General features: G+C 60.7%; 96 protein-coding genes and 2 pseudogenes (2 of these 98 cut by a window edge). 49 read left to right on the top strand and 49 right to left on the bottom strand.

From position 1 onward, the window contains the following. From JBO08_RS02430 to JBO08_RS02405, 6 genes are all read right to left on the bottom strand, one after another. A protein-coding gene (locus tag JBO08_RS02430; RefSeq protein ID WP_139113185.1) for a DUF1983 domain-containing protein crosses the window boundary here: on the bottom strand, positions 1–523 show its 5' portion. 134 nt of this gene lie to the left of the window's left edge; the window shows 523 of its 657 coding nt (coding positions 1–523); the start codon lies at positions 521–523; its stop codon lies off the left edge, out of view. Between the two features lie 68 nt (positions 524–591). Further along, positions 592–1,554 carry a hypothetical protein gene (locus JBO08_RS02425; protein ID WP_065945366.1) on the bottom strand — a complete coding sequence of 321 codons (963 nt, stop codon included), beginning with the start codon at positions 1,552–1,554 and terminating at the stop codon, positions 592–594. 11 nt (positions 1,555–1,565) lie between these two features. Further along, positions 1,566–1,751 carry a zinc finger domain-containing protein gene (locus JBO08_RS02420; protein WP_083207058.1) on the bottom strand — a complete coding sequence of 62 codons (186 nt, stop codon included), beginning with the start codon at positions 1,749–1,751 and terminating at the stop codon, positions 1,566–1,568. 136 nt (positions 1,752–1,887) lie between these two features. Continuing rightward, complete coding sequence (locus JBO08_RS02415; protein ID WP_065872507.1) at positions 1,888–2,403, bottom strand: hypothetical protein; 516 nt, start codon at positions 2,401–2,403, stop codon at positions 1,888–1,890. Between the two features lie 21 nt (positions 2,404–2,424). Further along, positions 2,425–2,769 carry a phage holin family protein gene (locus JBO08_RS02410; protein ID WP_065872508.1) on the bottom strand — a complete coding sequence of 115 codons (345 nt, stop codon included), beginning with the start codon at positions 2,767–2,769 and terminating at the stop codon, positions 2,425–2,427. 595 nt (positions 2,770–3,364) lie between these two features. Then, positions 3,365–4,099: an XRE family transcriptional regulator gene (locus tag JBO08_RS02405; RefSeq protein WP_005785382.1), complete on the bottom strand. Its 735-nt coding sequence runs from the start codon at positions 4,097–4,099 to the stop codon at positions 3,365–3,367. A 210-nt stretch (positions 4,100–4,309) separates the two neighbouring features. Here JBO08_RS02405 and mutS point away from each other — a divergent pair, with 210 nt between their 5' ends. Both mutS and fdxA read left to right on the top strand, forming a co-directional pair. Further along, the gene (mutS, locus tag JBO08_RS02400) at positions 4,310–6,901 is read left to right on the top strand and encodes a DNA mismatch repair protein MutS (protein ID WP_065872509.1); all 2,592 of its coding nucleotides are present in this window, start codon (positions 4,310–4,312) and stop codon (positions 6,899–6,901) included. Positions 6,902–7,043: 142 nt separating this feature from the next. Continuing rightward, positions 7,044–7,367 carry a ferredoxin FdxA gene (fdxA, locus tag JBO08_RS02395; protein ID WP_065872510.1) on the top strand — a complete coding sequence of 108 codons (324 nt, stop codon included), beginning with the start codon at positions 7,044–7,046 and terminating at the stop codon, positions 7,365–7,367. 496 nt (positions 7,368–7,863) lie between these two features. Here the strand turns inward: fdxA and apbC are convergent, their stop codons facing one another. Then, positions 7,864–8,958, bottom strand: coding sequence for an iron-sulfur cluster carrier protein ApbC (gene apbC / locus JBO08_RS02390; protein WP_065945364.1), 1,095 nt, complete (start codon positions 8,956–8,958; stop codon positions 7,864–7,866). Between the two features lie 171 nt (positions 8,959–9,129). Here apbC and metG point away from each other — a divergent pair, with 171 nt between their 5' ends. The 4 genes from metG to JBO08_RS02370 all read left to right on the top strand — a co-directional run bounded on the left by metG (position 9,130) and on the right by JBO08_RS02370 (position 13,244). Beyond that, positions 9,130–11,181 carry a methionine--tRNA ligase gene (metG, locus tag JBO08_RS02385; RefSeq protein ID WP_065872512.1) on the top strand — a complete coding sequence of 684 codons (2,052 nt, stop codon included), beginning with the start codon at positions 9,130–9,132 and terminating at the stop codon, positions 11,179–11,181. A 48-nt stretch (positions 11,182–11,229) separates the two neighbouring features. Then, the gene (rsxB, locus tag JBO08_RS02380) at positions 11,230–12,249 is read left to right on the top strand and encodes an electron transport complex subunit RsxB (protein ID WP_256530429.1); all 1,020 of its coding nucleotides are present in this window, start codon (positions 11,230–11,232) and stop codon (positions 12,247–12,249) included. A 66-nt stretch (positions 12,250–12,315) separates the two neighbouring features. Further along, positions 12,316–12,954, top strand: a complete 639-nt coding sequence (gene nth, locus JBO08_RS02375) for an endonuclease III (protein ID WP_065872514.1) — start codon at positions 12,316–12,318, stop codon at positions 12,952–12,954. A gap of 107 nt (positions 12,955–13,061) precedes the next feature. After that, entirely contained in the window at positions 13,062–13,244 is a 183-nt protein-coding gene (locus JBO08_RS02370) for a PA3496 family putative envelope integrity protein (RefSeq protein ID WP_058423775.1), read from the top strand. 84 nt (positions 13,245–13,328) lie between these two features. On the opposite strand, the gene JBO08_RS02365 is transcribed toward JBO08_RS02370, so the two are convergent. From JBO08_RS02365 to JBO08_RS02355, 3 genes are all read right to left on the bottom strand, one after another. Beyond that, positions 13,329–13,961: a response regulator transcription factor gene (locus JBO08_RS02365; RefSeq protein WP_010212736.1), complete on the bottom strand. Its 633-nt coding sequence runs from the start codon at positions 13,959–13,961 to the stop codon at positions 13,329–13,331. A 624-nt stretch (positions 13,962–14,585) separates the two neighbouring features. Further along, positions 14,586–15,803: an argininosuccinate synthase gene (locus tag JBO08_RS02360; RefSeq protein WP_065872515.1), complete on the bottom strand. Its 1,218-nt coding sequence runs from the start codon at positions 15,801–15,803 to the stop codon at positions 14,586–14,588. 142 nt (positions 15,804–15,945) lie between these two features. Continuing rightward, positions 15,946–16,854 carry an OmpA family protein gene (locus JBO08_RS02355; protein WP_065910514.1) on the bottom strand — a complete coding sequence of 303 codons (909 nt, stop codon included), beginning with the start codon at positions 16,852–16,854 and terminating at the stop codon, positions 15,946–15,948. Positions 16,855–17,010: 156 nt separating this feature from the next. Between JBO08_RS02355 and pyrC the strand changes: the two genes are divergently transcribed. Continuing rightward, positions 17,011–18,057, top strand: a complete 1,047-nt coding sequence (gene pyrC / locus JBO08_RS02350; protein ID WP_065872517.1) for a dihydroorotase — start codon at positions 17,011–17,013, stop codon at positions 18,055–18,057. Beyond that, positions 18,054–18,725, top strand: a complete 672-nt coding sequence (rnt, locus tag JBO08_RS02345; protein ID WP_017137041.1) for a ribonuclease T — start codon at positions 18,054–18,056, stop codon at positions 18,723–18,725. Before pyrC ends, rnt begins: the two co-directional genes overlap by 4 nt. A 211-nt stretch (positions 18,726–18,936) precedes the next feature. On the opposite strand, the gene JBO08_RS02340 is transcribed toward rnt, so the two are convergent. Continuing rightward, entirely contained in the window at positions 18,937–19,539 is a 603-nt protein-coding gene (locus tag JBO08_RS02340; RefSeq protein ID WP_003172097.1) for a peroxiredoxin, read from the bottom strand. Positions 19,540–19,782: 243 nt separating this feature from the next. Between JBO08_RS02340 and JBO08_RS02335 the strand changes: the two genes are divergently transcribed. Both JBO08_RS02335 and bfr read left to right on the top strand, forming a co-directional pair. Beyond that, positions 19,783–20,001, top strand: a complete 219-nt coding sequence (locus JBO08_RS02335; protein WP_010564137.1) for a bacterioferritin-associated ferredoxin — start codon at positions 19,783–19,785, stop codon at positions 19,999–20,001. 201 nt (positions 20,002–20,202) lie between these two features. After that, complete coding sequence (gene bfr, locus JBO08_RS02330; RefSeq protein WP_065872518.1) at positions 20,203–20,673, top strand: bacterioferritin; 471 nt, start codon at positions 20,203–20,205, stop codon at positions 20,671–20,673. Between the two features lie 69 nt (positions 20,674–20,742). On the opposite strand, the gene grxD is transcribed toward bfr, so the two are convergent. Both grxD and JBO08_RS02320 read right to left on the bottom strand, forming a co-directional pair. Beyond that, positions 20,743–21,081, bottom strand: a complete 339-nt coding sequence (grxD, locus tag JBO08_RS02325; RefSeq protein ID WP_049709752.1) for a Grx4 family monothiol glutaredoxin — start codon at positions 21,079–21,081, stop codon at positions 20,743–20,745. Between the two features lie 77 nt (positions 21,082–21,158). Further along, positions 21,159–23,267 carry a molybdopterin oxidoreductase family protein gene (locus tag JBO08_RS02320; protein ID WP_065872519.1) on the bottom strand — a complete coding sequence of 703 codons (2,109 nt, stop codon included), beginning with the start codon at positions 23,265–23,267 and terminating at the stop codon, positions 21,159–21,161. Between the two features lie 434 nt (positions 23,268–23,701). Between JBO08_RS02320 and argF the strand changes: the two genes are divergently transcribed. Together argF and JBO08_RS02310 are read left to right on the top strand one after the other, a co-directional pair. Then, positions 23,702–24,622, top strand: a complete 921-nt coding sequence (gene argF, locus JBO08_RS02315) for an ornithine carbamoyltransferase (protein WP_065872520.1) — start codon at positions 23,702–23,704, stop codon at positions 24,620–24,622. Then, positions 24,619–25,728 carry an ABC transporter ATP-binding protein gene (locus tag JBO08_RS02310; RefSeq protein ID WP_065872521.1) on the top strand — a complete coding sequence of 370 codons (1,110 nt, stop codon included), beginning with the start codon at positions 24,619–24,621 and terminating at the stop codon, positions 25,726–25,728. Before argF ends, JBO08_RS02310 begins: the two co-directional genes overlap by 4 nt. Positions 25,729–25,863: 135 nt before the next feature. On the opposite strand, the gene ybaK is transcribed toward JBO08_RS02310, so the two are convergent. Beyond that, entirely contained in the window at positions 25,864–26,334 is a 471-nt protein-coding gene (gene ybaK / locus JBO08_RS02305; RefSeq protein WP_065872522.1) for a Cys-tRNA(Pro) deacylase, read from the bottom strand. A 326-nt stretch (positions 26,335–26,660) separates the two neighbouring features. On the opposite strand from ybaK, the gene JBO08_RS02300 reads away from it, so the two are divergent. The 11 genes from JBO08_RS02300 to JBO08_RS02250 all read left to right on the top strand — a co-directional run bounded on the left by JBO08_RS02300 (position 26,661) and on the right by JBO08_RS02250 (position 39,159). Continuing rightward, complete coding sequence (locus tag JBO08_RS02300; protein WP_065880101.1) at positions 26,661–27,518, top strand: MIP/aquaporin family protein; 858 nt, start codon at positions 26,661–26,663, stop codon at positions 27,516–27,518. 76 nt (positions 27,519–27,594) lie between these two features. Beyond that, positions 27,595–29,100 carry a glycerol kinase GlpK gene (glpK, locus tag JBO08_RS02295; protein WP_065872523.1) on the top strand — a complete coding sequence of 502 codons (1,506 nt, stop codon included), beginning with the start codon at positions 27,595–27,597 and terminating at the stop codon, positions 29,098–29,100. 95 nt (positions 29,101–29,195) lie between these two features. Continuing rightward, positions 29,196–29,951, top strand: coding sequence for a DeoR/GlpR family transcriptional regulator (locus JBO08_RS02290; protein WP_049709759.1), 756 nt, complete (start codon positions 29,196–29,198; stop codon positions 29,949–29,951). Positions 29,952–30,255: 304 nt separating this feature from the next. Then, positions 30,256–31,794, top strand: coding sequence for a glycerol-3-phosphate dehydrogenase (gene glpD, locus JBO08_RS02285; RefSeq protein WP_065872524.1), 1,539 nt, complete (start codon positions 30,256–30,258; stop codon positions 31,792–31,794). A gap of 304 nt (positions 31,795–32,098) precedes the next feature. Further along, positions 32,099–33,025 (top strand): glutamate/aspartate ABC transporter substrate-binding protein, encoded by a 927-nt coding sequence (locus JBO08_RS02280; protein WP_049709761.1) that lies wholly within the window; start codon positions 32,099–32,101, stop codon positions 33,023–33,025. A 193-nt stretch (positions 33,026–33,218) separates the two neighbouring features. Further along, complete coding sequence (locus tag JBO08_RS02275) at positions 33,219–33,965, top strand: amino acid ABC transporter permease (RefSeq protein ID WP_065872525.1); 747 nt, start codon at positions 33,219–33,221, stop codon at positions 33,963–33,965. Next, positions 33,965–34,636, top strand: a complete 672-nt coding sequence (locus JBO08_RS02270; RefSeq protein WP_065872526.1) for an amino acid ABC transporter permease — start codon at positions 33,965–33,967, stop codon at positions 34,634–34,636. The genes JBO08_RS02275 and JBO08_RS02270 overlap by 1 nt, the downstream gene beginning before the upstream one ends. After that, complete coding sequence (locus JBO08_RS02265; RefSeq protein WP_049709764.1) at positions 34,633–35,367, top strand: amino acid ABC transporter ATP-binding protein; 735 nt, start codon at positions 34,633–34,635, stop codon at positions 35,365–35,367. The genes JBO08_RS02270 and JBO08_RS02265 overlap by 4 nt, the downstream gene beginning before the upstream one ends. A 206-nt stretch (positions 35,368–35,573) precedes the next feature. Further along, positions 35,574–37,475: a sensor histidine kinase gene (locus tag JBO08_RS02260; protein WP_065880102.1), complete on the top strand. Its 1,902-nt coding sequence runs from the start codon at positions 35,574–35,576 to the stop codon at positions 37,473–37,475. Further along, positions 37,472–38,821, top strand: coding sequence for a sigma-54 dependent transcriptional regulator (locus JBO08_RS02255; protein WP_065872528.1), 1,350 nt, complete (start codon positions 37,472–37,474; stop codon positions 38,819–38,821). Before JBO08_RS02260 ends, JBO08_RS02255 begins: the two co-directional genes overlap by 4 nt. Beyond that, positions 38,821–39,159: a GlpM family protein gene (locus JBO08_RS02250; protein ID WP_049709767.1), complete on the top strand. Its 339-nt coding sequence runs from the start codon at positions 38,821–38,823 to the stop codon at positions 39,157–39,159. The genes JBO08_RS02255 and JBO08_RS02250 overlap by 1 nt, the downstream gene beginning before the upstream one ends. A 130-nt stretch (positions 39,160–39,289) precedes the next feature. Here JBO08_RS02250 and JBO08_RS02245 read toward each other — a convergent pair whose 3' ends face one another. The 6 genes from JBO08_RS02245 to JBO08_RS02220 all read right to left on the bottom strand — a co-directional run bounded on the left by JBO08_RS02245 (position 39,290) and on the right by JBO08_RS02220 (position 46,652). Further along, positions 39,290–40,687 (bottom strand): sigma-54 dependent transcriptional regulator, encoded by a 1,398-nt coding sequence (locus JBO08_RS02245; RefSeq protein WP_065872529.1) that lies wholly within the window; start codon positions 40,685–40,687, stop codon positions 39,290–39,292. Continuing rightward, complete coding sequence (locus tag JBO08_RS02240; protein ID WP_065872530.1) at positions 40,677–42,446, bottom strand: ATP-binding protein; 1,770 nt, start codon at positions 42,444–42,446, stop codon at positions 40,677–40,679. Before JBO08_RS02240 ends, JBO08_RS02245 begins: the two co-directional genes overlap by 11 nt. After that, complete coding sequence (locus JBO08_RS02235; protein ID WP_065872531.1) at positions 42,446–43,570, bottom strand: GNAT family N-acetyltransferase; 1,125 nt, start codon at positions 43,568–43,570, stop codon at positions 42,446–42,448. The genes JBO08_RS02240 and JBO08_RS02235 overlap by 1 nt, the downstream gene beginning before the upstream one ends. An 85-nt stretch (positions 43,571–43,655) precedes the next feature. Further along, positions 43,656–44,564 (bottom strand): carboxylesterase, encoded by a 909-nt coding sequence (locus JBO08_RS02230; protein ID WP_065880104.1) that lies wholly within the window; start codon positions 44,562–44,564, stop codon positions 43,656–43,658. After that, positions 44,561–45,955: an aspartate aminotransferase family protein gene (locus JBO08_RS02225; RefSeq protein ID WP_065872533.1), complete on the bottom strand. Its 1,395-nt coding sequence runs from the start codon at positions 45,953–45,955 to the stop codon at positions 44,561–44,563. Before JBO08_RS02225 ends, JBO08_RS02230 begins: the two co-directional genes overlap by 4 nt. Beyond that, positions 45,948–46,652 (bottom strand): MtnX-like HAD-IB family phosphatase, encoded by a 705-nt coding sequence (locus JBO08_RS02220; protein ID WP_065872534.1) that lies wholly within the window; start codon positions 46,650–46,652, stop codon positions 45,948–45,950. Before JBO08_RS02220 ends, JBO08_RS02225 begins: the two co-directional genes overlap by 8 nt. Before the next feature lie 229 nt (positions 46,653–46,881). Between JBO08_RS02220 and JBO08_RS02215 the strand changes: the two genes are divergently transcribed. Beyond that, positions 46,882–47,652: a MipA/OmpV family protein gene (locus JBO08_RS02215; protein WP_065945362.1), complete on the top strand. Its 771-nt coding sequence runs from the start codon at positions 46,882–46,884 to the stop codon at positions 47,650–47,652. A gap of 122 nt (positions 47,653–47,774) precedes the next feature. Here the strand turns inward: JBO08_RS02215 and JBO08_RS02210 are convergent, their stop codons facing one another. From JBO08_RS02210 to JBO08_RS02190, 5 genes are all read right to left on the bottom strand, one after another. Next, a complete protein-coding gene (locus JBO08_RS02210) occupies positions 47,775–48,179 on the bottom strand; it encodes an EamA family transporter (protein ID WP_065872536.1) in 405 nt (134 codons plus the stop codon). Further along, the gene (locus JBO08_RS02205; protein WP_065872537.1) at positions 48,176–48,556 is read right to left on the bottom strand and encodes a transporter; all 381 of its coding nucleotides are present in this window, start codon (positions 48,554–48,556) and stop codon (positions 48,176–48,178) included. The genes JBO08_RS02210 and JBO08_RS02205 overlap by 4 nt, the downstream gene beginning before the upstream one ends. Beyond that, positions 48,553–49,473: an arginase gene (locus JBO08_RS02200; RefSeq protein ID WP_065872538.1), complete on the bottom strand. Its 921-nt coding sequence runs from the start codon at positions 49,471–49,473 to the stop codon at positions 48,553–48,555. The genes JBO08_RS02205 and JBO08_RS02200 overlap by 4 nt, the downstream gene beginning before the upstream one ends. 106 nt (positions 49,474–49,579) lie before the next feature. After that, complete coding sequence (locus JBO08_RS02195) at positions 49,580–50,233, bottom strand: DsbA family oxidoreductase (protein WP_065872539.1); 654 nt, start codon at positions 50,231–50,233, stop codon at positions 49,580–49,582. Positions 50,234–50,288: 55 nt separating this feature from the next. Continuing rightward, the gene (locus JBO08_RS02190) at positions 50,289–51,308 is read right to left on the bottom strand and encodes an alpha/beta fold hydrolase (protein WP_065872540.1); all 1,020 of its coding nucleotides are present in this window, start codon (positions 51,306–51,308) and stop codon (positions 50,289–50,291) included. Positions 51,309–51,490: 182 nt separating this feature from the next. Here JBO08_RS02190 and metR point away from each other — a divergent pair, with 182 nt between their 5' ends. Beyond that, positions 51,491–52,408, top strand: coding sequence for a transcriptional regulator MetR (metR, locus tag JBO08_RS02185; protein ID WP_049709781.1), 918 nt, complete (start codon positions 51,491–51,493; stop codon positions 52,406–52,408). Between the two features lie 27 nt (positions 52,409–52,435). Here metR and JBO08_RS02180 read toward each other — a convergent pair whose 3' ends face one another. Genes JBO08_RS02180 through JBO08_RS02170 form a run of 3 tightly spaced genes read right to left on the bottom strand, consistent with a single transcriptional unit; the run spans position 52,436 to position 54,671 of the window. Next, a complete protein-coding gene (locus JBO08_RS02180) occupies positions 52,436–52,942 on the bottom strand; it encodes a GNAT family N-acetyltransferase (protein WP_065872541.1) in 507 nt (168 codons plus the stop codon). Continuing rightward, a complete protein-coding gene (locus JBO08_RS02175; protein WP_065872542.1) occupies positions 52,939–53,349 on the bottom strand; it encodes an NUDIX domain-containing protein in 411 nt (136 codons plus the stop codon). Before JBO08_RS02175 ends, JBO08_RS02180 begins: the two co-directional genes overlap by 4 nt. Continuing rightward, a complete protein-coding gene (locus JBO08_RS02170; protein WP_049709784.1) occupies positions 53,346–54,671 on the bottom strand; it encodes an HD domain-containing phosphohydrolase in 1,326 nt (441 codons plus the stop codon). The genes JBO08_RS02175 and JBO08_RS02170 overlap by 4 nt, the downstream gene beginning before the upstream one ends. A 218-nt stretch (positions 54,672–54,889) precedes the next feature. On the opposite strand from JBO08_RS02170, the gene JBO08_RS02165 reads away from it, so the two are divergent. From JBO08_RS02165 to JBO08_RS28375, 5 genes and pseudogenes are all read left to right on the top strand, one after another. After that, the gene (locus JBO08_RS02165; protein WP_220074553.1) at positions 54,890–56,758 is read left to right on the top strand and encodes a bifunctional diguanylate cyclase/phosphodiesterase; all 1,869 of its coding nucleotides are present in this window, start codon (positions 54,890–54,892) and stop codon (positions 56,756–56,758) included. 25 nt (positions 56,759–56,783) lie between these two features. Further along, entirely contained in the window at positions 56,784–57,752 is a 969-nt protein-coding gene (locus tag JBO08_RS02160) for a cytochrome-c peroxidase (protein WP_049709785.1), read from the top strand. A 10-nt stretch (positions 57,753–57,762) separates the two neighbouring features. Next, on the top strand, positions 57,763–59,577 hold the full coding sequence (locus JBO08_RS02155; protein ID WP_065880108.1) for a DAHL domain-containing protein: 1,815 nt from the start codon (positions 57,763–57,765) through the stop codon (positions 59,575–59,577). 569 nt (positions 59,578–60,146) lie between these two features. Continuing rightward, positions 60,147–60,230, top strand: a pseudogene (locus JBO08_RS28380) (hypothetical protein); the annotation flags it as partial. After that, positions 60,231–60,953: an ATP-binding protein gene (locus tag JBO08_RS28375; RefSeq protein ID WP_405045951.1), complete on the top strand. Its 723-nt coding sequence runs from the start codon at positions 60,231–60,233 to the stop codon at positions 60,951–60,953. 28 nt (positions 60,954–60,981) lie between these two features. On the opposite strand, the gene JBO08_RS02145 is transcribed toward JBO08_RS28375, so the two are convergent. Further along, positions 60,982–62,307: an APC family permease gene (locus JBO08_RS02145; RefSeq protein ID WP_220074554.1), complete on the bottom strand. Its 1,326-nt coding sequence runs from the start codon at positions 62,305–62,307 to the stop codon at positions 60,982–60,984. 201 nt (positions 62,308–62,508) lie between these two features. Then, on the bottom strand, positions 62,509–63,324 hold the full coding sequence (locus tag JBO08_RS02140) for a carbon-nitrogen hydrolase family protein (protein WP_065910524.1): 816 nt from the start codon (positions 63,322–63,324) through the stop codon (positions 62,509–62,511). 93 nt (positions 63,325–63,417) lie between these two features. Here JBO08_RS02140 and JBO08_RS02135 point away from each other — a divergent pair, with 93 nt between their 5' ends. The 5 genes from JBO08_RS02135 to JBO08_RS02115 all read left to right on the top strand — a co-directional run bounded on the left by JBO08_RS02135 (position 63,418) and on the right by JBO08_RS02115 (position 67,747). Beyond that, complete coding sequence (locus JBO08_RS02135; RefSeq protein WP_065872550.1) at positions 63,418–64,182, top strand: LuxR C-terminal-related transcriptional regulator; 765 nt, start codon at positions 63,418–63,420, stop codon at positions 64,180–64,182. 28 nt (positions 64,183–64,210) lie between these two features. Continuing rightward, complete coding sequence (locus JBO08_RS02130; RefSeq protein WP_065872551.1) at positions 64,211–65,830, top strand: FMN-binding glutamate synthase family protein; 1,620 nt, start codon at positions 64,211–64,213, stop codon at positions 65,828–65,830. A gap of 14 nt (positions 65,831–65,844) precedes the next feature. After that, the gene (locus JBO08_RS02125; protein WP_049709792.1) at positions 65,845–66,129 is read left to right on the top strand and encodes a putative quinol monooxygenase; all 285 of its coding nucleotides are present in this window, start codon (positions 65,845–65,847) and stop codon (positions 66,127–66,129) included. A gap of 58 nt (positions 66,130–66,187) precedes the next feature. After that, the gene (locus JBO08_RS02120) at positions 66,188–66,484 is read left to right on the top strand and encodes a cupin domain-containing protein (protein WP_065872552.1); all 297 of its coding nucleotides are present in this window, start codon (positions 66,188–66,190) and stop codon (positions 66,482–66,484) included. A 132-nt stretch (positions 66,485–66,616) separates the two neighbouring features. Beyond that, the gene (locus JBO08_RS02115; RefSeq protein ID WP_065890446.1) at positions 66,617–67,747 is read left to right on the top strand and encodes an OpgC family protein; all 1,131 of its coding nucleotides are present in this window, start codon (positions 66,617–66,619) and stop codon (positions 67,745–67,747) included. A gap of 39 nt (positions 67,748–67,786) precedes the next feature. Here JBO08_RS02115 and JBO08_RS02110 read toward each other — a convergent pair whose 3' ends face one another. Beyond that, complete coding sequence (locus JBO08_RS02110) at positions 67,787–69,205, bottom strand: amino acid permease (RefSeq protein ID WP_065872554.1); 1,419 nt, start codon at positions 69,203–69,205, stop codon at positions 67,787–67,789. A 292-nt stretch (positions 69,206–69,497) separates the two neighbouring features. On the opposite strand from JBO08_RS02110, the gene JBO08_RS02105 reads away from it, so the two are divergent. From JBO08_RS02105 to JBO08_RS02095, 3 genes are read left to right on the top strand one after another with little or no spacing between them, the layout of a single operon-like run. Next, complete coding sequence (locus JBO08_RS02105) at positions 69,498–72,617, top strand: transglycosylase domain-containing protein (RefSeq protein WP_065872555.1); 3,120 nt, start codon at positions 69,498–69,500, stop codon at positions 72,615–72,617. 36 nt (positions 72,618–72,653) lie between these two features. Further along, positions 72,654–77,594, top strand: coding sequence for an NEL-type E3 ubiquitin ligase domain-containing protein (locus JBO08_RS02100; RefSeq protein WP_220074555.1), 4,941 nt, complete (start codon positions 72,654–72,656; stop codon positions 77,592–77,594). Positions 77,595–77,654: 60 nt separating this feature from the next. Further along, the gene (locus tag JBO08_RS02095; RefSeq protein WP_220074556.1) at positions 77,655–82,469 is read left to right on the top strand and encodes an NEL-type E3 ubiquitin ligase domain-containing protein; all 4,815 of its coding nucleotides are present in this window, start codon (positions 77,655–77,657) and stop codon (positions 82,467–82,469) included. Positions 82,470–82,512: 43 nt separating this feature from the next. Here the strand turns inward: JBO08_RS02095 and JBO08_RS02090 are convergent, their stop codons facing one another. Further along, positions 82,513–83,736, bottom strand: a complete 1,224-nt coding sequence (locus tag JBO08_RS02090; protein WP_256534262.1) for a hypothetical protein — start codon at positions 83,734–83,736, stop codon at positions 82,513–82,515. Between the two features lie 13 nt (positions 83,737–83,749). Then, positions 83,750–84,145, bottom strand: coding sequence for a CS1 type fimbrial major subunit (locus JBO08_RS02085; RefSeq protein ID WP_371914462.1), 396 nt, complete (start codon positions 84,143–84,145; stop codon positions 83,750–83,752). On the opposite strand from JBO08_RS02085, the pseudogene JBO08_RS28370 reads away from it, so the two are divergent. Next, positions 84,091–84,225 (top strand): annotated as a pseudogene (locus JBO08_RS28370) (hypothetical protein); the annotation flags it as partial. The gene JBO08_RS02085 and the pseudogene JBO08_RS28370 overlap by 55 nt on opposite strands. A gap of 9 nt (positions 84,226–84,234) precedes the next feature. Here JBO08_RS28370 and JBO08_RS02080 read toward each other — a convergent pair. The 3 genes from JBO08_RS02080 to JBO08_RS02070 form a co-directional block, all read right to left on the bottom strand. After that, the gene (locus tag JBO08_RS02080; protein ID WP_065872558.1) at positions 84,235–84,978 is read right to left on the bottom strand and encodes a pilus assembly protein; all 744 of its coding nucleotides are present in this window, start codon (positions 84,976–84,978) and stop codon (positions 84,235–84,237) included. 3 nt (positions 84,979–84,981) lie between these two features. Further along, complete coding sequence (locus JBO08_RS02075) at positions 84,982–87,492, bottom strand: TcfC E-set like domain-containing protein (protein WP_220074557.1); 2,511 nt, start codon at positions 87,490–87,492, stop codon at positions 84,982–84,984. Between the two features lie 103 nt (positions 87,493–87,595). Continuing rightward, on the bottom strand, positions 87,596–88,096 hold the full coding sequence (locus JBO08_RS02070) for a CS1 type fimbrial major subunit (RefSeq protein WP_065872560.1): 501 nt from the start codon (positions 88,094–88,096) through the stop codon (positions 87,596–87,598). A gap of 489 nt (positions 88,097–88,585) precedes the next feature. Between JBO08_RS02070 and JBO08_RS02065 the strand changes: the two genes are divergently transcribed. Next, positions 88,586–89,125 carry a PadR family transcriptional regulator gene (locus JBO08_RS02065; protein WP_065872561.1) on the top strand — a complete coding sequence of 180 codons (540 nt, stop codon included), beginning with the start codon at positions 88,586–88,588 and terminating at the stop codon, positions 89,123–89,125. Beyond that, positions 89,122–89,889: a siderophore-interacting protein gene (locus JBO08_RS02060; RefSeq protein ID WP_065872562.1), complete on the top strand. Its 768-nt coding sequence runs from the start codon at positions 89,122–89,124 to the stop codon at positions 89,887–89,889. Before JBO08_RS02065 ends, JBO08_RS02060 begins: the two co-directional genes overlap by 4 nt. Positions 89,890–90,020: 131 nt before the next feature. Here JBO08_RS02060 and JBO08_RS02055 read toward each other — a convergent pair whose 3' ends face one another. Both JBO08_RS02055 and JBO08_RS02050 read right to left on the bottom strand, forming a co-directional pair. After that, entirely contained in the window at positions 90,021–90,647 is a 627-nt protein-coding gene (locus JBO08_RS02055; RefSeq protein ID WP_220074558.1) for a Pr6Pr family membrane protein, read from the bottom strand. A 4-nt stretch (positions 90,648–90,651) separates the two neighbouring features. Further along, entirely contained in the window at positions 90,652–90,885 is a 234-nt protein-coding gene (locus JBO08_RS02050; RefSeq protein ID WP_012722427.1) for a VF530 family DNA-binding protein, read from the bottom strand. A 148-nt stretch (positions 90,886–91,033) separates the two neighbouring features. On the opposite strand from JBO08_RS02050, the gene JBO08_RS02045 reads away from it, so the two are divergent. After that, positions 91,034–93,052, top strand: a complete 2,019-nt coding sequence (locus JBO08_RS02045) for a TonB-dependent receptor (RefSeq protein WP_220074559.1) — start codon at positions 91,034–91,036, stop codon at positions 93,050–93,052. A 453-nt stretch (positions 93,053–93,505) separates the two neighbouring features. Continuing rightward, positions 93,506–95,917, top strand: coding sequence for a glucose/quinate/shikimate family membrane-bound PQQ-dependent dehydrogenase (locus JBO08_RS02040; protein WP_220074560.1), 2,412 nt, complete (start codon positions 93,506–93,508; stop codon positions 95,915–95,917). A 183-nt stretch (positions 95,918–96,100) separates the two neighbouring features. Here the strand turns inward: JBO08_RS02040 and JBO08_RS02035 are convergent, their stop codons facing one another. The 9 genes from JBO08_RS02035 to JBO08_RS01995 form a co-directional block, all read right to left on the bottom strand. Further along, on the bottom strand, positions 96,101–98,437 hold the full coding sequence (locus JBO08_RS02035) for a bifunctional diguanylate cyclase/phosphodiesterase (protein WP_065872575.1): 2,337 nt from the start codon (positions 98,435–98,437) through the stop codon (positions 96,101–96,103). Positions 98,438–98,647: 210 nt separating this feature from the next. Continuing rightward, the gene (locus tag JBO08_RS02030; protein ID WP_220074561.1) at positions 98,648–99,820 is read right to left on the bottom strand and encodes a PotD/PotF family extracellular solute-binding protein; all 1,173 of its coding nucleotides are present in this window, start codon (positions 99,818–99,820) and stop codon (positions 98,648–98,650) included. After that, positions 99,817–100,791 (bottom strand): GTP-binding protein, encoded by a 975-nt coding sequence (locus tag JBO08_RS02025; RefSeq protein ID WP_065872567.1) that lies wholly within the window; start codon positions 100,789–100,791, stop codon positions 99,817–99,819. The genes JBO08_RS02030 and JBO08_RS02025 overlap by 4 nt, the downstream gene beginning before the upstream one ends. Continuing rightward, the gene (locus JBO08_RS02020) at positions 100,788–101,087 is read right to left on the bottom strand and encodes a hypothetical protein (RefSeq protein ID WP_065872568.1); all 300 of its coding nucleotides are present in this window, start codon (positions 101,085–101,087) and stop codon (positions 100,788–100,790) included. Before JBO08_RS02020 ends, JBO08_RS02025 begins: the two co-directional genes overlap by 4 nt. Positions 101,088–101,100: 13 nt before the next feature. Continuing rightward, positions 101,101–101,850, bottom strand: a complete 750-nt coding sequence (locus tag JBO08_RS02015; protein ID WP_065880122.1) for an SDR family NAD(P)-dependent oxidoreductase — start codon at positions 101,848–101,850, stop codon at positions 101,101–101,103. 138 nt (positions 101,851–101,988) lie between these two features. After that, complete coding sequence (locus JBO08_RS02010) at positions 101,989–102,750, bottom strand: SDR family NAD(P)-dependent oxidoreductase (RefSeq protein WP_065880123.1); 762 nt, start codon at positions 102,748–102,750, stop codon at positions 101,989–101,991. 10 nt (positions 102,751–102,760) lie between these two features. Further along, positions 102,761–104,101 (bottom strand): MFS transporter, encoded by a 1,341-nt coding sequence (locus JBO08_RS02005; RefSeq protein ID WP_049709816.1) that lies wholly within the window; start codon positions 104,099–104,101, stop codon positions 102,761–102,763. A 33-nt stretch (positions 104,102–104,134) separates the two neighbouring features. Continuing rightward, the gene (locus JBO08_RS02000; RefSeq protein ID WP_220074562.1) at positions 104,135–105,013 is read right to left on the bottom strand and encodes a polysaccharide deacetylase; all 879 of its coding nucleotides are present in this window, start codon (positions 105,011–105,013) and stop codon (positions 104,135–104,137) included. An 11-nt stretch (positions 105,014–105,024) separates the two neighbouring features. Further along, entirely contained in the window at positions 105,025–106,347 is a 1,323-nt protein-coding gene (locus JBO08_RS01995; protein ID WP_220074563.1) for an amidase, read from the bottom strand. A gap of 336 nt (positions 106,348–106,683) precedes the next feature. Here JBO08_RS01995 and JBO08_RS01990 point away from each other — a divergent pair, with 336 nt between their 5' ends. The 6 genes from JBO08_RS01990 to cmoB all read left to right on the top strand — a co-directional run bounded on the left by JBO08_RS01990 (position 106,684) and on the right by cmoB (position 113,336). After that, positions 106,684–107,673: a GntR family transcriptional regulator gene (locus JBO08_RS01990; RefSeq protein ID WP_065879562.1), complete on the top strand. Its 990-nt coding sequence runs from the start codon at positions 106,684–106,686 to the stop codon at positions 107,671–107,673. A gap of 237 nt (positions 107,674–107,910) precedes the next feature. Next, positions 107,911–110,334, top strand: a complete 2,424-nt coding sequence (gene lon, locus JBO08_RS01985) for an endopeptidase La (RefSeq protein WP_065871758.1) — start codon at positions 107,911–107,913, stop codon at positions 110,332–110,334. 222 nt (positions 110,335–110,556) lie between these two features. Continuing rightward, complete coding sequence (locus JBO08_RS01980; RefSeq protein WP_065871757.1) at positions 110,557–110,946, top strand: protease inhibitor I42 family protein; 390 nt, start codon at positions 110,557–110,559, stop codon at positions 110,944–110,946. Between the two features lies 1 nt (position 110,947). Beyond that, the gene (locus tag JBO08_RS01975; RefSeq protein WP_065871756.1) at positions 110,948–111,604 is read left to right on the top strand and encodes a lysoplasmalogenase; all 657 of its coding nucleotides are present in this window, start codon (positions 110,948–110,950) and stop codon (positions 111,602–111,604) included. 35 nt (positions 111,605–111,639) lie between these two features. Continuing rightward, positions 111,640–112,383, top strand: coding sequence for a carboxy-S-adenosyl-L-methionine synthase CmoA (gene cmoA / locus JBO08_RS01970; protein WP_049709823.1), 744 nt, complete (start codon positions 111,640–111,642; stop codon positions 112,381–112,383). Continuing rightward, positions 112,380–113,336 (top strand): tRNA 5-methoxyuridine(34)/uridine 5-oxyacetic acid(34) synthase CmoB, encoded by a 957-nt coding sequence (cmoB, locus tag JBO08_RS01965; protein ID WP_065945336.1) that lies wholly within the window; start codon positions 112,380–112,382, stop codon positions 113,334–113,336. The genes cmoA and cmoB overlap by 4 nt, the downstream gene beginning before the upstream one ends. Before the next feature lie 140 nt (positions 113,337–113,476). On the opposite strand, the gene tadA is transcribed toward cmoB, so the two are convergent. Both tadA and JBO08_RS01955 read right to left on the bottom strand, forming a co-directional pair. Then, positions 113,477–113,974, bottom strand: a complete 498-nt coding sequence (gene tadA, locus JBO08_RS01960) for a tRNA adenosine(34) deaminase TadA (RefSeq protein ID WP_065871753.1) — start codon at positions 113,972–113,974, stop codon at positions 113,477–113,479. Beyond that, positions 113,974–115,343: the 3' portion of a multicopper oxidase family protein gene (locus JBO08_RS01955; RefSeq protein ID WP_139113170.1), read on the bottom strand. Its footprint extends 7 nt past the window's final position; only the last 1,370 of its 1,377 coding nucleotides appear in the window; its start codon lies beyond the right edge, outside the window; the stop codon is at positions 113,974–113,976. The genes tadA and JBO08_RS01955 overlap by 1 nt, the downstream gene beginning before the upstream one ends.

Here is a 115,343-nt window from a genome sequence, read left to right as displayed (position 1 = left end):
TGGTGGCCTCGTTGATATAGGCCCTTGCGTCATCAACCTTGAAGGGATCAGGCGGTTCAGGATCTGGCTGGTCCAGCTTGCCGATCATGTACCGTACAACACCATCGTGGATGACAGTCGTCAAGCCGTTCTTGATGCTGACCCGTGTACCGGCAACCTTAGCCTTCTCCAGGCGATCGGCCAGCTCTTCTTCTGTTTCGAGTCGGGCGTAGGTTAGGAAGAGGCGGGAATTGAACGACTCATCGCCGTAGCTCGCATCGAACTCTTCGAATTCGGCGACATGGCGATACCGCTCGGGGAGCTTCTGCAGCTCGGCCTGCATGAACTGGAGCAGGTTGGCGGTATTCTTGGGCAGGTCGTACTTGCTCCAGCTGGCCACTTCGACCGACACCATCTGACGCTCTGGCGCATTGGCCGCGCTGCCGCGGGTGCAAGAGTTAATCTCGAACTCACCGGTGACGGTATTGAGCTTCCAGCCGGAAACGCCCGGCACGCAGTTGCTGGACTGGATAGTGCCGGACATTTTCCTTGCCTCATAACGAGAAAAGCCCAGCGCGACGGCTGGGCTCTATTACGCAAGGAGATAGAAGATCATGGAGTCCAGTAAGCAATCTTGCCGCCTGCACCAACAGCTACAAAATTGCCGTTGCCGTAGGCGACGCTCCGGATATCGGTTCCTGCGAAAGTGTTGACTTGCTGAACCCAGCCGATCCCATCCTCGGAAACGGCTGTCTTGCCGCCGTCGCCGACAGCTACATACTTGCCATTACCGTAAGCAATGTCGCGGATGATGGTTCCACCGAAACTGGTATCTTCAACAGCAGTCCAGTTAAGCCCATCGGATGAATATGCCATCTTGCCATCCGCACCAACGATAAACATTTTCCCGTTGCAAAGCTTCATGGAAAGGATGGTGCTAGTGCCGAAGGTGCTGGTTACGGTCGAGAATGATTGCGAATCATTTGTCGCCATCTTCACAGCGCTAAGCAGCTTCCCATTCGATCCCGCAACCAACACAAAAACGCCAATGACGTTGACGCAGTACACTGTCTCGCTAGAAGTGAAGGTCGTAGTGCGCTCCACCTGGCCTGACCAATCACCATAACGGGAAAAGACTTTACCGTTAGACCCAACCAGTATCCAGGTCGTGTTGCTGCCGTTAATTGGCTGATAATACACAACGCCTTGCAAGTCTCCGGACGCGCGAACAGTTGCCGTAATGTCTGTCCAAGCCCTTTCAGGGCGTGCTGTGCTGCCGTAGGCCACATTGCCGGATTGAGAAAGGGCTTGAAGCTGTGTCCCAAGACCGTTCCAGTACAGGTCGTTGAGGACCTTTCCGCTATCAGAGGTGACGACGTCCTTAAGCTTGGTCCAAGCTGTACCAGTCGCGCCTCCGCTGACAAGCTGAGTGGTTGTGGGAAGACCGTTGCCACCAGCCGCATAAAACTTGCCGTCCCCAAAAACCACGCGCCTAAGCATGCCGGTGTTATCCACCGGTTGCACTTGGGTCCAAAGATCTTGCAAGGTTTGAGACGCCGAATTTGCGTTTTCCATTTTAAACTCCGTTACTTAGCTGATTTAAGTTCAGGCCTCTGTATTGGGCGTATGGCGCTCATGGGCGATTGCTCGAGGCTCGTGGCCTTCACATGATTCAGCGTCCCACATCGGGAACATTTGATCTGGAGCTCTGTAAACCCACCCGTACGGGCGAGAAGTCTTTTGCAGTTACCGCATCTGAATTCGTTCAACATCTGCAAGTCCGTTTATTTATCTGCCAAGCCCCCTCCCGCTCGTGCGAGCAGTGGGGGCCTTGGCTGGCTTGGAAGCTACTGTTGCGATCTGGCAGTATCGAGACCAGGCCGAGGCTATCCCGTAGCAATGCATGGACTACTCCTGCAACGGGCGGTATTGATCCGGATCGTCGATATTCGTGACTTCCCAGGTGCGGGCAAACAGCGGTTTACCTGTGGGATCTTCGAGCAGTGACGGGCCGAGATAGAGGTTTTGGGTGAAAGACACGCTCCAGGTGTCGTAGTCCGTTTCCGCGCCGGTGAGTGCGGAAGGTGCCGCGACAATCGCGGTGGGCAAATCGCACTGATCGGGCGGCAGGCCCCAACGGTTATCCAGGGCCAAGTCCATCAATTGGCTGGCCAGGTCGCAGGCGTCAAAGGGCGCAGCCCCGCTGGCGACCATGGCCTTGAGTGAAACTGACAAAGCGTGTGCCTTGCGCCCGGCAAGGGAGCGAACGCCCGGGCCGTTGCGCTCCACGCTGATCAAAATCCCGGTTTTATCTCCTGTTCCGGAGAAGTCCTGGTGGTTGCCTACTAGCAGTTGTGGGAAAGCGCTTTTCAGCGCGTCCGCAATCGCCACGGGCAGTTGGGAAGGTTTTTCGAGAAGTGTCATCTGCTTGCATCCTTGCAGCCGTTACTGCTGATCCGGGCGAGAGTTCGGGGGCTCGTTGACCCCAATGCGCTTGGCAGCCCAGCGTTCATAGAGGCCGATGGCCACGTCCGCGCCGGCCATGGCGGTCAGGCAACCAATGGCGCCGGAGGTCCAGATCGACATGCCGGCGGCATAGCACAGCATCAACGCCGATACCCCGCAGACCATGCACGCCCCGGACCGCAGCGCCAGGCGCCGGATCAGCGACCAACCGCGAGCGCCCTCCTTGTCGGCACGCCACATTTCGCCGGACACCCCACCCACCAGGGCCAGTGCGATCACCAGCCAGACAGGCATTTCCGCTAACACTTGCTGCTCGTTTGTCATGTCACGCCTCCTGGCTGAGCCTGCCGGCAAGGGGCCGGTATCTGGGTAAATCCATTTATAGGTAGGCATTCCAAAAAGCCCGGTTGCCCGGGCTTTTCAGTAATGCGGTCCCGCTTCGAACTGTCGGCGCTACTGGCGCGGTACGGTTCTTTCCTCAATGTTTTTCCGACCACGATCCCTGTCTGCCGGATAACTGCTTCTGGTGCTTTACGCTGCACACCCGGGTCAGTTGCCAACCCTCTGAACCGTTAAGGCCGGTTCATCGCTGCCTGTTCTTGTAACGTGATGAAACTAAAGAGCGTCGGCATCCTTGCCGGTGTTACTTGGCGTCCCTGCCATCGCTCAGATGGCATCCTTGCCGATGTTGCGTGCCTTCCTTGTCTTCCTTGGCAGCATCCTTGCCGCCTCCACCAGACCATGTTGGCTGGCTTGAGATGGAGAATATGCATGTATGCATATACAGTCAATGCATAAATGCATTTATTTCTGCGCATAAAATGCACAGATGCATTTGAAGCCCTGCAGGCAAAGGCTTTGTCGTTTTTCAGACGAAAAAAAACCCACTCGTTGGTGGGCTTTGTCTTACAGAGGACGGTTAACGGGCGTACATGCCCCACCAGAATACATGGCCGAGGATGCTGATCTGCTCATCCTGGATATCCTGAAAGCTGTAGTCCTCGTCCGGATGCTCATCCCGGTTGAAACTGCGCAGGCGAATCCCGGAAGGCAGGCGGTAGAGCTGTTTAACCCGCAGTTGGCCGTTGTGATTGATGGCATACAAGTCGCCATCGACGATGTCACCAATGCCACTCTTGCCCGCATTCACCCCGACCGTCGCGCCATCACGCAACACCGGTAACATGCTGTTGCCGCGCACCGTCACACACTTGGCCTGGTCGAACTGCACACCGTTATGCCGCAGGCTGCGTTTGCCGAATCGCAGGCTGGCCTTCTCGCTTTCCTCGATGACGAATCTTCCTGATCCAGCAGCCAATTCAACCTCGCGCAAAAAGGGGATCGACACCTCGTCATCATTAACGGGCGTGTCGTCGTCCCACAGGCTTATGTCCTTGAGTTCCGAATGCATCGGGTCGCGCCCGTCATCGCGCAAAGCCCCCACCGCCGCGCGGCCGCGCAGTTGGTCGGTGCTCACGCGGAAGTACTCGGCGATGCGCGAGATGTGCTTGTCCGACGGATCAACGATCTTGCCGCTGAGGATCCGGGACAATGTGGATTGAGGCACGCCAGTGCGCCGGTGAAGCTCCGTGGGGGAGATCCGGTCGCGGTCCAGCAGCTCTCTTAAGACGATAGAAACGTTGCGTTTTTGCATAACGGGGATAGTGACGGGAGTTTTTGGGGTTGGCAAATGCTAATTTGCATTCTTATGCATAAATCATGCATTTACCGGGCCGACCTACCTATATTGATGTGAACTGCGAACCCCCAACCTCGCGTGTTAACCTTGCGCCCATTGCAAAATCAGCCGGGCCGAGTGCCCCACCTTTGCCCCATCACTTTCAACGAATTTGCCTATTACCCAATGAGTAAAAACACCTCCGATCTGTCCTCCCACACCCCGATGATGCAGCAGTACTGGCGCCTCAAAAACCAGCACCCTGATCAGTTGATGTTCTATCGCATGGGCGACTTCTACGAGATCTTCTACGAAGACGCGAAGAAGGCCGCCAAGTTGCTGGACATCACCCTGACCGCGCGTGGGCAGTCGGCGGGGCAGTCGATTCCGATGTGTGGGATTCCTTACCATTCGTTGGAAGGCTACCTGGTCAAGCTGGTGAAACTGGGCGAGTCGGTGGTGATCTGTGAGCAGATCGGCGATCCGGCCACCAGTAAAGGACCGGTTGAGCGTCAGGTGGTGCGCATTATTACGCCGGGGACGGTGAGTGATGAAGCGCTGCTGGATGAGCGTCGCGATAACCTGATCGCCGCGGTGCTGGGTGATGAGCGTCTGTTCGGGCTTTCGGTGCTGGATATCACCAGTGGCAACTTCACTGTGCTGGAGATCAAGGGCTGGGAGAATCTGCTGGCGGAGTTGGAGCGCATCAATCCGGTGGAGTTGTTGATTCCGGATGATTGGCCGAAGGACTTGCCAGCGGAAAAACGTCGTGGGACCAAGCGTCGTGCACCGTGGGATTTTGAGCGCGATTCGGCGTTGAAAAGTCTGTGCCAGCAATTCTCGGTGCAGGACCTCAAAGGCTTCGGCTGCGAAACCCTGACCCTGGCCATTGGTGCTGCCGGTTGCTTGCTTGGCTATGCCAAGGAAACCCAGCGCACGGCCCTGCCGCATTTGCGTAGCCTGCGCCATGAGCGTCTGGACGACACAGTTGTGCTCGACGGTGCGAGCCGTCGCAACCTGGAGTTGGACACCAACCTGGCCGGCGGACGCGATAACACCCTGCAATCGGTGGTTGACCGTTGCCAGACCGCCATGGGCAGCCGTTTACTGACCCGCTGGCTGAACCGTCCGTTGCGGGACTTGAGCGTGCTGCAAGCGCGTCAGTCGTCTATTACCTGCCTGCTGGACGGCTATCGCTTTGAAAAGCTGCAGCCGCAGTTGAAGGAAATCGGCGATATCGAGCGCATTCTGGCGCGGATCGGCCTGCGTAACGCACGCCCGCGTGATTTGGCGCGTCTGCGCGACGCCCTCAGCGCCTTGCCGCAACTGCAGGTCGCGATGACTGAACTGGATACGCCGCACCTGCAACAGCTTGCGGTAACCGCTGGCACCTACCCGGAACTGGCGGCGCTGTTGGAAAAAGCCATCATCGACAACCCGCCCGCGATCATCCGCGACGGTGGCGTATTGAAGACCGGTTACGACAGCGAGCTGGATGAACTGCAATCCCTGAGCGAAAACGCCGGGCAGTTCCTGATTGACCTGGAAGCCCGCGAAAAAGCCCGCACCGGCCTGGCCAACCTGAAAGTCGGCTATAACCGCGTGCATGGCTACTTTATTGAGTTGCCCAGCAAGCAGGCCGAGTCGGCACCTATCGACTATCAACGTCGCCAGACCCTCAAAGGCGCCGAGCGTTTTATCACGCCGGAGCTGAAAGAATTCGAAGACAAGGCACTGTCCGCCAAGAGCCGCGCCCTGGCTCGGGAAAAAATGCTCTACGAAGCGTTGCTGGAAGACTTGATCAGCCAACTGGCGCCGTTGCAGGATACCGCCGCCGCCCTGGCCGAACTGGACGTGCTGAGCAACCTGGCCGAACGTGCGCTGAACCTTGACCTGAACTGCCCGCGTTTTGTCAGCGAGCCGTGCATGCGTATCGTGCAAGGTCGCCACCCTGTTGTAGAGCAGGTGCTGACCACGCCGTTCGTCGCCAACGACCTGTCGCTGGACGACGACACCCGCATGCTGGTCATCACCGGTCCGAACATGGGCGGTAAATCCACCTATATGCGTCAGACCGCCTTGATTGTGTTGCTCGCGCATATCGGCAGTTTTGTCCCGGCCGCGAGTTGCGAGCTGTCACTGGTTGATCGCATTTTCACCCGGATCGGTTCCAGCGATGACCTGGCCGGTGGCCGTTCGACCTTTATGGTGGAAATGAGCGAAACCGCCAATATCCTGCACAACGCCACCGAACGCAGCCTGGTATTGATGGACGAAGTGGGACGCGGCACCAGCACCTTCGACGGCCTGTCCCTGGCCTGGGCGGCGGCCGAGCGCCTGGCGCATTTGCGCGCCTATACGCTGTTCGCCACCCACTATTTCGAACTGACCGTTCTACCGGAGAGCGAACCACTGGTGGCCAACGTGCACTTGAACGCCACCGAGCACAACGAGCGCATCGTGTTCCTTCACCATGTGTTGCCGGGGCCTGCCAGCCAGAGTTACGGCCTGGCCGTGGCACAACTGGCCGGTGTGCCGAACGACGTAATCACCCGCGCTCGCGAGCACCTCAGCCGGCTGGAAACCACGGCGCTGCCCCATGAAACCGTGGTCACCAGCGCTGCCAAAGCCTCCAACAAGCCAGCCGCGCCGCACCAGAGCGATATGTTCGCGAGCCTGCCCCATCCGGTACTGGATGAGTTGGCAAAGCTTGACCTGGACGACTTGACGCCGCGAAAAGCGTTGGAATTGCTCTATGCACTGAAGACACGGGTCTAACGCAGACGCTTGCAAGCTGATATTATCTCGCGCGGTTTGGGATGCTGCGGGCTTTTAGCCTGGCCTGCAGACTATCGCTCCCGAACCTCGCGGACCCCGCCATAAGGGGTTTCGCTGCCGCCGCCTGAGGAGAAAATTAGAAATGACCTTCGTCGTCACCGACAACTGCATCAAGTGCAAGTACACCGACTGCGTAGAAGTGTGTCCGGTGGACTGCTTCTACGAAGGCCCGAATTTCCTGGTTATCCACCCGGATGAGTGCATCGATTGCGCCCTGTGTGAGCCTGAATGCCCGGCCGTCGCTATTTTCTCCGAGGATGAAGTCCCGGCAGAGATGCAGCAATTTATTCAGTTGAACGTCGAGCTGGCGGAAATCTGGCCGAACATCACTGAGCGCAAGGACCCGATGCCGGACGCAGCGGAGTGGGATGGCAAAAAAGGTAAGATTGCAGAGCTCGAACGCTAATAACGTCGCCTCCCCCTAAAAAGGCCCCTTGCGGGCCTTTTCGCGTTCCTGGATGGCGGGTTTCACTTTTCTACAGGCAAAAAAAAGGGGCGGTATGACCCGCCCACATTTTTTCCCTAGTCCCTTTATTCCTTTTCATCATCCTGATGAATCGCATCCTGCGACGTTCCTTCAACCATCGTTCCTTGATGGCTGTGCCAATCCGTGGACACAGGGCTGATGTTAGAGAGTTCCATAGGAAGTTCAAAGGCTTCTAACCCATTGGCTGACAGGCTCTCGCGGAAACCATGAAATAATTAATTGTTATATTTCAATTAGATAGAAAAAGCTCTCGAAGAACTGGGCCGCACAAGACGGGTAAAAAAACCAATCGCTTACGAAAAAGTAAGTAAATGCTTACACGACCAATTGCGTAAATGCGTAACAGACACCGCTTGACCGTCCTCCAGACATGAAAAAGCCCCGACAGGGTCGAGGCTTTTTCCCTGCATCACCCTCAGTCGTCGCTGACGGTAATAGTCGGCATGGCCGGCGCTGCGGCTTCCTGCAGGACGATTCGCGCGCCCACGTGACGTGCAAGCTCCTGATAGATCATGGCGACCGGGCTATCCGGCTCGGCTACTACGGTGGGCTTGCCGCCGTCCGCCTGCTCACGGATCAGCATTGACAACGGCAGCGAGGCCAACAGTTCCACACCGTATTGAGTCGCCAGCTTCTCGCCACCGCCCTCACCAAACAGGTGCTCGGCGTGGCCGCAGTTGGAGCAGATATGCACCGCCATGTTCTCAACCACGCCCAGCACCGGGATATTGACCTTGCGGAACATCTCCACGCCTTTTTTCGCGTCGAGCAGCGCCAGGTCCTGGGGGGTGGTGACAATCACCGCGCCGGCCACCGGGACTTTCTGCGCCAGGGTCAGCTGGATATCGCCGGTGCCTGGCGGCATGTCGATCACCAGGTAATCCAGATCGCCCCAAGCGGTCTGGGTAACCAGTTGCAGCAACGCGCCGGAAACCATCGGCCCGCGCCAGACCATCGGCGTGTTGTCATCGGTGAGGAAAGCCATGGACATCACTTCCACGCCCAGGGATTCGATAGGCACGAACCACTTCTGGTCCTTGACCTTCGGCCGCGTGCCTTCGGCGATGCCGAACATCACACCTTGGCTCGGGCCGTAGATATCCGCGTCGAGAATGCCCACGCGCGCACCTTCACGAGCCAGGGCCAGGGCCAGGTTGGCCGCCGTGGTGGACTTACCCACGCCGCCCTTGCCGGACGCCACGGCTACAACGTTCTTGACGTTGGCCAGACCCGGAATCTGCGCCTGGGCCTTGTGCGCGGCGATCACGCATTGAATGTCGACCTTGGCCGACCGTACGCCGTCCAGGCCTTCGATGGCCATTTGCAGCATCTGCGCCCATCCGTTCTTGAAAAGGCCTGCGGCATAGCCCAATTCCAACTGGACCGACACCTGGTCGCCGTGGACTTCGATGGCGCGCACACAGCCGGAACTGACCGGGTCCTGGTTCAAATAGGGGTCGGTGTACTGGCGAAGAACGGCTTCCACCGCTGCGCGATTGACGGCGCTCATGGGCTACTCCCGAAAAAGACTGACTGAAACAGGCGGCTATCCTAACCGTTCCAGCAGCCCAACGGCATGCTTTCGCAGGTTCGGAGGATTCTGAAACAGCGCCACGGGGTGAAATATATTTCCCGGCGCTTTATAGTGGCCGACCTCCGTTTCATCAAGTAGCCGAGCCCCATGTCCGAGCCACGCAAGATCCTCGTCACCAGCGCCCTGCCCTATGCCAATGGTTCGATCCATCTTGGCCATATGCTTGAGTACATCCAGACCGATATGTGGGTGCGCTTCCAGAAGCATCGCGGCAATCAATGCATTTATGTCTGCGCGGACGACGCCCACGGTTCGGCCATCATGTTGCGCGCCGAAAAGGAAGGCATCACCCCGGAACAACTGATCGCCAATGTGCAGGCTGAACACAGCGCCGACTTTGCCGAGTTCCTGGTGGATTTCGACAACTTCCACTCGACCCACTCCGACGAGAACCGCGAGCTGTCGAGCCAGATCTACCTACGTTTGAAAGACGCCGGGCACATCGCCCAGCGCTCGATCACGCAGTATTTCGACCCTGAAAAGAAAATGTTCCTGGCCGACCGCTTCATCAAGGGCACCTGCCCGAAATGCGGCACCGAAGACCAGTACGGCGACAACTGCGAAAAATGCGGTGCAACTTATGCACCGACAGACTTGAAGGATCCCAAGTCGGCGATCTCCGGCGCCACCCCGGTGCTCAAGGACTCCCAGCACTTCTTCTTCAAGCTCCCGGACTTCCAGCAGATGCTGCAAAGCTGGACGCGCAGCGGCACGCTGCAGGACGCCGTGGCCAACAAGATCGCCGAATGGCTGGATGCCGGCCTGCAGCAGTGGGACATCTCCCGCGATGCGCCGTACTTCGGCTTCGAGATCCCGGGCGAGCCGGGCAAGTACTTCTATGTGTGGCTGGACGCGCCGATCGGCTACATGGCCAGCTTCAAGAACCTGTGCGATCGCACGCCTGAGCTGGACTTCGATGCCTTCTGGGCCAAGGATTCCACCGCCGAGCTGTACCACTTCATCGGCAAGGACATCGTCAACTTCCACGCCCTGTTCTGGCCGGCGATGCTTGAAGGTTCGGGCTACCGCAAGCCAACCGGCATCGCGGTGCATGGCTACCTGACGGTCAACGGCCAGAAGATGTCCAAGTCCCGTGGCACCTTTATCAAGGCGCGCACCTACCTGGACCACCTGTCGCCGGAATACCTGCGCTACTACTACGCCTCCAAGCTGGGCCGTGGCGTCGATGACCTCGACCTGAACCTGGAAGACTTCGTACAGAAGGTCAACTCGGACCTGGTCGGCAAGGTCGTCAACATCGCCAGCCGTTGCGCCGGGTTTATCCACAAGGGCAACGCCGGTGTACTGGTGGCCGAGAACGCCGCGCCGGAACTGACGGAAGCGTTTCTGGCCGCTGCGCCAAGCATCGCCGACGCCTATGAAGCCCGCGACTTTGCCCGCGCCATGCGCGAGATCATGGGCCTGGCCGACCGCGCCAACGCGTGGATCGCCGACAAGGCGCCGTGGTCGCTGAACAAGCAGGAAGGCAAGCAAGCGGAAGTCCAGGCGATCTGCGCCACGGGCATCAACCTGTTCCGCCAACTGGTGATCTTCCTCAAGCCGGTGCTGCCATTGCTGGCCGCGGATGCCGAGGCGTTCCTCAATGTGGCGCCGCTGACCTGGAACGATCACGCCACCTTGCTCAGCAACCATCAGTTGAACGAGTTCAAGCCGCTGATGACCCGTATCGACCCGGTTAAAGTCCAGGCCATGACCGACGCTTCGAAAGAAGACCTGGTCGCCAGCCAGACAGACACTGGCTCGGCTGCGCCAGCCGGCAACGGTGAGCTGGCCAAAGATCCGATCTCGCCGGAAATCGACTTTGATGCCTTCGCTGCCGTGGACCTGCGTGTCGCGCTGATCGTCAAGGCTGAAGCCGTGGAAGGGGCCGACAAGCTGCTGCGCCTCACACTGGACATCGGTGACGAGCAACGCAACGTGTTCTCCGGGATCAAGAGCGCTTACCCAGACCCGTCCAAGCTCGACGGTCGGCTGACCATGATGATCGCCAACCTCAAGCCACGGAAAATGAAGTTCGGTATTTCCGAAGGCATGGTCATGGCGGCCGGCCCTGGCGGCGAAGAGATCTACCTGCTGAGCCCTGACAGCGGCGCCAAGCCGGGTCAACGGATCAAGTAAGCCCATGGGCCTGCTGCAAGCGAATTAGGTCTACTGTAGGAGCCCGGCTTGCCGGGCTCCTACAACTCCACAACACGCCCGTTCGCTCAACGGCATGCCAATGATCACCCCATGAATCTGATTCAACGTATCGACGCGCTGCTGCCGCAAACCCAGTGCGGCAAATGCGGGCATCCCGGCTGCAAACCCTACGCCGAGGGTATTGCTCAAGGCGAGGCGATTAACAAGTGCCCGCCTGGCGGACAGGAGACCATTGCTGGCCTTGCGCAACTACTGCATGTGCCAGTGCTGGAACTGGATACCAGCCGAGGGGAAGCGCCGGCCCAGATCGCCTATATTCGCGAGGCCGAGTGCATCGGCTGTACCAAATGCATCCAGGCCTGCCCGGTGGATGCCATTGTTGGCGCGGCCAAGCTGATGCACACCGTGCTCATCGACGAGTGCACCGGCTGCGACCTCTGCGTTGCGCCATGCCCCGTAGACTGCATTGAAATGCGCCCGACAGCCACCGTATTGCCAATTGTCGGCGGCCTGGCCGCCAATGATCAGCAACGCCATGAACGAGGGCTCAAGCGCGACCGCGCAAGGCGGCGTTATGAACATCGCAATGCGCGGCTGCAGCGGGAAGAAGCGCAAAAACTCGCCGAACGCCTGGCTCGGGCCAAACGCTCAGTACCGGTTTTACCTGTAGAGGTCGGTACCGCACAGGATGCGGCGATAAAAAAAGCCAAAATCACGGTCGCAATGAGTCGCGCCCAACTGCATAAATCCTTGAAGGCTTTCGGTCACCCGCCAACCTATGAACAACAGGCGCAGTTGATTGTCCTGCAGCAGCAGTACGAAGCAGCAGAACAAGCGCTGGCGACCCTGGAACCGGGCACCGCATCGAAGGCCGTCGGTACGACCATGAATATGGCCGACCTGAAACGCGCCAAAATCCAGCTGGCGATGCGCCGTGCGGAATTGAAGAAAGCCCAGGACTTGAACGCCGACGCGCAGCAACTGGCCGAGGCACAACATAACCTCGACGAGGCGCAACGCCAGGTCGATGCCCATGGCAACATCTGATCCGCAAAAACCTGCTGCGTGTATTGCTACAATCCCGCCGACTGACTCCTAGGAACGCCCCACCCCATGAACGCCGCAAAACGCCTGGAAATTTTCCGCAGGCTTCACGAAGACAATCCGGAACCCAAGACCGAACTGGCTTACACCACGCCGTTCGAGTTGCTGATTGCGGTGATCCTGTCGGCGCAATCCACCGACGTAGGCGTCAACAAGGCCACGGCGAAGCTGTATCCCGTGGCGAACACGCCGGAAGCGATTTATGCCCTGGGTGTGGACGGGTTATCGGAGTACATTAAGACCATTGGCCTGTACAACAGCAAGGCCAAGAACGTTATCGAGACGTGCCGCCTGCTGGTCGAGCGGCATGGCAGTCAAGTGCCGCAAACCCGTGAAGAACTGGAAGCCCTGCCGGGCGTTGGCCGTAAGACCGCTAATGTGGTGCTCAACACCGCATTCCGGCAACTGACCATGGCCGTGGACACCCACATATTCCGGGTCAGCAACCGCACCGGCATCGCCCGCGGGAAGAATGTGGTGGAGGTGGAAAAGCAGCTGATGAAGTTCGTGCCCAAGCCCTATCTGCTGGACTCCCACCACTGGCTGATCCTTCACGGGCGCTATGTTTGCCAGGCTCGCAAGCCGCGTTGCGGTAGCTGTCGCATCGAAGACTTGTGCGAATACAAGGAAAAGACGTCCGACGATTGAGGGATCATTGGTTTTCTCGATCAGTCGATTGAAAAAATCTTTTTTACCGGATCATGGATTATCGTTATAAGGAGCGCCAACGGCAGTCTTAGCCCGGAGTGAACCTTATGAGCACTGGCAAAGAACAACTGGAAGTGGAAGACGACCTCGTTGAATCGGATGACGATGTGGCCGAGGCACCAGTGGCAGAGGTCGCCAAGACCAATTTGAGCAAACGCCGCACCATCGACAACCTTTTGGAAGAAAGACGCTTGCAAAAACAGCTGGCCGATTACGACTTCGATCTCTGATCGAGCGGTTGACGGCCGGAAGCCTCCCTCACGGAGGCTTTTTTCTGCCGTTTATCCAAGCAATGCGTGGTGCGCTGCCCTCTTCTATACCAAGCCGTTACGCTGGGCCAGTTCAATCAGGTCTACGAGGGAGCGTGCGTTCAGCTTGAGCAGCAAACGTGTCTTGTAGGTGCTGACGGTCTTGTTGCTGAGGAACATGCCGTCGGCGATCTCCTTGTTGGTTCGGCCCCTGGCCAGCTGCTGTAATACCATCATTTCCCGTCCCGACAGGCGCTCGACCATATCAGCCTCACTGGCATTGCCCATGGTGGAGCGTACCGAGTTCAGCGCCTGGTTCGGGAAGTAGCTGTAGCCCGACAAGACCGCCTTGATCGCACTCAGCAACTCGGTCAGGTCCTGTTGCTTGCACACGTAGCCGGCAGCCCCCGCCTGCATGCAGCGCATGGAAAAATGGCCAGGGGCCTGGGACGTAAGCACCAGCACCTTGAACGGCGCAGGTTGTTTGGTAGAGGACAGCCGGCAAATAACTTCCAGGCCATCAAGTTTGGGTATCCCAATATCCAGTATGACAATGTCCGGCATATGCTCCCGCGCAAGTTGCAACGCATCGACACCGTTATCGGTCTCGGCAACGACCTCATAACCATGACGTTCCATTAGCATACGCACAGCAAGACGAATGACGGGATGATCATCCACGATCAGCACTTTATTCATGAGAAAGTCCAATTTCGCTGTTCGAATTATTTAGAGCAAGCACAATAGCCTAGTCGTTTACTAGTTGGCATAGCATTCACCCCCAAGCATTAGCAAGCAGAGACCCAACCCACAGCGATAAAGGAATTGGCCTACAAAAAAACGCCGTCTCGGACGTATCCAGTTTTATGGATCCTTTCAGACCTTTCCGGGGACTTACATACTTTGAGTGAAATATCCATGGCGTATGGGGGGGAGGGTAAACGCGCCGCACGTAACTCTCAGGAAATGCCCCTTGCCTCTGGCCTGCTGCCGAGAAACCCAGCAAGAAAAAACGAGTCGGTTTAGTTCCATTCAACATATCCACTTACTTCCATATTTCCTACAGACCATTCTGCGATTTATATATTCGCGGTACTTACATGAGTGAATTTTCTGTAAGACCAGTTCCTACGCAGATGTAAAAAATTCATTCCCCCTACAAACTTTCAACAATAATTCATTCAAGGCCTTCATTTGAGAGAGACCTCGGCCAAAAACATCAACACATGTTTAAGCGTTATAAACACCACAAGTACCGACAAAAACCCAGGCAAAAAAAATGGCCCCTTGTACAAGGGGCCATTCTTCACAGCGCGCGCAAACTTAGAACAACGAGCGACCTTTGTTGGCCGCAATGCGCATGCGCAATGCGTTCAACTTGATAAAGCCTGCTGCGTCCGCCTGATTGTAGGCGCCGCCGTCTTCTTCGAACGTGGCAATGTTGGCATCGAACAGCGAGTCATCGGACTTGCGACCGGTCACAATCACGTTGCCCTTGTACAGCTTCAGGCGCACAACGCCGTTCACGTGGGCCTGGGAAGCGTCGATCATCTGTTGCAGCATCAGACGCTCAGGGCTCCACCAGTAGCCGGTGTAGATCAGGCTGGCGTACTTGGGCATCAACTCGTCTTTGAGGTGAGCCACTTCGCGGTCCAGGGTGATGGACTCGATGGCGCGGTGGGCACGCAGCATGATGGTGCCGCCCGGGGTTTCGTAGCAGCCACGGGACTTCATGCCCACGTAGCGGTTCTCGACGATGTCGAGACGGCCGACGCCGTGTTCGCCACCGATACGGTTCAGGGTCGCCAGTACGGTGGCCGGGGTCATTTCGACGCCGTCCAGCGCGACGATGTCGCCGTTGCGGTAGGTCAGTTCCAGGTACTGGGCCTTGTCAGGAGCGTTCTCCGGGGAGACGGTCCATTTCCACATGTCTTCTTCGTGTTCGGTCCAGGTGTCTTCCAGCACGCCGCCTTCATAGGAGATGTGCAGCAAGTTGGCGTCCATCGAGTACGGGGACTTCTTCTTGCCATGACGCTCGATCGGGATCGCGTGCTTTTCAGCGTAATCCATCAGCTTTTCACGGGACAGCAGGTCCCATTCACGCCAAGGAGCAATCACTTTCACGCCTGGCTTGAGTGCATAGGCGCCCAGTTCGAAACGTACCTGGTCGTTGCCCTTGCCGGTAGCGCCATGGGAAATGGCATCGGCGCCGGTTTCGTTGGCGATTTCAATCAGGCGCTTGGCGATCAGCGGACGTGCGATGGAAGTACCCAGCAGGTACTCGCCTTCGTAGACAGTGTTGGCGCGAAACATCGGGAAGACGAAATCGCGGACGAACTCTTCGCGCAGGTCGTCAATGTAGATCTCTTTCACGCCCATGGCTTGCGCCTTGGCACGTGCAGGTTCGACCTCTTCGCCCTGACCCAGGTCAGCGGTGAAGGTCACCACTTCACAGTTATAAGTATCCTGCAGCCACTTGAGGATCACCGAAGTGTCCAGGCCGCCGGAATACGCGAGAACGACCTTGTTTACGTCGGCCATGCCATCACTCCACGGGGTTGTACGGAAAGGCGTCGATTCTACCGACCAAAACCGTGAATTTACAGGGGCGCGACAGCAAATGAAGATAAAGCGACAGATTATGTCGAACGGGCGACCGATGGTCGCACCTGATGCTGGCACTTTATGACGTGTGCGCAGGGTTGCTCGGGCCCGTAGCCTGGGGGGCCGGTTTCTCGGGGGCGGCCACGCGCTCCAGCTGGATATTGACCCGACGATTGCGCGCCCGGTTGGCCGCATTGGTGTTGGGCGCCAGCGGGTAGCTTTCGCCATGAAAGCGCAGGGTGACCTGGGATTCCTGGACGCCATTGGCTTTGAAGTAGTCCATCACCGCCAAGGCGCGGCGGCGCGAGACATCGCGGTTGGTCAGGCGGTTGCCACTGTTGTCCGAATGGCCATTGAGCTCGATGTGGTTGACGGTGGGGTCGGCTTTCATGAACGCGAGAATCACGTCGAGTTTCTTCTTGGCCGCCGCGTCCAGCTCAATGCCGCCACCGGGAAAGCCGATTTCGGTCTGTTTGACCTGGTCGTAATTCATCGGCAATAGCTTGGTGGTGCACAACTGATAGTCGTTGTAGGCCTTGTTGAATTTGACCGGCAACAGGCGAATTTCCGAGTAACCGCCTTCACGTCCGTAATGGCGAACGGTCGGGCTACGCCCTTCCAGCAAACCATTGAACAGCCGCCCAGCCTGGGCCTGGGAGCTGTTGAACAAGACATCGCCACTGCCGGCACGCACGGCGCCGAGGTTGATATCACCTCGCCCCGGCTGCCAAGGGGCGGCGGCGGCCAGCAACGTGGCCGAGCCCGCACCCAGCGAGCCGTTATAGGCTTTGAGACGAAACGTCGCCTGCTCGCCGGCCCGGCGCACGAACTCACCCGAACCGAAGTCGGTGATCGGCTGGGTCAGGCGGCACTCGAACTGGTCCCCTTCTACCTTCCACTCAATATTCTCCAGACGTGTCTGGAACGTGAGGGCCATCGCAGGCAGGCTGGCGAACACACTGAGCAGGGCTAGATAATGCTGGCGCACGGGAGGCTCCACTGGTTTCTACAACACTTCAAAGCGTCATACATCGATAAGGCATACGAAAGGCTATCGGTTGCCTCCTGCAAAACTTGATAGCGAGTGCCTGCAAGAGTCTTTTCCGGTAGCATTCCCACCAGATTGACCCGCCTGGAATCCCCAATGTCCGACCGCCTGACCCTGCTGCGTCCCGACGACTGGCATATTCATCTTCGCGATGGTGCTGCGTTACCCCACACCGTGGCCGATGTAGCGCGCACCTTTGGCCGCGCCATCATCATGCCTAACCTGGTACCTCCGGTGCGTAACGCCGAGCAAGCCGATGCCTATCGCCAGCGAATCCTCGCTGCACGACCGGCCGGCAGCCGCTTCGAACCGTTGATGGTGCTCTACCTCACCGACCGCACCCAGCCCGAAGAAATTCGCGAGGCCAAGGCCAGCGGTTTCGTGCACGCCGCCAAGCTGTACCCGGCGGGCGCGACCACCAACTCCGATTCCGGTGTGACCAGTATCGACAAGATCCTGCCAGCCATCGAAGCCATGGCCGAAGTCGGCATGCCGCTGTTGATCCACGGTGAAGTGACCCGTGGCGACGTGGACGTGTTCGATCGCGAGAAGATCTTCATCGACGAACACATGCGCCGTGTGGTCGAGCTGTTCCCGACCCTGAAGGTGGTGTTCGAGCACATCACCACCGCCGATGCCGTTCAGTTCGTCACCGAGGCCTCGGCCAACATCGGCGCGACCATCACCGCGCACCACCTGCTGTACAACCGCAACCACATGCTGGTGGGCGGGATTCGGCCGCACTTCTATTGCCTGCCGATCCTCAAGCGCAACACCCACCAGGTGGCCTTGCTGGATGCTGCGACCAGCGGCAACCCGAAGTTTTTCCTCGGCACCGACTCCGCGCCCCACGCCCAGCACGCCAAAGAAGCGGCGTGCGGCTGTGCCGGTTGCTACACCGCCTATGCAGCCATCGAGCTGTACGCCGAGGCGTTCGAACAGCGCAATGCCCTGGACAAGCTCGAAGCGTTCGCCAGCCTCAACGGCCCGCGCTTCTACGGCCTGCCGGCAAATACCGACCGCATTACCCTGGTTCGTGAAGACTGGACCGCCCCTGCCAGCCTGCCGTTTGGCGAGCTGACCGTTATCCCGCTGCGCGCCGGTGAAACACTGCGCTGGCGCCTGCTGGAGGAAAGCAAGTGAGTGAAGACCATTACGACGACGAACATGAGCACAGTGGTGGCGGTTCCCGTCACCCGATGGCCGAGCGGTTTCGCGGTTATCTGCCAGTCGTCATCGACGTAGAAACCGGTGGTTTCAATTGCGCCACCGACGCACTGCTCGAAATCGCCGCGACCACCATCGGCATGGATGAACAGGGCTTTGTGTTCCCGGAACACACCCACTTCTTCCGTGTCGAGCCGTTCGAAGGCGCCAACATCGAAGCGGCCGCCTTGGAGTTCACCGGGATCAAGCTCGATCACCCACTGCGCATGGCGGTGAGTGAAGAAGCGGCGCTGACCGATATCTTCCGCGGCGTGCGCAAGGCGTTGAAGGCCAATGGCTGCAAACGCGCGATTCTGGTTGGCCACAACAGCAGCTTCGACCTGGGCTTCCTGAATGCCGCCGTGACGCGGTTGGACATGAAGCGCAACCCGTTCCACCCGTTCTCCAGCTTTGACACCGCGACCCTCGCCGGCCTGGCTTATGGCCAGACGGTATTGGCGAAGGCCTGCCAGGCAGCCGGTATCGACTTTGACGGTCGTGAGGCCCATTCGGCCCGCTACGACACAGAGAAGACCGCCGAGCTGTTCTGCGGCATCGTCAACCGCTGGAAGCAGATGGGCGGCTGGGAAGACTTCAACGACTGACACCGCAAGCTTTTGTAGTGAGCGGGCTTGCCCCGCGCTGGGTGGCGAAGCCGCCCCAAACCCAGGCGCCTCGGTACTTCTGAGAAACCGAGGTGGCCTTATTGGGGCGGCTTCGCCACCCAGCGCGGGACAAGCCCGCTCACTACAGTCGTTTCCCGCGTATAAAAAAACCGGCCTTCTCAGGCCGGTTTTTTTTCACCGTGAAACTGGCTTACAGCTTGCCAGCGTTCTCGGTCAGGTAAGCCGCAACGCCTTCTGGCGAAGCATTCATGCCTTTGTCGCCTTTTTTCCAGTTGGCAGGGCAGACTTCGCCGTGCTCTTCGTGGAATTGCAGTGCGTCGACCAGGCGGATCAGCTCTTCCATATTACGGCCCAGTGGCAGGTCGTTGATGATCTGGGAGCGAACAACGCCCTTGTCATCGATCAGGAATGCGCCACGGAACGCTACGCCGCCTTCGGACTCAACGTCGTAGGCCTTGGCGATGTCGTGCTTCATGTCGGCAGCCATGGTGTATTTGACTTTGCCGATGCCGCCATCGTTGATAGCCGTGTTGCGCCAGGCGTTGTGGGTGAAATGAGAGTCGATGGAAACGGCTACCACTTCAACGTTGCGCGCCTTGAAATCGTCCATGCGGTGGTCCAGAGCGATCAGCTCCGAAGGGCAGACGAAGGTGAAGTCCAGCGGGTAGAAGAACACCAGGCCGTATTTGCCTTTGATGGCTTCAGACAGTTTGAAGCTGTCAACGATTTCGCCATTGCCGAGAACGGCTGGAACGTCGAAATCCGGGGCTTGTTTGCCGACGAGTACGCTCATTGGGTATCTCCTGATGTAAGGGTGACGATTGAAGTAAAAGGACCGGCCCTGAGTCTGCCGTTTATAAGCGACAGCCCTGTGACGCAGTCACGCTTCGTGAAGACCGGCCATCATACACTGAAAAAACCGTTCGTCAGTGCGGGCGCGATGCCAGCAAATACCTGGCGAATCTACTTTGACAATCATTCTCGTTAACATTAAGATCCATCGCACTTAAGCCTTAACCCGCGATGGTTCTCCCTTATGTATGTGTGCCTCTGTACTGGCGTCACCGACGGACAAATCCGCGAAGCAATCTACGAAGGTTGCTGCAGCTACAAGGAAGTACGTGAAACCACCGGTGTGGCCAGCCAGTGTGGCAAATGTGCTTGCCTCGCCAAGCAAGTGGTACGGGAAACCCTGACGCAGCTGCAGACAGCCCAGGCCGCGCTCCCCTATTCAGCAGAATTTACACACGCCTGATTTGGCCTATTTTAGAGAACCGGACTTAGTGTCCGGTTTTTTTATGCCCGAAATTCAATTAGTTAGCGCCAAGACGCGGAACACAAACATTCTTATTCCGATTAATTTTCATTTATTATTCAATAACTTAGGTTTGACACTAGGGATTGCGCCGCTCAAACTCCGCTCTATATACAGCTATTACAGGGCAGGACCCCAGTCATGAAAGGCGACATCTCAGTCATCCAGCAACTCAACAAAATCCTTGCCAATGAACTGGTCGCGATCAATCAGTACTTTCTGCATGCGCGCATGTACGACGATTGGGGCCTGGAAAAGCTGGGCAAGCGTGAATACAAAGAATCGATCAAGGCCATGAAGGACGCTGACGCGCTGATCAAGCGCATCCTGTTCCTGGAAGGCCTGCCAAACGTGCAGGACCTGGGCAAGCTGAACATCGGCGAACACACCCAGGAAATGATCAGCAGCGACCTGGGTTTTGAGCGCAAGAGCCACAGCGATCTCAAGGCCGCCATCGCTCACTGCGAACTGACCGGCGACTACGGTAGCCGTGAACTGCTGGAAGATATCCTGGAAGACCAGGAAGAACATATCGACTGGCTGGAAACCCAACTGGGCCTGATCGACAAAGTCAGCCTGGAAAACTACCTGCAATCGCAGATGGGTGAATAACCCATCAGCACGCAGGCATAAAAAAGCCCCGCTCTCATACGAGAAGCGGGGCTTTTTATTGCGTCCGGATCAAGCTTCAGTCTTGGCTGCCGCTTTTGCCGCTGCATCTTTGATCAACGACTGCAACGAACCGTCTGCGGCCATTTCAGTGATGATATCGCTACCGCCGACCAGCTCACCGGCGACCCACAGTTGTGGGAACGTAGGCCAGTTGGCGTACTTCGGCAGGTTGGCGCGGATTTCAGGGTTTTGCAGGATATCCACGTAAGCGAATTTCTCGCCACACGCCATGATGGCCTGGGACGCCTTCGCGGAGAAACCGCACTGAGGAGCGTTGGGTGCGCCCTTCATGTAAAGCAGAATGGTGTTGGCAGCAATCTGCTCTTTGATCGTTTCGATGATATCCATGGAACACCTCGGCTGGAACTTTGCGACTCACAGGTCGGCACGGTGGCGCATTGTAACGCAAAATCCCAGCGAGGTGCTCAGGCGGCTGCTACCTGGACCGGAACACCATTGAGCGCCGCATTGCCCGACAACTCGTCCAATTGCCGTTCGTCGGTCAGGTCATTCGCGCTCGCTCCGGGTTGCGCGCTGGCGATGCCCATCTGGACGCCCGGGCGACCATGGCCCCAGCCGTGGGGCAGGCTGACGACACCAGGCATCATGTCCAGGCTGGAGACAACGTCCACCTCGATCATGCCAATCCGAGAACTCACCCGCACCCGCTGGCCATCCAGTAAACGCCGGCTGGCCAGGTCGTCAGGATGCATCAGCAATTGATGACGCGGCTTGCCCTTCACCAGCCGGTGATAGTTATGCATCCAGGAATTATTGCTGCGCACATGGCGACGGCCGATCAGCAACAGTTCGTCGGCCACAGGCCCCGGCTGCGCGGCAAACCGCACCAGGTCGGCGAGGATAACTGCCGGCGCCGCCTGCACCTTGCCATCAACGGTTTTCAGACGCGCGGCAAGGTTGGGCTGAAGCGGCCCCAGGTCCACGCCATGGGGATGGTCGGCCAGCATCGCCACCGATAATTTGTGGCTGGAGGCATCACCGTAAGCGCCCGCGCGCAGCCCGAAATCGATCATCTGCGCCGGCGGCATCGTCGGCTTGAGTGTGGCGCCGGTCTGAGCCGCAAAGGCCTTGGCCAGCCCGACGAAGATTTCCCAGTCATGCAGCGCACCCTCGGGCTTGGGCAAGATCGCCTGGTTGAAACGGGTGACGTTACGCACCGCGAACATATTGAAGGTCGTGTCGTAGTGATCGTTTTCCAATGCTGACGTGGACGGTAGAATCAAATCGGCATACCGCGTGGTCTCGTTGATATAGAGGTCGACGCTGACCATGAACTCCAAGCCATCCAGGGCTTGCTCCAACTGCCGCCCGTTAGGCGTCGACAACACCGGATTACCGGCCACTGTCACCAACGCGCGGATTTGTCCTTCGCCTTCAGTGAGCATTTCTTCCGCCAGGGCCGACACCGGCAACTCGCCACCGTACTCCGGACGCCCGGAAACCCGGCTCTGCCAGCGATTGAAATGCCCGCCACCGGTTGACGCCACCAGATCCACTGCGGGCGTGGTGCACAAGGCGCCACCCACACGGTCGAGATTGCCAGTCACCAGGTTGATCAGTTGCACCAGCCAATGGCACAGCGTGCCGAACGCCTGGGTTGATACGCCCATGCGCCCGTAGCACACCGCTTTGTCCGCTGCGGCAAAGTCGCGTGCCAATTGACGTATCTGCTCGGCGGGCACCGCGCATTGACGGCTCATGGCCTCGGCGGTAAACCCGGCGATCACGCGGCGTACATCCTCCAAGCCTTCAACCGGCAAATGGCTGTCGCGGGTCAGGTGCTCGGTAAACAAGGTGTTGAGCACCCCGAACAACAGCGCCGCATCACCGCCTGGGCGCACGAACAGATGCTGATCAGCCATCGCCGCCGTCTCGCTGCGCCGTGGGTCGACCACCACCACTTTACCGCCCCGCGCCTGGATCGCCTTGAGGCGCTTTTCCACGTCGGGCACGGTCATGATGCTGCCATTGGATGCCAGCGGGTTGCCGCCCAGGATCAGCATGAAGTCGGTGTGGTCGATGTCCGGGATCGGCAGCAACAGGCCGTGGCCGTACATGAGGTAGCTGGTGAGGTGATGGGGCAGTTGGTCGACCGAGGTGGCGGAAAATCGATTGCGCGTCTTCAACAGGCCGAGGAAGTAGTTGCTGTGGGTCATCAGCCCATAGTTGTGCACGCTGGGGTTGCCCTGATACACCGCCACCGCATTCTGCCCGTGGCGCGCCTGAATGCCCGCCAACCGTTCGGCTACAAGCGCGAAAGCCTCATCCCAGGCGATCGGCTGCCATTCGGTACCCACCCGCAACATGGGCTGGTGCAGGCGGTCAGGATCATTCTGGATATCCTGCAGCGCTACGGCCTTGGGGCAGATATGCCCTCGACTGAAACTGTCCTGGGCATCGCCCTTGATCGAGGTGATCGCCAGGCTGCCGTCGTCGGCTCGGGTGGTTTCCAGCGTCAGGCCGCAGATGGCTTCACACAGATGGCAGGCACGGTGGTGGAGAGTCTTGGTCATGGCCAGTCTCTTATAAGGGCTTTGGTCCAACTATGGGCCGCGACCGGCACGCGCGCCACCAACGTTCGCCCCGTGAATCGACAAGCATCAGGCCAGGCCATGGCTAAGCATGAGCAAATGTTTCAGAAACCTCACACACTCGCGCTGAAACCGACGCAGCCTGGCCTGCAGCCGCCCCCGCGCATTGCAAAAGGTTGCTACGCCAGTGTACAAATGGCCCGCTGCTGTCTGGAATTCGTCTTCAAAAGCGCCTTGGCGCCCTGCTTGAACACCCTTTAAAAACGTAGCCCTATTGGTAAGACGCGACATTTAATTATAAGATCGCGCCTTCCCCTATTTCGTCGCCCCGTGCGGCTTTCGCCGCAGGTCTCGCCCGTTGTCACAATAAACAAGGCTTTGAGTATCTGCGGTCTGTTGCAAAAAGGTAGTTAATGATGAGCGCAAGGCACTTTCTCTCCCTGATGGATTGCACGCCCGAAGAGCTGGTCAGCGTGATCCGTCGAGGCATTGAGCTTAAAGACCTGCGTAACCGCGGCGTACTGTTCGAGCCTTTGAAAAACCGCGTGCTCGGGATGATTTTCGAGAAGTCGTCAACCCGCACTCGCGTATCTTTCGAAGCCGGCATGATTCAACTGGGCGGCCAAGCCATCTTCTTGTCCTCGCGCGACACCCAACTGGGCCGTGGCGAGCCGATCGCCGACAGCGCGAAGGTCATGTCGAGCATGCTCGACGCCGTGATGATCCGTACCTTTGCCCACAGCACCGTGACCGAATTTTCCGCCAACTCCCGCGTACCGGTGATCAACGGCCTGTCCGATGACCTGCACCCGTGCCAGTTGCTGGCCGACATGCAAACCTTTCTTGAGCACCGCGGCTCGATTCAGGGCAAGACCGTGGCGTGGATCGGCGACGGCAACAACATGTGCAACAGCTATATAGAAGCGGCGATCCAGTTCGACTTCCAATTGCGCGTTGCCTGCCCGGAAGGCTATGAGCCTGATGCGCGCTTCCTGGCGCAGGCCGGTGACCGCGTGACCCTGGTTCGCGACCCGCGTGACGCGGTGATCGGCGCGCACTTGGTGAGCACCGACGTCTGGACCTCCATGGGCCAGGAAGACGAAACCACCAAGCGCCTGGCCCAGTTCGCCCCGTATCAAGTGAACCGCGCCCTGCTCGACCTGGCCGCGCCGGACGTGTTGTTCATGCACTGCCTGCCGGCGCACCGTGGCGAAGAAATCAGCCTTGACCTGCTCGACGATCCGCGTTCGGTCGCCTGGGACCAGGCCGAGAACCGCCTGCACGCGCAAAAAGCCCTGCTCGAATTCCTCGTCCCGCCGTCGTACCACCACGCATGAGCCAGCCATTACTGCTGAACCTGCGCAATCTGGCATGCGGCTATCAAGATCAACGGGTGGTGCAGAACCTCAACCTGCACCTGAATGCCGGCGATATCGGTTGCCTGTTGGGCTCTTCGGGCTGCGGCAAGACCACCACGCTGCGCGCCATTGCCGGGTTTGAGCCGGTGCACGAGGGTGAAATCAGCCTGGCGGGCGAAGTGATCTCCAGTGCCGGGTTCACCCTGGCGCCGGAGAAACGCCGCATCGGCATGGTGTTTCAGGACTACGCACTGTTTCCTCACCTCAGCGTGGCCGATAACATTGCGTTCGGCATTCGCAAGCATCCGCAGAAAGACCGCGTGGTCGCTGAGTTGCTGGAACTGGTGAACCTGAAGAACCTGGGCAAGCGCTTTCCTCATGAACTTTCCGGCGGCCAGCAGCAACGCGTCGCCCTTGCCCGCGCTTTGGCGCCGGAGCCGGCCCTGTTATTGCTGGACGAACCGTTCTCCAACCTGGATGGCGAGTTGCGACGCAAGCTCAGCCACGAGGTGCGCGATATCCTCAAGGCACGCGGCACCAGTGCGATTCTGGTGACCCATGATCAGGAAGAAGCCTTCGCGGTCAGCGACCAGGTCGGTGTTTTCAAGGAGGGCCGCCTTGAGCAGTGGGACACGCCCTACAACCTCTATCACGAACCGCAGACGCCCTATGTCGCCAGCTTTATCGGCCAGGGTTACTTCATTCGTGGCCAGTTGAGTTCGCCGGAATCCGTGAGCACCGAACTCGGCGAGCTACGCGGCAACCGCGCCTACACCTGGCCTACCGGCGGCGCGGTGGACGTGCTGCTGCGCCCGGATGACATCGTCTACGCTCCAGACAGCACGCTGAAAGCGCAGATCGTCGGCAAGACGTTCCTGGGGGCGTCTACCTTGTACCGCCTGCAACTTCCGACAGGCGCGCAATTGGAGTCGATTTTTCCCAGCCACGCCGACCATCAGGTGGGGGCGGATGTAGGAATTCGGGTGGCGGCTGAGCATCTGGTGTTGTTTCAGGCGTCAGGGAGTACAGCAGCGCAAATCCCTAAAATCGAATCCGGCGTACGCCGCTACAGCCCCGCGCACTGACAAAACCGAATCCAAAAATGTGGGAGCTGGCTTGCCTGCGATAGCATCAACGCGGTGTAACTAACACACCGAGGTGCCTGCATCGCGGGCAAGCCCGGCCCACACATGGGTTATCCACAACCTTCCATAGTAGATTCAGGCCCGGCCAATCGGCGCGAATTTGGCCTGGGTATGCTCAGCCAGCACCGCCGCCGACAACTCCACTTCCAACCCCCTCCGCCCCGCACTTACAAAAATCGTCGCGAACGGCTGCGCCGTCACATCGATAAACGTGCGCAACCGCTTCTTCTGCCCCAGCGGGCTGATGCCGCCTAGCAAGTAACCCGTAGAGCGCTGCGCCGCTGCCGGGTCGGCCATTTCGACTTTTTTCACCCCGGCAGCGTGCGCCAGCCCCTTCAGGTCGAGACTTCCGACGACCGGCACCACCGCCACCAACAATTCGCCTTTCTCACTGCTCGCCAGCAAGGTCTTGAACACCTGCGCCGGATCGAGGCCCAACTTCTCCGCGGCCTCCAGGCCATACGAAGCCGCCTTGGGGTCATGTTCGTAACTGTGGATACGATGTTCGGCGCGAACTTTTTTCAACAAATCCAATGCAGGCGTCATGGTGTCTCCGGGCATGGCAAACAGATGGCCGATTCTAGGCCAAGCCCACGCAAAACGCTCTAGTACGCCCGCTCTTAAGGTACACACGCAAGATGACAAGCGTGATCATTCACCAGACCAATAGTTTGAAAGTGACTGATAGTTCACTTTCGACCTTTGACAGCGGTCATTCTTGTCTATATTTTTTCGTTTCCGAATGCTGTAGGAATAGTCCGCAGCATTCAAGCAGTAAGCCGTGTCCGGGATGGGGATCCTTGCCACGGTGAAAATCGCGCAATAACCCGTTGAGGTTGTGCGCTAGACAAGAACAACAACTGAGGTTTTCCATGACAACTGCTCTTCAACAGCCTTCACTTTCGAGCCAATGTATGGCCGAGTTCCTGGGGACTGCGCTTCTGATCTTCTTCGGTACGGGATGTGTCGCTGCGCTCAAGGTCGCGGGTGCCAGCTTTGGCTTGTGGGAGATCAGTATCATCTGGGGGGTGGGCGTCAGCATGGCGATCTACCTGAGCGCCGGCATTTCCGGGGCGCACCTGAACCCCGCCGTCAGTATTGCACTGTGCATTTTCGCCGACTTCGACAAACGTAAACTGCCCTTCTATATCCTCGCCCAGATCGCCGGTGCCTTCTGCTCGGCCGCGTTGGTGTACACCCTCTACAGCAACCTGTTTTTCGATTACGAACAAACCCACCATATGGTCCGCGGCACGCAAGCCAGCCTGGAACTGGCGTCGGTGTTTTCCACCTACCCCCATGCGCTGCTGAGCACCGCCCAGGCCTTCCTGGTGGAAATGGTCATCACCGCGATCCTGATGGGCGTGATCATGGCCCTCACCGATGACAACAACGGCCTGCCACGCGGCCCGCTGGCCCCGCTGCTGATCGGCCTGCTGATTGCGGTGATCGGCAGTGCCATGGGCCCGCTGACAGGCTTCGCGATGAACCCGGCGCGGGATTTTGGGCCCAAGCTGATGACCTTTTTCGCCGGCTGGGGTGAAATGGCCTTTACCGGTGGCCGCGATATTCCTTACTTCCTGGTACCGATTTTCGCGCCGATTGTTGGCGCATGCCTCGGTGCTGCAGCGTATCGCGGGCTGATTGCCCGTCACCTGCCAAGCACCGCACCTGCTATAGCTGAAGAAACACCTGACACGGCTGTCAACGGCAAAACCCGTATTTCCTGATCACGCCAGCCTGGCCGCTCCTGCCCTTTTGCGGCCCGGCTGACTACCGACTTTCTTATTTTCCAAGGCATTCGACATGACCGATATTCAGAATAAGAACTACATCATCGCCCTTGACCAGGGCACCACCAGCTCCCGCGCGATCATCTTTGATCGTGACGCCAACGTGGTCTGCACCGCCCAGCGTGAATTCACCCAGCACTACCCACAGCCGGGCTGGGTCGAGCATGACCCGATGGAAATCTTCGCCACCCAGAGCGCGGTGATGGTCGAGGCCCTGGCCCAGGCCGGCCTGCACCATGATCAGGTCGCCGCCATCGGCATCACCAACCAGCGTGAAACCACCGTGGTGTGGGACAAAATCACCGGTCGCCCGATCTACAACGCCATCGTCTGGCAATGCCGCCGCAGCACCGAGATTTGCCAGCAACTCAAGCGCGACGGCCACGAGCAATACATTAATGACGCCACCGGCCTGGTCACCGACCCGTACTTCTCCGGCACGAAGCTCAAGTGGATCCTCGACAATGTCGAAGGCAGCCGCGAGCGTGCGCGCAACGGCGAGCTGCTGTTCGGCACCATCGACAGCTGGCTGATCTGGAAATTTACCGGCGGCAAGACCCACGTCACCGACTACACCAACGCCTCGCGCACCATGCTTTTCAACATCCACACCCTTGAGTGGGATGCGAAGATGCTGGAGATCCTCGACGTGCCGCGCGAAATGCTGCCGGAAGTGAAGTCGTCGTCGGAAATCTACGGCCGCACCAAAAGCGGCATCGCTATCGGCGGTATCGCCGGCGACCAGCAGGCTGCACTGTTCGGCCAAATGTGCGTTGAAGCAGGCCAGGCCAAGAACACCTACGGCACCGGCTGCTTCCTGCTGATGAACACCGGCGACAAAGCGGTGAAATCCAAGCACGGCATGCTTACCACCATCGCCTGCGGCCCGCGTGGCGAAGTGGCCTACGCCCTGGAAGGTGCCGTATTCAACGGCGGCTCCACCGTGCAATGGCTGCGTGACGAGCTCAAGATCATCGCCGACGCCACCGACACCGAATACTTCGCCAGCAAGGTCAAGGACAGCAACGGCGTGTACCTGGTCCCGGCGTTCACCGGCCTGGGCGCGCCGTACTGGGACCCGTATGCCCGCGGCGCCCTGTTTGGCCTGACCCGCGGCGTACGCGTGGATCACATCATTCGTGCGGCCCTGGAGTCGATTGCCTACCAGACCCGCGACGTGCTCGACGCCATGCAACAGGACTCCGGCGAACGCCTCAAAGCCCTGCGTGTGGACGGCGGCGCGGTGGCCAACAACTTCCTGATGCAGTTCCAGGCCGATATCCTCGGCACCCAGGTCGAGCGCCCGCAAATGCGCGAGACCACTGCATTGGGCGCCGCGTACCTGGCAGGCCTGGCCTGCGGCTTCTGGGGCAGCCTGGATGAATTGCGCGGCAAGGCGGTGATCGAACGCGAATTCGAACCGCAGTTGGACGAAGTCGCCAAGGAGAAGCTCTACGCCGGCTGGCAAAAAGCGGTAAGCCGTACCCGCGACTGGGAACCGCACGAAGGCGCTGAATAAGCCAAGCGCCGGATCCATATAGGGTTGTAACTGGCAGGGAGCGGATTCCTGCGTCATCATGGGCCACTTTTGTATGGCAGCCCAAAGGACGCCCCATGAATCTGCCTCCCCGCCAGCAACAAATCCTCGAACTGGTCCGCGAACGCGGCTATGTCAGCATCGAGGAAATGGCGCAGCTATTCGTTGTCACCCCGCAAACCATCCGCCGCGATATCAACCAGCTGGCGGACGCCAATCTGCTGCGCCGCTACCACGGCGGCGCGGCCTATGATTCCAGTGTCGAAAACACCGCGTACGCCATGCGTGCCGACCAGATGCGCGACGAGAAACAGCGCATCGGCGAAGCCATCGCGGCGCAAATCCCCGATCACGCGTCGCTGTTCATCAATATCGGCACCACCACCGAATCCATCGCCCGTGCGCTGCTCAACCACAACCACCTGAAAATCATCACCAACAACCTCAACGTCGCCACCATGCTCAGCGCCAAGGACGACTTCGACGTGTTGTTGACGGGCGGTAATGTGCGCCGTGACGGCGGCGTGGTGGGCCAGGCGAGTGTCGACTTCATCAACCAGTTCAAGGTCGACTTTGCCTTGGTGGGTATCAGCGGTATCGATGAAGATGGGAGCTTGCTCGACTTTGACTACCAGGAAGTGCGGGTTTCCCAGGCGATTATCGCCAATGCGCGCAAGGTCATCCTGGCGGCCGACTCCAGCAAATTCGGGCGCAACGCCATGATTCGCCTGGGGCCGATCAGCCTGGTGGATTGTCTGGTGACCGACCAACAGCCGGTGCCGGCGCTGGTGCAATTGTTGAATGAGCATAAGGTCAGATTGGAAGTAGTGTGACCTGTAGTGAGCGGGCTTGCCCCGCGCTGGGTGGCGAAGCCGCCCCAATATGGCCACCGCGGTGCATCTGATCGACTGCGGCGCCTGGGTTCAGGGCGGCTTCGCCACCCTGCGCGGGGCAAGCCCGCTCACTACATAAGTAGCTCCGCCCTCCCATTGATGTTCACAAATTTTCCTTTACCCGCCCTTCGATGAGTTTTTTCAATCGAAGTCAGGTGGCTGTGCGCGCGTTTATCCGCTACTATTTTCGCAAATGAACATTAATGTTCGAATTCCAATACGAAAAAGATCGCGAGGCCAGCCGATGAATCCTTCTACCTTGCCTGCTCCACCGCTTGCCGAAGTCTATGACGTTGCCGTTATCGGCGGCGGAATCAATGGCGTCGGCATTGCAGCAGACGCAGCCGGTCGCGGTTTGTCGGTTTTCCTTTGTGAAAAGGATGACCTGGCCAGCCACACCTCTTCCGCTAGCAGCAAGCTGATCCACGGTGGCCTGCGCTACCTTGAACATTACGAGTTCCGCCTGGTGCGCGAAGCGTTGGCCGAACGCGAAGTGCTGCTGGCCAAGGCCCCGCACATCGTCAAGCAGATGCGTTTCGTGTTGCCGCACCGCCCGCACCTGCGTCCAGCATGGATGATCCGCGCCGGCCTGTTCCTGTACGACAATCTTGGCAAGCGCGAAAAGCTCGCCGGCTCTAAAAGCCTCAAGTTCGGCCCGGACAGCCCACTGAAAAGCGAAATCACCAAAGGCTTCGAGTACTCCGATTGCTGGGTCGATGACGCCCGCCTTGTCGTCCTGAACGCCATGGCCGCCCGCGAAAAAGGTGCGCACATCCACACCCAGACCCGTTGCGTCAGCGCCCATCGCAGCAAGGGCCTGTGGGAAATGAACATGGAACGCGCCGATGGCAGCCTGTTCTCGATCCGTGCCCGCGCACTGGTGAACGCCGCTGGCCCATGGGTGGCCAAGTTCATCAAGGATGACTTGAAACTGGATTCGCCCTACGGCATCCGTTTGATCCAGGGCAGCCACCTGATCGTGCCGAAACTCTACGAAGGTGCCCACGCGCACATCCTGCAGAACGAAGACCAACGCATCGTTTTCACCATTCCGTACCTGAACCACCTGACCATCATCGGCACCACCGACCGCGAATACACGGGCGACCCGGCTGCAGTTGCGATCACCGAAGGTGAAACCGACTACATGCTCCAAGTGGTCAACGCACACTTCAAGAAGCAACTGAGCCGCGACGACATCGTTCATACCTACTCTGGCGTGCGCCCGCTGTGCAACGACGAGTCGGACAACCCGTCGGCCATTACCCGCGACTACACGCTGGCGCTGTCCGGCGGCACGGGTGAGGCACCGATCCTGTCGGTGTTTGGCGGCAAGCTGACCACCTATCGCAAGCTCGCCGAATCGGCGATGGCGCAACTGGCGCCGTATTTCACCCAGATGCGCCCGAGCTGGACCGCCAGGGCCAGCCTGCCCGGCGGCGAGGACATGACCACGCCAGAAGCCTTGGCCGAGGCCATTCGCAACAAATTCGACTGGGTACCGAGTGAAATCGCCCGCCGTTGGTCAACCACTTATGGCAGCCGCACATGGCGCTTGCTGGAAGGCGTGCAATCGATCGCTGACCTGGGCGAGCACCTGGGTGGCGGCCTGTATACCCGAGAAGTCGATTACCTGTGTGCTGAAGAGTGGGTGACCCAGCCTCAAGACATACTGTGGCGTCGTACCAAGCTGGGCCTGTTCACCACTGCGCAAGAACAGGAGAACGTGCAGCGTTATCTGTCCAAGGTCGAGCAGAACCGCAGCAAGATTGAAGCGGCCTGACTGCCAATAACAACAAAAGCCCCTGCACCGTGAGGTCCAGGGGCTTTGTTTTGCATTCGGTTTTCCGAACGCGACAGCCAGCCCTATTCGGTTTGCCGGACCCGGAGATACGGTTTTTTCTGACATATAAAGTTAATTTTCTTAAAAATCATAGCTTTAAGCTTTTAGTACCGGTCTGGCACGACTCATGCTCTACACTCTTGGACGATTGCCTGAGACGCCTCAGGAGCCGTTACGGGCATTCGCTGTACAAGAGAGCCGTTTAGCCGGCTTCATAAAAAAAACAAATGTCGAGGAAGTATTGATGCGCATCGTTCCCCATATTCTGGGCGCAGCTATCGCTGCTGCTCTGATCAGCACTCCAGTTTTCGCCGCCGAACTCACCGGCACGCTGAAAAAGATCAACGACTCCGGCACCATCACTCTCGCTCACCGCGACAGCTCCATTCCGTTTTCCTACATCGCGGATGGTTCGGGCAAACCAGTGGGCTACTCCCACGACATTCAGTTGGCGGTCGTCGAGCAACTGAAAAAAGACCTGAACAAACCCGACCTGAAGGCCAAGTACAACCTGGTGACTTCGCAAACCCGTATTCCGCTGATCCAGAACGGCACCGCGGACCTCGAGTGCGGCTCCACCACCAACAACGCCGAACGCGCCCAACAAGTTGATTTCACCGTCAACATTTTCGAAATCGGCACCCGTCTGCTGGTCAAGAAAGACAAGGATGGCAAGCCGAGCTACGCCGACTTCGCTGACTTGAAAGGCAAGAACGTCGTGACCACCGCTGGCACCACGTCCGAGCGCATCCTCAAGTCGATGAACGCCGACAAGCAGATGGGCATGAACGTCATCTCCGCCAAAGACCACGGCGAATCCTTCCAGATGCTGGAAAGCGGCCGTGCCGTTGCCTTCATGATGGACGACGCCCTGCTGGCCGGTGAAGAAGCCAAGGCCAAGAAGCCGGGTGACTGGGTCATTACTGGTACTCCACAGTCCTTTGAAGCCTATGCTTGCATGGTGCGTAAAGACGACCCAGCCTTCAAGAAGGCTGTCGATGACGCCATTGTCGCCCTGTACAAATCCGGCGAAATCAACAAGATCTACAGCAAGTGGTTCGAGAGCCCGATCCCACCCAAAGGCCTGAACCTGAACTTCCCGATGAGCGAAAAGGTTAAGGCTTTGATCGCTACTCCGAGCGACAAACCGGCTCCGGAAGTAAAAATCTGATACCTGACTAAGCTTATGTCCTGAGGGAGCCAACCCTCCCTCAGGCGTCTGTTACTACCTGCTGGCAATACATTGGAACACTCGACCTGGCGGTTTTCGAGCCGATCGTGTGTGCCTGGCGTTCACCGTCGGGCGGGAAAGGATCTTCCCCAAGCGGGTGCTTGTACATCGATCGATTTCGGGGGAGACCCTAATGAATTACAACTGGGACTGGAGCGTGTTCTTCAAGTCCACTGGCGTGGGCAGCGAGACTTATCTCGACTGGTACATCGCCGGCTTGGGCTGGACCATCGCCATCGCTGTCGTGGCATGGATTATCGCCTTGCTGCTGGGGTCCATTCTGGGCGTCATGCGCACCGTGCCGAACCGTCTCGTAGCGGGCATTGCGACCTGCTATGTGGAACTGTTCCGTAACGTGCCGCTGCTGGTTCAGCTGTTCATCTGGTATTTCCTGATACCCGACCTGCTGCCGCAGAACCTGCAAGACTGGTACAAACAAGACCTCAACCCGACTACTTCGGCTTACCTGAGCGTCGTCGTGTGCCTGGGCCTGTTCACCGCCGCCCGGGTGTGTGAGCAAGTACGTACCGGTATCCAGGCGCTTCCGCGTGGCCAGGAATCAGCTGCACGTGCCATGGGTTTCAAGCTGCCGCAGATCTACTGGAACGTGCTGCTGCCCCAGGCCTACCGGATCATCATTCCGCCACTCACTTCGGAATTCCTCAACGTCTTCAAGAACTCCTCCGTGGCGTCCTTGATCGGCCTGATGGAACTGCTGGCACAAACCAAGCAGACCGCCGAGTTCTCGGCCAACCTGTTTGAGGCCTTCACCCTGGCCACGCTGATCTACTTCACCCTGAACATGAGCCTGATGCTGCTGATGCGCATGGTCGAGAAGAAAGTCGCGGTGCCCGGCCTGATCTCCGTGGGGGGTAAATAATGGACTTCGATTTCAGCGGCATCATCCCCGCCATCCCCGGCCTGTGGAACGGCATGGTCATGACCTTGCAGTTGATGGTCATGGGCGTGGTCGGCGGTATCATCCTGGGTACGATCCTGGCGCTGATGCGCCTGTCGTCCAGCAAACTGCTGTCCCGCGTGGCCGGCGCTTATGTGAACTACTTCCGCTCGATCCCGCTGCTGCTGGTGATCACCTGGTTCTACCTGGCGGTGCCGTTCGTGCTGCGCTGGATCACCGGCGAAGACACCCCGATCGGTGCGTTCACCTCCTGCGTCGTGGCCTTCATGATGTTCGAAGCCGCGTACTTCTGCGAAATCGTGCGGGCCGGCGTGCAGTCGATCCCCAAGGGCCAGATGGCGGCGGCACAGGCGATGGGCATGAGCTATGGCCAGACCATGCGCCTGATCATCCTGCCCCAGGCGTTCCGCAAGATGACCCCGTTGCTGCTGCAACAGTCGATCATCCTGTTCCAGGACACCTCGCTGGTCTACACCGTGGGCCTGGTGGACTTCCTCAACTCCGCCCGCTCGAACGGCGATATCATCGGCCGCTCCAATGAGTTCCTGATCTTTGCCGGTGTCGTCTACTTCATCATCAGCTTTTCCGCCTCGCTGCTGGTCAAGCGTCTGCAAAAAAGGTTTGCCGTATGATCTCTATCAAGAACATCAACAAGTGGTATGGCGACTTCCAGGTGCTGACCGATTGCAGCACTGATGTCAAAAAAGGCGAAGTGATCGTGGTGTGCGGGCCGTCCGGCTCGGGCAAGTCCACCCTGATCAAGTGCGTCAACGCGCTGGAGCCGTTCCAGAAGGGCGACATCGTGGTCGACGGCACCTCCATCGCCGACCCGAAGACCAACCTGCCGAAACTGCGTTCACGCGTGGGCATGGTGTTCCAGCACTTCGAGCTGTTCCCGCACCTGACCATCACCGAAAACCTGACCATCGCGCAGATCAAGGTGCTTGGCCGCAGCAAGGAAGAAGCCACCAAGAAGGGCCTGCAACTGCTTGAGCGCGTGGGCCTGTCGGCGCACGCCCACAAGCACCCGGGCCAGCTTTCTGGCGGCCAGCAACAACGTGTGGCCATTGCCCGCGCCTTGGCCATGGACCCGATCGTCATGCTGTTCGACGAACCGACCTCAGCCCTCGACCCGGAAATGGTCAACGAAGTACTGGACGTAATGGTGCAACTGGCCCACGAAGGCATGACCATGATGTGCGTGACCCACGAAATGGGCTTCGCCCGCAAAGTGGCCGACCGCGTGATCTTCATGGACGCCGGCAAGATCATCGAAGACTGCCCGAAAGAAGAATTCTTCGGCGACATCAGCGCCCGCTCCGAACGCGCGCAGCACTTCCTTGAGAAAATCCTGCAGCACTAAAACAGCATTGTTCTCCCTTTGAGAACCCGGCTAGTGCAGGCACTGGCTTATGTGGGAGCTGGCTTGCCTGCGATGGCATCGCCTCGGTGCAACTGTGACACCGAGGCGCCTGCATCGCGGGCAAGCCCGGCTCCCACATAAGCCAGTGCCCACACAAGTGGGTTTACAGCAGGGCTGACAGCGCTGGTTGACCCAAGGCATCTGTGATGAAATGCGACCCCCACCAATTTCGCGCCGCACCGCCATCACTTGCTGTGAAACCACGTTTGATTCGCCAACTGTTCCTGCCGCCGTTGATCATCGCCCTGATGATCGGCCTGGGTTATATCGGCTTCTGGATCAGTGAGTACTACGGCATCCGCACCCTCAGCGATACAGGCGAACGCCAGCTGGAGCTGCATGCCCGCACTGTCGAAAGCGAGCTGAGCAAATACACCTACCTGCCCAGCCTTCTGGAGCTGGAGTCCAGCGTCTCCAAACTGCTGGCCGACCCAACCCAGGAAACCCGCAAGACCGTCAACGACTACCTCGAAGGCCTGAACCGACGCAGTCGCAGTCGGGCCATCTACGTGATGGACACCACCGGCCGCGTGCTGGCCACCAGTAACTGGCGCGATGCCGACAGTTACCAGGGGGAAGACCTGTCCTTTCGTGCCTACTTCCAGAACGCGGTGCGTGGCCAGCCCGGGCGGTTCTATGGCATCGGCAGCACCAACGGCGAACCCGGCTACTACCTGGCCCACGGCCTGGAAGAACACGGCAAAATCATCGGCGTCGCCGTGGTCAAAGTGCGCCTCGAAGCCCTGGAGGAACGCTGGCAACGCGCGCGACTCGAGGCCTTCGTGAGCGACGAGAACGGCATCATCATCCTTTCCAGCGACCCGGCCCGCCGCCTCAAGGCCGTGCGCCCGCTGAGCGATGACACCAAGGAGCGCCTGGCCCACAGCTTGCAATATTACTGGGCGACGCTGAACGAGCTGGAGCCCTTGGCCCGCGAGCGCTTGAACGAAGGCGCCGAGAAACTGACCTTCCCGGCCAATAGCGAAGTGGTGAATGATGAGCGCGAAGTCAGCTACCTTGCCCAAACGCGGCCGCTCAACGACACGCCGTGGAATTTCACCCTGCTCACCCCGCTCAACGACCTGCGCCAAGCCGCGATCAACCAGGGCATTCTGGTGGCCGTGGCCTTTGGCCTGGTGGCGTTCCTGCTGATTGCCTGGAACGAGCGGCGCAAAGTCATCGCCACCCGCCTCGCCGCGCGCGAAGCCCTGCAGGAAGCCAACAGCCAGCTGGAGCGTCGGATTGCCGAACGCACCGCCGACCTGCGCGCCAGCAACGAACGGCTCAAGGGCCAGATCCGCGAACGCCGCCAGGCCGAAGAAACCCTGCGCCGCGCCCAGGATGAACTGGTGCAGGCCGGCAAACTGGCGGCCATCGGACAGATGTCCACCAGCATCGCCCACGAATTGAACCAGCCCCTGGCCGCCTTGCGCACCTTGTCCGGTAACACCGTGCGTTTCCTCGAGCGCGGCGCCCTGGACACCGCCAGCGCCAACCTCAAGACCATTAACGAACTGATCGACCGCATGGGCCGCATCACCGCCAGCTTGCGCTCGTTTGCCCGGCGCGGTGACGACCAGGGTGAAGCCAGCCTCGTCAAAGCCGTGGACGCCGCGTTCCAGGTACTCGGCGCGCGCCTGGACGGTCTGTCGCTGAGCGTGCACCGTGACTTTGCCCCCGCCCAACTGCAAATCGACCAGACGCGCCTGGAGCAGATCCTGGTCAACCTGATCGGCAATGCCCTCGACGCCATGCAGGCCCAACCTGCCCCCGAGCTGTGGCTGGACGGGAGCAGCAGCGAGGGCAAATATCGCCTGCACGTGCGCGACAACGGCCACGGCATCGACGCCGAGGCGCGCAAACATTTGTTCGAACCGTTCTTCACCACCAAACCCGGCGAGCAAGGCCTGGGCTTGGGCCTGACGCTTTCCGCCAGCCTCGCGGCGGCCACTGGCGGCAACCTTGCCGTGGAACATCCGGCCAGTGGTGGAACGGCCTTTGTCCTGAGCCTGCCGCTGGCGGGTGCTCAAAAAGCTGAGTCGACATGAATACAGACGCTACAGCCCCTAAAGACGACCTCACCGTACTGATCGTCGAAGACGACCCCCATGTACTGCTCGGCTGCCAGCAAGCCCTGGCGCTGGAAGACATCCACAGCGTCGGCGTGGGCAGTGCCGAAGAAGCCTTGAAGCACATCGGCGAGAACTTCGCGGGCATTGTGATCAGCGACATCCGCTTGCCGGGCATTGACGGCCTGGAGCTGCTCACCCGCCTCAAGGCCCTGGATAAAAGCCTGCCGGTGGTGCTGATTACCGGGCATGGCGATATCTCCATGGCGGTCGGCGCCATGCGCAACGGCGCCTACGATTTCATGGAAAAGCCCTTCTCCCCCGAACGCCTGGTGGACGTCGCCCGCCGCGCCCTGGAGCAGCGCGGGCTGGCGCGGGAAGTCTGGTCGTTGCGCCGTCAACTGGCCGAGCGCGACTCCCTTGAGGGCCGCATCATTGGCCGCTCGCCCGCCATGCAGAACCTGCGCGAGCTGATCGCCAACGTCGCCGACACCTCGGCCAACGTGCTGATCGAAGGCGAGACCGGCACCGGCAAGGAATTGGTCGCGCGCTGCCTGCACGATTTCAGCCGGCGCCATTCGCACCAGTTCGTCGCGTTGAACTGCGGCGGCTTGCCGGAGAACCTCTTCGAAAGCGAGATTTTCGGCCACGAAGCCAACGCCTTTACCGGCGCCGGCAAGCGTCGTATCGGCAAGATCGAACACGCCCACGAAGGCACGCTGTTCCTCGATGAAGTGGAAAGCATGCCGATCAACCTGCAGATCAAACTGCTGCGGGTGTTGCAGGAACGCACCCTGGAGCGCCTGGGTTCTAACCAGAGCGTGGCGGTGGATTGCCGGGTGATCGCCGCCACCAAGTCCGACCTCGACGAATTGAGCCGCGCCAGTCAGTTCCGCAGCGACCTGTACTACCGCCTCAACGTGGTCACCCTTGAACTGCCACCTTTGCGCGAACGCCGCGAAGACATCCTGCAGCTGTTCGAACACTTCCTGCAGCAGTCTTCCCTGCGCTTCGACCGTACCGTGCCGGAGTTGGACAACCAGACCCTGTCGAACCTGATGAGCCACGACTGGCCCGGCAACGTGCGCGAACTGCGCAACGTCGCCGAACGCTTCGCCCTGGGCCTGCCCGCCTTCAAGAAAAGCGGCGCCGGCAGCGGCAACCACGGCCTGGCCTTTACTGAGGCGGTGGAGGCCTTCGAACGCAACCTGCTCAACGATGCCTTGCAACGCAGTGGCGGCAACCTGACCCAGGCCAGCCAGGAATTGGGGATGGCCAAGACCACCTTGTTCGATAAAGTTAAAAAGTATGGGTTGAGCCACTGATGGATCTATTCTTGAAAGCCGCCCTGGGCGCGGCAGTGGTGCTGATCCTGGCGGCGCTGGCCAAGACCAAGAACTATTACATTGCAGGGTTGGTACCGCTGTTTCCGACCTTTGCGTTGATCGCGCATTACATCGTCGGCAAGGGCCGCTCGGTGGACGATTTGAAGACTACGATCCTGTTCGGCATGTGGTCGATCATTCCGTATTTTGTGTATTTGGCGACGTTGTATGTGGTGGTGGATCGGATGCGTTTGGAGGCCTCTCTAGCCGTAGCAGCGGTAGCGTGGTTGATGGCCGCAACGGTGTTGGTGAGCATTTGGGTACGCGTCCACACCTGACACAACTCGATCAAACTGTGGGAGCTGGCTTGCCTGCGATTGCGGTATGTCTGCGCCAGATGAGTTGGCTGATACACCGCTATCGCAGGCAAGCCAGCTCCCACATTTGAATTGAGGTGTGTCAGGTAGGTCAGCGGACTATTTTGTCCACTTGAATCCCCAGCTTCTTCAGGCGGTACCAGAAACTCCTCTCGGATATCCCGATCTTCGCCGCCGCCGCAGCCTGCACGCCATTGCTTTCTTGCAACGCCGCGAGTATGTAGGCCTTCTCCACCTCTGCCAGCGCCGCATCCAGATCCTGAGGAATCCCCGGCCCGTCGCTGAGGATCGCAGTCACGCCGCCCTCGCTCGGCGTCGAGGCAAACAAATAACCCGGCAGGTCGATATCTTCGATCACGGGTGAGGCGGCCACGATGGTCGCCCGCTCCACGCAGTTCTGCAATTCACGAATATTGCCCGGCCAGTGATACGCCGCCATCGCCTGCAACGCTTCGGCACTGAAACCCGTAATGCGCTTGCCGGCAGTGGCACTGAGGGTCTGGGCGAAGTGACGAGCCAGGGGCGCAATGTCCTCCACACGCTCGCGCAACGCCGGCAAAGGAATCGGGAACACGTTGAGGCGGTAATACAGGTCTTCGCGAAACTCTTTGTTAGCCACCGCCTCCAGCAGGTTCTTATTGGTGGCGGCGATTACCCGCACATCCACCTTGCGCTCGCGGGGGTCGCCCACCGGTTCGATCACCCGTTCCTGCAAGGCGCGCAGGATCTTGGCCTGTAACGCCAGGGGCATATCGCCCACTTCATCCAGAAACAAGGTGCCTTTATCAGCCTGCTGGAAGCGCCCTACCCGATCAGCCACAGCGCCGGTAAACGCGCCTTTGCGATGGCCGAACATTTCGCTTTCCAGCAAGCCTTCCGGGATCGCCGCGCAATTGACCGCCACGAACGGTTTGTCAGCCCGGCAGCCGTGTTTGTGGATAGCGCGTGCGACCATTTCCTTGCCGGTGCCGCTTTCGCCGGTCAGCAGGATGGTGGCGCTGCTGTCGCGCACCGAGTCGACCGCTTGCAGCACTTTGCGAAACGCCGGACTGTCGCCCACCAGGCTGTCGAACTGCGCGTGCTCATCCAGCTCGGCACGCAGGCGTGCGTTGTCGCGCATGATGTCGCGAAATTGCAGGGCCTTGGCCACGGTGATGTCCAGCTCATCGATATCGAATGGCTTGGCGATGTAGTCGTAGGCGCCGTTGCGCATCGACTGCACGGCGTTTTTCACTGTGCTGTAGGCGGTCATCACAATCACCGGCACGTGCGGGTAGCGCACCTTGATCTCGGCCAGCAGCGCCGGCCCGTCCATGCCGGGCATGCGCCAGTCGCTGATCACCAGGTCGATGTCTTCCTGCTCCAGCACCTTGAGCGCGTGCAGGCCGTTGCCGGCGATAAACACCTGCACGTCGTTCTGGCCCAGGGCCGAGGCGAGCAGGTCGCAGAGCTTGGGTTCGTCGTCGACTACCAGAATGTTATGCGTCATGACTGTCCTCGTCGTCTTCGCCCATCGCCGGAATGTACAGGCTGAACGTGGCGCCGGCATCTTTCTCGCTGGCACATTCGATGCTGCCGTCGTGACTTTCCATGATCGAATAGACTTTAGCCAGGCCCAGGCCGGTGCCGGAAGCCTTGGTGGTGACGAATGGCGTGAAGATACGCTCGACCATTTCCGCCGGAATGCCCTGGCCAGTGTCGGCGATGCTGATCACCGTATTTTCGCCCACGGTGCGAATGCCCAGGGTCAGGCGCCCGCCTTCGGGCATTGCGTCGATGGCGTTGAGAATCAGGTTGAGGCACGCCTGTTTGAGCTGCTTGGCATCCGCGTAAATCGTCGCCCCCGGCGCCTGGTCATCGATGTGTGCATCGATGTTATGGGTGGCCAATTCCGGGCCGCAGAAGCCGAGGATTTCCTCCACCAAGGGTCGCGTTGGCTGCAGCACGCGCAACGGCGGGTTGGGCTTGGCAAAGTCGAGAAACTCGGTGATCAGGTCGTTGATGCGGCTGACTTCACTGATCACGTATTCCAGGTGACGCTTGTCGGTTTCCGCCAGGTCAGCGCGACGGTGCAGCAGTTGCGTCGCCGTCTTGATGATCCCCAGTGGGTTGCGGATCTCGTGCGCCAGGCCCATGGCGACTTCACCCAAGGCGTGCAGGCGATCACGTCGACGCAACTGGGCTTCAAGGTGATGCAACTCGCCCAGGCGCTCGGTCATATGGTTGAAGGTGCTGCTCAACTGCGCCAGCTCGTCGCCGCCGCTGACCTCCACGCGGTGCGCGTAGTCGCCGGAAATCACCGCATTTACACCTTGGGACAGGTCGCGCAAAGGCTTGGTCAGGCGTCGCGACACCAACACCCCGGCCGCCAACGACAGCGCCGAACTGAGCAGGAAGATCAGCACGAACAGATTGCTCTGGTTCACCAGCCCAACCAGGCTGGTGTGGCGCAGCAGGCCGCTGAAAATCACGCCTTGCAGGTCACCGGCATCATTGAAGATCGGCCAGTACAAACCGCTGTAGTTATTGGTGAACTGCTCGCTGGGCTGCCTTGTGGCGCGCATCGCGGTTTCGACGTTCTTGGGGATGCGCGAAGGGTGATCCTCAAACCGTTGGGTCGAGAAAATCTCGGAAAAACCGTCCGGGTTGGCCAGGTACAGGCGCAGGTCGAGGGAATGCACATCGGCCACGCTGGTGAGGAAACTGCTGTCCAGGTAAGTCCCGACCAGCAGCTCGTAATCAACGCCGTCCTGGGAGGTCTCGAACGTCGAGACCACGATGCCGGTGGACACGCCCCCCACCTGCACAGTCTGCAACACCGTATTTTTGGCCAGGCTGATCTGCTTGACGATGTCGGAGGCGGCGGTACTGAACACGACTTTTTGGTCACTGGTGCGAATCAACGCTACCACGTCGATATCGGTGGCATCGGCAATGTCGGCGGTCAGCCGGTCGTGTTTGGCGGCTTGCTTGCTCTCAGGCGGGCTGGTGTAGCGCAGGAACAATTTGGCCATACGCGCGTTGTCATGAAGGATATCGCCGATCTCGTCCTTGACGATCTTGGTGGATTCCTGCAGCCAGATGCGCACGTTGCTGTCGAAGATCTGCGACAACGTGGTGGCGGCCAACTCCGCCGCGATCATGGTCGGGATCACACTGACCAACCAGAACGCCAGCACCAGCTTGCGCTGGACGCTCCAGCGCGAAATGGCAAAGGGGCGGGCTTTCTGGCGGGTCTTGGTAATCATCAGGTTTCGCTTATCGCAGCAGCCATGGCGGGGTCGGAACGGTCCGGTCGAATAAACACTTTTACAAGCTTGAGCAGGCCGTTGACCAGCCGGTTGCGGTGGCGGAAAAACACACGGTTACCCTGGAACTCACAGCCCAGGCGCAGCTTACTGGCATACCCGGCCTGCCCGCACTCATACAACGCAATATTATGCTGAATACAGTAGTCGACGTTGGTCAGCCAACTACGGAAGTACAGGTTGTAGTCGCGGGTGAACGCGACGTCGTGCCCGAAAAACTTGTCCACCAGCCGTTGTTCGTCCACCAGCATCAGGTTGAACGCCACCAGTCGCTCGTCTACCCAGTAAAGAACACAGACCGCGCGCTGATCAAGCCGCTCGAGCACGCCGGTGAAGTAGCCGGCAGGCAGCCGTTCGAACTGCAACTCGGCGCGTGTCAGCGTGGCTTCGTAAAGGCGCATGACTTCGGGCAACACGTCGTCGATATTGCGCCGCCATTCCACCCGCGGCCCCGGCGCACGCAGTTTGCGGCGCAGGTCCTTGCGGGTGGATTTGCCCAGCGAGCCGAGGTAAGCATCTACCGATCCATAAGGCAGCGGCAACACGCCGGTGGGCAGGCTCGGCATGCTTTGAAAGCCTGCCGCCCGGCAACTCTCGAGCCAATGCGGGTCTCTGCTCGGCGCGTCCTTGACCGCCACCAGGCCGATACCCACGTCATCAGCATCCCGGCGCGCGGCTTCCAGCAGGTGCTTGAGCATCTGCGGGCGGCGCGCATCTGCCACACCACTGGCGAAACCCACGTCGCAACGTTCGGCCACCGGAGAGCCGAGGGCATACAACCCCAACTGCAAAAGCCCGGGCCACAGCCGCTCTACACGCTCGGTCAGGCGCTTGCCGGCGCCCGATACCGTGGTGTCGAGGCGATAATGAGTAATGAACGCGGCGGCCACCGCCACCAGCGTTCCATTTTCATAGACAGCCAGGTAACGCCACTGAAAATCATCGATAGCGGCGTTTTCCACGGCGACGTAATAGTCCCAGTCCTCCAGAGCGCCCGGGAAACAGTCGTTCCAGGCACTGCGCTGGATGGCCCGGATGGTTGGGAAGGCTTGGGTGGTAATCACGTATTTCCCTTATTTCTTTGGCGAACGCCGATCCAATGTGGGAGCTGTCGAGCCCCAGCGAGGCTGCGATAGCATCACCCAGGTTTCACTGATAGACCGAGGCGCCTGCATCGCAGCCTCGCTTAAGCTCGACAGCTCCCACACCGACCCGATTTGGCAGAACATAATGCGTGTGCTGGTCGATGAACTCGGCACTCAACTCGATCACCCGGCGGTATTGCAGGTCGACGGTGATCATGTGGTAGCAGTTGTCCAACAGAATCTTGGTCACCGGCCCGCCCAAGTGGCGCTCCACGTAATCGGCGTTCCAGCGGCTGGTGATGTCGTCCTCGATGGAATGCAACACCAGCGCCGGTACGTTGATCGATGGCATGCGTTTTTTGACCACGGCGTTCATCCAGTGCAATTCACGCACGGTCACGCCTTCCATCGTCAACAAGCCCGCTTCGCTGCTTTCGCCCTCTTTCATCTGCCGTTCAACGATGGCCCGCAGGCGTTCGTTCTTGATGCCGTAGGGCGGTTTCTCGGTAAACCGGAACAGGCGCACGCCGAACGGAATACGGATCAGCAACGGCGTGATGAACGCCATTTTGTTGATGCTCCAGCCGTCGTACTTGAGCGTGGTGGAGTACATCAGCAAGCCGGCGACCTGGCCTGGATGCTCCGACGCCAGGTACATCGACATCACCGCGCCCATCGACAAACCACCGACAAAGACCTGCTCGTGCCGCTGTTTCACACCGACGAAGGTCCTGCGCACGCCTTCGTACCAGTCGCGCCAGCCCGTGGCCTGCAGGTCGCTGTTGTCACCGCAGTGCCCGGCCAGGGTGGGCACATACACCGTGCAATTGCCCGCCTTGGCGAGGCCCTTGGCGACCTGGCGCAATTCCGTCGGGGTGCCGGTCAGGCCGTGGATCAACAGGATCCCGACCGGACCTTCACCGAGAACGAAACCGGCAGTACCTTCACCGAGGTCGATCTCTGCCTGGCTCACCGATTAGTCGCCCGCACCAGCAGTTGTTCGAGCAACTTCAGGCCCAGTTCGATTTCCGGGTAGCTGATTTCCAGGGACGGTGCCAGGGTGATCACGTTTTTGTAGTAACCACCCACGTCGAGGATCAGGCCGAGTTTCTGGCCATCTACGACCATGTCGCCTTTCATGCCTTCTTCGACCATGTAGTCCAGGGTCGCCTTGTCTGGCGTGAAACCGTCTGGGCCGCAGATTTCGCAGCGCAGGGCCAGGCCCAGGCCGTCAACGTCGCCAATGATCGGGAAACGTTTCTGCAGGTCTTGCAGGCCTTCAAGGAAGAACTTGCCCTTGGCCATGACCATCGCGCCGTAGTCGACTTCGTTGGTCATCTTGAACATTTCCAGGCCCACCGCCGTGCCCAACGGGTTGGAGGCGAAGGTGGAGTGGGTCGAGCCTGGTGGGAAGACTTTGGGGTTGATCAACTCTTCACGGGCCCAGATGCCGCCCAGCGGGTTGAGGCCGTTGGTCAGCGCCTTGCCAAAGACGATCACGTCCGGCTGCACGTCGAAGTGCTCGATCGACCACAGTTTGCCGGTGCGATAGAAACCCATCTGGATTTCGTCGGAGACCATCAGGATGCCGTGCTGATCCAGCACATGCTTGAGTTCGCGGTAGAAGTTCATCGGCGGGATCACGTAGCCGCCGGTGCCCTGGATCGGCTCGACGTAGAAGGCTGCGTATTCACACTGATTGGTTTTCGGGTCCCAGACGCCGTTGTATTCGGTCTCGAACAAGCGGGCGAATTGCTGCACACACTGGCTGCCGTATTCTTCCTTGGTCATGCCTTTAGGGCCGCGGAAGTGGTACGGGAACGGAATGAAGTTGGCGCGCTCACCAAAGTGGCCGTAGCGGCGACGGTAGCGGAAGCTCGAGGTGATCGACGACGCGCCGAGCGTACGGCCGTGGTAGCCGCCTTCGAAGGCGAACATCAGGCTCTTGCCGTTGGAAGCGTTACGCACCACCTTCAAGGAGTCTTCGATGGACTGCGAACCGCCCACGTTGAAGTGCACGCGACCGTCGAGGCCGAACTTCTTCTTGGCGTCCACCGCGATCATTTCCGACAGCTCGATCTTGCCCTTGTGCAGGTACTGGCTGGCGATTTGCGGCAGGGTGTCGATCTGCTGTTTCAACGCATTGTTCAGGCGCGGGTTGGCGTAGCCGAAGTTGACCGCCGAGTACCACATTTGCAGGTCGAGGTAGGCCTGGTCCTCGGTGTCCCACACGTAGGAGCCTTCGCAACGGCTGAAAATACGCGGCGGCTCGATGTAGTGGACGGTGTCGCCGTAGGAGCAGTATTTGGCTTCTTTATCCAGAAGGATCTGGTCTTCGGCGGTAGCGATACGGATATCAGACATGGTGGAAGAGTTCCTGATTGTCGGAAGAGGTGTTGAAGGTGGTGGCGTTGGCGGCGATGCCTTGTGGCAGCAGCGCCAGCAATGCAGGCACTTCGGCAAAGGTGTCGAAGCGCGCGTGAGGGATGTGGTTGGCCACGCAGTAGTCGGCGAGGCTGCCCTTGGCGAAGACGAAGTCGGCGGTGGAGGCCACGCACATGTCGGACTTGCCGTCGCCGATCACCAGCACGCGTTTGTGGCGCGGGGTGGATTTGCACTTGCAGTTGCCGGAAGCGGCACGGCAGGCGTCGCTGGCGTACGGGAAGTCGATGCGCCAGCTGTTCTGGTCGACCTGGCGCAGGCGGTTGGCGAGGATCGGCAGCAAGGTCACGTAGTTGCGCGAGAGGATCCGCGCGATGCCCTGCTCGATGCCGTCACTGACCACTTCAATGGACGCGCCCAGGCCGATCACGTGATCGACGAAGTCCGGGAAGTCCGGGTCAATCTCGACGCTGTCGAAATACGCCAGCAGTTCGGAGGGCGTTGCCTTGATCAGCGCCAGTTGGCGGCTCAGGCATTCGCGTGAACCGATGTGCCCATCCAGCCATTCCTGTTCGATGGTTTCCCACTCGGGGCCGGCGAAGCGTTGGAGGACGTTGTCGATGACATCGGTGGGAGTAATGGTCCCGTCGAAATCACACACGATATGCCAGTGGATCATCTACGTTTACCTTGTAGGGGCGCGCTCAGTGCGCTTGCACAAGGGGGTAGAGCAGGGAGTGTGCCAACTGGCCGGCGCCCAGCGGGGCCGGGGCTTTGCCTGATGTGCCGAGGCAATATGTGTCGTGCAAGCTACAATTTTTGTAGCTTGCTACAAACAAGATGAGTGCTTGCGTACGGAGGGCCCTTCGCGCGTTCATGCGTGCCTATCCAGACGAGGAAACGGCTCCATGCTCAAGGCTACTTCTGCTGTATTCGCCGGTTTACTGGGGCTGTGCGGCTTCTCCAGCACGGTCCGGGCCGATGCAATCACTGGCGAAGTGGGCGCGGGCTTCAGCTACCAGCCCCACGACCCCACCGGCAGCCGCTATGAAACACGGCCCGTGCCGTACCTGGATCTGGACTGGGGCGATGTCAGCCTGAGCACCGATGACGGCTTGACCTGGAGCGCGCTGAACACCAACGGTCTCACCGCCGGCCCCTATATCAATTACCTGCAAGGACGCACCTCCAACGGCTCGCTGCAAGGTTTGCGCAATGTATCGGACATGGCTGAGATAGGCGGCTTCATCCAGTACGCGCCCGCCGATTTCTGGCGCATCTATGCGCGGCTGGGCCAGGCCGTGGGCGGCGGGCATTCGCAAAGCGGCGCGCTGGGCAAGCTCGGCAGCGAACTCGGGTACCCACTGGGCGGCGGGATCATCGGCAGCACCGGCCTGGCGGCGAACTTCGCCGACGCGCGCCAGACCCAGACGTATTTTGGGGTAGATGCCAATGAATCCGCGGCCTCCGGGATTCGCCCGTACAACGCCAGTGGTGGTTTCCAGAACGTGACGCTGACCCAGAGTTTCGAGTTCCCGCTGGACGCAAAATGGTCGCTGCTGACCAGTGCCAGTTGGGTGCATTTGGTGGGCTCGGCGGCGGACAGCAGCATCGTCAAGCAAACCGGCGACGTGAATCAGGGCCAGGTGCAGACGGCGATCAGCTACAAATTCGATTAATTCCGTAGCAGCTGTCGAGCCCCAGCGAGGCTGCGTCAGGCGCGACTCGATCCTGAATCGGCAGCGCGTCCGACGCAGCCTCGCTGGGGCTCGACAGCTGCTACGAGAGAGTGAGAGAGACCTCAGTTCTCTTCGCCTTCCGCCAGCAAAGCAATCCCGCCAATAATCACCGCTACCCCCACCCAGTGCAGCGGGCTGATGTGTTCCCCCAGCCCCAGCCACGAACCGAGCAACACCACCACAAACACCAGTGAGCTCAGCGGGAACGCCAGGGACAGGCTGCTGCGCCGCAGGATCAGCATCCACACGAAGAACGCGCCGATGTAGCAGGCTATCGCCGCCAGAATGCCTGGGTTGCGGGCCACCTCACCCAGCCATTGCCAGTTGAAATCCATCTGCCCCAATTGATTACCGGCCACTTTGGTAAACAACTGGCCAGCGCTTTCGGTGCAGATCAACAAGGCCCACAACACCACAGTGCCGAAGCGCCCGTGCAGCCATCCGGTATTCATCATTTGCGTATTCATGCCTGACTCCCTGCAATTGCCACCAACATCACACCCAACGTAATCACCAGCGTGCCCATCCAACGGCGGCGGCTGACGGTTTCGCCCAGCACCACCTTGCCCGCCAGCACCACCCCGCAATAGGCGAGCGCCGCCGCTGGAAACAGCAGGCTCAGCGGCGCACGCGACAGGGCTTCAAGCCAGACGAAAAACTCGACGACATACGCACCGATCCCCGCCCACAGCAACGGCGCATTAAACACCTGGCCCCAGAACGCGTTCAGGCGGAAACCGCCGTCCAGCTCGGGTAAACGGTCCAGGCCGAGCTTGAAACACAGTTGGCCGATCACATCGAGCACGATGGAAAACGCCACCAGCAACACCACCGTCAACGTCACGGAAACAGCTCCTCAAACAGGTCGATCAGGGCTTCATTGGTCGCCGCATTGCGCTGCAGATCCTCTGCGCTCCAGCGCTCGGGCGGTGGCTGGTCGGACTTGGCCTCCCAGCGCTTGAACGCATTGCTGAACGCCGGTGTGGCGAACTCGCCGCACACGTCGATACCGATGATGCGTTTGCGCGCCGCCAACGCCCGCAGGGCTTGCAGCAGGTGGGTCAAGCGCATGCCGCCCTGGTCCCAGTTGGTGGCCGCGTCTTCGCTGGCCAGCACATCCTTGTCGAGGGTGATCCAGATCGCTTCGGTGGGCAGGCTGCTGATCATCTGATCGAGGAACGCGGTCCAGTCCAGCTCGGCCAGGTTGCGCCAATGCAAATGGTCTTCGCGCTGCTGATGGCCGGCGCCATCCCCCACCCGCCCCCAGACTTTCGACGGCGGATGCTGCCAGGGAAACAGCTGCAAGTGCCCGCGCTTGAGGGCACCGAGGTTGCCGCCACGCAGTTGTGGGTTATGCAGGTCATCGCTGCACGGGCCGAGGGTGACGATGCGTTTGATCGCCGGCATTTTCAGCGCACGGTTGACCCAGGAGCCACAGTGACGTTTGGGCGCAAAGCGCACCCAGTCGGGGTGGTTGTCGAAGTGGATCAGGCTGATGGGTTCTTTCAAGTCGGCGAGAAACGCCGGCGTCAGGTGGTGATAATCGCCGGAGCCGACAAACAGGATTTCCGGCCGCGCATCCTTAGGCCGAGGCCGCAGGGCCAGGCGTTCAGCGAAGCGCTTCCAGGTTTTTTCGGTGGACCACAGGCGCAGCTTGGGGCCCAGGTCCAGCAGGTCGATACGCGTGGCACGGCCGCTGGCCAAACGCCGGGCAATCGGCGCCTGGCCGGTGAGGCTGTGGTCGAGGTCAAGAATGTTCAAGGCAGTGTTCCCCTAGGGCTTTAGGGGGTCAATGCAAGGGACGGGCCAGCGCCTATCTTGAAGACAATGAGCAAGCCCGCTCCCACACTTTGAACTGCGCTCGACTTTAGGATTTGGCTTCGCTGATGATCTGCCGAATCGCGCCGACAAATGCCTCGGCCGGTTGGCCACCGCTGACGGCGTACTGATCGTTGAACACAATGGTCGGCACCGAGGTCACGCCACGGGAAGTCCACAGCTGTTCCTGTTCGCGGACATCGGCGGCGTATTCATCGCAAGCAAGAATCTCGGCCGCACGTTTGATATCCAGGCCAACGCTTTCGGCGATGATCGCCAGCGTCGCATGATCGGAAGGGTCCTGCCCATCGGTGAAATACGCCTTGAACAGCGCTTCCTTGAGGTTGTACTGCAAGCCTTCCAGCCCGGCCCAATGCAGCAGGCGATGGGCGTCGAAGGTGTTGTAGATACGGCTCTGACCATCGGTGCGAAAAGCAAAGCCCAACTCAGCCCCCATGTCGCGGATTCGCGCACGGTTTGCCTGGGACTCTTCGGCAGTGGAGCCGTATTTTTCGGTGATGTGCTCGACGATGTTCTGGCCCTCGGCGGGCATGTTCGGGTTCAGCTCAAACGGCTGGAAATGGATCTCGGCCTGTACTTCGGCGCCAAGCTGGTCGAGGGCTTCGGTCAGGCCGCGCAGGCCGATGATGCACCAGGGGCAGGACACGTCGCTGACGAAATCGATTTTCAGGGGAGTACTCATGGTAGGCAACCTCGCAGGCTTCAATACGCCGTAAAGGGTGCACGATACACCAATGTCACAGCAGCTTCGAAGGCGCGACCGGGTCAATCTGCGCCCAATGTGCGGCATCTTCGCGATGAGCCTGCAGGTACGGCAACACCGCTGTCAGCAGCGGCGCCTTGAACGCTTCCTGGAAACGATGGGCCATGCCGGGAATCAACTTCAACTGGCTGCCCTGGATATGCGCCGCCAGGTGCACGCCGTGCATCACCGGCAGCAACGGATCGGCGGTGCCGTGGACCACCAGCGTCGGTACACGCAGTTGGTTGAGCAACGGCACGCGGCTCGGTTCGGCGAGGATCGCCATGATCTGGCGCTTCACGCCTTCCGGGTTGAAGGCGCGGTCGTAAGACAGCGCCGCCTGGTGCAGCAACGCCTGGCGATCATCCTTCACGTTCGGGCTGCCCAGCGCCGCGAGCAAATCGGCCTGCTGCTCCAGCGCCACTTCACGATTCGGCGCACTGCGTCGCGACAACAACTGCACCAGCGCCGCATTGGGTGCCGGCAAGCCTTCGGCACCGGAGCTGGTCATGATCAGGGTCAGGCTTTCCACGCGCTGCGGCGCCATCGCCGCCAGGTGCTGGGCGATCATGCCGCCCATGCTTGCGCCCAGTACGTGAAACTGCTGGATCTGCAAGGCGTCCATCAAGCCCAGGGCGTCGTCGGCCATATCCGTCAGCGTGTAGGGTGCCGCCACCGGCAGGCCGAGCTTGTAGCGCAGTACCTCAAAGGTCAGGTTGGCGTTTACCGGCGCCTGGCGCCAGGTCGACAGGCCGACGTCACGGTTGTCGTAGCGGATCACCCGGAAACCCTGTTGACACAGGGCGACCACCACTTCGTCCGGCCAGTGGATCAACTGCCCGCCCAGGCCCATCACCAGCAACAAGGCAGGGTCGGACGCACGACCGATGCTCTGGTAAGCAATGCTCACCTGAGCCAGGTCGACCGTTTGGGTCGGGACATTGACATCACATCGAGAAGCCGCAAAAGACGGCAGGCCGAACAGTAAAGCGGCCAGTAAAAACAACACGCGCATGAAAAACACCGAAACGCAGAACCCCAGTAGAGCGCGAGTCTGATGAAGTTTGTTCAAGCGCGCTGCCACACTTCCATGACAGTTTGATGAAGAGTGCCCAGCGGTCATGGTCGACACACGTTGCAACATGAGACAAACTCACGCCATCCGCCTTCGTCACAAATTATCTTCATGGAGAGCCCGTGCTCGAAATCCGTCACCTCAAGACCCTGCACGCCCTGCGCGAGGCTGACAGCCTGGTCGAAGCCGCCGAACGCCTGCACCTGACGCAATCGGCGCTGTCCCACCAGTTCAAGGAGCTGGAAGAGCGCCTGGGCATGCAACTGTTCGTGCGCAAGACCAAGCCGCTGCGTTTCACGAGCGCCGGCCTGCGCCTGTTGCAACTGGCCGACGCCACCCTGCCCTTGCTGCGCGGCGCCGAGCGTGACATTGCGCGGTTGGCCGGCGGCACCGCCGGGCGTTTGCACATGGCGATTGAATGCCACAGCTGCTTCCAGTGGCTGATGCCGACCATCGACCAGTTCCGCGATGCCTGGCCGGAAGTCGAGCTGGACCTGGCGTCCGGTTTCGCCTTCGCGCCGCTGCCGGCCCTGGCGCGCGGCGACCTCGACCTGGTGGTGACCTCCGACCCGCTGGAACTGCCGGGCATCACCTATGTGCCGCTGTTCACCTACGAAGCCATGCTGGCGGTGGCCAACCAGCACGCGCTGGCGAACAAGGCGTACATCGTGCCGGAAGACTTGCTGACCGAAACCCTGATCACCTACCCGGTGGAGCGCGACCGGCTGGACATCTTCACCCGCTTCCTGGAACCCGCCGACGTCGAACCGGCCCAGGTGCGCACCTCGGAACTGACAGTGATGATGATGCAATTGGTCGCCAGCGGCCGTGGCGTGTGCGGCATGCCGCATTGGGCGCTGCATGAATACAGCTCGCGCGGTTACGTGAAGGCCAAGCGCCTGGGCGAGAAAGGCTTGTTTGCGACGCTGTACGCGGGGATTCGCGCGGACATGCTGGACGCGCCATATATGCGCGACTTTTTGCTGACGGCGAAGGACACGTCGTTTTCAACGCTGGATGGGGTGAGTGCTGTTCGCTGAGCGGCACTCATTAGAAAACATTGAACATCAGTGATCTTCCAGTTCGCGCCACATGTGGATCTTGTCGAAGTATTCAACGCCGACGCGCACTGCCAATGGCTCCAGGCCGTATTGGATAAAACCGCAGCGTTGGTACAAGGCAAACGCCGCGTCATTACCGGCCGTGACGGTCAGCTGGATCACCTTGAGGCGCGGCTGCTTACGCGCCTCATCCAGTGCCGCTTCAACCAACTGACGGCCCAAGCCCTTTTGCTGGTGGCCCGCGTTCACATACATGCCGAACAGCGTCACCTTGTGCCGAGCCTTCTCTCGTGGCTCGTATGCAAGGCCGACAATGCCGGCCAGCTCATCCCCTTCGTAGGCACCGAGCAGCCGGTCCAGCGGACTGCCCAAGCGTTTTTCCCACCAGCTCAACGGCATCGCGGCACGCTCCGCCACGCTGGAGGTGAATGCCTGGGGATAGGCGCCATAGGCCTCGAGCATCAATGCACGATAGGCCTCGGCGTCATGCGTCCCCAGCGTGCGAACAATCATGCGGTCAGCGATGAGCGGTAAAACGGCAGGATCAAATCGCGCGTCAAGGGTGCCAACTGCAAGCCGCCGTCACCGGCCGGGTCAATCCAGCGGACCTCTTCAATTTCGGCGGCGGGGGTCACCGCAACGTCGATCTGCACCTGGAACAACTCGGCTTCCACGGTAAAACCCGGCTCGTTGGCGGCCGGTGCGGAAAACGTGCCGAGGTAGACGGCGGCACTGGGCTCGATACGCAAGTTGAGCTCTTCGTGCAGCTCGCGGGCCAGGGCTTCGACGGGTTGCTCGCCAGCGTCAATCTTGCCCCCCGGTTGCATGAAAGCCTGGGTGCCGCGCTTGCGCACCAGCAGGGTTTGGCCGTCGCTGCCGATCAGGAGGGCGGCGGCGATGCGGATAGTAGAAGTGCTCATGAAAGGTCTGCTGTCTCTTCGGGTACTTTGATAAAAATGGCGTATTTCGCGCCTTCCATTGCCTCGAACGCAATGAGCTTGTCCACCAGCGGCAGGTTCAGCACCTTGCCGGCATTGAGCAGGAGCATGCCGTTATCGGCATTGAGGTTACGCGCCAGGACCATACCGTCAGCCAGCTCACGGGTGGTCAGGACCTTGACGGTGGGATCACCCAGCGTCACATCACTGAGGAACTTGGCACAAGCCTGCACGAAAGCCTCGACCAGGCTCGGATCGTAGAGGCGCCCGGCATACTTTTGGATATAGAGCAGCGCTTCATCACTGTTCATCTGTCGCTCAAGGATCAGCCCTTTCTGCAACTCGATGAAATCCACCGCCAGTTTCAGCAAGCGTGAACCAAACGGGATCGCATCCTCCTTGAGGTGATCGGGGAAACCACTGCCGTCGTAGCGCTCCTGATGATGACGAATGATCCGCGCCGCATCCTTCATCGGCTCCAGCGTCATCAACAGCGACTCGCTCTGCGTCGGATAGGCGCGGTACAGATCGCGGTCGGTGCTGTGCAGTTTATCGGCCGGGGCAGTCATCATGCTGTCGGTCCAGCTCAGTTTGCCGATGTTATAGAGCGCGGCGGCCATGGTGAGGTCGCGTGTGCTGACCTCGTCGATGGCCTGCGAGGCGCAATACACACGGATCAGCTCGATCAACTGGCGGTTGGTCTGCTTGTCCTTGGGCAAGCGCAGGTTGGCCAGCAGCGAAAACACTTCGGTGCCCGTCACGTAGCTGCGCTTGAGTTCTTCGTAAGCCAGGTCGAGCATGTCCGCGGTCTGCTGCAGCTCGCCGGTACGCGACTCCACGCGTTTTTCCAAGGTCGCATTGAGCGCCTTGAGCTGCTCGTTCTGCACCAGGGTCAAGCGTTCAAGCCGCTGATGTTCCAGGGCCTGCTGCAGGATCAGCTTCAGTTCATCGTCATTCCAGGGTTTGCCGATATAACGGTGGATCTGCCCTTCGTTGATCGCCTTGATGATTGTCGGCAGGTCAGCGTAACCGGTCAGCAGGATACGACTGGTGGTGGGATACAAGCGATGGACTTCAGCCAGCAACTGCGCGCCGTCCATACCTGGCATGCGCGCGTCGCTCATGATCAGGTCGATGGGTTGGGCCGCCATTATTTCCAGAGCCTGGGCACCGCTGCCGGCAAGCACCACATTAAAGGGCTGGCCGCGCAACAGGCGACGCAAGCTGTTGAGGATCGACTCTTCATCGTCGACCAGCAAAATGGTGGGTTGTGCGGTGGAGAGCGTAGCGAATTGTTCATCCATGCCTGCTGCGCCTTCGAATCAAATTGAATTGAGCTAAATTGAACCCGTGTGCCGAGCCGTCTTCCCTCGCTTGGCACGCGGGCTTGATTTGACGCCAAGTAGCCGTCGATATCAAGGGAGTTCGACTATGCTGTCAGAGCAGGCAGACGCCCCGCTCACGATGCACCCAGGGAAGGAACCGTCATGCCGTCGAATCACTTGCAGTTGTGGTGCGCACAATGACCCCGGATTCCGTACGGGCCAACCGGCGCATTCTGATCGTCGATGACACCGCCTCGATCCATCAGGACTTTCGCAAGATCCTCTGTGCCGAAGGCGAACCCTCCCTGGAAAACCTCGAGGAGGCCCTGTTCGGGACACCGACCAAAGTGCGTCAGGCGTTCGAGCTCGACTCGGCCTATCAGGGTCAGGAGGCCCTGGCCCTGGTGAACAAGGCCCTGGCCGCCAACGCGCCCTATGCCATGGCCTTCATTGACATGCGCATGCCACCTGGCTGGGATGGCTTGCAGACCATCGAACACCTCTGGAACGTCGATCCCCACCTGCAGATCGCCCTGTGCACCGCCTACTCCGATTACTCCTTCGAGGCCATCGAAGCGCGTTTAAAGTACAACGACCAGTTGCTGATCCTGAAAAAGCCCTTCGATCACCTGGAAATCCGCCAGATGGCCAGCGCCCTGACCTGGAAATGGCAACTCGCCCAGGACATTGCGCTGAAAGTGATCAGCCTGGAACGCACCGTCGAAGAACGCGTGCAGGAGCTGCTCAAAGTCTCGCACCTGCTGCACTACGATGCCCTGACCGAACTGCCCAACAGCACGTTGTTAGGCGACCGGCTGACCCAGGCAATTGCCCTTGGCCGGCGGCATGACACGCAAATGGCGGTGATGTTTATCGGCCTGGACCGCTTCAAGCGCATCAATAACGCCCTGGGCTACCCCGTGGGCGATGAGGTGCTGCAGCAGGTCAGCCAAAGCCTGGTGGCGGCGGTGCGAAGTTCGGATTCGGTGTTTCGCTACGGTTCCGACGAGTTCGTGGTCCTGCTCAACGACATCTTGCATCCCCAGCAAACCCAGCACGTTGCGCAAAAGATCCTCAAGGCCATCCGCGCCACCCGTCACGTCGCCGGGCATGACCTGAGCATCACCGCCAGCCTGGGTATCAGCATTTGCCCCAATGACAGCGGCACAGCGGTGGAGTTGATCAAACAGGCCGAAACCGCCATGCACGCCAGCAAAGAGCGCGGCCCGGACGATTTCAGTTTTTATACCGAAGACATGAACCTGCACGCCCAACACCGGCAAAACCTGGAAAGCGCGATTCGCCATGCCCTGGAATGCAACGAATTTGCCCTGCACTACCAGCCGAAGCTGGATCTGAAATCCGGGCAGATCGTGGGGGCGGAAGCGCTGCTTCGCTGGTTTCAACCGCGTTCGGGTTGGGTCAGCCCGGCTGACTTCATTCCGGTGGCTGAGGACACTGGATTGATCGTGCAGCTGACCCAGTGGGTATTGCGCCAGGCCTGTGAACAAACACAAGCCTGGCGTGAGATGGGCCTGCCCGCGCTACGCATCTCTGTGAATATCTCAGCCATCGATTTCCGCCAGCGGGACTTCGTCGACAACCTCGCCGCGATCCTCAAGCAGACGCGCCTGCCGCCGGCCCTGTTGGAGCTGGAGATCACTGAAAGCGTGCTGATGCAGAATGTCGACGACACGGTCGATATCCTGAACAGGATCAAAGCCATGGGCGTGCGCCTGGCCCTGGATGATTTCGGCACGGGTTACTCCAGCCTGAGCTACCTGCGACGGTTTCCCATCGACGTGCTGAAAATCGACCAATCGTTCATTCATGGCCTGAAGGTAAATAGCCAGGACGAACAACTGATCAGCGCTATTATCGGCATGGGCAAAAGCCTGGGCTTGACTATCATCGCCGAGGGCGTAGAAACCCTCGAGCAATTGAACTTCCTGCAACACCAGCTGTGCGAGGAAGGCCAAGGTTATCTGTTCAGTAAAGCGGTGCCCTCAGAGGACTTCGCCCAGTTACTGCAGAAGGGCTGCGCGACACTGATGCCCGATCAATAGCCCTACGCCTGCAAGGAGTGCTCGCTTGAACGACGTTTCAACCTGCCGTACCAGCCTCTTCCTCACGCTGTGGCTGGGCCTGGGTGCGCCATTGATGGCCGCGCCGTTGGAAGAGGCCCTGAAACCGTTGCCCGCGGTCCCTGCATTGGACCCGGCCAAGGTTGAACTGGGCCGCCAACTGTTCAACGAGCCGCGATTGTCGGCCAATAACACGCTGTCCTGCGCCAGTTGCCATCACTTGGCATCGGGAGGCGCCGACGACAAACCCTTCTCCATTGGCTTCGACGGCAAGCCGGTAGAACTCAACACGCCGTCGGTGTTCAACGCCAGCCTCAATTTCAAGCAGTTCTGGAATGGCCGCGTCGACACGTTGGAAGCACAGGTCGAACACGTGGTGATCAGCCCGGTGGAAATGGGCAGCGACTGGAAAACCGTGGTGCAGAACCTCGCTGCCCTGCCCGCCTACCAGGCCGCGTTCAAACAGGCCTACCCGGACGGTGTCACCGCCGCTAACGTACAAAATGCCTTGGCCACCTATGAGCAAACGCTGCTGACCCTTAACTCACGGTTTGACCAATATCTCCTAGGCAATACCGAAATCCTCACGATCCAGGAAAAATATGGCTACCAGCGGTTCAAGGACTACGGCTGTATTGCCTGCCACCAGGGCATCAACATCGGCGGCAACATGTTCCAGAAGTTCGGTGTGATGGGCGACTACTTCAAGGCGCGCGGCAATCCGGTCGAATCGGACCTGGGGCGCTACCTGCTGACCCAGGACGAAGAAGACCGCCACGTGTTCAAGGTGCCCAGCTTGCGTAACGTCGCGGTCACGGCGCCCTACTTTCACGACGCCTCGGCCAAGACACTGCAAGAGGCGGTCGACGTGATGTTCAAGTACCAACTGGGGCGCACCCCGTCCCAGGAAGACAAGGACCTGATTGTCCAGTTTCTCAAGACCCTGACCGGCGAATGGGCAGGCAAGCCTTTATGAGCATACCGTCATGACCCTGTCCCGCCGCCTCGCCAGCCAAGTGTTGCTTAGCCTGATGACGCTGCTGTTGGCGTCCACCCTGGTGTTTCTGTACCTCAAGTCTTCCCGTGACCAGACCGCCACCTACACACACTCACGGGACCTGATCCGCCAACTCCAGCAACTCAATGCCCAATGGGACAGTGAAGTGTTGAAGGCCAGGATCGCCATCACCCACAACTATGATCCGCTGGTGGCACCCCTGCGGGAAATGACGCGGTTATGGGTAGACCTGGAAAACGGCGACGCCTACCACGACCCTGCTGACCTGCAACGTTGGCAAGCCAGCCGGGATGCTTATCAGGCCGCGATCAAGGAAAAAGCGCGGTTGGTGGACCAGTTCAAATCCCACAATGCGGTGCTGCGCAACTCATTGGCTTTTTTACCAACCGCTGAGGACGACATTCAGGCTCAGTTCAACCGCTTTAATGATGAAGACCGGCTGCAACTGCAAGGCGTAGCTACCGACACTTACGACTTGCTACTCAGCAGCCTGGAGTTCGCTCAGGTCACCAGCGACGAGCTCGCGGCCGATATCCTGGTGGGCCTGGGCAAACTGGCGATCAACAAGGAGCGATTGCCCAGTGATTTCCAGGCGCCGGTTGAGATCCTCAGTAATCACATTTCGCTGATCCTGCGCGAACAGCCGGTGGTCAACGGTTTGCTCGAACGAATCGCCGCAGTCCCGGTGGCCGAACGCCTGGACGAGCTGACCACGCATCTCAATCAGGACCAGCAAGCCTCTGACCTCATCGACCATCAATACCATCGCTACCTGCTGATTTTCTCGACCTTATTGGTGGCGCTTTTACTGTACCTGGCGGTGCGCCTGCTGCGCAGTTTCGCCGAAATCAACCGAGTCAACCGCGCGCTGCACGCGGCGAACGAGACCCTGGAACAACGCGTGGAGCGGCGCACCCAACAACTCAAGGATGCCCAGAGTGAACTGCTCGACAGCGCGCGACAGGCCGGCATGGCGGAAATCGCCACCAACGTGCTGCACAACGTGGGCAACGTGCTCAACAGCGTGAATATCTCCGCCGACCTGGTCACGCGAAAGCTGCGCAGCAGCAAGGCATTGGGCCTGGGCAAAGCCATGCAGTTGATCAACGAACGCCAGGGGGACCTGGGCACCTTCTTGACCGAGGATGAAAAAGGCAAGCTACTGCCCGCCTACCTGAACCAACTGGTGGACGCCATTGCGCAGGAACAACAAGGCATGGCGGATGAAATGGCGCAGCTGAGTAAAAGCGTCGACCATATCAAAGACATCGTCTCCACCCAACAATCCTATGCCGGTGCGTCTGCGGTTCGCGAACCGGTGCATATCAGCGCCCTGATGGAAGATGCCTTGCGCATGAACGCAGGGGCGCTGAATCGGCACAACGTCACGGTGGTCAAGCATTACGCGCAACTGCCGGAAATCCTAGCGGACAAACACCGGTTGCTGCTGATCATGGTCAACCTGATCAGCAATGCGAAGTACGCCATGTCCACCCTCTCCGACCGGCCGCGGCAAATGACCCTCACGGTGCAGTCGCTGAATGACGACACCTTGCAGATCAGCGTGAAGGATGAGGGCGAAGGCATACCGGCAGAAAACATGACACGAATCTTCACTCACGGTTTCACCACTCGCAAGGAAGGCCATGGCTTTGGCCTGCACAGCTGCGCCCTGGCCGCCGTGGAAATGAATGGCCAGCTCAGCGCACACAGCGACGGGCCGGGCCTGGGCGCGGTGTTTACCTTGACCATCCCTCTCACCCTTGTCGGAAGCCCCGCATGAACCAACCTCCCAACCGGCGCATCCTGCTGATCGACGACACGCCGTCGATTCATGACGATTTCCGCAAGATCCTGGTGCCGACCGTTGAATCGAACCCGCTGCTGGATGACATGGAATCGGCGCTGTTCGGCGACACGGCCAAAGCCCAGGCCCAGGTTTTCGAGCTGCACTCGGCGTATGGCGGGGAAGAAGGCCTTGGCTTGCTGACCACGGCCATGGCGGAAAAACGCCCCTACGCACTGGCCTTTGTCGACATGCGTATGCCCCAAGGCTGGGATGGCGCCAGGACCATCGAAGCGTTGTGGAAAATCGCCCCAGACCTGCAAGTCGTGGTGTGCACCGCTTATTCGGACTACTCCTGGGAAGACCTGCTGGAACGCCTGCACGCCCATGAACGCTTGCTGATTCTGAAAAAACCCTTCGACAACATCGAAGTCCAGCAGATGGCCAACACCCTGGCGAATAAATGGGACATGGCCCGTCGCGCCTCGCTGCAGACCACCCACTTGGAACATTTGGTGGAGCAACGCACCCAGGCGCTGCAACTGGAAATCGACGAGCGCAAGCACCTGGAAAGCCAACTGGTGCAATCCGAAAAACTCGCGTCGCTGGGGCAGCTTGCGGCGGGTGTCGCCCATGAAATCAACAACCCGGTGGGCTTTATCTCGTCCAACCTCAGCACCCTGGACGGCTACTTCAACCAGCTGCAGCAGATACTGGATGCCTATCAACGCGCCGAAGCGCTGATTGCGGCGCCGGAACAGCGCGATCAGCTCAAGGCACTGCGAACCGACCTTGAGCTGGAGTTTCTCAAGGAGGACATTCCGATCCTGATCAAAGAGTCCAAGGAAGGCATCGGCCGCGTGGTGCAGATCGTCAAAGACCTGAAAAACTTCTCACGGGTGGACAATGACCAGACCTGGCAGTTTGCGAACCTGCAACAGGGCATCGATTCAACGCTGAACATCGTTGCCAGCGAACTCAAGTACAAAGCCGACGTGGTCAAAAATTACAGCGCATTGCCCGAGATCGAATGCCTGGCATCGCAGCTCAACCAGGTGGTGATGAACCTGGTGATCAATGCCGCGCAAGCCATGGGGCCGGAGCGCGGCACCATTACCATCAGCAATGGCGTGGAAGGCGAGAACATCTGGCTGGAGGTGGCGGACAACGGCTGCGGGATTGCCCCCGACGCCGTGCAGAAGATTTTCGACCCGTTCTTCACCACCAAACCCGTAGGCGAAGGGACGGGACTTGGGCTGTCGCTCTCCTACGGTATCGTCAAGAAACACCGTGGCGATATTTCCGTCAGCAGCGAACTCGGCAAAGGCACCAAATTCCGCGTGGTATTGCCGATTCGGCAGACGGCGGCGTAGGGCACGCCGCCGAATAAGCCGCAAAGATCTACGCCGCTTCCTGGAAATCCATCTCCGGTGGCTGTTGCGAGAAGCCACGGGTGAGCACGCCCAAGTAAACCAGGCCAATTGCCAACCACGCTAGGCCCAGGTAGATCGCCAGGTGATCGAGGCTGACCATCAGCCATAAATCCGCGAGCAGGCCGATGGTCGGGAATACCAGGAACAGGATCAGCTCACGCACACCCCGCTGCTTGGCGCCGATCCAGTAATGGAAGATCACCGACAGGTTCACCAGACTGAACGCCAGGAAGGCGCCGAAGTTGATAAACGATGTGGACGTGGTCACGTCCAGCTTCAACGCCAACAGCGCCACCACTGCACACAACAGGATGCTGTTGACCGGCGTACCAAAGCGCGCATGCAGGGTGCCAAAGAACGACTTGGGCAACACGCCATCGCGGCCCATCGCAAACAACAAGCGCGAACCACTGGCCTGGGCCGACAGCCCCGAGGCGAACTGGCCGACGATCAGGCCGATCAGGAAGATCGACACAAACAGGTCGCCACCGATGTTGCGCGCGATTTCATACGCCGCCGAATCCACATTGGCGAATTCGAAAGACGGGTGCGCGATCTGCACAAAGTAGGACACCGCCACGAAAATCAGCCCGCCTATCAAGGTGATCAACATGATCGCCCGTGGGATGGTGCGGCGCGGGTCGCGGGTTTCTTCGGTGAGGGTGCTGACCGCGTCAAAGCCCAGGAATGAATAGCAAGCGATGGCCGCGCCGCTCATGATCAGCGGCAGTTGCATCTGGCCGTTGAAGAACGGGGCGGTCGTCCATAAAGGCTTGCTCGCATCACCACCGATGTAGTGGATGCACAGCGCCACAAACGCAATCAACACCAGGAACTGCACCAGCATCAGCAAGGCATTGATGCCGTTCGCCAGCTTGAGGCCGACGATATTGATGGCGCTGGTGATGCCGATAAACGCCAACACCCAGATCCACTGCGGCCCCGCCGGGAACGCTGAATTGAGGTACGCCGCACCGATCAGCCAGATGGCCATGGGCAGGAACAGGTAGTCGAGCAGCACCGCCCAGCCGGCGATAAAACCCAGTTTCGGGCTGATGGCTTTGCGCACGTAGCTATAGGCGGAACCGGCGACCGGAAACGCCGAGGCCATGCGCCCGTAACTCATGGCGGTGAAGAACATCGCCACCAGCGCCGCCAGATAAGCAGCGGGGACCATGCCCGCAGTGGATTGCGCCAGGATACCGAAGGTGCCGAGCACAATGATCGGCGTCATATAGGCGATGCCGAACAGCACCACCGACCCTAATGACAGGGTGCGTTGCAAATGAGCCATGAGCGATTCTCCGCGAAATTATTAGATTTATGGCAGAACTGAAGTCGGTGAAGCAGGTGTCATTTTTCTTATGTTGATATTGATCGTTCCCACGCTCTGCGTGGGAATGCAGCCCGGGACGCTCCGCGTCCGCTCTTAACATCGTGACGCGCAGCGTCACAGGAGGCATTCCCACGCAGAGCGTAGGAACGATCATCAGTGCTAAGGAATCAGCAGTTCGCGCGTGCCGTCATTGTGCTCGATCACCTCACCCGGCAATTTCAAGCGCTGGTCATCCAGGTAGCGGTAGTCCTTGCGCGCCGCTGCCAATTGGTCGAGATCCAGCTCGACCGTGAATTGCCCTTCGTCACGCCCGGCTTCAAACAGCAAGGTACCAAACGGGTCCACCAGCGCACTGCCACCGGCAAACAACAATCCGCCGTCCCCCTCTTGCACTCGGTTGACCATCAGCGCAAACGCCTGGTTTTCCTGGGCGCGCGCCATGATCGCGGTGCGGTGCGTGGGGCCGTATGGGTCCATGTTGCCGTTGGTGACGATCAGCAACTCGGCGCCCAGTTGCGCGTTGGCTCGGGCGGTTTCCGGGAACTCAATGTCGTAGCAGATCAACAGACCGACGCGCACGCCGTTCCAGAGGCAAGTGGCGTAGCGATCGCCTGGGGTGAAGACACCGCGATCCGAGGCCCACAGATGGGTCTTGCGATAACGCAGGGCGATGCCTTCGGGGGTGATCAGCAAGGTGGTGTTATAGAATTGCCCGCCGTCGCTTTCGGCCATGCCGATCACCACGGCGACATTGCGCGCGCGCGCGGCCTGGATCACAGCCTGCACGGTAGGCCCGTCCAGCGGTTCAGCGATGTCGGCGACGGTCTCGGCGCTGGGGAAGCCCATCAGGTGGGTTTCCGGGAAGACGATCAGTTGCGTATCCGCAGCCGCTGCAGCGATCGCCGCCAAGGCCCGCTCAAGGTTGTAAGCTGTACCGTTATCACGGCCCGCCAACTGGGCAAATTCGACCTTCATGGGTATTCCTTGTTCTGTGTACGTGCCGCAGTATGCGCAGGCGCAACCGGCCAGGGAATCACGCGGCGGGGGTAACCCGATAGGGGTAGATCAATGACCATGTCGTTGCAGGACATCGCCTGGCACCGTTCGGTGGGGCAAATGATAGACGCCTTGGACCAGCCCAATTTCTGGACACAGCTTGTCCGGCTGCTGGACCAATACGTGCCGTTCGACAGTTGGGTCGTATTGCTGTTCAGCAGCGAACACCGCCCGCTGGTATTCGCTGAATGCCCAGGCGCCGATGGCACGCCGGATCATTTGTTCCAGGACTACCTCAACGGCCTGTACCTGCTCGACCCCTTCTACATCGCCAGCCGCGAACACTCGCGCACCGGGCTGTTGCGCCTGGCCGAAGTGGCGCCGGAGCACTTCGAGCTCACCGAGTACTACCAGCGCTACTTCCGCCTGAACGTGGTGGCTGATGAAATCCAATTTAATTGCCAGCAGCCGGATGGGCGTACCCTGTGCCTGTCACTGGGCTCCAGGCAGCGCTTTGACCCGGCGCAGATTGCCCTGCTGTCGTTGATCCAGCCCTGGGTGCTGGGCCTTCTGCGCCAGCGCCTGCCCTTTGAACTGCACCAGGTCAGCGCCCCGCAGCCGCCGATCCAGAATGATGAGTGGGGCGCGCAACTCACCGCCCGCGAGCTGGATGTGGGCCGCTTGATGCTCAGCGGTTGCTCCAGCAAAGAAATCGCTCGTAAGCTGGAAATCTCTGTTGAAACCGTGAAAGTCCATAAGAAACACATGTACAGCAAGCTGGGGATCAAATCCCAGTCAGAGCTGTTCTCGATCTTTCTACAGGCGCAAAACGCCTAGCCGATGAGTCCGAACCCAGGAAACCCGTATGAGCCTGTCGCTACTGAGTCGTTACGCTTTCTTTGCCGTGTGCGTCATTTTCACCCTCGCCAGCCTCCCCTTTATCGAACATGAATGGCTGTGGCCGATCACGGTGGTCACTGGCGTGTTGAGCCTGATCGGTATTTTCGACCTGCTGCAAAGCCCCCACGCCGTGCGCCGCAACTACCCGATCCTGGGCAATATCCGTTACCTGGTGGAAGCCATCCGCCCGGAAATCCGCCAGTACCTGCTGGAGTCCGACAGCGACGCCCTGCCCTTTTCCCGGGCCCAGCGCTCATTGGTGTATTCGCGCGCCAAGAATGAATCTGCCGACAAACCCTTCGGCACCTTGATCGACGTGTACCAGTCAGGCTTCGAATTCATCGGCCACTCCATGCGCCCCGCACCGCTCAGCGACCCCAGCGCCTTCCGTGTAATGGTTGGCGGCCCGCAGTGCACGCAACCGTATTCGGCGTCGGTATTCAATATCTCGGCAATGAGCTTTGGCTCGTTGAGTGCCAACGCGATTCGCGCGTTGAACCAAGGTGCCAAACTGGGCAACTTCGCCCATGACACCGGCGAAGGCAGTATCAGCCCCTACCACCGCGAGAACGGCGGCGACCTGACCTGGGAATTGGGCAGCGGCTACTTCGGCTGCCGCACCAGCGACGGCCGTTTCGACCCGGAACGTTTTGCCGTGCAGGCGCAGAACCCGCAAGTGCGCATGATCGAAATCAAGATGAGCCAGGGCGCCAAACCCGGCCATGGCGGGATTCTGCCCAAGCACAAAGTCACCCAGGAAATTGCCGACACCCGCGGCATCATGATGGGCGAAGACTGCATCTCGCCGTCGCGCCACAGCGCGTTTTCCACCCCTATCGAACTGATGCAGTTCATCGCCCAACTGCGCGAACTGTCCGGCGGCAAACCGGTGGGCTTCAAGTTCTGCCTGGGTCACCCGTGGGAATTCATGGGCATCGCCAAGGCCATGCTCGAAACCGGCATCCTTCCGGACTTTATCGTGGTGGATGGCAAGGAAGGCGGCACCGGCGCCGCGCCCGTGGAGTTCACCGACCATATCGGCGTGCCGCTGCGCGAAGGCCTGCTGTTTGTGCACAACACTCTGGTGGGCCTGAACCTGCGCGACAAGATCAAGCTCGGCGCCAGCGGCAAGATCGTCAGCGCGTTCGACATCGCCAGCGTGCTGGCCATCGGCGCCGATTGGGCCAACTCGGCGCGGGGCTTTATGTTCGCGATCGGCTGCATTCAATCGCAGAGCTGCCACACCAACAAATGCCCGACCGGCGTTGCGACCCAAGATCCCTTGCGTCAACGTGCGCTGGTGGTCCCGGACAAGGCCCAGCGCGTATTCAACTTCCATCGCAACACGCTCAAGGCGTTGGCGGAAATGCTCGCCGCGGCCGGCCTGGATCATCCGTCGCAACTGTCGGCCAAGCACTTGGTACGGCGGATGTCGGCGACAGAGATCAAGCTGTTTTCGCAGTTGCATGTGTTCCTCAAACCCGGTGAGTTGCTGACCGGCGAGGTGAATGGCGAGTTCTATTCACGCATGTGGCAGATGGCGCGGGCGGACAGTTTTGAGCCACATGAAGTGGCGGCGGCTTAAAAAGGAGAGACACCGTGTTGAAAGTCATCGCCGAAGATTTCATCAAGCCCGAACACCTGGAAACGGTGCGCCCGTGGTACGAAGAACTGGTGGAAAAAACCCGCCAGGAACCGCTGTGCATTGCCTACGATCTGTTCGTTGATCAAAAAGACCCGGGGCATTTTATCTTTGTCGAGCAATGGCCGGACCAGGCCGCACTCGATACACATTGCCAGACCGAACACTTCACTCGGCTGGTCCCACAGATCAATGCGTATGAAGCCAAGCCCTGCCGGGTGCTGTTGATGGATACGTTCTGAACCACAACTTCCCGCTGAACCGGACCACCGACGGCATCGTTGCAAACAGGAGATTCACATGCCGTTACTGGACTTCGCCGCCATCGCCGAGCAACTGCCTGACAGCTGGAAATCAACGCGCCTGGGCCAGGTCGGCCCGGCGCGGATCAAGGTGTTGCGCATGGATGAGAAGGCCTATGAAGAAGAAACCCACGACTACAACGAAGGTTTGCTGGTGATCGACGGCTGCTTGCGCCTGAGCATCGGTGATACACACATCAACGTGGCCGCCGGCCAGATGTACCTGGTCGAAGCGGGTACCGCCCATGGCGTACTCGCCGGCAGCCAAGGCACGTTAGTCATCATCGATGTCTAGAGACATTCAGTAATACCCAGCCTTTGCAATTGCTTACAAATACCGCCAACCTGCGCCCGCCCGACGGGTGGCGTGCGCCAACGCCCACGCCTGCCTGTTTTTAATAAACATTTCGTACAAGAGCCCGCTGCCATGCTGAACGGACGCGACCCGCGCATCGATTTTTTTCGGGGCCTGGCGTTGATCTTCATTTTCTGGGATCACGTCCCCCACAACCCCCTCGGCCAGATCACGCTGCGCAACTTCGGCTTCAGCGATGCGGCTGAGGTGTTTGTATTTCTTGCCGGCTACGCTGCGGTATTGGCCTACGGCAAGATCCTGCAACGCGATGGCTATTGGATTGCCTCGCTGAAAATCCTGCGGCGTGCCTGGGTGTTGTATGTGGTGCATATCTTCCTGCTGGCGATGCTGATGGGCATCGTGTTCTTCGCTAACAGCCACGTGGAAACCCGCGACCTTGTCGAAGAGATGGGCCTGACGCATTTCGTCACCCACCCGCAGCAAGCGTTGACCGATGAGCTGCTGCTGCGTTTCAAACCCAACCTGATGGACCCGTTGCCGCTCTACATTGTGCTGCTGGCAGGGCTGCCGCTGGTGTTGCCGTTGATGCTGCGCAACACCTGGGCGGTGGTGACCGTGTCTACGACGATCTACTTGCTGGCGCCGTGGATGGGCTGGAATCTGCGGGCGATTGCCGATGGTGTCTGGTACTTCAACCCGGTGACCTGGCAACTGCTGTTCATACTGGGAGGCGCGGCGGCGCTCTACAGCCGACAAGAACGGCCGGTGGACACCCGGCCACTGCGCCGCCAGCCGATGTTTGTCGCGGCAACCCTTTATGTGTTGATGGCCGGCGTGCTGACGCTGTCCTGGCGCTGGCCGCAGATCCACGATGCGCTGATGCCGTCGGTGATCAGCGACCTCATCTACCCCATCAGCAAGACCGACTTGTCACCGCTGCGCCTGCTGCACTTCCTTGCCCTGGCTTATGTCACCGCCAAGCTGCTGCCGGGCCGTGGCTGGACCGAAAACTGGCTGGCGCAACATACCTGTCGCATGGGGCGTTATTCGCTGGAGGTGTTTTGCCTGGGCGTCGTGCTCGCGCCGTTGGCGGACATGATCAATGCCATGGCCGGGGATGCCTTGGCGATGCAATTGCTGACCGCTGTGGCCGGTGCTGCACTGATGGGGTTGCTCGCGCTGTGGCTGGAGTTCAACAAGCGCCTGGATCAGTCGCTCAAGGCAGGCGTGCACGCGGGATAGACTGGATGGCCCGCCGCACGCAGCGGGCCATTTGTGGCGTCAGGCCGAACGCACCGGCGCCGCAGTCGCGTTGTTCGGTTGCAGCTTGAACACGTAGAACAGCACCGTGAGCAGCACCAGGAAGGCCGGCCCCACATACAACGCCACGCGAGTATCCGGGAAGTACGCCATCAGGCCCACCACCAGCACCAGGAACGCCAGCGCCAGGTAGGAACTGACCGGGTACAGCCACATGCGGTACTTGAGGCCGGCCTGTTCAGCGGGGCTCAGGCTTTTGCGGAATTTGAGCTGGGCCAGCAGGATCATCAGCCAGGTCCAGATCGCGCCAAAGGTAGCGATGGACGTTACCCAGACGAACACCTGGTCTGGCACCAGGTAGTTGAGCAACACGCCCAGCAACAACGCAAAGATCGACAACAACAGCGCCTTGCGCGGCACGCCATTGCTCGAGGTGGTGCCAAAGGTGGCCGGTGCCTGCCCGTTCTGCGCCAGGCTGTAGAGCATGCGCCCGGTGCTGAAAATACCGCCGTTGCACGACGACAGCGCCGCGGTGATCACCACGAAGTTGATAATGCCCGCAGCGGTCTTGATGCCCAAGCGCTCGAACGTCATCACGAACGGGCTGCCCTGGGTGCCGATTTCATTCCACGGGTAGATCGACAGAATCACAAACAACGCGCCGACGTAGAACAGCAGGATGCGCCAGAACACCGAGCCAATAGCGCTCGGAATCGTCTTCTGCGGGTTGCGTGCTTCACCGGCGGTGAGGCCGATCATCTCGACGCCCAGGTAGGCAAACATCACCATCTGCAGCGACATCAACACGCCTTGCACGCCGTTGGGCATGAAACCGCCATGGGCCCACAGGTTGGAAATACCCAGCGCCACGCCGTTGTTGCCAAAGCCGAACGCAATGATGCCGACGCCGCCGATGACCATCGCAATGATGGTGACGATCTTGATCAACGCGAACCAGAATTCGAATTCACCGAAGGCTTTTACTGCGATGAGGTTGATCGTACCCATGCTGATCAGTGCCGCCAGGGCCCAGATCCAGCGCGGCGTGTCGGGGAACCACACGCCCATGTACACGGCCACGGCGGTGATCTCCGCAACGCACGTTACCAGCCACAGGAACCAGTAGTTCCAGCCGGTGAGAAAGCCCGCCAACGGGCCGAGGTAATCCTGGGCATAACGGCTGAACGAACCGGCGACGGGGTTGTGCACCGCCATCTCACCGAGCGCACGCATGATCACCAGGATCGCCAGGCCGCCGATGATGTACGACAGCATGATTGCCGGGCCGGCCATTTCGATGGCCTTGGCCGAGCCGAGGAACAGGCCGACACCGATGCAGGCGCCTAAGGCCATCAGGCGAATGTGCCGCTCGCCGAGTTCGCGTTTGAGCGGACCGCCTTGAGCGGTCTCGCCGTGGGGCAGTGGGTTGCCGACTGGCATAAAGGTACAACCTCATTTTGTTATTGGAGTGTCCGCCATTGGGCAAGCTCGGCGGGGCATGCAGTATAAAAAGCCCAGACCAGGGCCTTTCACTATAAAAGCCATCCAATTTAGTTGAAATGCCCGCGAAAAACGCACTTTACAGGAGCATCTTACCTGCCCCGAGCGACTAAACGTCGCAGGCCTCCTTTATGATATTTCCCACAAACAAAACAGATTTCCCTCACGGGCAGCCCTCAGCGACTAAGCTTCCAGCAAGTCCGATCAATCTGCGTGCAGGGATCAATCGACTATGGGCGCACTGTGGCAAACCGAATCGACTAAGGCTGCGAAAGTACACGGCAGTTCGGACCCAGCGCCGTCACCGAAAAATACCCCCAGGCCCCGTTACGGTCGCCGGCTGTTCTGGCTGATCGTGCTGATGGGGCTTATTGCCCTGGGGTTTGCTGCCGCCAAGGAGGTGCGCACCTCGCGCCTGCAAGCCCAGGAACTCAGCCGTTTGGCCCGCAGCCTCACCTACCAGGTCGAGCCCGGCCCCAGCGATACCATCGCCTACCCCGGCGCCGGCCCGTTCGACCGCCGCCTGGGCTACAGCGACCTCGACAGCTTCCTGCCGCGCTTGCTCAAGCGCGGTTATGTGATCGAGGCCCAGGCGCGCTTTTCCCCGGCCTTGATGGACTACAGCGCCAAGGGCCTGTTTGTGCCCTACGCGGAAAAGATTCAGGCCGGGCTGTCCATCACCGACTGCCGCGCCGTGCCGCTGTATCAATACAACTACCCACAGCAGCTGTACGCCAGTTTTGCCGTGATCCCGCCGCTGGTGAGCAACAGCCTGCTGTTTATCGAAAACCGCGACCTGCTCGACCCCGCCCAACCCCAGGCAAACCCGGCGGTAGACTGGCCACGCTTTGCCAAGGCGGCGTGGTCGCAAGTTGCCAAAGTGCTGCATTTGCCCGGCCAAAGCGCCGGCGGCAGCACGCTCGCGACCCAGTTGGAAAAATACCGCCACTCGCCGGATGGCCTGACCCTGTCCGGTGGCGAGAAGCTGCGGCAGATGTTCTCCGCCGCCGTGCGCGCCTACCACGACGGGCCGGACACCCTCGCCGCACGGCAGAACATCCTGCGCGACTACCTCAACAGCGTGCCATTGTCGGCAGTCCCCGGGCACGGCGAAGTGCACGGGATGGCCGAGGGTTTGCGGGTGTGGTACGGCGCCGATTTCAACCAGGTCAACCAGGCGCTGCTGGGGCCGGTGAGTGCTCAACAAGGCCTGGCGTTACGTCAGGTGCTGTCGTTGATCATCGCCCAGCGCCGCCCTTCCCATTACCTGGCCAAGGGCCGCGAAGAATTGGCGCAACTCACCGACAGCCACCTGCGCCTGCTCGCCCAGAATGGCGTGATCGAACCTGAGCTTTTGAAAGCTGCGCTGGCGAGCAAGGTCACTTACCGGGACTGGGTGCAACAACCGACGGTGCAACCGATCGAGACCAATAAGGGCATCAGCGCGGCGCGCAGCCGCCTGGCAGGGTTGCTTCAGCGCCCGCTCTACGACCTCGACCGCCTCGACCTGTCCGCCACCAGTACCTTGCAAAGCCAATTACAAACCGAGGTTAGCGCCTACCTCAGGCAACTGGCCGACCCGGCTTACGCACGCCAGATCGGCCTGTTGGGCGAACGCTTGCTCACCGCGACCAGCACGCCCCAGGTGCGCTACAGCTTCACCTTGTTCGAACTGACACCGGACGGCTCGCGGGTACGGGTGCAAACCGACAACACCGACCAACCCTTCGACATCAACGAAGGCAGCAAGCTGGAACTGGGCTCCACCGCCAAGCTGCGGGTGCTCACCACCTACCTGCAAATCATTGCCGAGTTGCATGACCAATACGCCGCGCGCACACCGGCCCAACTGAAGAAAACCGAGGTCGCCGACCAGGACCGCCTGAGCCGCTGGGCCGTGGATTACCTGACCCAGACCCCGGACAAAAGCCTTAGCAAGATGCTCGACGCCGCCCTCGACCGGACCTACTCGGCCAGCCCCGGCGAACGCTTTTTCACCGGCGGTGGCTTGCACACCTTTCATAACTTTCGCAGCCAGGACAATGGCCGCAACCCCACGTTGCGCGACGCCTTGCGCGAATCGATCAACCTGCCGTTCATTCGCCTGATGCGCGACGTGGTGCGTTACACCACCTATGCCGGGCCCAACAACAGCGCTGAATTACTCAAGGACGACAACGACCCGCGCCGCCAGGAATACCTGGCTAAATTTGCCGATCGCGAGGGTATTACCTTCCTGCAGAAGTTCTGGAAGAAGTACCAGAAAAAAGACACCCAGGCGCGGCTCGAGACGTTCCTCGACAGCATCCACCCCACGCCGATCCGCCTGGCGGCCGTGCACCGCTACCTGCTGCCCGAGGCCAGCCAGGACAGTTTCAACCGTTTCCTGCGCTCGCACCTGAGCGGCGCCAAACCCACCCCCAAACTGACCGATGAACGCCTGCAAAAACTGTATGCGAGCTACGGCCCCGGCGCCTATGACTTGCCCGACCAGGGCTACATCGCCAAGGTCCACCCTCTGGATTTGTGGATGCTGGGCTACCTGCTCCAACACCCCGAAGCGACGTTCAGCCAGATCGTCAAAGCCAGCGAGTTCGAGCGCCAAGAGGTCTATAGCTGGCTGTTCAAGAGCCGCCATCAGGGCGCGCGCGACAGCCGCATCCGAACCATGCTGGAGATCGAGGCGTTCCTGGAGATTCACCAGCGCTGGCAGGCGGTGGGCTATCCGTTCGATCACCTGGTGCCGTCGCTGGCCACGGCGATTGGCAGCTCGGGGGATCGCCCGGCGGCGCTGGCGGAATTGATGGGCATCATTCTCAACGACGGCGTACGCGATAAAGTGCTGCGCATCGACAGCCTGCACTTTGCCGCCGGCACGCCCTATGAAACCCGGCTGGTCAACGACCCCGCCCCCGGCAAGCGCGTGATGCCGATGGAAGTGGCGCGGGCGCTGCGCGGGGCCTTATCCCAAGTGGTGGACGCCGGCACCGCCAAACGCGTGGCCGGCAGTTTCAAACTGGCCGACGACACGCCGTTGGCCATGGGCGGCAAGACCGGCACCGGGGATAACCGCATCGAGGCCGTCGGTGCTGGTGGGCGTATTCTCAGTTCCAAGTCGATCAACCGCACCGCGACCTTTGTGTTTTACCTGGGCGAGCATCACTTCGGCACGCTCACTGCGTTTGTGCCGGGGCGCAGCGCCGAGCACTTCACCTTTACCTCGGCGCTGCCGGTGCAGGTGCTCAAGGGCATGGCGCCGATCCTCATGCCGTACCTGCAGCCGGGCAGCCAGACCTTGTGCCAGCCGCTGGCCGCTAACTATCTAACTCCCGGCCCGACGCTCGCCCAATAGGCTCATGACCTCGTTCATACAACAAGGTCATCCGCCATGCCGTTACCCGATACCAGCCCTCACGTCGAACTGATCCAGCAGGCCGCGCCCAAATGGTTGCTCAACACCTCAAAGGCCCGCGCCAAGGCGCTGAGCAGCACCGCGCTGGCGATCCAGCCCTGGTACAGCACCGCCGCCGCCGAGCTCAAGCACGCCAACGCCCAGGCCTGGACCACCCAAAATACCGTCGACCAGCAATTGAGCGCGCTGCAGGACCTGCCCGCTTTCGCTGAACCGTTATTGCGCGGGGCGTTGAAAACCCACTACCAGGTCGACGTCGATGTGCGTCAGACCTACTTGTTTCTGGTCAGTGCCAAAGGCCACATCCTGCCAGGCGCCACCAGCCGCAGCGTGTCGCTGCTGGATGCGGCCCTGCATAATTTTTCCAGCAGCGAGCGTTTCTCCGACGCCAGCGACTACATCAGCCAGCCCGATGCCCGTGGGCATTTCACCGTGCTCAAGCTCAAGCCGCGCATCAGCATCGCGCAGTTCACCGCCCTGTGCCGCCGCCTGGATATCGGCGCGCAGTATCAACGCCATCTCAAACGACACCTGTTGCAAACCACCTTGAAAGCATCGGTGATTGCCAACCAAAAAGCCGCCCTGCACGCCGCTGCGCACATGGCGCTGGCGCAGCAGCACATCACGCCCGCCAGCTTTCACCTGCTGCAGCGCACCCTCAAGGGCGAGCGCGGGGTGATGCAGTTCTATCGGCTGGGCATGATGAATACCAGCCTCAGTGGCATCCTGCTGATCGCCGCCGACTTGGATACCGCTCGCGAGGCCGTCAATCTGCTGGCCTACATCCCCCACGACCCGCACACCCCGGTCAAGGAGCACGCCAACACCGTGGCCTTGATGAATGACCTCACCACTCGCCTGCGCGATGCGGACTATCGCCGGTTTTTCAGCCAGTTTGTCGACCAGCAGCAACGCGGGCATTTTTTCAGTGGCTTGGCGCAGCGCTTGAGCACGGTCAAGTGGCATCGCAAGGATGACGTGACAGACCCTCGCCCCACCTGGCGCGACACGCCCGTGAACAGTCCAATCTTGCAGTACCACGTAACCCGCATCGACGGCGACCTGTGGACCCGGCGCTACCAGCAAGCCCTGAATAAAATCCTCAACGATGCCCGTGAACTCGCGGTGTCCACCGCCGACTGCGACAGCCATGCACGCTGGAGCTGGTGGGACAACGTCAGCAAGATGCTCAGCGAGATCTTCGACGCCGCCTTACTGGTGGTCACACCTTTTGTACCGTTGCTCGGCGAAGCCATGCTGGCCTACACCGCGTACCAACTGCTGGATGAAGTGGTCGAGGGCGTGGTGGACCTCGCCGAGGGCCAGGCGCTGGAAGCGGCGCAACATCTTGTCGGGGTGGTGAGCAGCGTGGTGCAACTGGGGGCGTTTGCCGCGGCCGGGAAAATCCTGCCGTCGTTATTCGTCAATCAGCTCAAACCGGTGTGGGTCAAGGGCCGGCAGCGCCTGTGGAACCCTGACCTCAAGCCCTATGTGCATCACGACCTGACGCCGGACTCGAGCCCCGACCGCCTGGGCCTGCACACACAGCAGGGCCGTACGATCCTGCCGCTGGACAACGCGCACTACCGGGTTGAACAACACCCCGTCGAGGGCGACTACCGCATTCTTCATCCCCGCCGTAGCGATGCCTATGCACCCCGCTTGCAGCACAACGGCCAAGGCGCGTGGAGCCATGAGGCGGAAAATCCCAGAGCCTGGGATGAGGCAAAACTGCTGCGCCGCCTCGGCCATTCGGTCAGCGACCTCAGCGACACACAACTGGCTCAGGTCAGTCGCAACAGTGGCACCGAACCCGAACACCTATGCGCGATGCACACTGAACACAGCCCCCCGCCACCGCTGCTGCAAGACAGCCTGCACCGCCTGCGCCTCAACCAACAGGCGCTCACCCTGGCGCAGAACATCCGCACAGGTGTCGCCGCCGATGAGGAGACCTACTGGAGCCCCGCCATGGCCCTGGAACTGCCGGGCTGGCCCGCCAGCCATCGGATAAATGTGTTCCAGGAACCCAGCCTCACCGGAACGGCCACCGAGTTTGGCGATCCCGGCGCCTCCAAGGTCTTGGCCATCAGCCACCAGGACCTCAACAAAGGCCTGTTGCCCGAGCGACTGGTGGACTTTCTCGACGACAACACCCTGCCGGAGCCACGCGCCCAACGAATAGAGGCACTGCGCAATCGCCTTGCCGATAACCTGGCCCAGCGCCAACCCGATGTCTTCGACTACCTCTATGAAAACAGCCAGGCATCGGGCTCGGTACCAGGCGAAGTGATCCGCGCGTCGTTTCCCGAAGTGCCCACCCCCCTGGTGCGCAGCCTGCTCGAGCAGGCACGCCCGGACGAGATCGAGCACATCACCGCACAACAGCACCTACCCCTGCGCGTGAAAAACCTGGCCCGCGCCATGGCTTTGGACGCTCGCGCCAGCCATGCCCATGAAGGTCTGTACGCCACGCAAGCGATCACTCCCGACACCGAACGGCTGATGCTCAATACGCTGAAGCTGCACAGCGATGCCTTTGGCCGCACACGCGTCGAAATCCGCCAGCACAGCCGCGTCGGCAAACTACGCTGCCAGGCCGGGCCCGAGCAGGCCGGACGAGTACGTGTGTTGGTGCGCGACGAGCACGCGCAATACCGGGTGCACGACCACGACGGCAACCTGTTGACCGCCCCCGGCGACCTCTACAGCGCCTTGCTCCAGAGCCTGCCCGAGGTGAATCAGCGTGCCTTCACCGACGGCGCGCAGCTACGCGATTGGCTGATGGACCGCCTGGCGAGCCTGGAGCCGCGGCGCATGCTATTGGATGAACCGATGCAAGCGCCGCTCGGCGAAAACCTGATCCCCCTGCAACGCTTTCGGTGGGTCAGCCGAATGCTCGGCGTCACCCCGCCGACCGTGGAAGACCGTGTACGTGCGCTCTACCCGCACCTGCGCGCCGAACAGGTCAACGCTCGCGCCCAGACGTTTTCAACCCCTGAAGGTCGCCTGGTGCTGCAGGATCTGGAGCGACAGAAAAAGACCCTGGTGGACGACCTGGACCATTGGGTCAAGGCCCCCACCGACTTCCATGACGGCGATGCGGAACGCCGCCAGACCGAACGCATGGTCCGCTCGCTGCTGTCGCGCGCCTTGCAACGCAGTTGGGAAACCTCCGGAGGCGGCTACATCGACGACCTTGGCGAGCGACAGGTGGGCAGTCGTCTCGACCTTGAGGGCTGGCCCCTGGGCCCCAACCTGCTGCGCATGCCGACCCTGCGCAGCAACTTCGGCCACATCACCAGCCTGGCCATGCCCAACACCGCCTTGACCGACGCCAATGTGCCGTTCCTGCAATTATTTCCCAACCTGTTGTCCCTGGATCTGACCCACAACCACCTCACCCAATTGCCGCCGGCCCTGGCCAACCTGCCGCGCCTGACCCAGCTGGATATAGGCTCCAACCCGTTGCGCTGGGATGCCGCGCAACTGGAGCAGGTGAAAAACCTCAGCCAACTGAAAACCCTCGACCTGTCCCACAACCGCAACCTCACCACCGCCCCGGATGTCAGCGGCATGCGTGACCTGCGCGAACTCTACCTGGGCAATACCGCTATCGCCGACTGGCCCAACGGCCTATTCGAGCACCCGCGACCACGCGGTTTCGTGCTGGATATGCAGAACGCGCCGGTCCACGACGTGCCGCAGTTTTTGCCCTGGCAACCCGAGGCAGACCTGGTGGCGCGCACGCGCCTGGACCGCAACCAGTTGGGCCTGGACGCCGAGGAACGCATGGTCAGTTACCGTCTTGAGGTCGGCCTGGACCCTTATCGCACCTATCCACCGCGCGGCGCGCAGGACAGTTTTTTCTGGCTACAAGGCTTCGATGCTCGCGAGCGTATCTGGCGTCAGAACCAATGGAACGATCTGGAACAGGAGCACGGTTCCCAAGGCTTTTTCGAGGTGATCCGCAGCCTGCAACTGCCCGAGCAGGTCGAAACCGAACGTGACCGCGACGCGTTCATCGCCAACCGCACCGGCTTGAGCGCCAATGTGTGGCGCATGCTCGACGCGATGCATCAGGACGAAGGCCTGCGCCGCGAGTTTTTCCGCATGGCCGGCACCCCCGGCAACTGTGCCGATGCCAGTGCACAGATCTTCAATAACCTCGGCGTCGAGACGCTGGTGTACGAAACCTACCGGCGCCGGGCGCAGTTGAGCGCGGACACGTTCGCCGCACACCTGGCCCACCTGGCGCGGCAAAAAGCCCGGCTGGACCACGTCAATCGCCTGGCCGAAGCCGAGGTGAAGCGCCGCCTGGCACCGACCGGGCGCGGTGGCCTGGGCCTGCGCCTGAGCACCGAAGTGCTCGACGGTGTACGCGGTACGGTGGATGAAGTGCAAGTACACCTGGCCTACCAGACTGGCCTCAAGCAGCGCCTGGACTTGCCTTGGCTTGCCGAGCACATGGTCTACCGCACCACCGCCGACGTGTCGGCAAACCTGCTCGACAGCGCCCATCAACAGATCATCAGCGCCGAACAAGGCGACGGCCTGCTGGACCAGATGCTCGACGTGCCGTTCTGGGACGACTACCTGGACGCCACCCACGGCGATGAACTGCAACGCAACGCCGAACGGTTCCAGGAAAAAGCGGGCATGGTCGATGACCTGCAGCAAATCCAGGACACCCTGGCGAACAAACCCCAGGCACCGGAGGAGGAAAAAGTCGCCTTGCGTCAAACCCTGAAAAACCTCGCCGACAGCCTGGGCATTCCCCACAGCGAGGTGCTGACCGGCGCACCGATGACCGACGCCACCTACACCCGCCTGCTGCAAAACCTGGCCGTCGAGCAAAAAGCCTTGCGCCGCCAATTGACGCGACGCGCACTGGCCATGGCCGACCTAACTATCTAACGCCCGGGCGTGTTTGCCGCCCCTAGGCTGATGACCTTGTTTAATAACAGGTCATCCGCCATGTCGCCACCCGATAAAGGCCCGCATTACTCACTGATCACACAGACCCTGCCCGACTGGCTGCGCACAACGTCATGGACACGCGCCCAAGCGCTGGCCAGCGCCCAACTGGCCATCGAGCACTGGCATCCGAGCGCAACGCCCGAGCTCAAGCGCGCCAACGCCCAGGCCTGGAGCACTCAGAATACCGTCGACCAGCAATTGCAGGCGCTTCAGGACCTGTATGCGTTTGCCGAACCGCTGCTGGCCAAGGCACTCAACACACGCCATGGCCTCAACGACAGCGTCAAGGACACCTACCTGTTCCTGCATACCGAGTCCGGCACGCTGCTCAAGGGCAGCACCAGCCGCACCGTGTCGCTGCTGGATGCGGCGCTGCAGAACTTCGCCAGCCGCGAACGCTTTACCGCCAGTTCCAGCTACATCACCCGGCCCGATCAGCGCGGCCACTTCACGATCAAGCCGCTCAAGCAGCGCATGAGCATCGAGCAGTTCGTCGCCCTGTGCCGCGAGCTGGACCTGGGCAAGCAATACCAGGCGCACTTGCAACCGCCCCTGTTACAGCCGGCATTGCAGGCTTCGGTGATCGCCAGCCAGAAGGCCGCGCTCGACGCCGCCGCGCACGTGGCGCTGGCGCAAAAGGCAATCACTGCGGCCAGCTTTCATGTGCTGCAACGGCTGATCATGGGCGAACGCGGGGTGATGCAGTGCTACCGTTTGCAGATCATGGACAGCCTGTTGACCGGCATCCTGCTGGTCGCCGCCGACCTGGACAGCGCCAGTAGGGTGGTGCCGGTGATCGCCTACATCCCCGATGACCCACAGTGCCCGGTCAAGGAGTACCCAAGCACCCTGGCCTTTAAGCAGGACCTCAGTGCGCGTCTGCGCGAACCGGCCTACCGCACCTTCTTCAGCCGCTTTGTCGACCAGTCGCAACGCAGGCTTTTTTCCAGCCGCCTGGATCAACCTGCGCACTACGCCGCCCAGCATATTGGCGGCGACCTGTGGACCACCCGTTACCAACAGGCGCTGAACAAAATCCTCAATGACGCCCGCGACCTGGCCGTGTCCACCGCCGACGCCGACAGCCGCGCGCGCTGGGCCTGGTGGGACAACGCCAGCGGTCTGCTCAGCGAGATCTTCAATGCCGCGTTGCTGGTGATTACGCCTTTTGTACCGCTGCTGGGGGAGGTGATGCTGGGCTACACCGCCTATCAATTGCTTGATGAAGTGGTGGAAGGCGTGGTCGACCTGGCCGAAGGGCAGGCCCTGGAAGCCGCCGGGCATCTGGTCGGGGTGGTCAGCGATGTGGTGCAACTGGGCGCGTTCGGGATTGCGGGCGCGTTGATTCCTTCGGTCTTCGTCAATCAACTCAAGGCGGTAGAGGTCAATGGCAAGACGCGTCTGTGGAACCCGGACCTCAAACCCTACGCGCAAAAAAATCTCGTGCTGCCGGCGGAGTCGACCCCCGACAGCCGTGGGCTGCACACCCATCAGGGCCGTACGCTGCTGCCGTGGAAGGGTGAGCACTATGCATTGGAACCCATAGCGGATAACGGCCTTTACCGCATCCTGCATCCCGAACGACGAGACGCTTACTCGCCGACACTTCAGCACAACGACACCGCCGCCGCCTGGGACGAGCCACGACTGCTGCACGCGCTGGCCCCCGACCTCGATGCCTCACAGCGCAGGCAAGCGCTGACCAGCAGCGGCGTCTCGATTGACGTAGTGCGCGGCGCCTACAGCCTGCGCAAAGCCATTGCGCCATTGCTGGCCGACAGTCTCAAACGCGCGGCCCTCGACCAGCAGGCACGCCGTTTGCCCGAGCAGATCCGCGCCGGCATCGCCGCCGATGAAACCACCTACTGGAGCCCGCACCTGGCGCGGGAATTACCGGGTTGGCCGTCAGCCAAGGCGATTGAGGTGTATGAAAACCCGCAGTTGGAAGGCCCGTGCGTACGCTTTGGCGAGGCGGATGCGGACCTGGTGTTGCGTATCAGCCGCCAGGACCTGAACGCCGGATTGTTACCCGAGCGGCTGGTGGATTTTCTCGACACCGACGAGCGCCATGCCATGCTCGGCGCAGTGCCCGAAAACCGCGCGGCGCAGATCGATGCACTGCGCGAACAGCTTGCGGCGCACCTCGCGGGGCAGCAGGGCGCAGTGTTCGACTACCTCTACCGCAACAGTGAAGAGGTCACCCGCGCACACGATAGGTTGGTACGCGAGGCGCTTCCCGAGCTCCCCAAAAGCCTGGTAGACGACGTGCTGAGCCATGCGCGCCGCGACGAACGCCAGGTCATGGACGCTGAACAACGCCTGCCCCTGCGCCTGCGCAACCTGGCCCGCGAGCGGCTGTTGCAGGCCAGGGGCAGTCACGCCTACGAAGGTTTTTACCAGAAGGGGCCGTTGAGCGCGGACAGCGAACGCATGCTGCTCAACACCCTCAAGTTGCACAGCGATGCGTTCGGCGACCTGCACCTGCAAATCCGTCAGCATTCGCCCGAAGGCTCACTGCGTTACAGCGCCGGACCGCAGCAGGCCAGCCGCCGCCGTGTTCTGGTTCGCAATGATGCCGGGCGGTATGAGGTGTACGACGGCGATCAACAACCGTTGCATGCCGCCAGTGATCTCTACGAGGCGTTGCTCCACTGCCTGTCCGCCCGCCAGCGCACTGCATTGGGTTTTGCCCCAGGCGACGGCGCTGCCTTAAAAACCTGGCTGATGGCAACCCTACAACCGTCCGAGGTGCGTCGCACCGTCCTGGCCGAGCCGCCGCTGCGCGCCGACGTCGCGCCGGACGCTCTGGTGCTGACGCAAAAACCCATGCACCGCGTGCCGCAATGGAGCAGCGAATACCTGCCGCCGACGTTGGAAGACCGGGTCAAATCTCTCTACCCCTTCGCGCCCCAGCCTGATATCGAGGCCTACCTGAGCGGCCTTGAATCTCCTGCCCAGCGCCTGGTGTTCGAAGCCCGCGAACAGGAAAAACACGCCTTGCAGGAAGACCTCAGCAACTGGGTCAACCGCACCTTCGAGCCAGCAACGGCGCAAACCACCCAACGCCGTCTCGACCTGGCCCAGGCGCTGATCCGCAGTTGGGAACACAACCTCAATCCCGGTGAGGAAGGCATCGGCCTGAGTCTCGAAGGCGTGACCCTGGGCGGCCAGTTGAGCGACCTGCCGAGGTTGCGCGCCAGCTTCGCTCATGTGCAGCACCTGGACTTGATCGACGCCGGCTTGCTCGACGCAGACACCGGTTTCATCGCCAACTTCCCGCAATTGGTCTACCTCAGCCTGCGCAGCAACGGCCTGACCCGATTGCCACAGGCAGTGGTCGAGCTGCCTTACCTGACCCAGTTGCGCCTGGACAACAACCCGATCCAGTGGAACGCGGCCAGCCTGGAGCAACTCGCGGGCATGGGGCAGCTGCGCCAATTATCCCTGGCACAGAACCGCGCCCTCACCCAGGCCCCGGATATCACTGGCATGCCGCACCTGCGTGCGCTGTCGTTGCGCGGTACCGGGGTCAGTGAATGGCCCATCGGCCTGTTTGACCCACCGCGCCCGGCCAACTTCGCCCTCGACCTGCAAAACACCGCGATCAGCGACGTGCCGCAGTTTCTGCCCTGGCAACCGGAGGCGGAACAAGTGGCCCGCGCCCGCATCGACCGCAACCAACTGAGCCGGGAAGGCGAACAGCGCCTGGTCAGTTATCGCCTGGCCCACGGCCTGGACCCGTACCGAACGTATCCACCCAAGGGCGATATCACGTTCTGGCTGCAGGACGAAAGCACGCGGCACAAACCCTGGCTACGTGAGATGTGGAACAACGTCGAGCGCGAACATGGCTCACAGGGTTTCTTCGAAGTGATCAAGAGCCTGGAACAGCCGGAAGCATTTGAGCACGAACAGGACGAACGCTTATACCGCGCGCACCGCCGCGAGCTGACCAACAAAGTCTGGCGCCTGCTGATCGGGGCCGAAGAGGACCAGGCGCTGCGCACGCAACTGTTTGCCATGGCCAGCCACCCGATCAACTGCGCCGACGCCGGCGCCCATGTGTTCAATGCCATGGGCATCGAGCTGGAATTGTTCGCCGCTCGGGGCCTGTTACGAGGTGAATACCTGCATATCCGCCTGGCTGAATTGGCCAAGGGCAAGGCGCGCCTGGACCTGGTCAACCAAGTGGCCCAGGCCGATATCCGCCAACGCGTCACACCCGTGGCGCAAGGCGGCCAGGGCCTGCGTTTCAGCACCGAGATGGTCGACAGCCTGCCGGGCACGGTGGATGAAGTCGAGGTCTACCTGGCCTACCAAAGCGGGCTCAAGGGGCGCCTGGACCTGCCTTGGGTCAGCGAACACATGACCTACCGCGCCACCGCCGAGGTCGACGACGCCAGGCTGGATAACGCTTATGCCACGGTGCAGGCACTGGAGGCCGGCGAAGGGCTGGTGGACAAGATGCTCGAACAGCCGTTCTGGGACGAGCACCTGCGCAGCACCTATGCCGACCAGTTTCGCGCGAGCATCGAGCATGCCGAGGCACTGACTGATCGGTTGGATGATTTGCTGTTTGCGCAGAAACAATGGGCATCGGCCACCCCCGAACAACGAACGCCACTTGAACCGCAACTGCTGAGCCTGGCCGACGCCCTGCACGTGCCCCACAGCGAAGTACTGACCGGCCGAGAGATGAGCTCACAGACCTACGAACGCCTGCTCGCCGCGGGCTTCACCGACGCACAGCCCAGCGAGCAAACCCTGGCCAGGCGCCTGACCCATGAGGTCTTGCAGCCAAGTGAGATATAGCGATGTGGGAGCGGTTATGCGTTAGTTAGATAGTGGTGGTCTGTCAGACCTCTGAATCCCAGGTCACGGTGACCAACCCGGTGTAGCGGCTGCCGCTGCCCTGGTCGATCATCTCGGCCACGGCGTCGCCCTTGACCTCGAAGTGCAGGGTGCTGGGTTGACGGTCGACGTAGGCGCTGGGGGTGATTAAGTCGGTGCCGCTGCCATCGAGCAGCAACGGCCGCCGCTGGATCGGGCGGCCGGCGCTGTCGCTCAAGTGCGGCGGCAAGGTGACGGCCACGTCCAACGGCACTTGATGCCCGGCGGGGTTGCGCAAGGCGCAGGTGTTGCCCAGGGGCTCGCCGCATTCGAGGGTCATCTTGAAGTGGGTACTGGTCCACAGGTTGAGCGGTTGGTCGCGATACAGGCGCGTGGGTTTGCGCCCCCTGTTGAGCCAGGCCTGCCAGCCGCCCTGGGGCTCGAGTTGCACGCGGTTGCCGCCTGGCGGGATTTCCACCTTGATGTGGTGATCGACTTCCAGGGTGAAGTTGAAGGTCAAGCTGTTGTCATTGGGCATCATCACATCGCCGAAATCGAAGTCACCGCCCGGGCCCAGGGTGTAAGTGATACCGCCTTCGTAATCGCCCGCCTCCATGGTCAGCGGGTTGGGGGTCTTCATGGCGTAGGCATATTCGGTGTGGCTGTAGTTGAAACTGTCGATGGTGATCTGCGGCGACCGGGAGCACACGCCGGCGTTTTCCGGGACCAGCCAAAAGAACAGTGCATAGTGGGTGAACCCCGTCGCATAACCCACGCCCTGACATGGGCTGGGCGCCTCACGCCAGAGGGCCACCCAGTTGGTGGGATGCCAGGCGGTCACGCCCTGGGGCAAGCTGTTCCAGCGATGGCCAATGCCGGCTATGCGCATCTGCACCACTTCGGTCTTGCCCGTGCCACGGTGGGTCACCGTCACATCACGCCAGTCCGAGGGCACCTTCCACATTGCCCCTTGGCGCGGGCTGGGGTGGTTGGCCACGATGGGCCCGTTGGACTGCGCGGTGATATCCGTGGTGCGGATCGTAAAGATGCCAAGCGCTTTGCACAGTAGCGGAATATGCCCCGGGCACACGCCGCTTTCCGGAGTGGTGTTAACGAAAATATTGTGGCCAGGGTTGCTCGGGTCCGGACGGAACGCGGCGGTGATGTGTTGCACCGCCGCCTCGGCGGTGGCGCATGAAAGGCTCAGCATCAAAGCCAATGTGGCGGGTAAAAACACTCTATTGCTCATGACGGAATATCCTTCACAGGCGCGGCGCAATGGCGTCGAACACCATCTGCACCGTGCCGAAATAATGGCCCGCGCGGTAATCGTCGTCGGGCTTGATCGCACGGATCTCCAGGGCCACGCGCCTGCCAGGCTTGGCCTCGGCAGCCGAGACCACTTCGACCGACGTGAGCCCCAGGGGCTGGTTGTTGAAGCGCACCTGCAGGTCGATGCGATCAGTACCGTTGGACAGGGAGGGCATCTGCTCAAGCCGCGCTTCGATAGAGCCGCCGATATTTTTCACCTCGTATTCGGCCCGCAACGGGCTCAGTTCGGACGACACCGGGTTGTAGTGCAGCGGGTTTTCGCGGTGCACCAGCTGCGGGTCCATGGGCAGCACGTAAAAGTCTTGGCTGGGAATTTCGGCGAACACTTCGAAGGTTTCCCGTTCGACGGCGGCCTGCAGCGGTTGCAGGCATGCCACAGCCAGGGCAGCGCACGTCAGTCTGTTGAACATGCCGGTCACCCTTCGATCTCGATATGGCGTGTGTCGTTGCCTTCGATCAGGTTGAAGCGGTATTCGCGCCCGGCCTGTTTATCAAAGCCAAACGAGCGCCCGACCATGATGTGGTGCTTGGTGGTGGGCCGGCAGTCGAGGCTGTCGGCCCGGCAGTCCTTGAACTCGTCCACCACGACCACGCTGTTGCCGTTGTTGCGCAGTTGCCAGCGCTTTGCGTCGTTCTGGATCACGCTTTGGAAACGCGTGTTTTTGGGCCGCACGAAAAACACCGTGCCGTAGCCGGCCAATACCTTGACCCCGGCGGACAGGCTTTGCTTGTAGTCAGCGCGCTCCTGTTCGCTGACGGCGAACTCATCTTCGGTCTCGGGCACCACCGGTACGAAGCGCACGCGGAACATGCGCTCCTTGTCACGATTGCCCATGAACAACAGACGCGTGCCCTGGGTGCCGTTGGCCGGCACGATCAGCCGTGCGGGGCTGGCCATCAGGCCGTCGCGCACGGTGGCGCCGGCCTGGGTCTGCACCGGCACCTCGCGGTAGCTGCCGTCGGCGGCGTAGATCATCTCGAGGATGTTGACCTTGACGAACGCAGTGGAGGTGCCGCCGTTGAACACGCGTTTCATATAGGTGCTCTTGGCTCCGTCCAGGTAGTCATAGACCACCCCGACGTTGATCTGCGGCCCGGCCTGGGCGCCGAGCGGCAACAGGCAGCACAGCCAGAACGCGTATATCACTGATGGTTTCATGTTTCAAAATCCTGCATAGGTTGCGGCCAGCGTGTCTGGGGTGCAGCGCAGATCGCCGATCATCAGCACGTCGCTTTCCAGGCGTGCCTGGCTGGGTTCCAGACGGAACTGGCAGAGCAATTGGTTGGCGTAGCGCACTTCGAGGGTGGGCGAGCTGGCGTTCATTTCCATGGAGAAGAACCCGTCGACTTCGCTGACCCCACGGCTGGCGTGGTTGATCACGTGGTGGCCCTTGAGCGGGTTGCCCTGGCCGTCGATCAAGCGGCCGAGCACGGTGACGGTCTTGATCACGCTGATCTTGCGGTAGCCCACCCCGCCTTTGTTCAGGTGGTAGGGGCTGCGCACCGGTTGGATGCTGGCGGCGGGTGGGTGGTTGCCATCGAAGTCGAAGCTCAGGGTGCTGCTGCGATAGGCCGTGATGGGTACGTAGTTGCGGCCCGGACGCAAGGTGGTGCTGCCACCGCTCAAGTCATCGGCACGCAGGGTGATGTCGTCGATGTCGGTGTCCACGTCGACGATCATCCCGGCACCGCCGTTGGGGTACTGGCTGCTGAGCACGGCTTTCTGCCCGCCGACAGCCAGGGTGCTGGAGAGGTTCAGGCCGCCGCTGAGCTGATCGTTGAACGAGGAGCGCTGCACGAAGGCATCGCCCGACATCGCCTCGGTCTGGAAACTGCCGCGCCCGGATAACCCCACGCCGTAGGTATCGGCAATCGCCGTGGCCGAGACGCTTTGCAGCACGTGGTCTTCAAAGCTTTTCTGGTAGGTCAGCGAGCCGTTGTTATCGCGGCCGCCGTCGCGGGCGGTGCGGGTACCGAGGCTGGCGGACCACTGCTCGCCGGGCCCGCCCAGGGCCAGGCTGACGCTGATGTCGATGCCGCGATTGCGCCGGTCGCCGGTGGTAGACGTCGCCGGGCGATCGAATACCGAGAAGCGCCAGTTGGCGTCGCTGCCGAGCAGGCTGCTGCGCAGGTTCCAGCCCAGGTCAAGGCCCACGCCTTCAATATTGCCCTGGCTGTAGGAGAGTCGCGAGTTGATCGAACTCTTGTTGCTCAGGCGATGGTTGACCGACAGCGACGAGTTGCTGGTCTGGCCGATAAACGCCGTGCGCGGCCGCAACCGTGTACCGTCGGGCAACATCTCGTAGGTGCGGCGGGTGTCGAGCCAGCTGCGGTTGTGGCTGAGCACGACGGTGCCATGCCCGTAGCTATATAGGCCTTGCAGGTCAAGACCGGTGCCGTGATCCTGGGTCTGGTAGACGTTGGCGTAGAGGCTCGTGCTGTTGGCCAGGGTCCAGTCGATGGAGGTACCGAACTGCATGGCCTCGCGCACCTTGCGAGTGGACAGGCCGAGGATCACGCGCGGGTGCGCCAGGTAGTTGAGGCCGGCGCCGTAGGTCCAGTCGCCGGTTGGCTGCTCGTCCCAGTTACTCAACAGTTTGGTCTCACGCCCGACAAAGCTGTTGTAGCGCCAGCGCTCGTCGGCGTTGCGCCAATTGTTGGGCTTGTACACCAGCTCCTGGGTGGTGGCGGTGGTGAGGCCATCTTCCACCAGGCGCACTTCCACTTCGTAGATACCGCCGGGCAAGGGCCGGGTGTCAAGGGTTTGCAGGCCGGCAGCCACCGGTTGGCTGTTGATAAGCAAGCCATTGCGGTAGATCTCCACCGAGGCCTGGCGGCTGGCGGTGACGTAGATCGGATAGACGCTGGGCTTGGGGTTGTTGATCAGCAGGCTGTCGGAGCTGCCGAACATCAGGCCCACGGCTGTGTCCGGGGTGTTGCCGAAGTTGCGGATTTGCCGGGTAAGGCCGTCGGAGCCTGGGGTGAAATAGCCCACGCGCAGGAAGTGGCCGTCCAGTTCGCGCTGGCTATAGAGTTCGTGCACGGCGTGGTAGAGCGTGGTGTCGATGCCGCCGAAGCGCGACAGTTGCAGGTTGAGCGCCTGGGTCCAGTTGCCGACACTGGCGCTGGCGGCGAGGCCGTAGCGTCCGCCGACGGCCTGGTCCTGGCCACCGTTGAGGTTGAGTTGGTTATTAATGATCAGCCCGAAGCTACCGTCTTCGGGCTGGTCGTAATATTTCTTGATCTCGACGCTGCGTTCCACGTTTTGCGTAAGAATCGAGACCAGAGAGTTTTCCAAGCTGTAGTGCACGGCCAGTAGCTGCGATGGGCAGCGACCTTCGCAACTGCCAAGGGCCATGCCTTGTTGCAGAAGTTGCTCCCACGTGTCGCGCTCGCTGGCGGCGTAGTTGCTGTCTTCGGTGTCGTTGAACTCCAGCAGGGTAATACGATCGTCGCGCCCCAATACAATCAGGGCCTCGCCAAGGAACTGCTGATCCAGTTCAACCCGTACGGCCAGGGGCACATCGAAAAAGTGTTGTTCAAAGTCGGTGGGTAACCCCTTGGACTGCGATAACAGGCTACCAGGCAAAGAACCCGGTGCCGTCGGCGCGGCCAGGGCAGTGGCGCAAAACACTAGCGCGAGCGCACCCGCAATCGGCGTCATAGAGAACATGAACGGAATACTCGCTTATACCTTCAATCGGGTCGGCGGCCAGGACAGGCCACCGACCTTTGATCAAGCTCCGGCGCAAGCCAGAGTCTCTTGCACCGGGCCGTTAAGGCGCCGGAGCACGTGGCACGGCATCGAAGATCACCGTGTATTGGGCGGTGTAGAGACCGTTCTGGGTATCCGCCGGCTTGGCCGGCGTAATCACCAGGTCAGCCTGGGTACCGGGGGTGGATTGAGGGTCGTCGACCACCTCCTGAGGGGTGGCGGTGAGCACGACACCGTTGAAGGTATTGGTCAGCGCAATGCTGTCGCTACCGTTGTACAGCGCGGCCGACGTGGGGCCGCCCTCGATGTAGGCGTGTACCGAACCGTCGGTGTTCTTGACGTCATAGGTGGCGCGCAGGGAACTCAGTTCACCGCTGACCACGTTGTAGTTCATGGTCTCGTCCTTACCGAAGTTCGGGTCGCGAGGCTGGGCATGGAACTGCTTGGTGGGGATGGTCGCCTTGATGTTGATCGACGAACGCGCGTCATCGGCAGCAAAGGCCATGGAGGAACTCAATACGGCCGCGACCAGGGGTGCTGCGACGGCAATTTTCTTAAGCATGGCTGAATACCTGTTTTCTAAACGTATAGGTTTTAGAAGCGATGAAAAGCGTCATTGGGGTTCGTGCTTTCCAACTACTTGCATTGACCGAACCCATGGCTCGATCAACGCAAACAAGTATCCAAAGGCCACCCTTGTAGGTAAGCAGGGCACTTCCTTAGTTGCTGTAGCCAAACAAATTATTTGCCATAGGAAAAAGATGGCCTTTTGCCAAAACTTTTCATTCAACTGTAAGGCAAAGACTACTTCGATTAATTTATGAAGAGCGATTAACTGTAAGAACCATATTACACGGCGCTCTAGTTCGAAACGTCTCTGTCACTTCAATCGCTGTAAGGCATGTCGCTGATTAATCGAGTCGTTATTTTAATTAATAGAACACTGCTCGAATCCTGCCAGCCGAAAGGGGTTGACCGTTGGTCAGACGCGCTTGCCCTTAAGCAAAGATATATCTTACGTTGTATCTTACAAAAGCACAGAGCAGAGAAAATGAGAGAACATCACCCCCATCATCATGACCGTGACGGCTTCGACAAACGCCCCGGCCGCGAACGCAGTAGCCGTGGCCCGCGGGTCTTCGCACCGGGCGATTTGAAGCTGTTGCTGCCGGCGTTGATCGCCGAACAGCCCTGCCACGGCTACGACCTGATCCGTCAGATCGAAGGCCTGTTTGACGGCGCCTACTCCCCCAGCCCCGGCGTGATCTACCCGACCTTGACCTTCCTCGAAGAGAGCGAATTGATCACGGGTGACGCCGAGGGCGGGAAAAAACGCTACACAATCACCGACGCCGGTCGTCTCTTCTTAAGCGAGCAGGCGGTGGCCCTGGACGGCATTCGCATGCGCATCGACGTAAGCAAGCGTTCACTGCGCGGCCACGACCGCCCAGCGGAAATCCACGAGGCGGTGCATAACCTGCGTCATGCCCTGCATTCGCACCACGGGCGTTGGAGCCCGGAAGAAATTCTTCGTGTCGCGGCGCTGCTCAACGGCGCCGCCCAAGCCATTGCCGACGGGAAAGCAGAATGAATACTCAAGCCATCCATCGCGTTACCCACGAAATCAAACGTCGTCGCCTCGAGGTGCTGCGTGTGGTTGATATCACCCCACGCATGCGCCGCATCACCCTGGGCGGCCCTGAACTGGCGGGCTTTATCAGCCTGGGCAGTGACGATCACATCAAGCTGCTGTTCCCGCAGAACGCCGCTGAACAGGCCGCGCTGGAAAGCCCGAGCTTCAGCATCAAGGGCGACGGCCCGCAACCGGCCATGCGCGACTACACGCCACGGCGCTTTGACCTGAGCATTGGCGAACTGGATATCGACTTCGTGCTGCACGGCGATGGGCCTGCATCCACCTGGGCCGAGCAGGTGCAGGTCGGCCAGCACCTGTACATCGGCGGGCCACGGGGCTCGATGATCGTGCCGGATATTTTCGACAGCTACCTGTTGATCGGCGATGAAACCGCCCTGCCTGCCATTGCGCGACGCCTGGAAGAACTGCCGGCGGGCCGCAAGGTGTTGGCCGTGATTGAGATCGCCAATGCGGCGGAGCAACAAGCACTGCAAAGTGCCGCCGATGTGCAGGTGAAATGGGTGGTGCGTGGCCAGGACGATCTGCTCGACACCGTACAGAACCTGACGCTGCCGAGCGGTTCGCTGTACAGCTTCGTGGCGACCGAAACCAAGTTGTCGCGCCGGGTACGGCGAGTGCTGCTGGACACGCACAAGGTCAATGAGGAACACCTCAAGGCCGTGGGTTACTGGCGCGCCGAGGGCAGCGAAGACGAGTAACCCCCTCGAACACACTAAAGATCAAATGTGGGAGCTGGCTTGTCGGGCGCCGCATCGCTGCGATAGCGGTGCATCTGTCGACAGATTCATCGACTGACACTCCGTCATCGCGGGCAAGCCCGGCTCCCACATTAGATTTGTGGTGGCTTCAGAAACCTGTCGAGCCCCACCACCATTAATGCAATCAGCACAAACCCCGCCAAAATCTCCCCGGCATTCACAAACACCTGTGGGTAACCGAGGGTCCCCACATCAATGAACGGGTACTGATACTGCCCGAGCAAATCCCCACGCAGCAGCGCATAGCCAAAATACACCAGCGGGTAAATCACCCACGCCGCGATGTGCCTGACGTGCAAGTTGCCCTTGGGCACACATCGCCACCAGTAGATAAAAAACAACACCGGCATCACGTCGTGCAGCAACTCGTCAGCAATAAACTGGAAACCTTCAGGCTGCCACAGGTGCCGCAGCAGCAGGTTATAGGCCAGGCCCACTACCACGATGCTCACGGCGATGCCGCTGCTGACCTTGGGCCCGAGAAAAAACCGCTTCGCTGCGCAATCGCGATTCACCCACGCATAGCTCAACACCACCACCGCCAGGGTGTTGGTGAGCACGGTGAAGAAGCTGAAAAAGTTAACCAACCCGCCCATCAGGCTGGCGCCGGACTCCCAGCGCGAATAGAAAATCAGGTATTGCTGGGTCGCCAGCCCCGTCCAACCGGCCAGCGCCGCTGCTGCCACGAACCGCTTCATGGGTTCAATCCAACGGGCGTTTGGTGCGCATCAGTTTCACGTACAACCCTTCGACTTTCTCCCGCGCCCAAGGCGTCTTGCGCAAGAAGGTGAGGCTCGACTTGATGCTCGGGTCACTCTTGAAGCAGCGGATATCAATACGCTCGGCAAGGCCTTCCCATTCGTAGTGTTCCACCAGGGTGGTGAGGACGTGCTGCAGGGTCACGCCGTGGAGTGGGTCGTTACTTGTCGCGGTCATGCCAGGCCTATGAAAAATGTGTTCACGAAGGCGCACACCTTATCACCCCGCCTGCTCGTTATAAAAAGTTCCCGCCTTCAACGAAAAAGAGATGTTATATTGTAACGATAAATCTCAAATCTTTTCGTCGTTTTCCAAGGAATGTCCGATGCCCCTCTCTTCTCTGTGGCGCTTGACCCCACTCGCCGCCGCCCTGTTGATCTGCTCCGAAGCCCACGCCCTGGAGTTGCAGCCCCAGGTCATCACCGGCAACCCTCTAGGCAGCGAACAGCTTGCTTCGCCGACCACCGTGCTGGAGGGCGATAACCTGACCCTGCAACAAAAAGGCAGCCTCGGTGAAACCCTGAACAAACAGCCGGGCGTGTCGTCTTCTTACTTCGGCCCGGGCGCGAGCCGGCCAATCATCCGTGGCCAGGATGGCGACCGTATCCGCATCCTGCGCAATGGCGTGGGTGCGCTGGATGCCTCTTCGCTGTCCTACGACCACGCGGTGCCGCTGGACCCGGTTAACGTCGATCGCATTGAAATCGTGCGCGGCCCGACGGCGTTGTTGTACGGCGGCAGCGCCATCGGCGGCGTGGTCAACACGTTCGACAACCGTATCCCCACCGAGGCCATCGAAGGCATCCACGGTGCCGGTGAATTGCGCTACGGCGGCGCCGACACCACGCGCAGCAGCGCTGGCAGGCTGGAAGCCGGTAACGGCACCTTTGCCTTGCACCTGGACGCCAATGCGCGGGCATTCAATGACCTGAAAATCCCCGGCCAGGCGCGCAGCCGCCATGCCCCGGAAACCGATGATGCCCCTGGCAAAAACGGCCGCCTGGGTAACAGCGACGGCCGCCAGGACGGCGGCGCGGTGGGAGGTTCCTACACCTGGGATGACGGTTATGCCGGGCTGTCCTACAGCAACTACGACGCGAACTATGGCTCCCCGGCCGAAAAGGACGTGCGCATTCGCATGCAGCAGGACCACTACGCGTTCGCGTCGGAGATCCGCAACCTGCAAGGCCCGTTTACCTCGGTAAAACTTGACGCGGGCTACACCGATTACGAACACCGTGAAATCGAAGGCGGCGAAACCGGCACGCTCTTCAAGAACAAGGGTTATGAAGCGCGCGTCGAAGCCCGTCACCACCCCATCGGCCCGTTCGACGGCGTGGTTGGCGCACAAGTGACCCGCAACGAATTCTCAGCCCTCGGTGAAGAAGCCTTCGTGCCGCAGACCGACACCAACGCCGGCGCGCTGTTTATCCTCGAAGAAATGCAGGCCACCGAGCGCCTGAAACTCAGCCTCGGCGGGCGCCTGGAACACACCAGCGTCGACCCGGATGCCAAGGGCAATGCGCGCTTCGCCGGTGCGGACAAATCCAATGATTTCACCGCCGGCAGCCTGTCCTCCGGGGCGGTCTACAGCCTCACGCCAATCTGGTCCCTTGCCGCGACCCTGGGCTATACCGAACGCGCGCCGACCTTTTACGAGCTGTACGCCAACGGTGCCCACGTCGCCACCGGCACCTACGAGCTGGGCAATGCCAACCTGAAGAAAGAAAAAGCCGTGTCCAGCGACCTGGCCCTGCGCTTTGACAACGGCACCCACAAAGGCAGCTTTGGTGTGTTCTACAGCCGTTTCTCCAACTACATCGGCCTGCTGGGCAGCGGTCGCACACTGAACGATGAGGGTGAAGAAGACGCAGGCGGCATCCCTGAGTACAAATACTCCGGCGTGCGTGCACGTTTCGCCGGCTTCGAAGCCCAGGATCACTGGAAACTTGGCGAAAGCGCCTACGGTAAGTTCGCACTGGAACTGTCGGGCGACTACACCCGCGCGACCAATCTGGATACCGGTGAAGCCTTGCCGCGTATTGCGCCGCTGCGCTTGAACAGCGGCTTGTTGTGGGAGCTGGACCGCTGGCAGGCACGCATCGATGTTGAACATGCCGCAGGACAAGGGCGTGTGCCGGATAACGAGAGTGGCACCGATGGCTACACCACATTGGGCGCCAGCGCCGGGTATCGTTTCAACATGGGTGGCAGCCAGTGGTTGGCGTTTGTGAACGGTGAAAACCTGACAAACCAGACGGTGCGCTACGCCAGTTCGATCCTGCGGGATATCGCGCCGGCACCGGGCAGAAGCGTGCAGTTCGGCGTCCGCACAACCTTCTAAATCTCCCCCAATCCCTGTGGGAGCCGGGCTTGCCCGCGATACAGACACCTCGGTATTCCAGTTGCACCGAGGCGATGCAATCGCAGGCAAGCCAGCTCCCACACACACCCGTTCCCATCGCCTTTTGCAGCGACATTTAGTCACTGTTACCAAATCTGAAATGATGCATCTTGCGATTTGCGCTTTCTCTAACCGCGCACTCCCTTTATCCTTGCCCGCAATAATCTGAAACGTTTCACCTCCCGGTCGACCCCATCTTGCCGAATCATACCGCCCATCAAGACAGCGCTGTCTTACACAGACCTGCGCGTGGGAATAAATCGCCCGCCTGTGGATAACCGTGCTTATCCCCAGAAAAACTGAATTAACGCTGAACCAAGCCCGTGTCGAATCGTCATCTACAGTGAAGAAACACGGGGATACATAATTCCAACGCAACGGAGAAACACAACTATGAGCACTGACGGTGCCTCAAGCCCAAGTCGCCTGCTGCCCAGGCTGCTAGGCGTCTTGCTGCTGATCATGGGCCTGGCCTTGCTGGCCGGTGGTATCAAGCTGACGATGCTCGGCGGGTCGCTGTATTACCTGCTGGCCGGTATCGGCATCGCCCTGACCGGCGTTCTGCTGCTGGCTACTCGCCGCGCCGCGCTGGGTCTGTACGCACTGGTGCTGTTCGCCAGTACCGTGTGGGCCCTGTGGGAAGTCGGCCTGGACTGGTGGCAATTGGTGCCACGCCTGGCGCTGCTGTTCGCCCTGGGTCTCGTCATGCTGCTCCCGTGGTTTCGCCGTCCGTTGCTGCGTGGTCAGCCTGCCCCGCTGGGCACTGGCGCACTGAGCGTTGCCGTGGTGCTGGCCGGTGCCGCCGCCATTGCCAGCCAATTCACCAACCCCGGTGAAATCAAAGGCCAGCTGGACCGCGACGCGGTACCGGGCATGGCCAACGCTGCACCGGCCCAGGCCGACGGCGATTGGAACGCCTACGGCCGTTCGGCCTTTGGCGATCGCTACTCGCCGCTGGCGCAGATCACCCCGGAAAACGCCCACAAACTGGTGCCGGCGTGGACCTTCCGCACCGGTGACATCCCTGGCGCAGGCGACCCGGGTGAAACCACCGCGGAAAACACCCCGCTGAAAGTCAACGGCATGCTCTACGTGTGCACGCCGCACAGCCAAGTGATTGCCCTGGACCCAGACACCGGCAAGGAAATCTGGCGTTTCGACCCGAAGATCACCACCCAAGGTGCTGAAAGCTTCAAGGGTTGGGCGCACATGACCTGCCGTGGCGTGTCGTATCACGATGATGCCGCCTATGCCTCCGAGCAGAGCCCGACCGGCAGCGCCAGCCCGGCCGCCGCACCGAACGCCTGCCCGAAACGCATCTTCGTGCCGACCGCCGACACCCGTCTGATCGCCCTGAATGCCGACACCGGCAAGATGTGTGAAGACTTCGGTGACAAAGGCCAGGTCGACCTGCATGCCAATATCGGCAGCTTCGCCCCCGGCGGTTACTACTCCACGTCGCCACCGGCCGTGACCAAGAACCTGGTGGTGATTGGCGGTCACGTGACCGACAACGTTTCCATCGACGAGCCGAGCGGCGTGATCCGCGCGTTCGACGTGCACACCGGCAAGCTGGTGTGGAACTGGGACAGCGGCAACCCGGACGACACCACCCCGTTGGCCGAAGGCAAGACCTACACCCGCAACTCGCCGAACATGTGGTCCATGTTCGCCGTGGATGAAAAACTCGGCATGCTCTACCTGCCGATGGGCAACCAGATGCCCGACCAGTACGGCGGCGACCGTACCGACGATTCCGAAAAATACGCTGCCGGCCTCACCGCCCTGGACATCGACACCGGCCACGTGAAGTGGACCTTCCAGTTCACTCACCATGACCTGTGGGACATGGACGTGGGCGGCCAGCCTTCGCTGATCGACATCAAGACCGAAGCCGGCGTGAAGCAGGCAGTGATGGCGTCGACCAAGCAAGGCAGCATCTACGTGCTGGACCGCGCTACCGGCCAACCGGTCGTGCCGATCCACGAAGTGGCGGTCCCGCAAGGCGCAGTAGCGGGCGACCGCACCTCCCCTACCCAACCGAAGTCCGACCTGAACTTCATGCCACCGCCGCTCAAAGAGCGTGACATGTGGGGCGTGACGCCGTTCGACCAGATGCTGTGCCGCATCGACTTCAAATCCCTGCGCTACGACGGCCCATTCACCCCGCCATCGCTGCAAGGTTCGATCGTTTATCCGGGTAACTTCGGCGTGTTCGACTGGGGTGGCATTTCCGTCGACCCGGTGCGTCAGATTGCCTTCGTGAACCCAAGCTACATGGCGTTCAAATCGAAGCTGATCCCGGCGGCCGACATCGCCAAGCAAGGCCCACGCGTCAGTGAAACCGAAGGCGTGCAGCCAAACAAAGGCGCGCCGTACGGTGTGATCCTCGAAGCCATGCTGTCGCCAATGGGCCTGCCGTGCCAGGCGCCAGCTTGGGGTTACGTGGCGGCGGTCGACCTGACCACCCACAAAACCATCTGGATGCACAAAAACGGCACCGTGCGCGACAGCTCGCCGGTTCCGATCCCACTGACCATGGGCGTGCCTAGCCTGGGCGGCACCTTCACCACCGCTGGTGGCGTGTCCTTCCTCAGCGGCACCCTCGACCAGTACCTGCGTGCCTATGACGTGAAAAACGGCAAGCAACTGTGGGAAGGCCGCCTGCCAGCGGGCGCGCAAACCACGCCGATGACCTACACCGGCAAGGACGGCAAGCAGTACGTGCTGGTCATGGCGGGCGGTCACGGTTCCCTGGGTACCAAGCAGGGTGACTATGTAATGGCGTTCAAACTGCCGGATTAAGCAACACCGGCGGCAAGACAAAGGCGGCTACCCACGCAGGTAGCCGCCTTTTTTCTGCCCGATCCCATTGCGCCTTCCCGCCGCAACCCTCGCCGTTCCCGCCACACTCGCCACCTTCGCCATCCTCGCCACCCCCGTAGCAGGCGTCGTTATGCGGTTGTTATGCGGTTATTAGGTGGTGGTTCAGAGCGGCAGCCGCTCACGGCGCATCCACATCTCGAACGCCATCACATTCAGCGGTCGGCTGATGAGGTAGCCCTGGGCGGTGTCGCAGTTCCACAGCTTGAGCAGCTTCAAGCTGGGGGCGAACTCGACGCCTTCGGCCACTACCTTGAGGCCGAGGTTATGGCTCATTTCGATGGTGGAACGCACGATCACGCCGTCGCCACTGGTGCTGTTCAGGTTGCGGATGAACGACTGGTCGATCTTCAACTCCTGCACCGGCAAGCGCTGCAGTTGCGCGAGCGAGGAATAGCCGGTGCCGAAGTCATCCACCGACAGGCTGATACCGCAGCCGCGCAGTTGCTCCAACACGCTGAGCGCCTGTTGCGGGTTGTGCATGATCGCGCTTTCGGTGATCTCGAAAATCAGTTGCTGGGCGCCCACTTGGTAGTGCATCAGCAAGGCGGTGACCCGGATCGCCAGGTCATCATCGGCCAGGTCATCCACCGAAATATTCACCGACAGCTGGATATGCATGCCCCGCTGCCCCCACTCGCCGATCTGGCGGATGGCTTCTTCGATCACCCACAGGGTCAGGCTGCTCATGCTGCCGGTGCGCTCGGCCAAGGGGATGAATTCGGCGGGAGACACCTGGCCCAGGGTCGGATGCTGCCAGCGCAACAAGGCTTCAGCCTGGCATACATGGCCGTGCTTGAGGTCGAGCTTGGGTTGGTAGCACAGGAACAACTCGCCTTCGACCGCGGCACGCCGCAGGTCACGGATCAGGGTGATCTGGCGCTGGTGAGCCAGGTCGCGGTCCTGCTGGTAGATCTGCAAATGCCCCGGCAGGCTCGCCGCGTCATGCCGGGCAATGGCGGCGCGGCTGATCAACTCTTCCACCTGCTGGCCATCGGCGGGGTAAGCCGCGATGCCAATGCTCACTTCATGGCGCAGTTCGTCATTGCCGATGCGCTGGGGTTCGGTGAGCAGCGCATAAAGGCGATCGGCGCGCGACACGGCGCGGTCGATCTCGGTATTTTCCAGCAACAGCAGGAATTCACTGCCGGTGATGCGCGCGGCGGTGTCGCTGGCCAACAGGCTCATGGACAGGCAGCGGCTGGCTTCACGCAGCATTTCTTCCACACCGGCGGGGCCGAAACCTTCGTTGATCACCCGGTAGTTCTCGATCCCCACGTACAGTAAAACCACCGGCCGCCGAGCACTGATCGCACTGCCCAGGCGCTCCATGGCCAGGGCGCGATTGGGCAGACCGGTGAGAGGATCATGCAGGGCGTTATGGGCCAATTGCCGCTCGCGCATGGCGATGCCGCTTTGCATGGCATTGAACGCCCGGGCCAGCAGGCCAAATTCATCATGGCCGCGCACCCGCACCGGCGTGCGGTAGTCACCGGCGCCGATGCGCTCGGCGGCTTGCACCAAGGCGTTAAGAGGACGCGACACCCGCCGCGCCAGGAACAGCGCGCCAGCCAGCGACACCACCAGCACCGCCAGGGCAATCCCGAGGAACTGCCGGTCCAGGGGCGCGAAGGATTCCAGGGCGTGGTCCAGCGGGCTTTGCAGCAGCACACGCACCTCGTCGCCGTCACCGGAGTTGGCCAGCGGCAGTACCTGGCTGAGCACACGCTCGCCGTAGAACAGGTGGATCTGCGGCTCGGGGTTGACGCGCGCCTCGCGCAAAAGACTGAGGGTGGTGGCCTGGTACGCCTCGGGCTGGGTGCTGAATAGCGCACCGGGTTTACCGTTCTGCACGCTGAGGAAAGACACCTCAAGGCTGCTCATGGCGCGCAGTTCATTGGCAAACAACGTGTCCATGGGAAAGCCCATGACCACGCGTGCGATGGGCAGCGGGTCGAGCACTTCGTGTTGCACCAGCAAGTAAGGGCAACCGTCCATGGCCACGATCAGCATCTGCAAGCCGGTACGACGCGCGTGGCGCATGGCATCGTCATAAGGGAAAACCTGGCCACGCGTGAAGAGGGGCAAGGTGCTGGCCATGACGTTGCCATCCAGGCCCAGCACAAACACTTCGCTGGAGCGAATACCCGTGCCATGCCGGCGCAGGGCCGCGAGCATCGCCACGGTCTTGCCCTCGGCCACCGCCTGCCTGAACGGGCCGTCCACGGTGAGCCAGTCGAGGCCGTATTGAAGGCGACGCCCACGAAGTTCCAGCAAGCGTTCGAACACTTGGCTACCGGTTTTCAGTTGAACTTGCGCCTGGTTTTCCACGGCACGGGCGGTGGCGGCCTTGACGGCGAAATAAGTGGCGGCGACCACCACCAACAGCAAGAGCGCCAGCACGCTGGCAATTCGGGTTTGAAACGTATGGCGCCAGCGCAGTGCGGTGGCTTCTGGCAGCATTCGCCTCTCTCTGCCATTACGTCCCTTCGTCATAAGCGTTCCTGGCAAATGCTGACCCGGCGTCAAAAAAACATCCATTTCGCATGGATATTTGGTTTGCGCAGATTAACCGGGACAAAGCATAAGTGCACCCAATAAAACCGGGGACTTCACTGCCATTTTAATGGCGGTAAGCCATTGACCGACGACTTAGCCGCGAGCACGCATAAAATCCCCCCAACGCCGTACCAGGTAGTTGTGTTCATCCATCACCGAATTCCACACCGCAATATGCCCCATGCGTTGCTCATAGGAACCGCCGTCGCGCACTTCACCGATATGGATCAACGGCAGGCCATCGCTGCCCGGCAGCTCCTCTCGCGCAGGCTTGCCGGCATACCAGTAATCCCACTCGGCGCGGCTCAGATGGTCTCGGCTACGCGCCGGGTTGCCGATGTAGTAACCCTGGCGCGCCATCACCGCACCGGGCCAGCCGGACAGCCACCAATTCAGGTAGGCATACGCGGCATCCAGCACCGGCCCCTTCGCATGGCGCGACAATGACAAACCACCAAACCAGGCGCGATAGCCTTCGCGTGGCACCGCCAGGCGGTATTTCACCCCGGCGCGGTGCAGGCGCATCAAGGTCGGCGACCACAGGCTCTGGATATCGATGCTGGGGCTGAGCATCAATTGCGCGGCCTCTTCGTCATCGGACCAGAACGCCGCGAAGTGCCCCTCCTTTTGTTTGCGCACGAGGATGTCGGCCAGTACATCGATCTCTTCGATGCTCATGTTGCCGATGTCCTTGAAGCTCGCCAGCCCCGCGCCCTGCACTGCCAGCGCAGCGTCCAGCGCACCGATCGCAGCGTCGCTTTGCAGGGCGGTACGTGCGCGCCAGGCCGGGTCGAGCAACCAGCCCCAGCTTTCATTGCCATGGCAAAAACCTTCGGGCAAGCGCTCAGGACGGTAGGCGAAACTGTCGGCGTTGTGGGTCAGGGGCAACATGCTGATGCGCTCGGTGACCGTGCTGCCGAGGCTGCCGTCGTGCTGCACGAACAGCCGCTCGCTGGGCACGCTGCCGCTGCCGAGGCGGTCATCGGGCGAAAGGCGCCCGCGCTTGGGCAGGTCATTGATCTCGTGCCATAGCGCGATGCGTCGGGTGTCGATAGGCTGGATGGCCCGGGCCGGCCACACGAAGTCGACGTTGTGGAACCACTGGTCATACAGGTCGTAGCTGTCGGGTTGCATCACCGCGATGCGTTGCGCCTGCTCGACGTCGTGCACCTGGTAGACCAGGCGAATGCCCAGCTCCTCTTCGGCGCGTACCCGCAGGCATTCAAGCAGGGTGACCGACGTGCCGAGAACGCGGAGTGTGATCATGCAGCGAACCGCCGCGAGAACGCTTCAAACGAACGCTTGAGCAGCGCAGGCTCGAGGCCACGCAGGATAAACACCAGGCGTGATTGCCGGTCGCTGCCCGGCCATGCAGGCAAATGCACCGGCGCATGCAGGCAATGCTGCACGCCATGAATGACGATGGGGGCGTTACTGGCGTTCACGTTGAGCAGCCCTTTGACGCGGAGAATTCGTTCGCCGTGGCATCTTAACAGCATCGACAACCATACCCCGAAACCCACCCAATCAAGAGGCTGGTCGAAGGTCAGGCTGCAGACTTGCGCAGCGCCGTGGGTGGCCGTGGTGGTGTGATGCAGCTGCCAGCGGCTGACTTCCATGGCGGGCTCGGCACTGCGCAGGCCTTCGCCCAGCAGCAGTTGGTCGCCGCTATGGATGTCATGGGTATTGAGGATCGGCGTACCGGCATTGAGCGCCTGTAAATGGGCGCGCAGTGCAGCGCAGTCACCCGCCAGATCAGTCTTGCTCAGCAGCAAGCGGTCCGCCGCCGCTACCTGGGCCAGCCATTCCGGGTGCAGGCGTTCTTGCAGGACGGCATGGCTGGCGTCCACCAGGGTGATCACCAAGCCAATATGAAAACGCCCGCGCAACTGCACGTCGTTGTTCAGGGTGGCCAGGATCGGCGCCGGGTCGGCCAGGCCAGTGGTCTCCAGGATGACCCGCTTGAACGCCGGGATTTCACCGCGCTCACGGCGTTGAAACAAGGTCAACAACGCCTCTTTCAACTCGCCACGGATCGAGCAACACACACAGCCGCTGGGCAGCAGCACCGTATCCGGCGCCACTTCTTCCACCAGCAGGTGGTCGATGCCGACATCACCGAACTCGTTGATCAGCAACGCGGTGTCGCCCAGGCTTTCACCCTGCAGCAGGCGCTTGAGCAAGGTGGTCTTGCCGCTGCCAAGGAAGCCGGTGATGACGTTGAGGGCGATGCTCATCGGGCTGTCTCCAAGTGCTCCAACAAACGCGGATCGAGGGGATCCAGTGGCTGGCCGAGCATGTTTTCGGCGGCTTGCCACAGTTGATCCAGACCGCTGGCCAGCGCCTGCTTGCCAGTGGCGCCGAGCAGCAGATAGGACGCGCCCTGGAAGTCTTCGACCTTGAGCCGGAACACCGCCAGCACCTGGTTGATCGCCGCGATCCGGCGCAGGCGTTCACGGCGCCGGGGTAACTCATCACCCAGGGGATCGCTCCAGTGCAGGTCCTCGCCGAGCAGTCCGCAGAGTCCGCACATGGCTACACCTCACTCATGGCATGACATCGCCGGAGTTCGGGCCCAGTGTCTGGCCAACGAACAAGTTGCCGCCGGGCTCGCTGGCCAGCAGCACCGCCACCGGCGCCACTTCATCGGCCAGGCCGAAACGGCCCAGCGGCAACTCCTTGGCCTTGGCGCGTTTCCATTCCTCACTGATACCGCCCACCAATGGCGTTTCAATCGGGCCCGGTGCGATGGCGTTGACCAGTACGTTGTCTTTTGCCACTTCCAGCGCCAGGGACTTGGTAAAGCCGATCACCCCAGCCTTGGCGGCGGCGTAGTGAGTCAACTCGGCGCCGCCCTTGATGCCCAGTTGCGAGGCGACATTGATGATCCGCCCCCAACGCTGCGCGAGCATGTGCGGCAAGGCGCGCTGGCTGGCGACGAACACACTGGTGAGGTCGACGCGCAGCATGTCGTTCCACATGTCGATGGTCAGGTCGACGCAACGCGCCTGGGTGAGCATGCCGGCATTGTTGACCAGGATATCGATACCGCCGAACTGCTCGACGCAACGATCAACACTGGCCTGGGCGCCTTCGACGGTGCCGACGTCGGCCAGGCATTCGAACACCTCGGCGCCAAGGTTGCGGCAGGTGATCGCGGTTTCGGCGAGGCTGGCGGCGTTGCGGTCGGCCAGCACCAGGCGCGCGCCTTCGGCGGCGTAGGCACGGGCGATGGCAGCGCCGATGCCACTGCCGGCGCCGGTGATGACGGCGCGGCGGTGAGTGAGTTGAGGCATGTAAATTCTCCCGAGACAAACACGGTTCTAATGTGGGAGCTGGCTTGCCTGCGATGGCGGTGGGTCAGCCACACATGTATTCACTGATACACCGTTATCGCAGGCAAGCCAGCTCCCACATTTTTAAATGGGGTGCAGTCAGTCGGGCCAGCGTACGGTCAGGCCGCCGTCGATGACGATGCTCTGCCCGGTCAGGTAGCTCGACGCTTCACTGGTCAAAAACTGCACCAGCGACGCGACTTCATCCGCTCGCCCTACCCGCCCCAGCGGAATCGCGCGCGCCGCCTTGGCCAAACCTTCCGGCCCCAGCGAGTTCTTTGCATCCAGCGACTGCGGCGTTTCAATCAACCCTGGAATCACCGCATTGCAACGAATGCCCAGCGGCGCCAACTCCACCGCCAGAGACCGGCACAACCCCGGCACACCGGCCTTGGCCGCCGCGTAATGGCTGTGTTCCTGCCAGCCATACACGCCACCGGCAATCGACGAAATCGCGACCAGCGCGCCGCCTTCATGCATATGCCGGGTCGCCGCGCGGAAGGTGCGCATCACCCCCGTGAGGTCGACGTTGAGCATCTCGTCCCACAGCGCATCGGTCATTTCCAGCAACGGTGCGCGACGCAGCAGTCCGGCGTTGGCCACCGCATAATCCAGTCGCCCGAAATGCTGTATGGCTTGCGCGGCCAGTGCGTCGACCGAGGCAGTATCGCCCACGTCCAACGGCAGCATCAGGCATTCGCCACCAGCGGCTTCCACCAGGCTGACGGTGGTCTGCGGGTCATGGGGATCAGCCGGGTAATACCCGCCCACCACCGCCACGCGGTGGCGGGCATAGGCCACGGCGAGGGCTTGGCCGATGCCGCTGGCGGCACCGGTAATCAAGGCAACTTTACGGCTCATCACTCACTCCTTACTGAACGGTTTCCGGGCGCACATGGCGCGCGGCAAACATCAGCACACCAGACAGGAAGCACGGCAATGCGCCAAACCACAGCGCGGCGGTTTGCCAGTCGCTGCCGGCGGACAACACTTGGGTAGCACCAAAACCTGCGACCACCGCGCCGATCGGGCCCATGGCATGGATGATCGCGCCCCCCGTGGCGCGAATGCTGGTAGGGAAACTCTCACTGATAAAGAACAGCGCTGCCGAGTACGGCCCGATCAGGAAGAACAGGCCCAGGCTGTAGAGCCCGACCACCATCGGCATATTGCTCGGACCAAACAGCATCCCGGCGAACGCCAGGCCGCCAAGCATCCAGCCCAGGCCGATCACGTTGCGACGGCCGATCTTGTCGCCCATCCAGCCGTGGCTGAGGTAGCCGCAGTAGCCCACCAGGTTCGACAGCACGAGGATGATCAGCGAGTTCTCGAACGAGATGTGGTGCACGCTGACAATCACCGACGTCCCGAGCACGCTGAACACCTGGATAGCTGCCCAGTTAAGCAACAGTGCAGCGCCAATCACCAGGGTGGCGCGGCGCGCCGGGCCACGGAAGGCGGCCTTGAGACCGGCCTTGCTGTGTTCGTCATAGTCCACGCCGTAGGTCACGGCGACATTTTGTGCTTCAGTCACCGCGCCGCTTTTACGCAGTTGGCTGATGCGTTCATGGATCTGGAACTGCGGACTCTCCTTGAGCTTGCGCGCCATGATCGCAATCACCAGCGCCGGGATTGCAGCGAAGATGAAGCAGCCCTGCCAGCCAATGATCGGCAGCAGCAACGCGGTCAACCCGGCGGCGATCAACGCACCGACCGGCCAGCCGCCCTGCACCAGGCTGTAGATAAAGCCGCGACGCTTGGTCAACCGCGGGTCTTCCGAGGCGCCATACAGCTCGCTCAAATACGTCGCGTTGACGGTTTCCTCGGCATAGCCCAGGCCGCCCAGCGACCGGATCAGAATCAGCGGCGACTTGCCCCACGCGCCGCCGATTGCAGTCAGTGCCGAGCAGAGCGCGGAACCTGCCACGGTGAAGATAATGCCTTTGCGCCGCCCCAACTTATCGACGACGGGGCCGATGGCAAAGGCGACCACCGCCGTGCCCACCGCTACCCAGGTCGCGATTTCAGCTTGCTCCACTTCCCCCCAGCCAAAATGCCGGCCGATCTCCGGTAGCAAAGTGCCGAACAGGATGAAGTCATACACCGCGAACACCCAGGCGAAAAACGCGATCCAGGTGGCGAAACGTACTTCCTTGGACGTCAGTTGCCGGGGTTTCCAGCCAGTCAGGTCAAGCTTGTTATAGATGGACATAATCGCGCCTCAAGGGGGGAGCAAGGGTGGGTGTCAGGTACGCGGTCGGCGGCGGATAAAGTCGTCGGCGATTTCGTCAAAGGTGACGAAGCGCACGCCGGCATGGCTCTGGATGTGTTCGATCAGCCGCTCAAGCATCAACAGCACTTGCGGGCGGCCGGAAACATCGGGGTGGATGGTCATGGTGAACACGGCGTGTTCGTGCTCGCGGTAGACCCAATCGAACTGGTCGCGCCACATTTCTTCGAGGTGACGCGGGTTGACGAAGCCGTGGCTGTTGGGGGCCTTTTTGATGAACATCATCGGCGGCAGGTCGTCGAGGTACCAATTGGCCGGGATCTCCACCAGGTCGGTTTCTTCGCCGCGTACCAGTGGTTTCATCCAGATGTCGGGGTGCTGGCTGTAATCGATCTTGGTCCAGCTGTCACCCTTGCGCACGTAGTAGGGGTGGAAGTCGTTGTGCATCAGGCTGTGGTCGTACTTGATGCCTTTTTTCAGCAGCAGTTCGTTGGTGACCTTGCTGAATTCCCACCATGGCGCGACGTAGCCAGTGGGGCGTTTGCCGGTGACCTGGGTGATCAGCTCGATGGATTTATCGAGGACGATTTCTTCCTGCTCGGCGGTCATCGCGATGGGGTTTTCGTGGCTGTAGCCGTGCACGCCGATTTCGTGACCGGCGTCGGCCACCGCCTTCATCTGCTCGGGAAAGGTTTCCATCGAGTGGCCGGGGATGAACCAGGTGGTGCGCAGGCCATAGCGCTCGAACAATTTGAGCAGGCGCGGAGCACCGATTTCACCGGCAAACAAGCCGCGGGAAATGTCGTCCGGCGAGTCTTCACCGCCATAGGAACCGAGCCAGCCGGCGACGGCGTCAACGTCGACACCAAATGCACAAAGAATGTCTTTAGCCATGATGAATCTCCTTAAACGTTAAGTACGGTTTCGACGGACAACGCCGCGCGCAGCAGGCGTGCGTCTTCTCCCGCCGGGGCACTGAGCAGCAGCCCGGTGGGCAGGCCCTGGGCATCGCGGCCGCTGGGCAGGGTCACGCCGGGCATGTCGAGCAGACTGCCGGGCATGGTCAGGCGCAGGGTGGCAAGGTTGGTTTTCACGAACAGGTCGTCGTCGGCTTCCAGCGGTGCCAATGCGGGCGCCACGTGGGCAACGGTTGGGGTGATGAGAATGGCGCCGTCGAGGTCATCGATCAGTTGCTGTTGCAGACGCCGACGCGCGTCGGTCAGGTGGATCAGTTGGCTGGCCGGCAGCGAACGCGCGGCTTCGAGGCGGCGGCGTACGCGAGGGTCGAGTTGTTCGGCGTCGCGGCTGTCGAGCAACCCTTGGTGCAGCGCGAAGGCTTCGAACGAGCCGAGCCAGCCGTGGTGGTTGATCAGGTCCAGGGTGGCCTGGAAGGTCGGGCATTCGCGCTCTTCGATCAGCGCACCTTGGGCCTTGAGTTGCTCGACTGCACGCAGCAGGTTGTTGCGCACAGCAGGCTCGACATCCTGTTGCGCCAATACGAAGCGTTGGCCCTTGAGGCTGCGGGCGTGGTGGGTTTGGGTGCGCCCATGCAGCAAATCGTCGATGGCCAAGGCGTCGCGCACACTGCGGGTCAGCGGGCCGAGGCTGTCGAGGGTGTGGGCCAGGGGGAATACGCCATCGCGGCTGTAGCGTCGGCTGCTGCTGCGATAACCGACCAGGCCGTTGAACGCCGACGGGATGCGGATCGACCCGGCGGTGTCGGTGCCCATGGCGATAGGAACGATCCCGGCCGCAACGGCCACTGCCGAACCGGACGACGAACCGCCAGGAATACGGGGTTGATCAGTGCCATGGGGGTTGTGCGGCGTGCCGAAATGCGGGTTCAGGCCCAAGCCTGAGTAGGCCAATTCGCTGAGGTTGGTCTTGCCCACACTGACCATCCCGGCGCGACACAACAGGCCCACAGTGGGCGCGTCGAGCAAAGCGGCAGGCGCATTGCGGCGATAGGCGGCGCCAGCAGTGGTGGTGCTGCCAGCCACATCGAACAGGTCTTTCCAGGCCAGCGGCACGCCATCGAACACGCTCAAGGGCTGGCCGGCGCGCCAACGGGCGGCGGCGGCGGCGGCTTCACGGCGGGCGCGCTCGCTGGTCAGGCTGATGAATACTGACGGCACCTGGCTTGCCCTCTCGAGTGCCTGTTCGAGGGCTTGAACCGGATCGCTGCGACCGCTGGCAAAATCCTCGGCCATTGAAGTGGCGTCTGACATCAAGATGACCCTCAAAAAACGTACATATTAATAAAATGTACATTTTACAAAAGCAGCTTTCGTGCCAGTCTCAAGTCAGGTGCTTTTGCACTGTGAGGGTTTTTCGCTGAGAGCAACGGGATAGATGGTTTTAATAGGCGCGAAAAAACCGCGTCTGAGCTAAGCGCAATGCTGCCAACGAAATAATGTACCTTTTATTAATAAGTACATTTTGGTGCAGAAAAGTAACATTCACAGTTTTCAGGCCCCAAAAAAGTGCCATCGACGTGGCCCAGAGTGACAGTGCAACTTATGAGAGAATCCCCGGCCACCGTCCTCCCTCCTTTAGAGAAATCGATGAAAGCAGTGTCCGCCTCGGCCTCTCGCTACGCGATGATTCACCAAGTGTTGCGTGACGCGATCGTCAACGGCACCGCTCGCCACGGCCTGGTTTTGCTGGAAGCGCCGTTGGCCGAACTGTTCGGTACCAGCCGTGTACCGGTGCGCAAGGCCCTGGACCTGCTGCACGCCGAAGGCCTGATCTGCCGCTTCAATGGCCGGGGTTACCTGATCAACCCTGAAGGCCTGGCAATGGAGCCGCTGCGCCTGCCTTTGAGCCACACACACTTGGGTCTTGATGGTAAGGATGAGCTGGTGGATACGCGGCCGCTGGGGGAACGTATCGTCGAGGAAATCGGCGCGGCGCTGTCCACCTGCATTGCCTTCGGCCATTACCGCCTGGATGAGCAAGCCGCCGCCGACCACTACGGCGTCAGCCGTGCAGTGGTGCGTGAAGCACTGATGCGCCTGCGCGATCGCGGCCTGGTGGAAAAGGAACCCTATTCCCAATGGCTGGCGGGGCCTTTGACGGCGCGGGAAGTCACCGAAGACTACGAACTGCGCGCCTGCCTGGAACCCGAAGCCCTGCGCCAGAGCGCGCCGAACCTCGATCGCGAGCTGCTTGAAGCCATGTTGCAACGCGTGCTGGCTGCCCAGGACAGCCCGCACTGCAGCCTTGAGGCCATCGAGCAGATCGAGGAAGACTTGCACCAGCACTGCCTGGCCGGCTTGCAGAATCGCAAGATCGCTGCACTGATCCGCCAGGGGCAGAGCCCGATGATCATCAGCCGGATTTTTTATCGGTTGCTGGGGATCGGCGCCGATCCGGCGATGTTGGCCGAACATCGGTTGATTCTTGAGCTCTTGTTGCATGGTGCGGTGGATGCAGCGGCGCTGAATCTGCGTGAGCATCTTCAGCGGGCACGCCAGCGCATGTTGCAACGGCTGAAGGTGCTCTCAGTCCTGCCAGAACAACCCTTGCCGACGTACTTGCACAAAATCAGCTGACCGTACGCAATACAAAATGTGGGAGCTGGCTTGTCGAATCGTCGAACCGCTGCGATAGCGGCGCATCAGCCACATCTTCATCAACTGACACACCGCCATCGCAGGCAAGCCAGCTCCCACAGGGGTACCACGGCGCTGTCGAGAATTTCATGCAATATGTTGCGATCTCGCCGCTGCCATTGAAACCACCGCCCCCCCGCCCCATCTAAGCACCATACTTCCTGATGCAGGTGCCCCATGAGCGACCAGCAAGAATTCCCTGATTACGACCTCAACGACTACGCCGATCCCGAAAACGCCGAGCACGCAGCGTCCTCCAACACCGGCCTGGCCCTACCCGGGCAAAACCTGCCGGACAAGGTCTACATCATCCCGATCCACAACCGGCCCTTCTTCCCGGCGCAAGTGTTGCCGGTGATCGTCAATGAAGAGCCGTGGGCCGAGACCCTGGAGCTGGTGAGCAAATCCGACCACCACTCCCTGGCCCTGTTCTTCATGGACACCCCGCCGGAAGACCCGCGCCACTTCGACACTTCCAGCCTGCCGCTGTACGGCACGCTGGTGAAGGTGCACCACGCCAGCCGCGAAAACGGCAAGCTGCAATTCGTGGCCCAGGGCCTGACCCGCGTGCGCATCAAGACCTGGCTCAAGCACCACCGCCCACCGTACCTGGTGGAAGTCGAATACCCGCACCAGCCCTCGGAGCCGACCGACGAGGTCAAGGCCTACGGCATGGCGCTGATCAATGCGATCAAGGAACTGCTGCCGCTTAACCCGCTGTACAGCGAAGAGTTGAAGAACTACCTCAACCGCTTCAGCCCCAACGACCCGTCGCCGCTCACCGACTTCGCCGCCGCGTTGACCTCGGCCACCGGCAACGAATTGCAGGAAGTGCTGGACTGCGTGCCCATGCTCAAGCGCATGGAAAAAGTGCTGCCGATGCTGCGCAAAGAAGTCGAAGTTGCGCGCCTGCAAAAAGAACTCTCCGCTGAAGTGAACCGCAAGATCGGCGAGCACCAGCGCGAGTTCTTCCTCAAGGAACAGCTCAAGGTCATCCAGCAGGAGCTGGGCTTGACCAAGGACGACCGCAGTGCGGATGTCGAGCAGTTCGAGCAACGCCTGGAAAGCAAAGTACTGCCGGCCCAGGCGAAAAAACGCATCGATGAAGAACTGAACAAACTGTCGATCCTCGAAACCGGCTCGCCGGAATACGCGGTGACACGCAATTACCTGGACTGGGCCACCTCGGTACCGTGGGGCGTGTTTGGCGAGGATAAACTCGACCTGAAACATGCGCGCAAGGTGCTGGACAAGCACCACGCAGGCCTGGATGACATCAAGAGTCGCATCCTCGAATTCCTCGCGGTGGGCGCCTATAAAGGCGAAGTCGCCGGTTCCATCGTGCTGCTGGTCGGCCCGCCGGGCGTGGGCAAGACCAGCGTTGGTAAATCCATCGCCGAGTCGCTGGGACGGCCCTTCTACCGCTTCAGCGTCGGCGGCATGCGCGACGAGGCCGAGATCAAGGGCCATCGCCGCACCTACATCGGCGCCATGCCCGGCAAGCTGGTGCAGGCGCTCAAAGATGTGGAAGTGATGAACCCGGTAATCATGCTCGACGAGATCGACAAGATGGGCCAGAGCTTCCAGGGCGACCCGGCGTCAGCACTGTTGGAAACCCTCGACCCCGAGCAAAACGTCGAATTCCTCGACCACTACTTGGACCTGCGCCTGGACCTGTCCAAAGTGCTGTTCGTGTGCACCGCCAACACCCTGGACTCCATCCCTGGCCCGCTGCTGGACCGCATGGAAGTGATTCGCCTGTCGGGCTATATCACCGAAGAAAAAGTCGCCATTGCCAAGCGCCATCTGTGGCCCAAGCAGCTGCAAAAAGCCGGCGTGTCGAAAAACACCCTGACCATCAGCGACGGCGCGTTGCGCGCGTTGATCGACGGCTATGCCCGCGAAGCCGGTGTGCGCCAGCTGGAGAAACAGCTAGGCAAACTGGTGCGCAAGGCTGTGGTCAAGCTGCTGGATGAGCCGGATCTGGTGATCAAGATCGGCAACAAAGACCTGGAAAGCTCACTGGGTGTACCGGTGTTCCGCAATGAGCAGGTGCTGTCCGGCACCGGCGTGATCACCGGCCTGGCGTGGACCAGCATGGGCGGCGCGACGCTGCCGATTGAGGCGACACGTATCCATACGCTCAATCGCGGCTTCAAGCTCACCGGGCAGTTGGGTGAAGTGATGAAAGAATCGGCCGAAATTGCCTACAGCTACATCAGCTCGAACCTGAAGTCGTTTGGCGGTGATCCGAAATTCTTTGACGAAGCCTTCGTGCACTTGCACGTACCGGAAGGTGCCACGCCGAAAGACGGCCCGAGCGCCGGGGTGACCATGGCCAGTGCGCTGTTGTCGCTGGCACGTAACCAGCCGCCGAAAAAAGGCGTGGCCATGACCGGTGAGCTGACGTTGACCGGGCATGTACTGCCGATTGGCGGGGTGCGCGAAAAGGTGATTGCGGCGCGGCGTCAGAAGATTCATGAGCTGATCCTGCCGGAGCCAAATCGGGGCAGTTTTGAGGAGTTGCCGGAATACCTGAAGGAAGGGATGACGGTGCACTTTGCCAAGCGGTTTGCGGATGTGGCGAAGGTGCTCTTCTGACAGATCTGTAGTGAGCGGGCTTGCCCCGCGCTGGGTGGCGAAGCCGCCCCAACCCAGGCACCCAGTTTTTCCAGTTAAAACGAGGTGCACGGTTTTAGGGCGGCTTCGCCACCCAGCGCGGGGCAAGCCCGCTCACTACAACAAGTCAGGTCTAGCCCATCTGTCACACCTTGTCCCATCTTCGGTTATGCTCGCCCTTCGTCGCCAATCAACGGAGCCCTCATGACCGCTGCTCGCCTGCTTCTCCCCTTGAGCCTTGCCCTGCTGGCCGCCTGCGCCAGCGCCCCCAAGCAAAACGTCAGCGTGGACAACCAGAGCGCCTGCCCGCTTCAGCTTAAAACCGGACAAAACCTGATCCTCACCCTGCCGAGCAACCCCACCACGGGTTACCGCTGGGCCATCCAGGATTCCGCTGGCGGTGTGTTGCGCGCCTTGAGCCCTGAGGTCTACAGCAGCTCGGAATCCGGCGTGGTCGGCGGCGGTGGCCAGTCCACCTGGCGCTTCCAGGCCTTCGCGGCCGGCCAGGGGCGCCTGCGCCTGACCTCCCAGCAACCCTGGGAGCCGGAAGCCGAACCCGCCGAAACGTTCGACTGCGCCATCACGGTGAACTGATATGCCATGGCTGATTCTTGCGTTGATGGGCGCCGGCACTTTCATCTACGGATTGACCACCCATGCCACGTTGCTGTGCCTGCTGGTCAAGCCGCTGCCGGTCCTCGCGCTGTTGGGCTGGCTGCATGATGCGCCGCCCAGCGACTATCGACGCTGGATCAGCCTGGGGCTGATTTTTTCCCTGGTGGGCGATGTATTACTCGCCTGGCCAGGCGACCTGTTTATCTTTGGCCTGGGCGCGTTTCTGTTTGCACACTTGGCGTATCTGAAAGCTTATTTCAGCGACTGCCGCCGTCTTGCACTGCTGCCGCTGGTATTGGCGCTGGGCGTGGGCGCGGTCCTGCTGAGCATCCTGATCTCCCATGGCCTGGGCGACCTTCTGATTCCAGTGGTGGTTTATGCCCTGGTGATCAGTGCCATGCTCTGGCGTGCGTTGGCACGGCTGGGCAGTGACGTGCCGAAACGTTCGGCATGGCTGGCAGCGGCGGGTGCGGCGTCGTTTGTGTTTTCCGACACGCTGATAGGCATCAACCGGTTCGTGGTGACGTTTGAAGCCGCGCCGTATTTGTTGATCAGCACGTATTGGCTTGGCCAGTGGGGCATTACCGCCTCGGCTTTCCATCAGACAACCCGCGCACACGAGGGCCAACTTGGCTAAAATGCCGGGCTTTCCCCCTCGTCGCCGGAACAACCGTGAGCAAAGAACCCGATCGCCTATTCGCCCAGCCCCTGCCCCAGGTGCCGGACTTCGCCTTTAACGAGGACGTGGTGCGGGTGTTCCCGGACATGATCAAGCGCTCGGTGCCGGGTTATCCGACCATTGTCGAAAACCTCGGCGTGCTCGCGGCGCAGTTTGCCCAGCCGGGCAGCGTGCTGTACGACCTGGGCTCGTCCCTCGGTGCAGTGACCCAAGCCCTGCGCCGCCATGTACGCACGGATGGGTGCCGGGTGATTGCGGTGGATAACTCGGCGGCGATGGTGGAGCGCTGCCGCGAGTACCTCAATGGCCAGGATTCGATGTTCCAGGAGTTGCTGCCGGTCGAGGTCATCGAGGGCGATATTCTCGCGCTGCAATTCCAACCGGCCTCAGTGGTTGCACTCAACTTCACCCTGCAATTTATCGCACCGGATGAACGCCTGGCCTTGCTCTCGCGTATCCGCCAGTCGCTGCTGCCAGGCGGTGCGCTGATCCTCTCGGAAAAGCTGCGCTTCAATGACCTTGAAGAACACGCGCTACTCACCGACCTGCATATCGCGTTCAAACGCGCCAACGGCTACAGCGAACTGGAAATTGCCCAGAAGCGCAGCGCCATCGAAAACGTCATGAAGCCCGACAGCCTCGAAGAACACCGCGAACGCCTGCTGGCAGCGGGGTTCTCGAAAGTCGTGCCGTGGTTCCAGTGTCTTAACTTTGCCTCGTTGATTGCCCTGCCATGATTGATCTCTCCCCCCTTGCCCGCCACTTGGTGGGCACTCCTTTGGCCGTTTGGGCCCAGGGCCTGCAAGCGCAACTCGATAGCAAGATGGAGAAAGGTCATGGCGACCTGGAGCGTTGGCAGAGTGCGTTGGATGCCTTACCGAAAATCATGCCCAGCGAAGTCGATTTGCTGAATGACCTGACCCTCGACACTGCCTGCGACGACGCTACCCGCGCGCAAATGCACACCGCGTTGATGGGCCTGAGCCCGTGGCGCAAAGGTCCGTTCCACTTGTTCGGCGTGCATGTCGATACCGAATGGCGTTCGGACTGGAAGTGGTCGCGGGTCGCACCGCACCTGGATCTGAAAGGCAAGCGCATCCTTGATGTCGGCTGCGGCAATGGCTACTACATGTGGCGCATGCTCGGCGCCGGCGCGGACAGCGTGATTGGGGTCGATCCGAACTGGTTGTTCTTCTGCCAGTTCCAGGCGGTGCAGCGTTACCTGTCCGAACCCAAAGCCTGGCACTTGCCGTTCCCGTTCGAAGACTTGCCGTCGAATCTGGAAGGGTTCGACACGGTGTTTTCCATGGGCGTGTTCTATCACCGCCGCTCGCCGATCGAGCACTTGTTGGCGCTGAAAGACACACTGGTCAAAGGCGGTGAACTGGTCCTGGAAACCTTGGTGGTGGAAGGCGATCAGCAGCAAGTGCTGGTGCCGGAAGACCGCTATGCGCAGATGCGTAACGTATGGTTCCTGCCGTCGGTGCCGGCGTTGATGCTGTGGCTGCGCCGTGCTGGGTTCAGCGATGTGCGCTGTGTGGATGTGAGCGTGACCACGGTTGAAGAACAGCGCGGGACCGAGTGGATGAAGTTTCAGTCGCTGAGTGATTTTCTTGATCCGGAGGATCACAGCAAGACGATTGAAGGTTTGCCGGCGCCGATGCGCGCGGTGATCATCGCCAAGAAGTAACCTTCAATCTGCCTGCCAAGTGGAGATCAAAAATGTGGGAGCGGTCTTGCTCGCGAATGCGGTGTATCAGTCACACATGTACCGACTGACCCACTGCATTCGCGAACAAGCCCGCTCCCACATTTGCTCACCCGTGTTCTTTAGAGTGCGGGCTTGGCCCGCCGGGCCTTAAAGAACTCACTCAGCACCGTCCCGCATTCCTCAGCCAACACCCCACCTTCAAACAACACCCGGTGATTCAGAAATCCCTGGGTAAAAAACTGCCCCTGGCTTTGCACAATCCCCGCCTTGGGCTCCAGCGCGCCATACACCACCCGCGCAACACGCGAATGCACGATCACGCCGGCGCACATGCTGCACGGTTCCAGCGTCACATACAGCGTGCTGCCGACCAGGCGGTAGTTGCTGATCGCTTGCGCGGCGGCGCGGATGGCGACCATTTCAGCATGCGCGCTGGGGTCATTGCCGCTGATCGGGCAGTTGAAGCCACGGCCGATGATCTCGCCATCTTGTACGAGCACTGCGCCGACGGGCACTTCGCCGAGTGCAGCGCCCTGGGCAGCAAGGGCCAGGGCTTCACGCATGAAGTCCTGGTCGCGGCTGCGGTCGATGATCGCCGCTGGGCGAAACTGGCGCATCACGCCACCTCGATGGCGGCCATCAGGCCGGTTTCCATGTGGTCGATCACATGGCAATGGAACATCCACACCCCCGGGTTATCCGCCACCAAGGCCACGCGGGCGCGTTCGTTTTTGCCCAACAAGTAGGTGTCGGTGAAGTACGGGATCACCTTGTGGCGGTTCGAGGCGATCACCTTGAAGCTCATGCCATGCAGGTGGATCGGATGCTGGTACTGGGTCATGTTCTTCAATTCGAAAATGTAGCTCTTGCCCTTTTCCAGCTTGGCAATCGGGCGGTCGGCACAGGTTTTGTCTGTGATGTCCCACGCCTTGCCGTTGATCTGCCACAGGCTTGGTGGCTTGCCATCATCGACTGAAACGCTGCCAACCCATTCGAAATTGAAGTTGAGTTTCTCCGCATTGGCCAGGTCCGGTTCGCTGATCGGGTTGGCGGGCAACGCGGGCGGCCACTCACTCGGTGCATCGGAGTTGGCCACCGAACGAAACGTACCGAGGCGCACCGGGCCGTTGCGGATCGACAGTTCTTCACCGGCAGGCGGTGCCTTGATCGCCAGGCAAATGCGCATGCCGGGGCCCAACCAGTATTCCTTGCCCAGCGGGCGTGGCTCGATAGGGTTGCCGTCCAGCGCGTAGATCTGCGCTTCAACGTCTGGAATATTGATGCGATAGGTCAAGGTGTTGTCGAGGTTGAGCAGGCGCACACGGGTGATCTGCCCCGCAGGCAAATCGATGACCGCCTGGGACACGCCATTGATCGTCGACAAACGCCCCGCGGTGCCGCCACGCGCCGCTTCACGCGGGATGCTGAAGGCCACGAAAGCGCCCTCTTCGTCGACGTGCCAGCTTTTCAGGCTCAGGGTGCGTTCGTGTTTGAAACCGGTAGGCTCGCGTTCTTCGATGATCAGCGGGCCGACCAGGCCACGGCCCAGTTCTTCACTGCTGTTCACATGGGGGTGATACCAGTAGCTGCCGGCGTCCGGCACGCGGAATTTGTAATCGAAATATTCACCGGGCAGTACCGGCAGTTGCGAGACGTAGGGCACGCCGTCCATTTCCAACGGCAGGCGGATGCCATGCCAGTGGATGGTGGTGGCGACGGGCAGATGGTTGATAAAGCGCACCCGCAGCCACTCACCCTGGCGCACGCGCAACTCGGTGCCCGGCGCTGAGGGGCCGAATGCCCAGGCTTCGGTCTTGTGGCCCGGTACCAACTCGACGTCCAAGGGTGCCGCGATCAGTTCGTAATCGTGCCCGGCCTCAGCCTCGGCGACTTTCCCCAGCCAGTAGCGGTAGGCGCCACCGGCCCCCACACCCACTACGGCCAGGCCTGCAAGACCACCCAGGATTTGTCGACGGGAAAAGGATC

It is taken from the genome of Pseudomonas sp. LAP_36 (genome assembly GCF_019456785.1).
GTDB classification, from domain to species: Bacteria; Pseudomonadota; Gammaproteobacteria; order Pseudomonadales; family Pseudomonadaceae; genus Aquipseudomonas; species Aquipseudomonas tritici.
The sequence above is the reverse complement of the archived record's forward strand: the minus strand, read 5'-3'. Positions and strand labels throughout refer to the sequence as shown.

Bases quoted from the DNA above. Each gene is read 5' to 3' on its own strand.
- JBO08_RS02425 (WP_065945366.1), bottom strand. From the start codon at position 1,554: ATGGAAAACGCAAATTCGGCGTCTCAAACCTTGCAAGATCTTTGGACC.
- JBO08_RS02420 (WP_083207058.1), bottom strand. From the start codon at position 1,751: ATGTTGAACGAATTCAGATGCGGTAACTGCAAAAGACTTCTCGCCCGT.
- JBO08_RS02415 (WP_065872507.1), bottom strand. From the start codon at position 2,403: ATGACACTTCTCGAAAAACCTTCCCAACTGCCCGTGGCGATTGCGGAC.
- JBO08_RS02410 (WP_065872508.1), bottom strand. From the start codon at position 2,769: ATGACAAACGAGCAGCAAGTGTTAGCGGAAATGCCTGTCTGGCTGGTG.
- JBO08_RS02405 (WP_005785382.1), bottom strand. From the start codon at position 4,099: ATGCAAAAACGCAACGTTTCTATCGTCTTAAGAGAGCTGCTGGACCGC.
- mutS (WP_065872509.1), top strand. From the start codon at position 4,310: ATGAGTAAAAACACCTCCGATCTGTCCTCCCACACCCCGATGATGCAG.
- fdxA (WP_065872510.1), top strand. From the start codon at position 7,044: ATGACCTTCGTCGTCACCGACAACTGCATCAAGTGCAAGTACACCGAC.
- apbC (WP_065945364.1), bottom strand. From the start codon at position 8,958: ATGAGCGCCGTCAATCGCGCAGCGGTGGAAGCCGTTCTTCGCCAGTAC.
- metG (WP_065872512.1), top strand. From the start codon at position 9,130: ATGTCCGAGCCACGCAAGATCCTCGTCACCAGCGCCCTGCCCTATGCC.
- nth (WP_065872514.1), top strand. From the start codon at position 12,316: ATGAACGCCGCAAAACGCCTGGAAATTTTCCGCAGGCTTCACGAAGAC.
- JBO08_RS02370 (WP_058423775.1), top strand. From the start codon at position 13,062: ATGAGCACTGGCAAAGAACAACTGGAAGTGGAAGACGACCTCGTTGAA.
- JBO08_RS02365 (WP_010212736.1), bottom strand. From the start codon at position 13,961: ATGAATAAAGTGCTGATCGTGGATGATCATCCCGTCATTCGTCTTGCT.
- JBO08_RS02360 (WP_065872515.1), bottom strand. From the start codon at position 15,803: ATGGCCGACGTAAACAAGGTCGTTCTCGCGTATTCCGGCGGCCTGGAC.
- pyrC (WP_065872517.1), top strand. From the start codon at position 17,011: ATGTCCGACCGCCTGACCCTGCTGCGTCCCGACGACTGGCATATTCAT.
- JBO08_RS02340 (WP_003172097.1), bottom strand. From the start codon at position 19,539: ATGAGCGTACTCGTCGGCAAACAAGCCCCGGATTTCGACGTTCCAGCC.
- JBO08_RS02335 (WP_010564137.1), top strand. From the start codon at position 19,783: ATGTATGTGTGCCTCTGTACTGGCGTCACCGACGGACAAATCCGCGAA.
- bfr (WP_065872518.1), top strand. From the start codon at position 20,203: ATGAAAGGCGACATCTCAGTCATCCAGCAACTCAACAAAATCCTTGCC.
- grxD (WP_049709752.1), bottom strand. From the start codon at position 21,081: ATGGATATCATCGAAACGATCAAAGAGCAGATTGCTGCCAACACCATT.
- JBO08_RS02320 (WP_065872519.1), bottom strand. From the start codon at position 23,267: ATGACCAAGACTCTCCACCACCGTGCCTGCCATCTGTGTGAAGCCATC.
- argF (WP_065872520.1), top strand. From the start codon at position 23,702: ATGAGCGCAAGGCACTTTCTCTCCCTGATGGATTGCACGCCCGAAGAG.
- JBO08_RS02310 (WP_065872521.1), top strand. From the start codon at position 24,619: ATGAGCCAGCCATTACTGCTGAACCTGCGCAATCTGGCATGCGGCTAT.
- ybaK (WP_065872522.1), bottom strand. From the start codon at position 26,334: ATGACGCCTGCATTGGATTTGTTGAAAAAAGTTCGCGCCGAACATCGT.
- JBO08_RS02300 (WP_065880101.1), top strand. From the start codon at position 26,661: ATGACAACTGCTCTTCAACAGCCTTCACTTTCGAGCCAATGTATGGCC.
- glpK (WP_065872523.1), top strand. From the start codon at position 27,595: ATGACCGATATTCAGAATAAGAACTACATCATCGCCCTTGACCAGGGC.
- JBO08_RS02290 (WP_049709759.1), top strand. From the start codon at position 29,196: ATGAATCTGCCTCCCCGCCAGCAACAAATCCTCGAACTGGTCCGCGAA.
- glpD (WP_065872524.1), top strand. From the start codon at position 30,256: ATGAATCCTTCTACCTTGCCTGCTCCACCGCTTGCCGAAGTCTATGAC.
- JBO08_RS02280 (WP_049709761.1), top strand. From the start codon at position 32,099: ATGCGCATCGTTCCCCATATTCTGGGCGCAGCTATCGCTGCTGCTCTG.
- JBO08_RS02275 (WP_065872525.1), top strand. From the start codon at position 33,219: ATGAATTACAACTGGGACTGGAGCGTGTTCTTCAAGTCCACTGGCGTG.
- JBO08_RS02270 (WP_065872526.1), top strand. From the start codon at position 33,965: ATGGACTTCGATTTCAGCGGCATCATCCCCGCCATCCCCGGCCTGTGG.
- JBO08_RS02265 (WP_049709764.1), top strand. From the start codon at position 34,633: ATGATCTCTATCAAGAACATCAACAAGTGGTATGGCGACTTCCAGGTG.
- JBO08_RS02260 (WP_065880102.1), top strand. From the start codon at position 35,574: ATGAAATGCGACCCCCACCAATTTCGCGCCGCACCGCCATCACTTGCT.
- JBO08_RS02255 (WP_065872528.1), top strand. From the start codon at position 37,472: ATGAATACAGACGCTACAGCCCCTAAAGACGACCTCACCGTACTGATC.
- JBO08_RS02250 (WP_049709767.1), top strand. From the start codon at position 38,821: ATGGATCTATTCTTGAAAGCCGCCCTGGGCGCGGCAGTGGTGCTGATC.
- JBO08_RS02245 (WP_065872529.1), bottom strand. From the start codon at position 40,687: ATGACGCATAACATTCTGGTAGTCGACGACGAACCCAAGCTCTGCGAC.
- JBO08_RS02240 (WP_065872530.1), bottom strand. From the start codon at position 42,446: ATGATTACCAAGACCCGCCAGAAAGCCCGCCCCTTTGCCATTTCGCGC.
- JBO08_RS02225 (WP_065872533.1), bottom strand. From the start codon at position 45,955: ATGTCTGATATCCGTATCGCTACCGCCGAAGACCAGATCCTTCTGGAT.
- JBO08_RS02220 (WP_065872534.1), bottom strand. From the start codon at position 46,652: ATGATCCACTGGCATATCGTGTGTGATTTCGACGGGACCATTACTCCC.
- JBO08_RS02215 (WP_065945362.1), top strand. From the start codon at position 46,882: ATGCTCAAGGCTACTTCTGCTGTATTCGCCGGTTTACTGGGGCTGTGC.
- JBO08_RS02210 (WP_065872536.1), bottom strand. From the start codon at position 48,179: ATGAATACGCAAATGATGAATACCGGATGGCTGCACGGGCGCTTCGGC.
- JBO08_RS02195 (WP_065872539.1), bottom strand. From the start codon at position 50,233: ATGAGTACTCCCCTGAAAATCGATTTCGTCAGCGACGTGTCCTGCCCC.
- JBO08_RS02190 (WP_065872540.1), bottom strand. From the start codon at position 51,308: ATGCGCGTGTTGTTTTTACTGGCCGCTTTACTGTTCGGCCTGCCGTCT.
- JBO08_RS02180 (WP_065872541.1), bottom strand. From the start codon at position 52,942: ATGATTGTTCGCACGCTGGGGACGCATGACGCCGAGGCCTATCGTGCA.
- JBO08_RS02175 (WP_065872542.1), bottom strand. From the start codon at position 53,349: ATGAGCACTTCTACTATCCGCATCGCCGCCGCCCTCCTGATCGGCAGC.
- JBO08_RS02170 (WP_049709784.1), bottom strand. From the start codon at position 54,671: ATGGATGAACAATTCGCTACGCTCTCCACCGCACAACCCACCATTTTG.
- JBO08_RS02165 (WP_220074553.1), top strand. From the start codon at position 54,890: ATGACCCCGGATTCCGTACGGGCCAACCGGCGCATTCTGATCGTCGAT.
- JBO08_RS02155 (WP_065880108.1), top strand. From the start codon at position 57,763: ATGACCCTGTCCCGCCGCCTCGCCAGCCAAGTGTTGCTTAGCCTGATG.
- JBO08_RS02145 (WP_220074554.1), bottom strand. From the start codon at position 62,307: ATGGCTCATTTGCAACGCACCCTGTCATTAGGGTCGGTGGTGCTGTTC.
- JBO08_RS02140 (WP_065910524.1), bottom strand. From the start codon at position 63,324: ATGAAGGTCGAATTTGCCCAGTTGGCGGGCCGTGATAACGGTACAGCT.
- JBO08_RS02135 (WP_065872550.1), top strand. From the start codon at position 63,418: ATGACCATGTCGTTGCAGGACATCGCCTGGCACCGTTCGGTGGGGCAA.
- JBO08_RS02130 (WP_065872551.1), top strand. From the start codon at position 64,211: ATGAGCCTGTCGCTACTGAGTCGTTACGCTTTCTTTGCCGTGTGCGTC.
- JBO08_RS02120 (WP_065872552.1), top strand. From the start codon at position 66,188: ATGCCGTTACTGGACTTCGCCGCCATCGCCGAGCAACTGCCTGACAGC.
- JBO08_RS02115 (WP_065890446.1), top strand. From the start codon at position 66,617: ATGCTGAACGGACGCGACCCGCGCATCGATTTTTTTCGGGGCCTGGCG.
- JBO08_RS02110 (WP_065872554.1), bottom strand. From the start codon at position 69,205: ATGCCAGTCGGCAACCCACTGCCCCACGGCGAGACCGCTCAAGGCGGT.
- JBO08_RS02105 (WP_065872555.1), top strand. From the start codon at position 69,498: ATGGGCGCACTGTGGCAAACCGAATCGACTAAGGCTGCGAAAGTACAC.
- JBO08_RS02100 (WP_220074555.1), top strand. From the start codon at position 72,654: ATGCCGTTACCCGATACCAGCCCTCACGTCGAACTGATCCAGCAGGCC.
- JBO08_RS02095 (WP_220074556.1), top strand. From the start codon at position 77,655: ATGTCGCCACCCGATAAAGGCCCGCATTACTCACTGATCACACAGACC.
- JBO08_RS02090 (WP_256534262.1), bottom strand. From the start codon at position 83,736: ATGAGCAATAGAGTGTTTTTACCCGCCACATTGGCTTTGATGCTGAGC.
- JBO08_RS02080 (WP_065872558.1), bottom strand. From the start codon at position 84,978: ATGAAACCATCAGTGATATACGCGTTCTGGCTGTGCTGCCTGTTGCCG.
- JBO08_RS02075 (WP_220074557.1), bottom strand. From the start codon at position 87,492: ATGTTCTCTATGACGCCGATTGCGGGTGCGCTCGCGCTAGTGTTTTGC.
- JBO08_RS02070 (WP_065872560.1), bottom strand. From the start codon at position 88,096: ATGCTTAAGAAAATTGCCGTCGCAGCACCCCTGGTCGCGGCCGTATTG.
- JBO08_RS02065 (WP_065872561.1), top strand. From the start codon at position 88,586: ATGAGAGAACATCACCCCCATCATCATGACCGTGACGGCTTCGACAAA.
- JBO08_RS02060 (WP_065872562.1), top strand. From the start codon at position 89,122: ATGAATACTCAAGCCATCCATCGCGTTACCCACGAAATCAAACGTCGT.
- JBO08_RS02055 (WP_220074558.1), bottom strand. From the start codon at position 90,647: ATGAAGCGGTTCGTGGCAGCAGCGGCGCTGGCCGGTTGGACGGGGCTG.
- JBO08_RS02050 (WP_012722427.1), bottom strand. From the start codon at position 90,885: ATGACCGCGACAAGTAACGACCCACTCCACGGCGTGACCCTGCAGCAC.
- JBO08_RS02045 (WP_220074559.1), top strand. From the start codon at position 91,034: ATGCCCCTCTCTTCTCTGTGGCGCTTGACCCCACTCGCCGCCGCCCTG.
- JBO08_RS02040 (WP_220074560.1), top strand. From the start codon at position 93,506: ATGAGCACTGACGGTGCCTCAAGCCCAAGTCGCCTGCTGCCCAGGCTG.
- JBO08_RS02030 (WP_220074561.1), bottom strand. From the start codon at position 99,820: ATGATCACACTCCGCGTTCTCGGCACGTCGGTCACCCTGCTTGAATGC.
- JBO08_RS02025 (WP_065872567.1), bottom strand. From the start codon at position 100,791: ATGAGCATCGCCCTCAACGTCATCACCGGCTTCCTTGGCAGCGGCAAG.
- JBO08_RS02020 (WP_065872568.1), bottom strand. From the start codon at position 101,087: ATGTGCGGACTCTGCGGACTGCTCGGCGAGGACCTGCACTGGAGCGAT.
- JBO08_RS02015 (WP_065880122.1), bottom strand. From the start codon at position 101,850: ATGCCTCAACTCACTCACCGCCGCGCCGTCATCACCGGCGCCGGCAGT.
- JBO08_RS02010 (WP_065880123.1), bottom strand. From the start codon at position 102,750: ATGAGCCGTAAAGTTGCCTTGATTACCGGTGCCGCCAGCGGCATCGGC.
- JBO08_RS02005 (WP_049709816.1), bottom strand. From the start codon at position 104,101: ATGTCCATCTATAACAAGCTTGACCTGACTGGCTGGAAACCCCGGCAA.
- JBO08_RS02000 (WP_220074562.1), bottom strand. From the start codon at position 105,013: ATGGCTAAAGACATTCTTTGTGCATTTGGTGTCGACGTTGACGCCGTC.
- JBO08_RS01995 (WP_220074563.1), bottom strand. From the start codon at position 106,347: ATGTCAGACGCCACTTCAATGGCCGAGGATTTTGCCAGCGGTCGCAGC.
- JBO08_RS01990 (WP_065879562.1), top strand. From the start codon at position 106,684: ATGAAAGCAGTGTCCGCCTCGGCCTCTCGCTACGCGATGATTCACCAA.
- lon (WP_065871758.1), top strand. From the start codon at position 107,911: ATGAGCGACCAGCAAGAATTCCCTGATTACGACCTCAACGACTACGCC.
- JBO08_RS01980 (WP_065871757.1), top strand. From the start codon at position 110,557: ATGACCGCTGCTCGCCTGCTTCTCCCCTTGAGCCTTGCCCTGCTGGCC.
- JBO08_RS01975 (WP_065871756.1), top strand. From the start codon at position 110,948: ATGCCATGGCTGATTCTTGCGTTGATGGGCGCCGGCACTTTCATCTAC.
- cmoB (WP_065945336.1), top strand. From the start codon at position 112,380: ATGATTGATCTCTCCCCCCTTGCCCGCCACTTGGTGGGCACTCCTTTG.
- tadA (WP_065871753.1), bottom strand. From the start codon at position 113,974: ATGCGCCAGTTTCGCCCAGCGGCGATCATCGACCGCAGCCGCGACCAG.